Below are 97,157 nucleotides of genomic sequence, written 5' to 3'. Positions count from 1 at the left end.
ATTACGCCTTATGACACTCTGGACAAACGCCATAAATTTCTAAGCGATGACTATTGATAACGAAGCCTGTCGTTTTCGCAGCTTCCTCTTCCAGCTTTTCCAAGCCTCCATAAGGAAAATCAACAATCTTACCACATTTTTCGCAAATCACATGATAATGTTGACTTGTAACATAATCAAATCTACTTGAAGCGTCTCCATAAGTTAATTCCTTTACAAGTCCAACCTCTTTAAACACACGTAAGTTATTATAGACAGTTGCAACACTCATATTTGGAAACTTACCTTCTAATGCTTTATAAATATCATCCGCTGTTGGGTGCGTCATTGATTCCACAAGGTACTCTAAAATAGCATGACGCTGTGGAGTAATGCGTACACCCGTATTTTTCAGCATTTCTAGCGCTTCTTTTAATTCTTCTTTGACCACCGTCATGCACCCCGATTCTATACGGATTATTATTTTATAATTCTTATAAAGAGTGTACTCCTTTTCTTATAAATCGTCAATATTTCTACTATAAGTATGTAGTTTATTTTTATATTCAGGACTTGTTTTTATGTATCTTTCCCTTTTTTCTTCATATATTCCATAGAAAAAAGTGCGACATAATCGCACTTGGAATACTATCATCTGAGGAGGTATGCCCTACACTTCCACTTTATGTAAGGGAGTAAAATATGTATAGACACTTGCCTTGTTTCTGCATATTTTATCTCCAATGTAGATTTATTTTATATAAGAAAGAACATCCTCAATATGTCCTTTCACTTTCACTTTACGCCACTCTTTTACAAGTTCACCGTCTTTATTAATAAGGAATGTAGAACGCTCGATTCCCATATACTCTTTCCCAAAGTTCTTTTTTAACTTCCAAACATCGTATAACTCTGCTACTTTATGATCTTCATCTACTAAAAGTGTAAATGGCAATTCATGTTTCTCAATGAATTTCAAATGTCTATTCGCTGAATCAGGACTTACTCCAAGAATAACCGTATCCTTCTCTTGAAATACTCCATACGCATCACGAAAATCACATGCTTCAGTTGTACATCCTGGCGTCATATCTTTCGGATAAAAATAGAGAACTACATTTTTACCGCGGAAATCAGCTAGGCGAACTTCTTCTCCGTTACTTCCCTCTAATGTGAATTCTGGTGCCATTTCTCCTACTGTAATCATAGTTATCACTCCTACTCTTTTCCTTTACTATAACAAATGCTTCCTTATTTTTCATTGTCTATTACAGACCTCATCACAAAAGCAAAAGGGAGTGTATATCCAATTAGCGCTTCTGCGATTGCAATCCATCGCCCAATTCCAATCGGAGATATGTCACCATATCCAACAGACAATAAAGTAACTGCGCTAAAATATAAACAAACTTCGACGAGTTGAAAAGAATGAGCGTTCAAACTTTCTCCGTCCTCTTTCAAAACTGCGAAACCCATTTCCTCTAATACAACGTAACTTAATCCAAATGCGATTAGTACTGTTGTATAGATTAAAAATAATGTGGCCAAATTATAGAGCGAAAAAAAACGCGTTGAATCCGAATAGGAACTCCATAATAATTGGACACTTTTCAAAATAGCGATTGCTGCAATTAATAGAATAAATCCCCATAACATGTCCTCCACCTCATTTTATATGTATGAGGTGGAGAACTGATTTATCCCTTAGAAACGAACAAGCTTCTATAATTAATTACCCGCGCCACGATACCTTTTTACCCCTTGGTTCCAGAGGGTGATTGCAATCGTAAAACAGATAATACCAACCATTGGCGTCGCAAATGCATAACTATTCCATTCTGTTTTTCTTAAAAAGTATGCCGCTGGATATACTCCAACAAATGCAAACGGTAAAACAAACGTTAAAATGAAACGAATTACACGATTATAAATATTAACAGGATAGCGCCCGTAATTACCTATGTTATACATAAGAGGCATAATTGAACTTTTCGCATCCGACCAAAAACCAAGGCTCGCCAGCGTAACAAATATCCCTCCATATACAAGTGCTCCTCCTCCTACCATCAATATAAATAAGAAGAAATCATACCAGTAAAAAGATAATTGTAACTCCACAGCTGCATATCCCATTACAACAATCCCTGTAATAGCTCCAATTAAAGATTCAAGTTCCATTCTTTCTAATATAATTTGAAATAGGCTATGGATCGGTCGCGTTAATACACGATCCATCTCCCCTTTAATAATGTATCGATCATTAAAATCCCATATATTAAAGAAAGCTGAAAAGATGGCAAATGGCACTAAAAAGAAACCATAAATAAAGATTACCTCTTCTCGACTCCATCCCTTCAATGCTTGTGTATGCCCAAATACAACGAGAATAAATATTAAATTAACTGCTTGAAGCGATAAATCAGAAAGTAAACCAACGATAAAATCGCCTCGATACTCCAATTTCGTTTTTATATATTGACTTGCATATTGTAAAAATAAGTTTATATATATCATCTCATCATCCCCCTTGTACAATTAGACGTTTTCTCGCCGTTCTCCACATGAGTACAATTGGAATAATAAGTACAATCGCCCAAATCACTTGAAATACTAAAGCCTCATACAACTTACTCCCCTGTATACCTTCAGAAAAAATCATACTTGGAATATAACTAATAGCCTGAAATGGTAAAAACATCATTGCTTTTTGGGCCCATAACGGATAAAAACTAATTGGTAATAATAGACCTGAAAATAAATCAATAACAACGCGTTTTGCATACATAATCCCACTATTATTAAATAGGAAAAACGTAAGCATTCCCGTCATTAAATTAATTTGTGTATTAATAATAAAGCTAAATATTAAAGATAAGAAGAAATATAACCAAGTTTGAAAATTCGTTGTAATTTGCAACGAAAATAATAACGTAACGATAACCATGCCTGGAATGGAAAAGAAGGCAAAACGGAATATTCCCTCGCCAAGACCTTGCATAACTTTCATTCCCAAATAGTTATACGGACGAATTAATTCTACAGCCACACGTCCTTCTTGAATCTCCATCGCAATTTCCCTATCTATATTATTAAAATAGAAGGCACGTGCCATCCACGCGATTGCGATATACGTGGTCATTTGCGAAATAGATAAACTTTCAATATTCTCTTTTCCGCTATAAATTGCTTGCCATAAAAAATAGTAAGCACCGATATTAATCGTATAAATTAAAATCCCGCTATAGTAATTTGTACGATACGCAAGCATCATTAAAAAGCGAATTCGAATCATTTCAATATACTTACCCATGCGTAATACCTTCTTCATAAATGTTACGAATAATTTCCTCTGTAGACACTTCGTTAATTTTTAAATCTTTAATTTGAAATGCTTGTACTACTTTAGAAATAAGCATTGAAATAATAACTTCTTCATTCGGAATTTTTGCAACCCATGCATTTTCCTCTTTCGCTTTCGACCAAACAACATGATTATCTGGCATAACCATTGATAAAGCCTGATAGGAAACTGGTGCAACAAACTGAAAGTGAATTTCCTTCTCTGCTCCCCACTGCGTACGAAGATTACTTAAAGAACCGTCATACATAATATTCCCTTCATCCAGCATGATAACGCGCTCACATAAAGCTTCAATATCAGTAATATCGTGTGTTGTTAATAAAATTGTTGTTTTATAACGTTCATTCATTTCTTTTAAAAATTCACGTATTTTCAATTTCACAAGTACATCTAACCCAATTGTTGGCTCATCTAAAAATAATAACGGTGGATTATGAATTAAGGCTGCCGCTAATTCACAACGCATCCTTTGACCAAGAGATAATTTTCGAACTGGTTTATCTAATAAAGGCCCTATATCTAACGTTTCAATTACGTGCTCCATATGCTCCTTATACTGAGCGTCTGATACACCGTACACTTTCTTTAATAAACGAAACGATTCTTGTACTGCAATATCCCACCAAAGTTGCGAACGCTGTCCAAAAACAACACCAATTGTTCTTACAAATTCTTCTCTTTGTTTATGTGGGTTCATTCCATTTACTGTGATTTGCCCTGATGTCGGAGTTAAAATCCCCGTAAGCATTTTAATTGTTGTTGATTTACCAGCACCGTTCTCACCGATATAACCAACCATTTCACCTTGCTTTACAGTAAAAGATACATCATTTACTGCTGGTACTATTTTATAATTACGATTTAATAAATCGCGAAATGCACCCTTTAAGCCCGGACGACTTGAATAGGCTGTAAACTCTTTACGTAACCCTTGTACCTCAATTACCGATTTCATAATCGGACCCCCCTCCTAAATGTCACAACGAATAGTTTACCCAACTGCCTGCGCTATCACAAACAATACGTCTTTTCGAAAAACATGTTAGAATAATACATAGATTTTTGTAAGGAGATGAATTGTAGTGAAATTCACAAAGTCAGAAGCATTACATAAAGAAGCTTTAGAGCATATCGTTGGCGGTGTTAATAGTCCTTCTCGTTCTTTTAAAGCAGTTGGCGGCGGCGCTCCTGTTGCTATGGAACGTGGGAAAGGCGCTTATTTCTGGGATGTAGACGGAAATAAATATATCGATTATTTAGCAGCATACGGTCCTATTATTACTGGACATGCTCATCCGCATATAACAAAAGCAATTACAACAGCTGCTGAAAATGGGGTACTTTATGGAACACCAACAGCGCTAGAGGTAAAATTCGCAAAAATGTTAAAAGAAGCAATGCCTGCATTAGATAAAGTCCGTTTCGTAAACTCTGGTACAGAAGCAGTGATGACAACGATTCGTGTTGCTCGTGCTTATACAGGTCGCACAAAAATCATGAAATTCGCTGGTTGTTACCACGGTCATTCTGATTTAGTACTTGTGGCAGCTGGATCTGGTCCTTCTACTTTAGGAACTCCTGACTCAGCTGGCGTACCACAAAGTATTGCACAAGAAGTTATTACCGTTCCATTTAATAATGTAGAAACTTTAAAAGAGGCTTTAGATAAATGGGGTCATGAAGTAGCAGCTATCCTTGTAGAACCAATCGTTGGAAACTTCGGTATTGTAGAGCCTAAACCAGGATTCCTTGAAAAAGTGAATGAACTTGTTCACGAAGCTGGCGCACTAGTAATTTATGATGAAGTTATTACTGCTTTCCGCTTTATGTACGGTGGTGCTCAAGACTTACTTGGTGTGACACCTGACTTAACAGCGCTTGGTAAAGTTATTGGCGGCGGCTTACCAATCGGTGCTTACGGTGGTAAGAAAGAAATTATGGAACAAGTTGCTCCGCTTGGACCTGCATACCAAGCTGGTACAATGGCAGGAAACCCTGCTTCTATGGCATCAGGTATCGCTTGTCTAGAAGTGCTTCAACAAGAAGGGCTTTATGAGAAATTAGATGAACTTGGTGCAATGCTTGAAAAAGGAATTTTAGAACAAGCAGCGAAACATAATATCGACATTACATTAAACCGTCTAAAAGGGGCTTTAACTGTATACTTCACAACAAATACAATTGAAGATTACGATGCCGCACAAGATACAGACGGTGAAATGTTCGGTAAATTCTTCAAGCTTATGCTTCAAGAAGGAATTAACTTAGCACCTTCTAAATACGAGGCATGGTTCTTAACTACAGAACATACAAAAGAAGATATTGAATATACAATCGAAGCTGTCGACAGAGCATTTGCTGCCCTAGCAGACAATAAATAATCCCATCATTAAAAGGAAAAAAGAAAGCTCACCTTTCTTTTTTCCTTTTTTCTATTTCATAAATTCCGTATTAATAGTATAATTATTCATAATTATCTGTTTTATATTCTTTTACAGCATTACTATCTCTGTGTACAAGGTGATTCGCACCTTAAATAGTGAGATTATTCTAACTTTTACAAGAGGGGGGATTGACGGATGCTCAATAAAAAAAATACATGGACACCGTCTTTATTTCGAGATTATAGAAATGCAGAACATGATGCGTGTGGAATCGTTTCCGTTATGGAGAAACGAAAAATTGCTACAAAAGAAAACATTGATCTTTGCATACAATCACTCGTCAAAATGAATCATAGAGCTGGTTTCATTAATGGCGAGGGCGATGGCATCGGCATTCACATTGATGTACCAAAAACGCTTTGGAATGAAAAACTAAAAAGTAGCGGATATAATCCAACGATTGTGGATCATCCCCACTTTATCGTTGGACATTTTTTTCTAAATAAAAAAGAAGACATTACTGCCTTAAAAAATTATATTCGTACGCAATTAAACAACAAAAACTTTACTATCATTTTCGAAAATGATGATGTAACAAACTCAGATGCGCTCGGTCCACTTGGTAAACAAGAAGAACCTTTATTTTGGCAAGTTGCCCTTATCTCAGAAAACGAAATTACAAATATTGAGCAAACATTATTTTCTGTCACAATAAAAATAGAGGAAAACGAAGCAATTCATGTTGCTTCATTAAGTCGTGATCATGTTGTATATAAAGTTCTAGGTGCTGGTGATACGCTTGTTGCCTACTATAATGATTTACAACATCCGCTTATCGCTTCAACTATGACATTAGGACATAACCGCTACTCTACTAATACATTATCTAATTTTTTTCGTGTACAACCATTTAGCATTCTCGGACATAATGGTGAAATTAACACAATTGCGAAATTACGCGATCAAGCCGAAATGATTGATGTACCACTTACTGCAGGAGGCAGTGACTCTCAAGATTTAAACCGCACCTTAGAAACCCTACTTGTTCAATACAACTACAGCTTATTTGAAGCAATGGAAATTCTATTCCCACCAATTATTAATGAAATTAAACTTTATGAAACACCTTTACAAGATTTATATACGTATATACGTGAAGCATGGGGACATTTTGCCCAAGGACCAGCTGGCATCATTTCCCGTTTTAAAGATGAAGCTGTTTTCAGCGTTGATTCCCTTGGATTACGCCCAGTATGGAAAGTAGAGACAGAGAGCTCTTATATTTTCTCTTCTGAACCTGGAGTTGTATCACCAACTAAATATGTAGCAGAACCAAAACCACTCGCTCCTGGAGAAAAAGTCGGATTAAAATGGAATGAACAAGATGAACTTGTTCTTTATGAATATGACAAATATCAAATCCAAGTATATAACCGTTTTAAAAAGCGAATTGATACTACCAATTACCATTTAAATTTATCTATCCCTGAAACGAAAAAAATCCAAGGGCTATGTGATTCTGTTCAAGTTGAAACGAAACAATACGTCGCTTTCGGATGGGACCGAGAACATATTCAACTTCTTGAACAGATGGCAACAAAAGGCGTTGAGCCAATACGCTCACTTGGGCATGACTCACCACTTGCCGCACTTGATACTGATAGACGAAATATCGCTGACTTTATTAAAGAAAGTGTAGCTGTTGTTACAAACCCTGCAATTGACCGTGACCGTGAAATTGAACACTTCTCTACACGTACTGTACTTGGAGAGCGTCCAAGTTTATTAAGCGGCGCAAAACGGCCATTTGTAGTTGAAATGCTTTCACCAATTATTTTAGAAGGAAGCGTGGCACAACCTATTGCAGAGGAATTACACACAATTACGTACGAACAACTCATAGAGCTATTTAAAACTCATAACTCTATCGCCACAATCTCTGCTACATTCAGCTCGTCAGAAACTCTACAATGTGCATTAAGCCGCATTAGTTCTGAAGCGATAGCTGCTGTTAACAACGGTGCTTCCCTACTAGTATTAGATGACGCAAAAGCCCATCTAAATGAGCGATTGTGGATTGATCCACATTTAGTTACTGCTAAAGTACATCAAGCATTAAGTGAAAATAAATTACGCCGCAATTGTTCTCTCGTTATACGTTCTGGTGCCCTTCGCTCCTTACATGACATTGTCACGCTATATGGATTAGGAGCAGATGGTATTAATCCATATTTATTATTCGCGACTGTAAATGACGGAACAAAAACACCAATTACGAATCTGTATAATGCACTTAATAAAGGATTAGAAAAAGTCATTTCAACAATTGGAATTCATGAGTTACGTGGTTACGGACGTCTCTATTCATCTATTGGGTTACATGAAGAAATCGCAAATATATTACAGATTACAAATTTCTTCGGTTCAAATGATTTAGCTTTTTCACTTGAATCACTTGCTGAAGATGCAAAAATGCGAGCGGATGATTATAACAATCCTAAAATTAGAATGCGAAAATCATTTCATATATTCCCGCGAATTTGGAAAGCAATCGGCGATGTTGCAAAAGGAAATTCTTATGATGATTACCGTGACAAGTTAAGTGAACTAGAAGAGAATAATCCCATCGCAATCAGACACCTTGTTCAAACGAAACAAACAAAACATGTCGTTCCAACTGAAGAAGTATCTATCGGCATTAAAAACCATGATTTTCCATTCATTATTAGTTCTATGTCATTTGGTTCTCAAAACGAAATTGCCTTTCGCGCATATGCAGAAGCGGCCGATCAGCTAAATATGATTAGCTTGAACGGTGAAGGCGGCGAAATTAAAGATATGATTGGAAAATATCCACATACACGTGGACAACAAGTGGCATCTGGGCGATTTGGAGTAAATGCCGAACTACTAAACTCATCGAACTTAATTGAAATCAAAATCGGTCAAGGCGCAAAGCCTGGGGAAGGTGGGCATTTACCTGGTTCAAAAGTAACAGCCAAAATCGCTGAAGCACGTAATGCGACAATTGGCTCAGATTTAATTTCACCTTCTAATAACCATGATATTTATTCAATTGAAGATTTAGCTCAAATGATTACGGAAATTAAAACAGCTAATCAACTTGCCAAAGTAGCCGTGAAAGTCCCTGTCGTTCCTAATATCGGAACAATTGCTGTCGGTATCGCCAAAGCTGGTGCTGATTTTATTAACATTAGCGGATTCGATGGCGGAACAGGTGCTGCACGTATTCACGCCTTGCAACATGTAGGTCTTCCTGTAGAAATTGGTGTTAAAGCCGCTCACAACGCTTTATTAGAAGCGAGCATGAGACATAAAGTAGAGATTTGGGCAGATGGTGGTATTCGAAGTGTAAATGATGCCTTGAAAATCATGCTTCTCGGAGCAAACCGTATTGGATTTGGCACACTATCAATGATTGCAATCGGCTGCACTACTTGCCGTGGGTGTCATCTAGATACTTGCCATGTCGGAATTGCGACACAAATCGAGTCTGAAGCACAAGCAAAAGAACATGGGTTACGCCGCTTCGTCCCACGCGAATTAGAAAGCGCAGTTACTGGCCTGCTAAATTTATTCACCTCTTTCGGTATAGAACTAAAACAATTAACAGGACAGCTTGGGTATACAAATTTACAAGCAATTGTTGGGCGTTCTGATTTATTAGAGCAAGTTCGAGGCGAAAATTTATTAAACTTACGTAATTTATTACAAATAATAGAACATCCATCTGTTACAACAACAGATGGCGTACCAGAAAAACAATTTAAGACAGTTCATTCCGCTGACTCAAAAGAATTAGTAGGCGTTGGTGTAGAGCAACGCGTTATGGGTGGTCTAGAATCATGTTATCGCGTTCGCAGTAAACTATATGAAGCTACTCAACTTGAACCACTTACATTAAAGTATACGAATGGTTCTATTCCCGGAAATGGGTTAGGCGCTTACAATAGTGAAAATTTATTTATACACGTAAATGGCGGCGCACAAGATGGCATTGGTAAAACTTCCTTTGGTGGTGGGATTTATATAACGAAATCAAAAGGAAAAGACGGAGTATATTATAACGGTTCTGTCGGAAAAGGATTTGGATATGGTGCACAAAAAGGGGCACTATACGTGCAAGGGAACGCTGATGCTCGCGCTGGCATTCGCCTTTCTGGGGCAGACATGATAATTGGAGGTAGAATAACAAAACCACTCCGTGAAAAAGAGCAAGGAAATATAGGGGCATACTCCAATATTAAAGGTTTTGCTTTTGAATATATGACAAATGGGCGAGCGCTTGTTTTAGGTGACCCTGGTCCATGGATTTGTGCTGGCATGACTGGCGGTGTTGTTTATTTACGTCATGATTCAAACTTAGGCCTAACAGAACAGGCCTTAAAAAGAAGAATTGCAAAAGGGGCAAATGTTACATTACAATCAATTAGTAAAAATGGTTTGAAAGATGTAACTGAATTATTGCTAGACTATATTCGTGTACTAAACGAACATGAGCAATATGAGGAAGTTGCTTTATTAACAGCATTATTAGATGATATACAGAACCAGTTTTTTGAGATTATCCCGAAAAAAGAACAGGCAGACCCATCTATCTCAACAGAGTAAAATGAGTAATTTTCATTATTAAGAAAAAATTGACGAAGTACGCTTCTCATAGTAATCTATAGTAACAATTTGAGACCTGCTGAAATTCAGCAGGTTTTTTTACTAAAAACTGATGTTTAAAAGGAATTAGGAAAAATTATAAAGTGAAACTTTAATTAGCCTACACCAATCGAGCGTTTACCGGCATCTAGCTTCTAATTTTTGAGGCAGTAATCTTACTACTCACAATTAGCGGGATAAAATGAAAACTAATTTCTTTTAACGTCACTAAAATATCACTTGCTAACATATTGTAATGAATGTATAGTATCATGTTGTACATTCATTATGACAAGAGAAAGGATCTTATTAAGGGTATGAAACTTGGTGCTCGCATTTTAAAAACGGGTATTGCCATCACGTTAGCTTTATTTGCTTGTATTTTACTTCAATTACCGAGTCCGGTATTTGCGGGAATTTCAGCTATCTTTGCTGTTCAACCGTCTGTATACCGTTCTTATTTAACAGCACTTGAACAAATTCAAGCAAATGTAATTGGTGCGATATTTGCTATCGCATTTGCTACTGCTTTTGGACATAATCCTTTTATTATTGGATTAACATGTATATTAGTAATTGCTCTTACATTACAATTACGATTAGAAAACACAATATCAATTGCTTTAGTAACAGTTATCGCCATTATGGAGTATCAAGGCGAAGATTTCTTTAGTTTTGCCTTACTTCGATTTGCGACGATTATGATTGGTATTATTGCGGCTTCACTTGTAAATTTAGTATTTATGCCGCCAAAATATGAAACAAAACTTTATCATCGTATCGTTGATAATACAGAAGAAATTGTAAAATGGATTCGAATGAATAGCAGGCAGGCTTCTGATTTTACAACGCTAAAAACTGATATTGATCGTATGAAAGAAAAAATGATCAAACTAAATCATTACTATTTGCTGTATAAAGAAGAAAGAAGCTATACGAAAAAAGTAAAGTTCGCAAAAATTCGTAAGCTCGTTTTATTCAGACAAATGTTAGCGACAACAAGCCGTGCTTTAAGTACGTTAAAATCATTACACCGTACTGAAAATGAACTGCGCTATATGCCAGAAGAATTTCAGGAATCTATCCAAAACGAACTTGACTCATTAACGCATTATCATGAACAAGTTTTATTAAAATTTATTGGTAAAGCAAAAAAACAACAATCAGTTGAAATGCTTGATGAAGTTGAAACAGGTAAACAAGAATTAATTGATATCTTTATGGAATATCAAAATAAAGACGATGAAGAAGCATATAAAACATGGTTACATCTCTTCCCTCTTATTTCTTCCATCATTAACTATAGTGAAGAAGTAGAGCATTTAGATTTGCTTGTAGATAGCTTCTACACATATCATAAACCAGAAAAAGAACTCCAAATCGATGATAAAAAAGAAGACGAATAAAAAAACAGCTCCTTTTATGCTAAAGGAGCTGTTTCTGTTATATGTTGAAGTTGATATAAATTGTAATAAAATCCTCTTTTTCGCATTAACTCTTCATGAGAACCAGTCTCTTTAATCTCACCGTCTTCAATGTAAATAATCGTATCAACATGTGTAATCGTCGCTAATCGATGTGCAATTATAATCGTTGTCCGGTCAGCAGCTAACGTCTGAAGCGCCTCTTGAATATACCTTTCATTTTCTAAATCTAATGCTGAAGTTGCTTCATCTAATATAAGTACCGACGGATTCTTTAGAAACACTCGTGCAATTGCCACGCGTTGTCTTTGCCCGCCTGATAGCTTCACACCACGTTCTCCAACGACAGTATTATAACCATCTGGTAAGTCTATAATAAAATCATGAATTTGCGCAGCTTTGGCAGCTGCAATCACTTCTTTCTCTGTAGCTTTCGGATTTCCATATAAAATATTAGCTCCAATTGTATCGCTAAACAATAAATTATCCTGCAGTACAATTCCAATATGACTACGCAAATTTCTCATATTGTACTTTCTTACATCTATGCCATCTACATAAACCGCGCCTTCAGAAACATCATAGAAACGCGGGATCAAACTAGCAAGAGATGACTTTCCTCCCCCACTCGCTCCTACAAGCGCTACTTTCTCTCCAGGCTGCATAGTTAATGACAAGTTGTGTAATATCTCTTTTTCATCTGCATTATAACGAAAAGAAACATTTTCAAATACAATTTCTCCATTTAATTTTTTCGTTTGTACCGCATTTGGTACATTAACAATATCGTATTTTTCATCTAACAGTTCAAACACACGGTCCATCGATGCAAAAGATTGTGTTAATGTTGTAGATGAATTAACAAGGCGGCGAAGCGGACTATATAAACTATCCATATATCCAACAAAAGCTACCATCGTTCCTAGCGTTAACTGCCCTTGAATTACTTCATATGCTGCAAAACCAATCACAAGTAACGGACCTAAATCGGTTAACGTATTTACTGCCGAAAATGTTCTTGCCGTCCAACTTGTATGGGTTAATGCTTTCGTTAAAAATTCATTATTTCTTTTTTCAAACTGCTTCCCCTCATACTCTTCTAACGCAAAGCTACGTGTCACTTGCATTCCTTGAATACGTTCATGCAAATACCCTTGCATCGTCGCTAACGCTTGTGAACGCTCTTTCGTCAATTTCCGAAGACGTCCGAAAAAATATTTCACTGCAATTACATAAATAGGTAAAATCAATAACGCAACAAATGTTAATTTTATATTCATAGAAAACATAACAATGATAGCAATAGCAATTGTTGCAGTATCTAACCAGACGTTCATCAAACCAGTAATTACAAAATCCTTCGTTTGTTCTACATCATGGATGACACGCGAAATAATCTCCCCTGTTTTTGTATTGGAGTAATAACGTAAACTTAACTTTTGTAAGTGACCGAAAATATGCTTCCGCAAATCATACAGTATTGTATTTGCGATACGTTGGGCGAAATATTGACGATAATATTCAATCGGTGGTCTTAATACCGCAAAAATAAAAAAAGCAATTCCAATCGCTGTTATTAATTGAGATGTTTTATCTTGAAGTGAGCCCGCGCCTTGAATTACATCATCGATAATATACTTTAATAACCACGGCATAATAAGTGGGATACCGAACTTAACTAGTCCAATAATAATTGTAATAGCAATAAGCCATCGATATGGTTTAACAAATTGTAAATATCTTTTTATGCCTTGCACATAATCCCCCCTCTAATAGGACAAACCTGCCGGGAAGCCCCCTGCAGGTTTGTTTTAATTTCTGTACATTAAATATCGTTCATACCACATATCTACGAAGTCTGGTGCAAATGGACCTTTTCTTTGATGAATCCACTGTGTTAAATGTGCTACATTTCGTTTTAAAATTGTATCAATAACAGGTGGATACTGCATAATTTGACTATGTTTTTCATACTCATCTTCATCTAGAAGCGTATATGTCATATCTGGATATACTTTAATATCTAAATCATAATCAATATACTTTAATGCTTCAGGATCATACGCAAAAGGTGAGCTTAAATTACAATAATAATATACGCCATCTTCCCTAAGCATCCCAATCACATTAAACCAATAGTTGGCATGAAAATAACAAATTGCTGGTTCACGAGTAATCCATGTTCGGCCATCCGATTCTGTAACTACTGTACGATCATTCGCTCCGATTACAAGACTCTGTGTCCCTTTTAAAATTGTTGTTTCTTCCCACATTCTATGAATGGAGCCATTATGTTTATAACTATGTATTTGTACTTTTTCTCCTTCTTTGGGAAATCCCATATATGCTCCCTTCTTTCAACTGCAAATGCCCTTTGAACGGCATTCACTTTTTTTCTATTATAACTTTTTTGTCGAAATTTTAAAACTAAAGGGATAAGACTCTATTTTTCAAACTGAATATGCAGGAGGTTTATCGTTGAATACTATGCCCCAACTCTTCTTAAGAGATAGGGATTGTACTGCATTATTTATAAGCGAGGACATGTAATAGAAAAAGCCCTTCTCTATTTCCATACAAAGAAGGCCTTTTCACCTGAAGATAACAATATATCTTACCCTAAATTTGAAATCATTTTTTCAGTTGCAAAAGATTGAATTACACTATTCGTTTGTTCTTCAAATTTCTCATGTAACATCTTCAACGCTACTTCTGTTCTATATATTTCCTGACGGATAAAATGCAGTTCTTTTTTATCGCACGTATCTTTTTCATTCATTTCGATTTGTTGATACTTCTCTAGATGTGCTTGTAACTTTAACAACTCATCCATCGTTTCTAATTGCTCCCCTACCAACTTATCAAAATCGTTCATTACTTACCCCCTTTTGGACTTATTCATCAGTTATTATTCCTAATTACATAATTCTAATTGTTAACTTCCTTCTCCTTTGACTACATTTGTTGACTTATTAGAAGTTATGTCGTTCGCTTTCTTTTCATTACAACGATCCACGCAAAAAGAAAACACTTCTCCCGAATTAGAGAAGTGTTTTTCTTTCATTACTGATTTGAGCTAGAAGATTGTGATTGTTTTGCAGCTGACTTAGCATTTTGTTTTTTCACAGAATGCACGTCTGTTTCAGTTGCAAATTCTGTACCATAACTAGCGTTTGCACTTTGTGCACCAGAAGCTTGTGCTTTCTTTGCTTCTGATTGTGCGTTTGCTTGTTTTACAGCTTGTACATCTGTTTCAGTTGAAAACTCTGTACCATAACTAGCATTTGTACTTTGAATGCTAGCACCAGAAGTTGCTTTGTTATAACCTTGTTGTTTTTTACTCATCTTTCTCACCTCCACAATCAATAATGTAACCAATTCACTTAGAAGCTATCCGTAATTTTCTTTTTTAAAATTTCCGCATATAACTTTTGTTACTCATTCAAACTATAGAAAATGGAGGTGTAAATATGTATATAGGACGCGATATGACTGAACTAACGATGATTTCAAAAAATGAATGGAAAGAAGATGAATTAGCTTATTTTCATCACTCACTACAACAGGTTCTGCCTTATTTAAATGTAGAAGGGCAAAGTATTTACAAAGAAATTGTAGTAGAAATCGAATCAAGAGGCGGCTTACAAGAAGGTGAAGCTAGTTGGACTCATGGGACAAAAATTTCTTACGATTAAAAAAGTGTTCCCTAGATTGGGAACACTTTTTTATTTATTGCATTGTAATTTTCTCCACACAATTTTCATAAATAGTACGGTGTGATTTTGAGAAAGGTAATTGCTCAAATACCTCTTTTGATACAAATTTTAATGTATCTGTATCAACAATATTACCTGTTACTTTTCCGTAAAATACAAATATATCCCAAGTACGATGTGTAAACGTATGTTGTACATTCATTGCGTATTCATCAATAGAAACCTCGAGCTCAAATTTTTCTTTCATATAATCTATAAGCTGTTCCTTCTGATTTCGAATACTTTCTCCAAGTTCCACATTCGGAAACTCCCACATGTTAGCTAACAAACCTGTACTTGGACGTTTATTAATAACGTAACGACCGTCTTCAGTTTGAAGTACACCTGCAACAATAGGTACCATTTTAGGAGCTTTCGCTTTACTTTTTACTGGTAATTCTTTTTGAACACCTTCAGCATATCCTCTGCAATGTTCACGTACAGGACAAAGTAAGCATGCTGGATTTTTCGGAATACAAATTAGTGCACCTAATTCCATCAATCCCTGATTAAAATAAGATGGGTTTTCTACTGAAATAATTTCACGCACAATCTCTTCAAAAACTTTTCGAGTCTTTGGTTTTGCAATATCATCCCATACTGATAAAATACGAGATAATACACGCATAACATTTCCATCAACTGCCGGCTCTGGTATACCATATGCGATACTTAAAATAGCACCTTTTGTATATGGTCCCACTCCTTTTAACTTTTCAATTTTCTTTACATCACTTGGTACAACTCCGCCGTATACTTCTTTTACCTCTTTTACTGCCGCATGTAAATTACGTGCTCTAGAATAATATCCTAAACCTTCCCATGCTTTTAATACTTCTTCATCATCTGCATTCGCTAACGCTTCAAGTGTAGGAAACTTCCCCATAAAATTTGCGTAATATGGTTTTACAGCTTCTACTCTTGTTTGCTGTAACATAATTTCAGAAACCCAAACGCGGTATGGATCTTTATTCTTTCTCCATGGTAAGTCGCGCTGTTCTTCTTCAAACCAACCAATTAAATCATTTTGAAACTGCTCTATATTAAAATTGTTTAGTATTTCAAGTGTCAAACTTGATCCCCCTCATTTTTTTGCATATAAGTACTATTATAAAGATTTTAGGAAAAAATTTAAGTAAGATGATACAGGAAATAGAAGGCAAAGGACTTGAGGTATCGAATAAAAAGAGTTACATTAATAAAAAACGGAGGTGGATTTCTATGGACACAGCCACTCACCTTGTTATGGGTATCACTTTAGGTAGCTTAGCAACATTAGATCCAGCCATAGCACAAAGTGATATTGGCCCCCAAGCTGTTATGCTTGCTACAATTGCTGGTTCCAACATTCCTGACATTGACACAGTTTTAAAATTGCGTAATAACGCTAAATATATAAGAAATCATCGTGGGATTACTCATTCTATTCCTGCGGTAATTCTTTGGTCATTCCTTATAAGTGGCATCTCTTTCGCCTTCTTTTCAGACGCTCCATATCTTCATCTACTGCTTTGGTCATTTATTGCTGTCTTCCTTCACGTCTTTGTAGATATTTTCAATGCCTATGGTACACAAGCATTACGGCCTTTCACAAAAAAATGGGTCGCACTCGGCGTGATTAATACATTCGATACCGTAATTTTCTTTATCCATATACTTGCAATTGCTTGCATGCTCGTCGGTTCTCATAAGGGATATACAGCTTTAGCGGCATATATATTAATGATTGTTTACTATATCGGACGGATTATGATGCACAGAAATATAAGAAGCGTTGTACACAAACGTTTCAAAAATGTCGAAAAGATTATCATTTCTCCTTCTTACCGATTTTACCATTACCATTTAGCAATCGTTACGGCTGATTATTACTACGTTGCGAGATGGCACCGTGGTAACATCATGATATATGATAAGTTCGATCGGGTACCGTTCCCAGACAATAATATTATGCGAGCAGCTAAACAAGATGAAAACATCTCGGCCTTTCTATCTTTCTCTCCTGTATATCGCTGGGATATTTTTGATCATGACCATTATTATGAAGTACGATTCATTGATTTACGATATCGAAGTAAAGATTATTATCCATTTGTTGCAATCGTTCAGCTCGACCACAATTTAAATATTATTAGTTCCTATACAGGATGGATCTTTAGTGAAGAAAAGCTTCGAAAAAAACTGGAATTACTTCCACATTAAAAAAAGCGACTTAAGTCGCTTTTTTTAATGTTTCAAATGATCTTCTTGATTAATTAAATGACTATACTTCGGATTATTTGTACGCATTTCATGAAGGCGTACACCATGATTATTAATCCATGATCGTACCACTTGTTCTGTCATTTCATCGCCTTGATAACGACCTGATTTTGCATAAGTTGTTTGAAAATCTTCCCATAGTAACTCAACCCACGCACGAGCTTGTGCGTAAGAAAGCTTGTCATTCTTGTCTAATAATTCTTTCGTTAATGTTTCATAAATATCATTCATATTATAATCTCCTTTTACCTATTTATCCCTTCATTTCTAAAGGATAGTTTCTTCAATTTTGCACATTCTATAATTGATACTTCTTAAAGAGGTATCAACCGATAATGAGGAGGGCGTTCGTAATGGGTAAACAAGCCGAATTTTGGTCTGAGTCAAAAAACAACAGCAAAATCGACGGTCAACCGAAAGCGAAATCACGCTTCGCTTCGAAACGACCTAACGGCACAATTAACACGCACCCACAAGAACGTATGCGTGCTGCAAATCAGCAGGAAGAGTAATACAAATTAAATTAACTTCCTACACGAGGTGATAAAGATGAGCTACCGTGATCGCTTAGATAGTCGTTCTGAATTATTTAACCATACGTGGACTCGTCCAAAACATGCGAAAGCGCAAGTTAACGGACAGACGCAACAAACCCAGTCTCTCATTATATTGGCAAATGAATGTAAAAAACGCCAATTTTAGAATCTCCTATCTCCTTTAACGCCTACCAAAGATGAAAACCAGAGAGATATATGCTCTCTGGTTTTTATTTTTCTTGCAATAAGGAAATTGGTATGCCAATCTCTTCATTATCATTTTGCTTATATCCCCAAGCAAATACCCCATTGAAATACGTAATTTTAAATAATACACCAGGTTCTTCTACTAATTCATATGTTTCACCAATACGGAATTTGTTTATATCCGTCATATAAGCACGAGCCATTGCCATTTTTCTCATTAATACATCAAATTCATTGACAATCCCAAGCTGCTCAGCTTTTACTGCTTGCTCCTTCAAAGCGCCAATTTCTTCCCTTAGCTCATGCGGTGTCATTTCACTGTAGCGTTTTGGCATATTCATCTTATTCTCCTCATTCCTCTTCGCGTTTCATTTGCAAAAATATCTCGATTTCATCAATAGAGAATCCTTTTCGATATAACGCTTGTTTCATCTTGTTTTCAAATGTCCATCCATCATGCTTCTTATATTTCTCATAATATTTATTCCCATGATAGTGTAACGCTTCTTGTTGCTTTTCGTCATCTTTTTCTTCTTTCAATTCTTCCAAACAAATTTGAATTACTTCTCTAGAATATCCTTTTCGAACAAGCATCTCATCTAACTTTAGTTTCATTTGTAAAAAAGAATGTTTTTGATAAGATTTTTTCTTCTTCTCTATGAGAAACAAGGCATTCTCAATTTGCTTTTCCTTCGGATATTCTTGTAAACTATGTGTAATAATTAAATCCTGAACACCTTTATTTAATAACTCTCTTTTAATAACAGTTGGACCTTTTCGATTCACATTAGTTTGCGTTCGCGTATATAAAACAGCATACTCTTTATCATTAATATATCGGTCATGTAATAATTTCGAAACGACTTCAGAGATGATGGCCTGTCCCACTTCTTTTTTTCGTAAAAAATCTTCTATTTCTTGTTTTGTTCTCATTTGATAGGATAAATAGGAGATTGCTTGTAAATATGCTTTTTGCACTTCTTCATTGTACAAAATATTTCCTAACTCGATTTCATCAATTTCTAAGCCTTTTTGTAATCCATGTTTTATTAAGATTACTTGATCCACACTAAATCCGTACTCTTCGCCTTGACCTTTATCAATATAAATATTAAATCGTTCTTTCGATCGTTTTTGTACTTCTATTTTTGTAATGACAGCCATACTCTCACCTCTCTATTATTTTAACATAGTCGAGGAACATTTTTTCTTTTCAAGAATATATATAATGAGGAGGAAATACTTGTGAAAATCGCAATTTCTGGTGGTACAGGCTTTATCGGTAAATCCCTTTCTACTTTTTTTATTCAAAAAGGATATACTGTTTACATTCTCACACGAAAAAAAACTACTGAAACTTCCGATCCTAACCTTCAGTATGTTCAATGGACACCAGATTTACAAACCTTCCCCCTCTCTTCTATTGATGTAGTTATTAATCTAGCCGGAGAGTCTATTAATAGTAGATGGACAAAGCAACAAAAGAAAGCCATTTTAAACAGTAGAATTCAAACAACAAAAGGACTCATTAAACAATTGCAGGGACTCCATACAAAGCCACACACATTTATTAACGCAAGTGCTATTGGATACTATGGAACGTCTGAAATAGAGTCTTTTACAGAACAGCATGAGACTCCTGGAAATGACTTTTTAGCAAATACAGTATATTCATGGGAACAAGAAGCATCTAAAGCACGTTCTCTCGGAATACGAACAATCTACGCAAGATTTGGAGTTGTATTAGGTGCAAATGAAGGAGCTCTTCCAAAAATGCTACTTCCCTATCAATTCTATATCGGCGGCACCATTGGTTCTGGGAAGCAATGGTTATCATGGATTCATATAGACGATGTCGTTCGTATGATGGATTTCATTATACACAAAAAAGAAATTGATGGTCCTCTTAATATGACAGCACCAACACCTATAAGAATGAAGGAATTTGGAGAAACCATTGCAACTATAATGAAAAAGCCTCATTGGTTGCCTGTACCTTCTTTTATCATTCAAACTTTATTAGGTGAAATGAGCATACTTGTACTAGAAGGGCAACGTGTATTACCCATTAAAGCAATTGAACATGGATACCAATACACATTTCCAGAAATAGACCATGCATTACAAAATATACTTTCGCATACAATGTAGTACTTCTAAAACACAATTTTACATGGGCTCTTTCAAAACTTTCATTTTCTAGGATCCGAAGCATTACCATACAAATAACCTTTCAGTTACTTTCCCTTAACTTCCATTAGCATTATAAAGTAACAGAAATGAGGTACCTATGAAAATATTGCTCAAACAAGCCATTGTATACCCTATTACATCTCAAAAGTTTCAAGGAGATGTACTCGTTACAGGAGAGCGAATTACCGAGGTCAAACCTTTTATTCCACCTACTCAAGATATGACCGTTATAGATGCACGAGCACTCCATCTCTTACCTGGCTTTATTGATGTCCATACTCACCTTGGTCTCTATGATGAAGGTACTGGTTGGGCTGGAAATGATGCCAATGAAACATCTGAAGTTTCAACACCACATATTCGTTCTTTAGATGGAATCCATCCTTTCGATATTGCCTTTCAAGACGCTGTACAAAACGGAATTACAACCGTTCACGTTATGCCTGGCAGTCAAAATATTATCGGGGGTACTACTTGTGTAATAAAAACAGCTGGAACTTGTATTGATCATATGATTATTCAAGAACCTGCTGGTTTAAAGATTGCCTTTGGAGAAAATCCTAAAAAAGTCCATAGTAATGGAACAAAAGAATCCATTACACGTATGGGGATTATGGGGTTACTTCGGGAATCATTCTATGAAGCACAACACTACGGGCACGAAGCTGATTTTCGAATGCTTCCTATTTTAAAAGCACTACGTCGTGAAATACCCGTACGTATCCACGCTCACCGAGCAGATGATATTAGTTCTGCTCTACGCTTTGCAACAGAATTCAATCTCGATTTACGCATTGAACATTGCACAGAAGGACACTTTATTGTTGAAGAACTTTCAAAACACAATTTGAAGGTTTCAGTTGGTCCCACTCTGACACGCCGTTCTAAAATCGAACTAAAAAACAAAACATGGGATACTTACCATATATTATCAAAAAATGGTGTGGAAGTTTCTATCACAACAGATCATCCTTATACACCCATTCAATATTTAAATGTTTGCGCTGCTGTTGCAGTAAGAGAAGGGTTAGACGAGAAAACAGCACTAGAAGGAATCACCATATTCCCAGCACGAAATTTGCGTTTAGAGGATAGAATTGGAAGCATCGAGGTTGGAAAAGACGCCGATCTCGTGCTATGGACTCATCATCCTTTCCATTATTTAGCCAAGCCTGTACTAACTATGATTGATGGAAAAATAATTTACAAAAAAAATAAAAAAAACTAGTTTATTTTTTTGACTAGATAAAGTATTATACGATTATAAACTGAATGAAACCATAATCAATTTGTGTCGTGATTATCATTTTCAAATTGATGAATGGGGAAGGCAAATGGTGCGCCACCAGCGTTAGAAACTGGTTCTAGTGGGTTCGATTCCCACCCCGAAATTTTTTAAAGATTGATATAAAAATTTCGAGGGTGGGGTGTTTTTTCGTCATGCTACCCTCGTGTGAGGAGGAGTTAGTATGTTGAAAAAACGCGACTTACACGACAGCCACGTTCTATACGAGTTAATGGTGGATCCAGCTGTCTTCCCTTTTGTGCGTCAAAAGGCTTATTCTTATGAAGAATATTTATTCTTAACGAAACAAACGATTGAAGCTGAAGAGCGTGGTGAATTAATTTCACGCACAATTTTAGATGAATGGGGTAACCCTATCGGAACAATTACTTTATTTGATGTGCAAGAAAAAGCTGGATTTCTCGGGACATGGCTTGGCAAACCATATCATGGAAAAGGCTATAACAAATTGGCAAAAGATTCATTTTTTAGTGAACTTTTCTATGAATTAGATATTGAAACAATTTTCATGCGTATTCGTAAAATAAATATTCGTTCTATTAAAGCTGCAGAAAAACTGCAATATGTGAATCTAGCAAACGAAACAAGAAAAGCCGTATATGATGAAATTAACGCAAACGAAGAAGTGTATAACTTATATGAAATTCCAAAAGATCAATACACACTTGCTACAATGCGAGATACAACCTTCCAAGATGCTCATCAATTAAAAGAAGCGTAATCTAAATTTTCTGAAATGATAATCAATCGTTAACATTTTCCATATGCGTATATCCCCTCATGTCTTTGGAAACGATAAATAGTAACTTTAAGACACGAGGTGATTTGTAATGGATAAAAAGAAACGTGATAAAGCAAAAAACACATTATCTAGTACACAAGAAGTTCTCTATCAACGCGAATTTCAAAAAGCAGATCGTGCAGCAGGATATCGCTCGAAAAGCATTTAAAGTGAAAATGAATAATTAGAAGTTTCCCCCCTAATTATTCATTTTCATTACATAATTTTCTCGACTGATAGAAGTAAGCAAAAAAGCCCCTTATACATAAGGGACTTTTTTGCTGTGGACAACTTTATCCACAAAACTGATGAAATTGTTAGTGATTTTCAAAAACATTTAATATTTTTCTATATTAAAGCATATATCAGCTGTTTTAATTGTGGATATTTTTCTAAAAATTGTGGACAATGTGGATATAGTTGTTAATATTCCGACTTTACTGTTTAATGAAAGCGCAATCCTTTTGTGGATAACTCACTAAATTTTCTTTAAAAATAATAAAGAACCCTCTTTACATATACAAAGAGGGTTTCATATTAAGTAAAAGATTGTGCAAGAGCAGGTGATTTAATAGGTATATGACGCGGTTCTGCATGATTTTCCGCCAAAATTGCATCTACAATATGGCCAGCTGGCTCTGGAAGATAGATGCTTTTCATTGCTTCTTTCATTTGAAGAAGCTTCACATCATCTTGTAATAATGCCTCTGTTTTTGCAAAAACCTCACTATCATCGCGAATGACAACTGCTGCTCCCTTTCTTTCAAAGTACATCGCATTTTCATTTTCTTGTCCTGGAACAGGCTTATATAAAATGACAGGTACTTGCAACGCTGCTGCTTCACTTAATGTTATTCCGCCTGGCTTCGTAATCATACAAGAAGTAACACGGAATAATTCATCAATATTTTCAACATACCCAAACACTTTTAATGCATCGGAATTTTGCTTCTGTAAACTTAATAAATCCTGTTTTAAAGCTTCATTTTTCCCACAAACGACAACTACTTGTAAATTAGGCACTGACATAAATGATTGGCATAGTTCTTTTACATTTCCTAATACCCCATGAGCACCTGCTACAATTAGTAAAATCTTTTTATTCTTACATAACTGATATTTATTATATATGATTTCTGGATTTACCTTTAACTCAAAACTACTCCGAATTGGAATTCCTGTTTCAACAATTTGTTCCGCAGGTACACCGATATCAACCATCAATTCTTTCACATGATCCGTTGCAACAAAATAACGATCTACTTCTCGATGAATCCATATTTTGTGCACGCAAAAATCCGTTAATACGTTATAGACAGGAATTGAAATACCTGTTTGTTTCTTTAATTCTGGTACAGCGATAATTGGAAATGTATTAATTACAATATCTGGTTTCTCCACCTGTAAAAGTGTTTTCAAACGTTTCCTTCCAAAGTTCGCATACCAAGATGCTATTTTCTTATCATAAATTTTTTCTACCCCGTAATAAAACAAACGATATAATTCTTTTCCTATTGTATAACTTTTTAAATATAGATATTTTGTAATGTCAGTTATAAATGGATGTGATTCTCCAAACAAGTCGCATACAATAACATCTTCAATTCCTTTTTGGCGAAATGTTTGTTCTAATGTTTTTGCTACTTGCACATGACCATTACCGTAATGTGCAGTTAATATTAAAACCTTGGGGTTTTTTATCAAACAAATCCACTCCTAGCTTTTTGTTTCTCCATATTGCATATACGACAATAGGAAAAACATTTTCCTTAAAAATTACATAAACAGATTTTAATAATTCCCTTTCAGCTATGTACCTGTCGTGGATATGCAAAGCATATAAGATTGACCCCTTAATCCTATCTGTGCTCATATCTTTACATTATACTTTCCTATAAGAGCTTTCGCAATAACTTACAAATGTTCTCTATTCCATGATACTCACTCTTTTACTTCTTAATTCTTTTTACTATTTTGATTTCCCTTTACAATTATGTAAATTTCTCCATTTATTCCGTACAAAATTATGGATATTCTATTTTCAGTATACTCTTTTATCAATATATACTCTAGATTTTATTGTAAAGAAAGCAAAAAGCCTAATCCAATATTTGGATTAGACCGCTTGTAAAATATATTTAGCATGTTCTACATTTTTCTCAGTAGGTGGTTCTACATTTGCGAGTGGATACTTGTGTCCAAGCGCCTCCCATTTATATACACCAAGCTTATGATATGGTAACACTTCAACTTTTTGAACATTAGACAGACTTTGAATAAAGCTAGATAGTTTTTGTAGATCCTCTTCATTATCCGTAACACCAGGAACTAATACGTGTCGTACCCAAATCGGTTTATTCTTATCCGATAAATAACGAGCAAATTGTAAAATATGTTCATTTGGTTTCCCTGTTAATTTACGATGCTTTTTGGAATCGATATGTTTCAGATCCAATAAAACTAAATCTGTATAATCCATTAAAATATCTAGCTTATTTTGGAATTCTGGTTCCTCAGAATAACAACCACCAGAAGAGTCGATTGTTGTATGGATACCAGCCTCTTTACACCTTTTAAACAACTCAATTAAAAAGTCTAGCTGTAATAATGGCTCTCCACCGCTAACTGTTATACCGCCTCCGGAAGCTTCAATAAATGGAAGGTAACATGTCACATCCTGCATCACTTCTTCAACTGTTATTTCTTTACCTTTACCGATTTCCCACGTATCAGCATTATGACAATATTGACAACGTAATAAACACCCTTGTGTAAATATGACATAACGAATCCCTGGGCCATCAACAGTACCACAAGACTCTACAGAATGTATTCTTCCTTTTACCATGTTACTTCCTCCTTTATTGAAACAGCCTCCCTTCGCTATATATTAAGAGCGAAGGGACACTTTTTTCATTTACATGCTTTCATGCATTGTACGGTTAATTACATCAATTTGTTGTTCACGAGTTAATTTAATAAAGTTTACAGCGTAACCAGATACGCGAATTGTTAATTGTGGATATTTCTCAGGATGTTCCATTGCATCCATTAATGTTTCACGGTTAAATACGTTAATATTTAAGTGGTGGCCTTCTTTTACTGCATAGCCATCAAGCATTGATACTAAGTTACGTACTTGTACATCATCTTCTTTACCAAGTGCTTTCGGAATAATAGAGAATGTATTAGAAATACCATCTTGTGCATCTTCATATGGTAATTTAGCCACAGATAATAATGAAGCTAATGCACCTTTTGTATCACGTCCATGCATTGGGTTCGCACCTGGTGCAAATGGTTCTCCAGTACGGCGGCCATCTGGAGTATTACCAGTTTTCTTACCGTATACAACGTTAGATGTGATTGTTAAGATTGACATTGTATGAACAGAATTTCTGTATGTTTTATGTTTACGAAGTTTATTCATAAATGTTTTTACAAGATTTACAGCAATCTCATCTACACGATCATCATTGTTACCGTATTTAGGGAAATCTCCTTCAATCTCGAAGTCAACTGCAATACCATTTTCATCACGAATTGGTTTTACTTTTGCGTATTTAATTGCACTTAATGAATCTGCTACTACAGATAGACCAGCAATACCTGTTGCCATTGTACGAAGAACGTTTGTATCATGAAGTGCCATTTCAATACGTTCATAGCTATATTTATCATGCATGTAATGGATAACATTTAATGTGTTTAAATATAGACCCGCCAACCATTCCATTGTCATATCAAACTTATGCATAACTTCTTCATAATTTAATACTTCAGAAGTAATTGGTGCGTACTCAGGACCAACTTGTGCTTTAGATTTTTCATCTTTACCACCGTTAATCGCATATAATAATGCTTTCGCTAAGTTTGCACGAGCTCCGAAGAACTGCATTTGTTTACCGATTCTCATTGCAGATACGCAACATGCAATACCGTAATCATCGCCGTATTCAGGGCGCATAATGTCATCATTTTCATATTGAATTGCTGATGTTTTAATAGACATTTTCGCACAGTAGTTTTTAAAGTTCTCTGGTAATTGTTTAGACCAAAGAACAGTTAAGTTTGGTTCTGGAGCTGGTCCTAAATTATCTAATGTATGCAAGAAACGGAATGAGTTCTTTGTTACTAATGGACGACCATCTAATGCCATACCACCGATAGATTCAGTTACCCAAGTTGGGTCACCAGAGAATAATTCATTATAATCAGGTGTTCTTGCGAATTTCACAAGACGTAATTTCATAATGAAGTGATCTACAATTTCTTGTACTTCTTCTTCTGTTAAAGTACCATTTGCTAAATCTCTTTCAATGTAAATATCTAAGAATGTAGAAGTACGCCCAAGACTCATTGCAGCCCCGTTTTGCTCTTTAATCGCTGCAAGGTATGCGAAGTATAACCATTGGAATGCTTCTTGCGTGTTTGTTGCTGGCTTAGAAATATCGAAGCCATGAGAAGCGGCCATTTCTTTTAACTCTTGAAGTGCACGCATTTGCTCAGATAACTCTTCGCGTAAACGCATTGTATCTTCGCTCATTACACCGCCAGTTAAATTTAAATCAGCTTTTTTCGCTTCAATTAAATGATCAATACCATATAACGCTACTCGGCGATAGTCACCGATAATACGTCCACGTCCGTATGCATCTGGAAGACCCGTAATAACACCTGATTTACGTGCATTTCTCATTTCTGGTGTGTATGCATCAAATACACCTTGGTTATGAGTTTTTCTCCAATCTCTAAAAATACGACTAAGTTCTTTATCCATTTCGTATCCATAAGATTCACAAGCTTGTTCTGCCATACGAATACCACCATATGGTTGTAAAGAACGTTTAAATGGTTTATCAGTTTGGAAACCGACTACTTTTTCAATATCTTTATTTAAGTATCCAGGGGCATGTGATGTAATAGAAGAAACAATTTTTGTATCCATATCAAGAACGCCACCGTTTTCACGTTCTTTCGTTGTTAAATCCATTACTTGATCCCAAAGTTGTTTCGTTGCTTCAGTTGCTTCTGCTAAGAAAGATTCGTCTCCTTCGAAAACGTTTACATTATTTAAAATGAAATCGCGAACATCAATCTCTGCTTTCCATTTTTCACCTTTAAAGTTTTCCCATGCGTTTTTAACATTTTCTAATACTTGAGTCATCCTAATCTCCTCCATTTTTGATTAGTACAGGACTAAGATTTTTTATATAACAGCTTACACACTTAGAATACTACTTTTTTACGAAAGTGAACGAAATAGTTGTGACATGTTTGTGAAATATTGAGCAAACTACTATATATATAGTGTTAACTTCATTTAAAAGTCTTTAAAATTAACCCTTTCCTTAATTGTATTTTTTTGGTATCCTTATATACGAGTCCTATTTTGTAATATAAGAACAATACCCATTGTAGAGCTGTAATACTCTTATCTCCTAATCTGTTATAGTTTTTATAACAGAACAAAAAAGTGTACACATGTTGTACACTTTTTTTGTTACTTCTATAAAACATCTCTTTTTCTATTGCCATCATAGAATCCGCCACGATTGTCTGTTAATGAAATTATTTGCTCTAGCCCCTCTATATGATCACCTATAATTCGAAGTACAGCTGGAGGGTGACCTATTTTTGCGAAATGTTCACTGGGACGAATACGGTTCATCTTATCAACCTCAACACGATATACACATGCAATTTCAAATCCAGACAGAAGAGCCTTCACTTGTGCTACACAAGGTGACAATAAAGATTTATACCCAATTGCTTTCAAACACTTTTGGCTAAATGCATTAGGTACCGCAATAAGTGAGCCTACCCCTAAATCCTTTCTATCACAAGCTAAATTTAGTGCATACTTAAATGCAGTTACAAGATGAAGCGGTACTCTTAAATCTAAATAATGATTTAAATCATTTAATGCGACGTCCTTTCCATCTGCTATAGCTTTTGCAAAAGGATATAGCTCACTCGCTGGAATAATAAAATCGCCGTCTATAAATAACACAATTTCTCCTTTTGCAAAATACGTTCCAAGTGAGCGCCCCACATCATTTGCGAGTGCTTCTTTATATACAATTGTCGTTGCCCCTTTGTCTTTTGCAATTTTTTTCGTTTTATCTGACGAACCATTTACGACAACGATAATTTCGAAGGGTTCAATTTTGCGAAGCTCTTCTATAACGTTTCCGATTGTTTTCTCTTCATCTTGTACGGGAATAACAACAGATAGTTGCTTTCCTTTATACAAATTAGATGTGACGCCCCATCCTTGATAAAACTCTTCAAAACTTAAAGTATGATAGACACTATCCCTTTTCCTATTTCCATCATAATATCCTCCGCGCTCATCACTGCTTAATATCCGTGCCGCTACTGCTTCTATATGATCACCTATCATTCTTTTTTCAGATTGGGAAAGATTTGTTCCATATGCAGCATGTTGGAATGGACGAAATTTATTTGGCGTAATAACGTCAATGGCGCAATGACGACTAATTCTCCATTTACTTTGAAGTAGGCGTAAATGAGCCACAATAGGATTAACAAAACATTCATATCCGATGCTTTGAACGACTTCTTTCGTCAGCGCATGAGGTACATCTAATAAAGAATTAATTTTTAATTCTTCACGCTCTAACATTGCATTTAATATTTGGCGCCATACTGTAATAGAAGTAGGTTTTTGCCTTTTTAAAAATAATGCATCCAAATTATTTAAAACTACATCTGCCTGATCGTATAAAATCGGATTAAGGAATAATTTTAATTTTGAAGTTTGAATAGCAAAATCACCATCTATAAATAGTAATACATCACCTATCGCATGTTTTGCGCCGACTGCACGTCCAACATCGTTCCCTAGTAGCTCTGTATGTTTGATTACTTTACACCCTAAACGATCTGCAACATCTTCTGTTCCATCATTACAACCGTTTGCTACTACAATAATTTCTACTGGATTTAATGGTCTTACCGATTGAATAACGTCTGAAATCGTATCGACCTCATTACATGCAGGAATAATAACAGATAATGACTTAGCCATTGTTTTGTTCACGAAACCACTTAATTGTTTCCTTCAATCCGTTTTCCCACGTTACTTTCGCCTGAAATTGAACAAGCTTTTTTAATTTTGTTACATCTGGTCTTCTATTTGGAATTTCTTCAAAACCATGAGGATATACTTCTTCAAAAGGCACTTGTACAATCTTCGAAGAAGAATTCGTTAATTTTTTAATTACTTCTGCTACTTCTTTTATACTCTGTTCATTCTCAGAACCTATATTAATAATCTCACCATTTACCTTCTCATCCATTGCCCGAATTGTTGCTTCTACCGCATCACTCACATACGTAAAACAACGTGTCTGCTTTCCATCTCCATATACGAGAATGTCTTCTCCTTGCAAAGCCGCACTAATAAATCGCGGGATTACCCCTGCATACGGACCATCTTTCGCTCTTGGACCATAAATATTAAAATATCGAACAATCGTTACCGGTAAACCTTCTAATGCGTATCCTAAACATAATGTCTCTTCCAACGTTTTACAAACTGCATAACTCCAACGAATTTTAGAAGTTGCCCCGTATAATCGATCTCCCTCTTCAGAGAAAGGCGGCTTGGCCTTACCATATACTTCTGAAGTAGAAGCAAAAACTACTTTCTTCTTTCCTTTTAACGCTGCTTGTAAAATATTTCTCGTCCCATCAAAATTCGTTTCTATGAGCTCTATACTTTTTTCCATTGTTGTTTTCACACCTAAAATTGCTGCTAAATGAAACACGACATCATGCTGATCTACTAATTCATAAATAGAATTTTTATCTAAAACACTTATTGGAATAACACGGATTTTTTTCATTAACTCTTCATGGTACTTATTTTTACCTTTATAAAAGTTATCCACAACAGTGACCTCATAACCTCTTCTCATCAACTCTTCAGCTAAATGCGACCCGATAAATCCGGCCCCACCTGTAATTAAACATTTCTTACTCATTTACTCACCTTCTTTACAATCCCGCGTGTATCTATTACTCGGTCCATTCCTTTAAAAAGCTTCCAATCAATATTAGAATGATCCGTTAAAATTAAAATACAATCCGCTTTTTTAACTTTTTCTTTATCTAAAGAAACAGATTGATACACCTTATCTCCAATTTCCGCGAAAGAAATATAAGGATCATGATATTCTATCTCGTATCCTTGATTTCTTAATAATTGAATAATCGGTAACGCTGGTGATTCTCTCAAATCATTTACATCTTTTTTATACGCAATCCCTACAATTAACACCGTTGCAGGTGATTGCACCACACTTTTTACTTTCCGGACCATTTTCTCTGGCATTTCTTCATTAATTATATGTGCTGCCTCAATTAATTGACTAATTGCCCCATTCTTTTTTATTCTCCATTGAAAATATAAAGGGTCTACTGGAATACAGTGTCCCCCTATCCCTGGCCCTGGCCAATATGGAGTAAACCCAAATGGTTTTGTAGATGCCGCTTCAATGGCCTCATAAAAATCAATGCCTAAACTTTCACATAGTGTGTTTAGTTCATTTACTAAAGAAATGTTAACTAAGCGCTGAATATTTTCAAATAGCTTACACATCTCTGCTACTTTCGGAGAGCTAACAGGTACAACTTCGTCAAAAATGGTACTATATAAATCCTGTACCTTTTGTCTACACTTTTCTGTTTGTCCACTAATAACTTTTGGAATAGCTTGAACTGAATATTGACTATTTGCTGGATCAATTCTCTCAGGCGAATATCCGATATAGAAATCTTCCCCTACCTTGTTACTATTTTGAGAAATAATAGGTAGGATGACTTCTTCAAGTGTGCCTGGATATGTGGAGCTTTCAAAAATGAAGGTTTGTCCTTTTTGAAGGTTTTGTTGTATATAATGCGAAGCTGAAATGAGGGCACTTAAGTCTGGTTCTCTTTGTTCATTAATTGGAGTCGGGACAGTGACAATAACATAATCACTACTTTGAAAATCAGCAATGCCTTGATCCGGTGTGTTTACTGTTAATTTTTTTTTCGTCAATAAACTTTGTAACTCTTTAGAAGAAACATCTGGAATATAACTTTCTCCTTTTATAATTGAGTCTATTTTTCTAATATCTTTATCTAATCCAAGTACTGTATGCCCTCTTTCTGCAAAATGTACCGCTAAAGGAAGGCCAACATACCCTAACCCAATAATAGCTACTTTACTACTATTCATTTGTATTCTCTTCTTCCCTTCTCAATTGTTGAATGATATCTCTATCTCTATCTCCATCAGTAAAGCCACCACGTTCGTCCGTACGTTGTAATAAATACGTAACCGCCTCAAGTTGATCACCGAAAATACGATCAAACGCTGAAATACGCCCATTTACAAATTCGTGTTGCTCTGGACGTACTTGATTTGTTTTTATAACATCTACTAACTCTACTGTTGTAATAGAGAATCCTTCTAAAATAGCTTTCACTTGTGCTAATGGCGGAATGATAAGGGAGTTATATCCTATTTTCTCTATTACCTTCTTATGAATGGCATGTGGTACAGCAGTTAGTGAGTTATTCCATAAATCTGGTCTTTTCGCTACCAAATTCAAAAAGTATTTTCCCATACTAATTGGATCTGCTGGATGAAACATATCTAATAAGCATTGTAAATCATTTAACACCACGTCATTTCCATCTTCAACAGCATGTAAAAATGGAGTGAGTTTTTTTGCTGGAATAACAAAATCACCATCAACGAATAAACAAATATCTGCCGTAGCATGCATGGCCCCTATTGCTCGTGCTACATTATGTCCAAGCGCCTTCGTAAATTCAACTACAATAACATTCTCTAGCTTTGCCTGTTTAACAGTCTCAACATCTGCTCCATTCGCGACAACTATAATTTCATCTACACCTGCTTCTTTCACTTCTTGTATAACAGACCTTATAGTTATTTTTTCTTCTGATACCGGGATAATGGCACTATATTTCGCTTTTTTCTTTTGTAATAAAACTGGTTTATACTTTCCTACAAACGCTCTATCTCTATTGTCCTCTGAAAAACCACCGCGATTACCGTATGTTTCGATTACGTATTGTAAAGCACGCAAATGATCACCCATAATACGACTAGTCGCTTTCGGATAAGGCGAGCCAGGTGATGTGCCCGTATGGACAGGACGAACTTTATTTGTGTAAATGACATCAACTGAAGCCATATCAGAAATATCTACTCCTCTAGACATCGCCATCGCTTGAAATAATGCTGGATCTGCTAAATTCCACCACCCCAGTTTTTCAATCACTTTACGACTTATCGCATGTGGTATTGCAATTAAAGATCCTACAACAAACTCCTTCTTGTTCAAATAACGATTTAACATATATTTTCCAACCGTCGTATAATGCGGTCTCATCTTCAAATAAACGGACCATGTTAAATTATTTAAAACAATCTCATGTCCTTGCTGTATTCCTTTAATAAAATTGTATAATTCTTCACTTTTCATGACGATATCACCATCTAAAAATAAAACAATTTCACCTTTTGCTTCTCTAGCACCAATTGCCCGTCCCACATCATTACCAAGGGAATATCTATAATAAATTACACGGCAATTATGCTGTAGCGCTATTTCTTTCGTACCATCTGTCGATCCATTATCTACTATGATAATTTCATATGGTTCGAGCTTTCTTACTTCTACTAAAACTTTTGATAAAGTACTTGCTTCATTATGCACTGGAATAACAACTGACACTCTCATACTTGTATCACTCTTACCCTTCCAAGCGAACATAAGCAATAATAGGAATACGCACAACTACATCTTCTGGTGGTCCATAAGAAGGAGAAGTACGAACAATTACTGCCCCATCCGTCACAGATAAAAGAACGCCTGCAATGATTTCTACAGCTGTCACAACTTGCACTAGTTCCCCAACATGGTTACGTAATTCATCAGTAAATAACATATATAACGCTCCTTTCTTACGCTTCTTTAATTGATATAATACTTGTAAATGGTAATAAAACTTCTGTTCCTATTCCTTCTTGCAATGTTAAGAAGTCATCACCAACTGCTACAATAACGCCTGTTAACTGTCCCACTGTCACAGTAATTTCTACGTTTTTACCTAAATACTGCTCTGCAATTTCTTTAAAAGGTGATGTAGTACATTCTTTTAAAATTTTACAAATAATAGATTGAAATCTACTTGATTCAATAACTTCTTCAGTAGCTTGCTTAGAGTTTCTTTGGATAAATCTCGCGAAGTTTTGTGAAAATAAAAGTCTTTCCACAGCAGGTAATAACTTATTATCTAAAAAATATTCTAATTGCCTATTAAACACTCTCGATAATTTATGCCAATATTTTCTGAACAGACACATACACTTCTCCTCCTATTATTTTTAGATTATAAAATTTCACATCCATACATCTTAATGTATACAAAATAGATATTTTTGTGATAGGTAAGACATACATTTTCTAAAAGAAATATTTGGTTCAAGGCATAAAAAAAACTATCCAAAAGGATAGTTTCTTACACTTCAATATTCCGCAATATCGAATAAATATCGTTATTCACTTTACCAAATGATTTAATGTTATTTTGAATGTTAGATAATAAAACAACATATACACTACCATTTTTACTAAATCCGTTTAAGCAATTCCATCCTGGCATTACACCGTGATTCGAATAGCTTCCTGGGTCTACGTACCATCCAAACCCGTAATCCTTTTTTCCACCCGTAAACATTTGATCGTAACTCTCTTTTGAAATTAATTTACCAGAGAATAGTGCTTCGTTAAATAAATATAAATCATGCGCACTTGTGTATATATCACCACAACCATATAGTTGTGACATGCTCGGAATATTAGGTGTTGTCATATTATTATTTACTATTTTATAACCCGTTGATGGGAATCTTGTTTGTTCTAACGCTGTACCAAAACCAGAATGTTTCATACCAGCAATAGCAAAAATATGTTGTTTAATATATTCTTCGAGCGACTGTCCACTTACCTTCTCGGCAATGTATGCAAGTATAGAGTAGTTCGAATCAGAATACTTCCACTTCTCTCCTGGACCACCGATACGCTTTTGATTTCCTATCCGCTTTATCAGTTCTTCATGAGAAATATCTTCTTTTCCCTGCTCATATTCGGGAATCCCTGATGTATGTGTTAATAGATGTTTTAGCTGAATACTATTACCTTGAGGAAAATTTGGAATATACTTTGCAACAGTATCTTCTACTTGTAATTTATTTTGATCTTTCAACTGCATAATAGCAGTTGCTACAAACGCCTTTGAAATAGAACCAATATAAAAAGTCGTCTCTGAATTATTCGGTACTTTCTGTTCTTTATTTGCCATACCGTACCCTTTATTCAAAAGAACTTTTCCGTTCTTCACAATAACAGCTGTCCCGCTAAATCCTGCGTTTTGTAAATACTGGTCCAATTGAGCGTTTTCATTAATTTCTTGAGGTGGTCCCTCGGGAAGCTTCTCCACAGCTTGCGCTTGCTTCACTTGTTCTTCCTGCTCTTTTTGTTTTTGCTTCTGTACTTCTTGTTTCTTTTTTTCTTCTTTCTTTTTTAGCTCTTCTTGTTTCTTCATTTCTGCTGCCGCTTTTAAAGTTTCTTCTTTCTTATTATGCGCAACAATTTTTGTATACATGAAATATACAAGTGATAATAGTAAGACGAGAATGATTGTTCTTTTTATGTATACAATCGGCCGACGTACTTTCCCATTCGCATTATTTTTTTCCTGATCCATAATTGCTTTTTTCCCCTTACTCACCAATAATTTAATTCCTTTACTAAAGATTCGTTTTAGTAGATTATGGATAATCCACTCTATATCATCCCTACTTTATCACGCACTGCACATATTACCAACCTATATGTACAAAAAAGAAAAAGAAAATTTACAAAAGTAAGATTCCCGTTAAATTATTAACAAAAAAAAGAGGATATCCTCTAAAAAATTGATGTTATCAATCTTTTTGGACATCCTCTTATCTCATTATTTATACGTGTTTTTTCATATCATCGGCAACAGATTCAACATTTGTACCTACGATAACTTGGACACTTGTATTACTTAATTTCATAACACCTTTTGCACCAGCACGTTTTAATGCTGCTTCATTTACTTGACCAGCATCTTTTACTTGTAAGCGTAGACGTGTTGCACAGTTATCAATAACTGTTAAGTTTTCTTTTCCGCCTAAAGCTGCTACGTAAGTTTCACCAATTGAACCTGCAACTGGTGCCTCACCATCTTCAACTAACTCATCGTCATCTTCACGACCAGGAGTTTTTAAATCGAACTTCTTAATTAAGAAGTAGAATACTATGAAATAAATTGCTGCGTAAATTAAACCGATACCTGCTAGTAAGACTGGTTTTGTTGCAATACCGAAGTTTAAAGCGTAATCGATTGCACCGGCACTAAATGAGAAACCATCATGAATGCCAAGCGATGTTGTAATGAATAAAGAAAGACCTGTTAATACAGCATGAATACCATATAATACTGGTGATAAGAACATGAATGAGAATTCAATAGGCTCTGTAATACCAGTTAAGAATGAAGTTAATGCTAGACCAGCTAACATACCAGTAACTGCTTTACGCTTTTCTGGTTTAGCAGCTGCAATCATTGCGAAACATGCTGCTGGTAAACCGAACATCATAACTGGGAAGAAACCAGTCATAAACATACCTGCTGTTTTGTCACCTGCAAGGAAACGAGCAATATCACCATTAACAACATTACCTGCTGCATTTGTAAAGTCCCCAAATACAAACCAGAAGTATGTGTTCATTACGTGGTGTAAACCAATTGGGATTAATAAACGGTTTAATAAACCAAATAATCCTGAACCAATTGCACCTAAATTAACAATTCCATGAGCTAATGCATCAATACCATTTTGAATTGTTGGCCAAATTTGTGCAAATAGAATTCCTAATATCAGCATCACGACTGATGTAACAATTGGAACGAAACGTTTTCCAGCAAAGAAACCTAACCATTCTGGAAGTTTAATCTTATGGAATTTATTATAAAGAAGTCCTGCTATAACACCAACAATAATACCACCTAAGACTTTCATATCTACTTTAGTCGATAATTCAGCAGCCTTAGATACTTGTGTCATTGTATCCGCAAGCTTAGATGGATCTACATTTGCGCTATTACCTATTAAATCTTGGACTTTACTTAATTTACCTTGTAATTCAGCAGTTGAATACCCTTTGCTAAGTGCATCAATACTATTTTTCATAACAAGATAACCAATTGCACCTGCAAGACCTGCTGCACCACTACCATCCACTGAAAGACCGATTGCAATACCAATTGCAAAAATAAGTGCTAAGTTATCAAAAACTGCTGCGCCGGCCTGTGCCATAACAGGAATATCAAATACATCTGGTTGCCCTAAACGAAGCAATAATCCTGCTGCTGGTAGTACTGCGATCGGAAGCATTAAAGCTTTACCAATACGTTGTAAAAACTGCAACATTTTAATTCCCCCTAATCAAATTTATGAAATCGTTATCATTATAAGTACGCTTTAGAAAACGCTTTCTATTACATAACCATAATAACATATAGTTGTATAGATGTGTAGTTTTTATTTCTGAACTTTTTATGGATAAATCTCCTATTTCCAAACTGTTATATAAAAGGAAAATTCTCCTTTTTAAAATACAGAATACTCGAAACGAAAGACCTATTATAGCACATTGAACTTTCGTTTTATCATTCCACTTTTTCATGTTATTATTTATTTCCGAGCATATCGGGAAAAGTAAACTTAGTTAATTCAAAATAGGAGCGTTGGTACTATGCAGTGCATTGAAACAAACAACTTACAACAGTTGTTAGAACAAGTAAAACCATATACGAAAAAAGGAAAACTTGCTACTTATATCCCCGAACTAGGAAATGCAAATCCAGACGATTTAGGGATTGCCATTTTCCATAAAGAAACAGAATATATCCATGCAGGCAACTCACAAACACTATTTACTCTTCAAAGTATTTCCAAAGTAATTACACTTGCCCTTGCCCTTTTAGACCGTGGTGAAGAATATGTATTTTCTAAAGTTGGAATGGAACCAACGGGTGACCCATTTAATTCTATTATTAAGTTAGAAACGACAAGTCCATCCAAACCCCTTAATCCAATGATAAATGCAGGGGCCTTAGCTATTACAAGCATGCTAGCAGGAAAAGATAACGAGGAAAAAATGGAACGTATTCTTCATTTTGTACGTGAAATAACAGATAATCCTACTATTAATTATTCCTCTAAAGTTGCCGATTCAGAACTAGAGACAGCTTACCTAAACCGTTCACTTTGTTATTATATGAAACAAAACGGAATTATCGATTGTGATATTGAAGAACTTATGGATTTATATACTCGTCAATGCGCAGTTGAAGTAAACTGCATCGATTTAGCACGTATCGGCTTAATTTTTGCAATGGATGGATATGATCCATATAAGAAAAAACAAATTATCCCTAAGCATATTACAAAAATTTGCAAAACATTTATGGTCACATGTGGTATGTATAACGAATCTGGTGAATTTGCAATTCGTGTTGGTATTCCTGCAAAAAGTGGTGTAGCCGGTGGTATTTTTGGCTGCGTAAAAGGAGACATGGGAATCGGTATTTTCGGACCAGCTTTAGATGCAAACGGAAATAGTATTGCCGGTTTTAAAATTCTTGAACTTCTTTCTGCTCAAGAAGGTTGGAGCATTTTTTAATCGCGAGTTATCCTGCTATACTAGCAGGATTTTTTATTTCGCCAAAACCTCACTTTTGTCAGTTATCAATCCTCTTACAAAAACAGTGCTGAAAGTTTCTCTATATCATGCATATTTGTTCCCCCCTCCTGAATAATATAGTACAACCTAGCGCTATATGTGGAGGTGTGAAAGATGAAACTAATATTTCAAATGGGAAAACAACCTGTTCTTGAAAAAACAATCCTTCTTTTTATATTGAGTATTGTAGAAAGCTTGAAGTTAAAAGTTGTTTCACTCGACGAAGCTCACCGATACATATTCAATTTAGAAGTACTTGAATTATTAATGGATCGGAACATCGATGATCAAGTACTTGAACTTATTCATTTCGGGATGGGACTTGAAGACATTTATCATGTGCTTCCTGAAGAACTTGAGCATACGATTGAGGAATTAAAGTGGCTTTGCATTCAAGTATTAAGTGAGTACAGTATGCATGAAGAATCCGAACAATTAATTGAAGATATACGGTAAAAAAGCACCTATGTAGGTGCTTTTAATGTTTTTTTAAACTATTTTTATACGCCTCAATATTTACTGGTAGCTCTTCCTCTTCCAAAGTATGTTCATTTACATCTTTATGAATGAACGCACCTTTAGGTGGTTGATGATCATGCCCTTTTTTCTTATGATCAAATGCTTTCCCGCGTCCCATACAAATCCCCCTTTCTTAAAAGAAATCCGTATTAGTATGGAGAAAAGTACGTCGATATATGCAATCTCTTGCTGTATTTCCAAGGAAATACTCGAACCTTGTTTTCTACTCTCCTTACAACAACTGATCGATCCCAATAAGAATTAATAATAGTCCTGCGATAACTGTCGCCCATTTCCCTAAGTATTCTGCTAAAAATCGTTTTCCTACATACGCAAAACCACTAATACAAATAAAACTAAACACCCCAGAAATAGTCGCTGTAAGCCAAAGATTTAAATTTGTTACCCCTGCATCAAATCCACCTGCAATATTATTAATAGACAACGCAACTCCTAAAACAATTGCTTCTGAGAAACTAATTGTTTTAGAACCATCAAAATCTGCTTTTTCCGGATCACGTAAAATGCCCATAAGTACATTATCATCTTTAGAACCTGCAGTATTTTTTTGACCCAAGAAAGGCTGGCACAAAATAAACACACCGATTACCCCTAAAACGATTGCTCCAATCAGATTTGCTGTAAACTCTGAAATAAATAACGCAATCCAGTTTCCAAAAAATCCAGCTAGTAAAGTAAATAAAAATCCAAAGAATGCGATGATAAAATTGTTAAACCACGAAATACGAATTTTACGAATGCCATATGCAATTCCAACACCTGCATTATCTAAATTAGAAGCGATCCCGATTAAAAAAATTGAAAATAAGCCTACCGTACTCATAAATAGTCACCCCTTTTTCTCACTTTTCAATGCATATTATGAAAATGTTGAGCAACTGTGCCTGTCTGTTTCATATACTTGTAATAAATGCTCAATATTTTTTCAACACTAAAAAAGGAGTGCCTACACTATGGCTAATGAAAACCCGAATGATCGGCTTGGCAAATTAATAAAAAAACTTTTAAAAGAACGCGCCTTATCTATGCGCCAACTAGGAATACTTACAAATATTGATCCTGCAACAGTCTCAAGAATTATTAATGGTAAACAACCGCCAAAACAAAAACATCTACAAAAATTTGCAGAATGTCTTCAAGTTCCACCCCAATTGTTATTTGATGAAATGTACCCTGATTCTCCTCACATTAATAAAGAAAAAACAGATATGTACACATCTCTTGATACCATTCAGCAAACGCTGCAATCCTCTAACTTATTCGATTTCGATTACACTACAACTCGCGTAAAACAAGAACTCGAAAATTACGAACGCTATGCCCAGACAACAGAAGGCGAAAAACGTATTCATGACAGTTTCGCAAGCAAATTAGAGCAAATTGATAGTGCTGGTCCTTTTATTGAACAATTAACAGATATGTATCAACAATTTTGCAATGAAACCATTTCAAAAGAAGAACGTGCAGTTCTTGGAAGCGCATTACTGTATTTCATTTTATCGACAGATATTATTCCCGACTATCTCTTTCCAATTGGCTATTTAGATGATGCGATCGCCGTTGAATTAGCAAAAGAGAAATTACTTGAAATAAAACGAAAGACATAGCAAAATAAAGAACTATTTCAGTTGTTTATTTTCACCTCTGAAATAGTTCACTAAAAAATCGTACAAGTATACATACTCGTACGATTTTACTATACAAATCTATTTTTTCGTGTGGCACCATTCATATATAAATGCTGTTATTACTTTTGTAAATTCAATTAACTGTTCAATTTCAACTTTCTCATTTACAGAATGTGCTTCTTCTAATGTACCTGGTCCATATATAATCGCTGGAATATGAAACTCACTAAACCAACCGCCATCAGTTACCGTTGCAGACATATCTAAAATTGCATTTTTTGATAAAATAGACTCGTGTACTGAGCTAAGTTTTTTTACAGCTGCATGTTCCCTATCTACTTCTAATGAAGGGAAAATTTCACCACGATCTACAATCATTGATTCTCCGCCCCACTTAAATTGTGGCGGATTTTCACTTAACCATGGATCGGCAGCTGCTACCTTTCCAATATATTCTTCAATTTCTTTTATTATTTGTTCATGTGTTTCGTTCGGATAGAAGTGCACTGTTATCCATAACTGGCACTCATCCGCAATAAACGCCGCATGCCTTCCCCCCTCAATAACAGCTGGATTAATTGTTGTTGTTCCAGATGGATAGCCTTCATATGTTTTCATGACTGCCCAGTGACGCTCTAATTCTTGTAAGCTCTGCACAATTTTCATCATTTTTTCAATCGCACTCGCTCCAAATAAACGTCCTCCAGCATGGATCATTTGTCTGCGCGTTGCATCATGAAACGTTTGCGGACTTTTCACTGTAATCCATCCAGTAATGACACCACCTTGCCCTTGCATATGCAAATCACTCGTATCCACTACGACTGCAAAATCAGCATCGTAACCTCGCCTGCAGCATTGAAGTGTTCCTGCCTCTCCAACTTCTTCCCCTATTACTGATTGAAAGATTAAATCTCCAGGTAATTCAATACCAGCTTCTTGTAAAAGTTGAATGGCAAATAGCGCTCCAGCCAGCCCACCTTTCATATCTGCTGCGCCACGTCCAACTAACCAGCCATCTTTTATAAATGGATCAAATGGATCTGTTTCCCACGCCTCATCTGCTGACACTTCAGCTACATCCATATGCCCATTAATAATAAGACTTTTATATGAGTCACTTTTTATTCCTTTTTTTACCCCAACAACGTTCGGATCATTCGGATATACATCCCATTTATTAATACTAAAATTTCGTTTTCTTAAAAACTCTGCAACAAATTCTTGCGCTTCATTTGTATTTCTCGCTGGCGGTGCTGGTGTTTCAAAACGAATTAATGTTTTTGTAAGTTCTAACAATTCCTCTTTCCTTGAATCTATTTGTTTTAACAACTGCGAAATTTCTCGATTCATCGCTAATTCCCCTTTGCATACATAGTATGTTTCCAGCTTTATTTTCACAAAAAAAGAGACTGTTTACAATTTTACAGTCTCCTAATTGATCACTATTATAAACTCTCTACTTCCGTTGTATTTGTCTTTTCAATATGCTCTACATTACTTCCCTTATTTCTTGTAGCACGATAAAACAGTAAACAAACAATCATAAATGGAATACCACAATACAATGCCATTCTTTGTTCTGGAATAAAGGCCATGCCAACGATTACTGTTACATTTAATACTAACGCAAGCAGTGGTACGAATGGATACAGCGGTGTTTTAAATTTCAGGTCTTTCACATCCCCGCCCTGCTTTATGTATGACCTTCTAGCTAATAAGTTAGATAGAGCAATAGATGCCCAAACTAGTATCGCTCCAAATCCAGCGATAGAAAGCAGCCATAAATAAACTGTATCTTCCGCATAAATACCTGATAATAATGAGAGACAACCTACAATTGTGCTTACAATCAATGCATAAATAGGAACACCGTTTTTAGATAACTTACCAAAAATCGGACTAATCATTCCTTGATTAGACATAGACCATAGCATACGAGAAGTTGCATATAATCCTGAATTCGCAACGGATAGAACTGCTGTAATAATAACGAAATTTATAATATCGGCTGCATAAGGAATACCAATTTTATCAAATACAACTACAAATGGACTTTCTATTACTCCTGCTTGCTGCCAAGGGAATAGTCCAGCAAGAATAAAAATAGATAGTACAAAGAAAACAAGTATACGCCAAACTGTATTGTTAATTGCCTTCGGGATCGTTTTCTCTGGATTTTCACTCTCACCTGCTGCAATACCAACTAGTTCTGTTCCTTGGAAAGAAAAATTAACTGCAATCATCGTAATTAAAATGGCTGATAATCCATTCGGAAACAGTCCCCCGTAATCAGTAAAGCTAGAGAATATCGGTGCTGGTTCATTTCCTTTCATATCTAGAAAACCAAACATTGCCGCCCCGCCTAAAATAATAAATGCAATAATTGTAATTACTTTAATACTTGCAAACCAAAATTCCACTTCCGCAAAACTTCTTGAAGATAACGCATTAATAGCAAAGAGCAGTACCGCGAACACTACACACCAAATCCATGACGGTACATCAGGAAACCAACGTTTCATCAAAATACTAACTGCAATTAATTCAATACCTATCGTAGCAGACCAGTTTAACCATGACATCCATCCCACTACATAACCTGCTGCAGGGGAAATATGCTTTGTCGCATACGTTTGATAAGACCCTGCGTCAGGCATCGCAACAGCTAATTCTCCAAGACAGAGCATCGTTAAATACATTACAAATCCACCGACAAGATACGCTACAATTGCTCCTCCAGGTCCAGCCTCATGAATCGTATAACCTGACCCTAAAAAAAGTCCTGTACCAATAACTCCACCGAGTGCAATCATAAATATGTGCCTACTTTTCAATTCTCTTTTTAATCCTTGGTTTTGATCCATCATATAAATCCCCCCTTTTCACTTTGCCAACCCATTTAATGTAAGCGTTTTTAAAAGTATTCATTGTAAAAATAATGATTGAAAAGAGCAAAAATACACGTCACTTACATTAATCACTGCCTGTTACTAAAAGGTCATCCCTTACTGTTATTAATAATTTTTGATCAGCAATAGCTTGTCCTTCTACTACTTCTAATGATTCAATATAACCACTGATCCCTATCTTAATTTCTACTTTCTGTTTATCTATTGTTTCAATTAACGCTAATTTCTCCCACTCGTATACGTAAGAACTTTCCGTAACAAATAACTTCTCTACTTTTCCATAACAAGGACTATACACACCTTCTATAACTGTCTTCACTTTATAAATTCCTCCCTCTTATTAATTGACACCAAAACGTTGTATATCCTGTAAAAATTCATATTCTCCCCTCTAGAGATTTCGAATATTATTTATGCAAAATACGTACCAAGTCTCTAATTCATATATTAAATGAGAGTTTCATACAAAAAAATGTGCACAACCGCAAAATTTTTCGATCATTTAAAAAGTTTTAAACGAAAAATAGCAAAATTTTTTTGCGATTTTATAAGAATTTTAATAAAATTATAAAAAGTCAGTCTTCATAGGGTGAAATGAGGAGAAGATGTTACATGCATACAGAAGAAATTAATTTCAAACAACTTATTGAAATGAATATGCTATATGAAACTTTAATCAATGAACTCGATATCGGGATTCATATTATTAATGAGGAAAGTAAAACGATTGTCTATAACCGCAAAATGATGGAAATTGAATCAATGGAACGCTCAGATGTATTATATAAAAGTCCTTTAGAGGTATTTGCATTTGAAGAAAATAAAAATAGTACTCTTATAGAGGCATTAAAATTTGGAAAAACAAAGAAAAATATAAAACAAACGTATTTTAACAATAAAGGACAAGAAATTACAACGATTAACGATACTTTCCCTATAATAGAAAATGGAAAAATTAAAGGCGCTATTGAAATATCAAAAGAAATTAGTAACTTAAAACAAACGATAAAAATAAGTCCTTCTCGAAAACAAAGCACTAAATTTACCTTTGATCACATAATTGGTGATTCTGAAGCCATTCAATCAATCATTACAGAAGGAAAAAGAGTAATTCGTACATCTTCCTCCATACTTCTCGTAGGGGAAACAGGCACTGGTAAAGAACTATTTGCACAAAGCATCCATAATGAAAGTCAGCGTTCAACCAAACCCTTTATTTCACAAAACTGTGCCGCTATACCTGATACCTTAATGGAAAGCCTACTATTTGGCACAAATCGAGGTGCCTTTACAGGAGCAATAGATAAATCAGGCTTATTCGAAGAAGCGAACGGAGGAACTTTGTTATTAGATGAAATCAACTCATTAAGTCCAGCACTTCAAGCGAAGTTACTACGAGCTATACAAGAAAAAACAATACGAAGAATCGGAGGCACACACGAAAAAGAAATTGATGTTCGTATTATAGCAACTATCAATGAAGATCCTTTCGAAGCCATCGCACATAATCGATTAAGAGAAGACTTATATTACCGATTAAGCGTCGTTACTTTATGTCTTCCGCCTTTACGTGAAAGAAAAGAAGATATTCCAGATCTTGTTCAGCACTTTATTGAAAAATATAATACTCAATTTGGGCTCAATGTAACCGATGTAGATGTAAATGTAAGAGAATTTTTCTATGCATATGATTGGCCTGGAAACGTACGGGAGTTGGAACATATAATTGAAGGTTCCATGAACTTGATAGAAGATGAAACCATCATTACAGCGTTTCATATGCCTACTCGCTTTCGTGAACGAATAAAAACAGAATTCAATATGCAACATGCACTAACTAATCACAATACTCATGCACCTAAAACTTTAAAACACACAATAGAAAAAATGGAAAAGAACTACATTAATCAAATTCTTAAAGAGAATCATGGCAACATTTCACAAGCTGCAAAATTTTTAGGATTAAGTAGGCAAAACTTACAATATCGAATTAAAAAACTGCATTTACACATATGAAATAAACATGTCTCCAAGTGCAAAAATAACTTGGTAAAATATGTTATAATAAACATATAACATGCTAGAAAGGGGCTATATATATGAGTAATGATAAAAAATTAAAGTTATTACACTACTTATACCTTCTCCCTGCTGTTCTATGTATAATGTTATTCATTAATGGTGATATGAGTAGCTTTCCTTATGCAAAGCTATTAGGAACAATTAGTGGCTCCTTTGCAGCTATTATGCTTGCTGCTTTTTGGAATTTGAAGCTACGTATAAAAAACGAGAAATCTTCGTAATACTAAAAAAATCGAGCTACTTAGCCCGATTTTTTTATTTGCCATTAAAACTCAACATTCTCTAAATACAACCCACTTGCCTCAGCAAGACAATTAATTTGATTGCGCTGCTTTTCCTCTAAAATGTTTGGAATTGCTTCAGCGTCTAATTGTCCTAATCCAACTTCAATTAATGCCCCGACAATTTTTCTTACCATATTATGAAGGAAGCCGTTACCACTTACTCTAATTTGTACAAACCCTGCCTCTTCCATCACATCAAGTGTATATACTTCTCGAACCATAGATTTTTTCTTTGATTTCGCATTTGAAAAAGCAGTAAAGTCATGTGAACCAACTAAATGTTTCGCAGCTGCTTTCATGCTTTTCACATTTAATTTTTTATTCACATGCATGCTGTATTTACGCATAAATGGATTTGTATGCTCTTCATTCCAAATTTTATACAGATATGTTTTTGCTTTAGAATTGTAACGAGCATGGAAACGATCATGTACTTCTTCCACATTCGTAATGCTAATATCATTAGGTAAATATTGATTTAAATATTTTTTCACTTTATGTTCCACTAACTTCTCATCACTTTGAAAGTTAGCAACTTGATTCAAAGCATGTACACCAGCGTCTGTTCTACTACAACCAATAATTTCAATTTCTTTTCCGACCATTTCAGATATGACACTTTCGATTTTTCCTTGAATCGTATTATCGTTATTACCAAGACGTTGCCATCCTTTAAAACGTGCGCCGTCGTACTGAATCGTTAATTTATAATTATGCATCGTATTCTCCTTGTCTTATTGACCTAAAAATATAATCCCTCATACAGCTTTTCCATATGAGGGAACTATAACATATTGTTACTTCATTCTAAAAGGAATAAAGTAATCTATTTACTAATTACGATTCGTTCGAATCCAGGAATCTCCTAAGTATGTTCTAATTTTTAACCAACCAAATGATGTTGTAGATTCTTCAACCACAAATACCGTTTGTGGTGCAAAAGTGCCGATTGCTCTACCGAAAGGTTGATCAAATGCTGTAAACACATTTAGGACATGGTAATAAGACCCTTGTGGCGCAATCCATTTTTCTCCAACCTCAGCCTTAATTTTCTTCCAACCATTTTCTCCTTGTTGAAGTACTCTTACAGATTGGGCTGAGAATTTCACACCATGATGCATGTACTTAGGTTCATTGTATGCATAAAAATCACGATTAATATGTTCCACGTGTGGATAACGAACAATCCACTTTGGCCCTAAATACGTATTAATTAAAGACCAACCGTTTTCTTTTGTCTGCAAAATATTAACCGTTTGTGGAGCGAACCAAGCATCTGGATTTTTAGCTTCAGGGCTACTGTATGCTGCAAAATTCTGCTTCATTATTTGTGGCATTCCATTTACACTTGTCCACTTCTGCCCCAAATATGTATCAATCAAAATTTCACCTCTTAGTGTACCATCACGTGCAATAACAGTTTGAGGACTAAATACGTACTTCGCACTGTCCATATTAATCCAATCAAAAGCTTCAAAAGTTCGATTAATTTCTACTTTAGCGCCCTCTGGTGCGATAAATCCACCACTTATCTTCCACCATCCACTAGGATGTTGATTTGTAACATAAACCCTTTCTCCTGGCTGCAGTTCTTTTTTCACAGCCGAATTAAAACTACGACTTTCATATACTTTTAATGTTTTTGTTGTTTCATATGATTCCGCATGTGCAGAAGTTGCAAATAAAGAAACCATCCCCAAAACAAATAATGCCAACCATTTTTTCATAAATCTTCTCCCTTTTAGCTTATTTTCTATAGCAAATTTGCTATGTTACATCCATATTGTAATTTATTAATACAGAGTGGTCTATACAATCTGAACACTGTATATTTTTACAAATTTTTTTTGAGTGCAGCAAATAATTTCATATAATCCATACAGAAAGTATGGATATTGATTACGTAACGTGATTTAGCTACTAATATAACAAAAAATGTTGATGTAGTTAACCACATCAACATTTTTAATCCTTCTTATTTCAAATTTAATCTAACTACATTCTCAACATGCGCAGTATGCGGGAACATATCAACTGGTTGCACATACTCCACTTCATAGCTCTTCATTAATGCTTGTACATCACGTGCTAATGAAGAAGGATTACAAGACACATACACAACTTGTTTCGGCTTCACCTTTAAAATTGTTTCCAGTAATTTATCATCGCAACCTGTACGTGGTGGATCGACAACAATTACATCTGGACGCCATCCTTCTTTTACCCATTTCGGTAACCATTGTTCAGCTTTACCTGCTTCATATTTCGTATTTGTAAATCCGTGACGCTTTGCATTTTTTCTTGCATCTGCAATCGCTTCTGGAATTACATCCATACCACGTACTTCCGCTGCATCATTTGCAAGCCAAAGACCGATTGTACCAACGCCACAATACGCATCTACAATTTTCTCATCGCCTGTTAACGCAGCGGCTTTTTTTGCTTCATTATATAAAACAACGGTTTGCTCTGGATTCAACTGGAAGAACGCACGTGCTGATAATTCAAATGATAAATCACCAAGTGTTTCTTGAATTACTTCTTTTCCAGCTAATTTAAATGTTTTGTCGCCAAAAATAACAGATGTTTTACGCCAGTTTACATTTTGCATAATTGATTTAACCGCTGGCATCTGTTTTTGTACTTCTGCAATAAATTGTTCTTTATTTGGTAATTCTTCTTTTGTTGTAATAAGTGTAACTTGTACTTCACCTGTTTGAACTGCAGTACGTGTTACAATTGTGCGTACTAAACCTTTTTGTTTTTTCTCATTGTAAATAGAAACATTTAATTTTTCTAAAATACGTCTTACAACTTTTGTCGCTTCATTCGTTGCTTTATGTTGAATCATACAGTGAGCGATATCAATTAACTGATGTGAGTTTTGTTTATATAGCCCTGTAATAACCTTTTCGTCTTTACGCCCCACTTGTAATTGACTCTTATTACGATAATGCCATGGATTTTCCATGCCAAGCGTTGGACGAATTTTCTCTTCCATACTATTTTTCATGTACTTCTCAAATGCTTGTACAACGATATCACGCTTTTGATTCAATTGTTCTTTATAATCTAAATGTTGCAGCTGACAACCGCCACACTCCTCATATACTGGACACGGTGCTTTCACACGATGCGGTGAAGCTTTACGAACTTTTTTCACTTTCGCTTCAGCGAAGCCACGCTGAATTTTCGTTGTTTCTGCAACAACTTCTTCTCCTGGTAATGCCCCTGGAATGAAAACAACTTGTCTCTTAAAATAACCAACGCCTTCTCCGTTAATCCCAAGACGTTTAATTGTCACAGGAAACGTTTGACCAACTTCCAACTTACTCTCATGTTGCTTTTGTATCATTATTACACCTCTACTCTATACTTTTCCATAAATATAACGCTGCATAACTGCAGTATGGTTCACACTCTTGTTTCAATTTTTCTAAAAATGCATCATCAGGTTTATCATCTAATTGAAATATACCTTGCACTGCACGCTGAATCCCAATGTCCGCTTTCGGGAACATATTTTTCCGTCCAAGCCCAAACATTAAAAAGTTTTGCACTGTCCATGCACCAATTCCCCTAATTGGCAACAATTGTGCTGAAATGTCTTCTTCCGTCCCATTTTCTATACTCGCTAAATTTAATGTACCACTGACAATACTTCGACCTAATCCTACTATATATTCAGCCTTTCGCTGACTAAACTTCTGCTCTCTCAATTCTTCTATTGAAATATTTGCTACTATTTCCGGAGTGGGGAAAAAGAATACACCGTTCTTCTCTGTTCCATACCGTTTCACAAATTGTTCTGTTAACACAGTAGCAAATTTCAAATTTATTTGTTGGTGAATGATACAGCGAAGCAGACAAGCAAAATAATCAAATTCTAAAATAATTGGAGTATAAGCATATGTTTCAAATAGTGGACGTAATGATGTGTTTAAAAAATGATTTTGTATATCTTGAAACGGTTCATTCCAATGAAAAATGGCTCTCATTCGTTTCATGACTTTCTCTGGATCTCCTGTCTGACTAGAAATCCAAAACTGTGGATTTTGAACAGTACCAATCCCTTGTAAGCGAACAACAACCTGTTCCTCGTCGATACAAAGCGGGATATAAATAACTTTCTCATCTAATTGAATGACGTTAAGAGGATCAAAAGATAAACGTTTTAATACTTCTTCAAAATGATACGGATACTCTAACGTAACATGCTCGCTCCACATACGTTTCCCCATCCTTTTTACACATCATTATAGCATGAGAAAACCGTAAGCATACATGCTTACGGTTGATTGCCTTTTACTAAGTCATCTAGACTTTTAAAATGATACCCTTTCTCGCGCAAATCATCAATGATTTTTGCAAGTGCTTCTGCATTATCTTTTGATATTGCATGAAGTAATAAAATAGATCCTGGATGAATCATCGTCATAACATTATTATGCGCATATTGCCATCCTCTTTGCTGATCCACTTTCCAATCCAAAAATGCAAGTGACCAAAATACATTATAATAGCCCATTTCTTTCGTAAGAGCTAACGTTCTTTCACTAAATACACCGCGCGGAGGACGTACATATTTCACTTCTTTTTGCCCAGTTACTTTTTTAATTTCTTCCGTTACACTCGTTAATTCTTCACGAAGTTTCTCATCATTTACCGCTGTAAAATCAGGATGACTCCAAGAATGGTTTCCAATAATGTGTCCTTCATCCTTCATTCTTAACAATAAATCTTTTTGTGTTTTAATGTAATGCCCCGTTACAAAGAAAGTTGCTGGTACTTTTTTCTCTTTTAATACATCTAATATTTTCCCTGTGTATCCATTCTCGTATCCATTATCAAATGTTAAATAAATATCTTTTTTCTTCGTATCTCCTAAATAAAACCCGCCATTTTTTTGTAGTAAATCTGTATATAACTTTCCTGCATCTGGTACTGTTTCATTTTTAGGACGCGGGATTCCCCAGTTATGTGGAGTATTTGTATAAGCCAGTGCTGAAACTGGAACAAGTGCCATCATAATTGAAAAAATGAGACCGATATATAACCATTTATATTTCATAAATAGTCTCCTTTCCATATATAATCGTACTTGTAGTTTCTGTTGCAACGCATTCTTTCATGCTGAACATGTTTTTCTATATATACCAAAAAAATGCATCTCGAATCATTCGAGATGCATTTTTTATTTACTTAAATACTGGCTCTTTAAAGCTAGCTAATTTTTCAAGTGATGTTTTATCAACATCTGCATGTAAGCTATTACCATGAGAGTCCATCGTTACAACTGCTTTAAAACCGTCGATACGTAAATGCCACATTGCTTCTGGAATACCAAATTGTAAGAAATCAACATCTTTCACTTCTTTAATACATTCAGCATAATATTGCGCTGCACCACCGATTGCGTTTAAATATACACCGCCATGTTCTTCTAAAGCCGCTAATGTTTTCGCACCCATACCGCCTTTTCCAATGACAGCGCGAATACCGAATTTCTTCATAATATCGCCTTGGTACGGTTCTTCACGAATACTTGTCGTTGGACCTGCCGCTTTAATTTGCCAATTGTCATTGTCATCTTTCACAACAACTGGACCACAGTGGTAAATAATTTGTCCATTTAAATCTACTGGACAATCATTATCCATTAAATGCTTATGGATTGCGTCACGACCTGTATACATCATGCCATTAATTGTTACAACATCACCAACGCGAAGTTCACGAATTTGCTCTTCTGTAATTGGTGCTTCTAATACAATCTCACGTTGCTCTGTTTTTTCTTGTACTTCATGCTGAAGTGTATCTTCCCCTTCTTGATATAGCCAATCCATAATGTCTCCTGTTTCAGGATGGATTTTCACACCAAGGCGACGATATGCCCAGCAATTATACGCAACAGATACATAGAAACTAGCTGGCAAACGATTATAGACGCCAATTTTACAACCAAGTAAAGTTGTTTCTCCGCCAAATCCCATCGTACCAATGCCAAGCTTGTTCGCATTTTCTAATACGTACTCTTCAAGATGTTGTAACTCTGGTACTGGATTGACATCATCTAATGTACGGAATAATTGATTTTTTGCTAATTCATAACCTGATGTGCGGTCTCCCCCGATACCAACACCAATTACACCAGCGCTACATCCTTGCCCTTGTGCTTGATATACTGCATGAAGAAGGCATTTACGAATCCCTTCTAAATCACGGCCAGCTCGTCCAAGTCCTTCTAGTTCACACGGTAAGCTATATTGAATATTTTTATTCTCACAGCCACCACCTTTTAGGATTAAACGTGCATCAATATAATCTTTTTCCCATTGTTCAAACTTAATCACCGGTGTACCTGGTCCTAAATTATTTCCACTATTATCTCCAAAAAGAGAATCAACAGAATTGGGACGAAGTTTACCATCTTTTGTCGCCCGCTCAAGCGCATTATAGATAGCTTCCTTCAACTTTAATTGATTCACACCAACTGGTGTATAAATTTTAAACGTTGGCATCCCTGTATCTTGGCAAATCGGCGAGATGTTATCATCAGCCATTTTAATATTATTTGTAATTGTGCCAAGTGCCATCGCAGAACGAGTCCCTGCATTTTCTCGCTCTTTCGCTTGTTGAATCGCACGACGAACATCTTTCGGTAAGTTCGTTGACGTTTCAACAATTAGTTGATACATGCTTTCTTGAAGCTTTTCCATTGTTACTTCCCCCTCAATTGTGAACGCTACCAAAACGTTATGAGCTGAAAATTCAATTGTTATGCTCTTTAACTATTTATTTCACGCTATTAGAGCATAAATGAAATTTTTCACAACTTGATTATACCTCTTTTTCTATCGTCCTTCTATTACCCGAACAGAAAAAGGCTACCAAATTGGAATTGGTAGCCTTTTTAATATATTATTCGTCTTTTTTAAATTGCTCACATTTTAATTCTAATTCATCTAACATTGCAAGAAGACGATCTACATCTTCTAATTCTACTTCTTCGGGTTCAATTGTATCAATTACTTCAATGAACATATTTAAACGTTCTTTTAAATATACTAATTGTGTATCTTTATCTTGAATTGCTTTTCCCATGAAGGCACTCTCCTTTTAATTCGAGTTGCTTTTATTATACCGCAAAAACGATTGCTATGGGCATGAAATTTCATCAATTTTGTCACAGTCATCCACTATAATGTAAGCCCTCTCTCTTTTCATGCTAAAAAGTTTCACTTTATAAAAAGCACATATTCTTCTATTATAGAGAATGGACAAATTGTTATTTCAATAGTCAAAGGAGTATTTCATATGACGATATCACAAAAAATGAAGCCGATTACTCCTTCTTACGATCCATGGGAAGCGTATATGGACCTTGAAGAGTACGGCAAACTACTATTAACAAATGTTGAATTTACAACGACGACGTTATGCAATATGCGCTGTGAGCATTGCGCTGTTGGTTACACGTTACAGCCGAAAGACCCAAATCCGCTTCCGATGGATCTTTTATTAAAACGATTAGATGAGATTCCTCATTTACGTTCTTTAAGTATTACTGGCGGAGAACCTATGCTGTCAAAAAAATCCGTCGACAACTATGTAACACCACTCTTAAAATACGCCCATGAACGAGGCGTTCGCACTCAAATCAACTCTAACTTAACTATAGATTTAGCACGTTACGAACAAATTATTCCTTATTTAGACGTATTGCATATCTCTCATAACTGGGGAACAATCGATGACTTCGTTGAAGGCGGATTTGCAATGATGGAGCGTAAGCCTACTTACGAACAACGTGCAAAATTATTCGAAAGAATGATTACAAATAGTAAGGCTCTATCAGATGCAGGTGTACTTGTATCTGCCGAAACAATGTTAAACAAAAGAACTCTACCACATATTGAACATATTCACCGCCAAATCGTCGAAGAGATGGGCTGTAAACGTCATGAAGTTCATCCAATGTATCCAAGTGACTTCGCGAGTAATCTAGAGATTTTAACAAAAGCTGAAATTCGTGATGCGATTGAGCATTTACTAGAAATTCGCGATGAAAATGTATGGATGTTATTTGGAACTTTACCTTTCTATGCTTGTAGCGATGACGAGCGAGACATTGCCACATTTAAAAAGTTACAAGAGAGCAAAAATGTAACTGTTCGTAACGATCCAGATGGTCGTTCACGCTTAAATGTAAATATTTTTGATGGCAATATTATCGTTACTGATTTTGGTGATGTTCCACTTCTAGGAAACATACAAACAAACACATTACAAGAAGCGTATGAAAAATGGAGCGCTTCAAAAACAGCAAAATCATTAAGCTGTCACTGTCCTGCAGTAAAATGTCTTGGACCAAATGTTCTTGTAAAAAACAGCTACTATCCGACAGAAGATTTCTTATCAAAAACAGCAAACATTACATTATAAAAAAACGTCAGCTTATAAGCTGACGTTTTTTCATGTTATTGCGAGTGGGAAGAAGAAATGAATTTAAAATACAAATGATCATGAATTGGAATAGCAGCTCCAATTCCTTGAGAAGTAATATTTTTCACAACAAGTCTTTTTTGATTTCCCTTTAATACAAGATACACTTCTCCAAATGTTACTTTTCCTTTTTCATTTACTGCTGGTGTATAAGCGTATAAATATCCGAGTTGACTCGGACTAATATTATACACACGCTCATGTCCAGTACCATAACCAATGGTCGTTTTAAACGAAAGGGGGAATTGTACTTTTTCAAGTGCTTTGAGAAGCATCATTTTTTTCACATCTGCAGCATCTTTCATATCTGCTGTTAAATCGCCTTCAACCGTCTTTTGTGTTTCTTGCTTATAGCGAAGTGGATATAGGCGATCTCCTCCACGATTATCGTAAACATTGCGATTTACTTGTTTATATTCCCAATTAACCGATGTATCAATCGATTCATAATGTAAAGCCCATTGCCCTAAATAAATCTTTGCTCGGTACCCTACCGCAAGCGGCGCATTCGAAATTGTCGTTTCATTAAACATTCGAATTAAGTCCGGATTTTCAATTTTAATATTTGCTGTTTTTAATAATTCTTGAGCAAACTTACTCGGCTGTAAACGCGGTAAATCTTGCGCATCATTTGGAAATGTATTGTCTTTAGAAATATTTAAAACAGATGAAGGCATTTTTGTTCCTACTGTTGTCTTTGCAAAACTCATGTTAGGAAATAATAAAATAAACGAGACCATAGTTGAAAGACATATGCTGTATACTCGTTTCACCTGTCTGGCTCCTTCCTATGTAGGTATATATACTACTTCGTTTATTGTTTTCTCTGAGCGCAATTGTTATGCCTATTTTTCATAATAAATAAAAACCAATTCCCATAATGACATACGCCGCTAGTAAAGTGCCACCTTCAAACCAGTTTGTATCTCCATCATTTGAAATCGCAATCGTTAAGAAAACAGCTGTAATCATAGACACAAGTTCTGGTATGGTAAATACTAAAGGCATCCTTTGCGCGAAGAACATAGATAGCAATACTAATACAGGAGCAACAAACATGGCGATTTGTAATGTAGAGCCTATTGCAATTTCGACTGCAATATTTACTTTATTTTTATAAGCCATAATAATTGCAGACGCATGTTCCGCTGCATTCCCAACAATTGCAACGATAATAACCCCTATAAATAACTCTGACCAGCCAAATGACTTTGCAACAGTTTCAAAAGTATGTACGAGTGCCTCTGACACATAAGCTACTGCCAGTGTTGCTATCGCTAAAATAAGGAGCGCCTTCCCTTTTGACCACTCTGGCTCTTCTTCATGCGCTACTTCGTCACTTTTATGTTGATATACACCACGGTGCGTAACTAACTTAAATAGTAATGCAGCAAGGTACATGATAATCATAATAATAGAAACACCTATACTTAATTGATACGTCTTGCCAGCGTCCATCTTCATTGAAAAGATCTCTGGAATAACAAAGGCCACAACAACAGCAAATATTAATAAAGCTGAATTATGCCTTGCATCATATACATTAAAACTTTGTCTTTTGTATTTAAGACCTCCAACAAAGAAAGATAACCCTCCTACCAATAATAAATTTCCAAGTACAGAACCGGTTAAAGAAGCTAACACCACTTCAATTAACCCTGCTTGAAGTGCAAAAATTGAAATGATAAGTTCAACAGCATTACCGAAAGTAGCATTTAATAATCCGCCTATTCTAGGACCAGAAACAATTGCTAGACTCTCTGTTGCTCTCCCCATAAAACCAGCTAATGCGATAATCGTAATACAATACACAGCGAACATAATTGTTTCTGGCCAATGAAGTGTTTTTCCAAGTACAGATAGTGGTACACCTATAAGCGCTACTATAAGAAATATTTTATTAAACATGCTTTTCATCCTTCCATCGTATGTATTTCTCCTCAATATTATTATTATTCTTCTCCTAACTTGTCCGATTTCATCACAATTACGTTTAAAAAATCGGATTGAAGAAAACAGTATGAAAGATATTTAAATTATCTTGTTTAAACAGACAGAATTATAAATTGTGAAAAGGGGTTAAAATTATGCACTTAAAAGAAAAAATCGCAACTATTATTCAAGGTCAACGTACTGGTGTATTATCTACAGTACGAAATGAGAAACCGCATAGCGCCTTTATGATGTTTTTCCATGAAGATTTTGTACTATATGTTGCAACAGATCGACAATCAAAAAAGATAACAGATATTGAACAAAATCCTAATGTCCATGTACTACTCGGACGAGAAGGAAAAAAATTAGATGAAGATTATATTGAAGTTGAAGGGTTAGCTTCAATCGAGGAAGACTCAACATTAAAAAACAAGTTTTGGAATAATAGCTTAAAACGTTGGTTACTCGGTCCTGAAGACCCTAATTACGTATTGATCAAAATCAATCCCGACACAATTTATTACATTGATGGTGCGGGTACGACGGAGCCTGAGTTTTTACGACTATAAAATAAAACAAGCCCCCCCTTAGGTGGGCTTGTTTTGTCGAAAAGTTCTTTTAAAAAAAATAATAAAATAGGTGGAACTTTCCAAAGATTCTGTTATATAATAGCAGTAACTTAAATAAACTGTATTAAAACAGATTGAGAGGAGAAATAAAATTGATGAAGAGAGAAGAACGCAAAAATATGATTGAGTTTATTGAAAAGAAAAAAGGGATTGAGCGTGACGAATTATTGTTTATGACAGACGATGAAGTAGAACATATTTATAATGTAACGTACTTTTTATATGAGGAAATTGCAGAGTAGTATAATAATCCCCACCTTATTAAAAATATAAGGTGGGGATTATTTCGTTATTTAGCCCACTATTTACAGGCAGTAAAACTCCCACCTTAAAATTCAGGTGGAGCAAGAAGTTAAGTTGAAGTCGCGCTTTCTATAAAGCTCAATTGCTTCAACTTTATACATGAGAATCATTTTCATGTATAACACTGTAAGATTGGAGGAATTTTACTATGAGTTCGTGGCTCTTATTTGCACTATTATCAGCAATTGCTGCTGCCCTTGTATCTATTTTTGGAAAGTTTGGTTTAGACGGCATCGATGCAAACGTTGCAACAACAATTCGATCTATTATTATGGCATTATTTATGATAGGCGTTATTATCATACAAGGTAAATTTCAAAATATCGGCGACGTACTGCTAAATAAAAAAGCACTGCTATTTATCACATTAAGTGGGGTTGCAGGTGCTTCGTCATGGCTATTTTATTTTCTTGCCCTCAAAACAGGAAAGGTTTCACAAGTAGCTCCTGTCGATAAATTAAGCGTCGTATTTTCTATCATTCTCGCTATGATTATCCTCGGTGAAAAGTTAAACTTTATGACCGGTGTTGGTGTAGTCTTTATTACAGCTGGTGTATTATTTATTGCTTTCAGCTAAAAAACCGCTATTAGCGGTTTTTCTTTTTCTTTTTCTTTATGTACAACCATACAACACATGTAACAACTGCTGAAATTAATAAAATCCATATTCCATAATGATGTAAACTATACTCAACGAAGCGCCACTTCTCGCCTAACTTCCAGCCAAGCCCAATAAAAACACTTATCCAAATGAGCGCACCACCGTAAGCGTACAAACAAAAACGCCAAAGTGTCAAATTTGATACCCCAGCAAAATATGCCGTTAAATGACGTACTCCCGGTATAAAATAACCAATCATTAAAAGAAATGGCCCATATTTTTCAAATAAAATATGTGTTTTTTCAATGTGATGTTCTTTAATTCTAATTTTCGGCCCATATTTCTTTAAAACAGGGAGCCCAAGTTTTAAACCTAATATGTAGCTTAACGTGATCCCTAACATCGCACCAGCCATCCCACTTAAAAAAGCAGCAGTTCCTGACATAACTCCTTTTGAAACATTATAACCAACAAAGGTCAATAAAAACTCGTCTGGTATCGGTAATCCGACAATCCCACCAGCCAAAGCTATAACAATTCCAAAATAGCCATAATGCGCGATTAACTCGCCAATATGTTGTTCCATTCGGAAGACACATCCTATGCACGATCGTTATTCCACATTGTACCCTTTCTATCTTTAAGGCAAACATGGTATACATATTCACTATACATTGTTTTTATAATGAACTCTACTTCTATTCTTTCCTTTAACAGAGATAAAGTGAAACTTTAATCAGTGGGAGTTTTGTTCATCCTCTACTAATTATTAACCTATGCCAATCTTGCTTCTACAGACATCCCGACTCCCACATAACTTACTTACATTCAACAATTTTGAGATTAGATTCTTACTGCCCGCAAATAACCCGATAAAAAATAAAAATTCATATGCGTGTTTTTTTGTTACAATAAAGGAAAGTTACTTTTCGCAACGGTTTAACTCTCAAGAAAAATGATATATCTAGCAAAAACATAGTTTGGTCTATATAATGCAACTTCTACCTATTAAAAGAACATACACCCTTTTACATACGACATCATTTTTCTAAATTATACAGGGGGGAACGAACATGACCATTGAAAATCAATTTATTCAAAAAGTTTACTATAAAACATTTTTAACAGAAGAAACTTCTACTCCTGCATCCGAAGTACTCGGTGAAGCATATATAAATGAATCTAAAAATGAATTCTCCAACATTTCTAATATTCGATTTGCTCAAGGTGAATTTTATTATCAAAATAAAGATTTTGAAGCAGCTATATTTAAATGGGAAAAAGTAAATAATGCTCTTGCACTTTGGGCGACAAAAAATATTGCAGATGCTTATTTTGAACTAGGATTCTTACCAAAGGCAGAAGAAATTTATCAATCTATTCAAACGGAAGATACAACTCTTACGATGGAGGTTTCCTTACAACTTCTTTCTCTTTATATCGAACAAGATAGTTTAGGACTCGCTTTTAAGACGATTAGTGAAGCTGTTGCATTCCAACCGGATTATCCAAATATTACTGCAATTGCACGTTCTTTCTATGAAAAACAAGAAGATTGGAACAACGCTATCGAACTAGCTGTTCAAGAAGGTATTCGAACACAATCTTTACACTGGTTTGATACGTTAATAAATTACATAAACAAAGGATTTACAAAAAATATTAAGCCTGAATATTTCTATGAGTCTTTAAAAGCTCTATATGCTGTTGATCAAGCTCAATTTAAAGAACTTGTTATTGCTCTTTGGAATAGCTATCAACATGAATCCTTATACCTTCCTTGGATTCAAAGTATTAATCATTTATTCTTGCATATTGAAACAGACAATAATGACGATTGGAATGAAATTTCTACTCGCTATCAAGAAACATACTTTGCATTAATTACCGGAAATCATTTTATGCATGAATTAAACGGACTTGTACCAAATTTATTAACAAATTGGTTTAGTTTAACGAAAGCAAAAGATTCTCTAGTTGTCTCTGCAGCAGTGTTAGCATGGAATGAAGTCTCACCTACAACTTTAGAATCATTACTCGTAAAAAGTGCTGGATCCTTACTTTCTAATACATCAGCTGAAGCAGATGTAAATATGGAAACAGTTTCTCATTTATTCGAAACAATCGCTGTATGGGCTGAGAAAAATGATGTAGATTTAAGTCATCAATTTACGCTACTAGTCCATGAACTATGTGATTTAAATGTCACACCACTACTAATAGCTGGAACTAGTGACCATGATAAAACATCATTTGTTAATTCAATATTGGGAGAGAACATCTTAACTGAAACTTTAACAACTCCTATTCTATTTAAAGACGCTAGTCAAACTGAAATAACAGAATTTACCGAGTTAGATATACGAAATATCCCTAACCTTGATGAACTCCATCAAATAACGGCTACATCTGCTCAGTCAGAAATTGAGAAAAAATGTATAGAAATTAAGCTACCAAGTAGGTTTTTAAGAAAAAATAAGTTTACATTTCTTCTTACACCATCCATTCAAGAGCAATTGGATAAAAACAATGCATACTTTGAATACTTACAAGCAGCAGATAGTCTTGTTTACGTATTAAATTCTTCTTCACCATTGCATAGTAAAGAAATTGATACATTAATTTATTTACGTGAACAAGTACCAAACTTACAAATTCACTTCGTATTACACACAAATAATACGACTACTAATGAAAAACTAATTAGTAAACTTAAAGTACATTTTCCAGATGCACAATTCTTCCCATACTCTCCTTCGCAAGAGAGTAGCCAGCAACTTGGAGATGTAACAGAATCTATTCTCTCTACTCTTGCAAAACGCGATATAGAAAAAGAACGTATAGAAAAGCTAATATGGTTTACACAAAAGACAATTGCTTATCTCATAAATGAACGTGTGGAATTAGAAAATACATTAGTAAAATCCGTACGCTGGAATAAACACATCTCAGTGAAACTTACCGGATTTATTAATAACCTTACTGCTCTTGAAAAAGATAAAATTCGCTCTATTACCGAATCCTATCTTTTAACGAAAGAAGAAATTACACGAGATATACATTCTCAAATTCCTGAATTATTACAGAGTTGCTCTGATCTTGTTCAAGAAGATAGTGATTTCAAACTAGTTCATGAAGAATTAAATGCTGCAATGAATGAACGTGTTCAAAAGCATGTACAACAGGTACTTCTTCCTAAATTTACTGGGTCTATTCAAGAGTGGATTGAAACCGCACATAATGAATTTATTCAAGCTCAAGCTTATTTAGATGAAATGAGTGAAACGTTTAATAAATTATATAAAGAAGAACGTATGAAACTTCCTTGCGATTTCAAATTATTAGATGATTGGAATCGAGATGTTGCACGAATGACAAATCGAATTACAGTAACGAACATCAATATTTTATTACGCTTTACACCGACACAGTTTTTCTTAAAAAGTGCCGGAAAATTATTTGGTAATATGCAAAAAAACCAATCTATGCTCGCCAACAAATATAAACAATATATTGAAACAGAAGACTATACAGAAATTGCTCACACAATTTCCAAACAATTCTTCCTTCAATTTGAAGTATTTGAAGGTGCATTAGAACGTGATATCATGATGTTCTTCAAAGATCCACTTAATATATTGAAACAAAATGTAGATGCAGCTCAACTTGAGATACAGGAAGACGAGCAAACATTAGCGACGCTAAGAAGCAATCCAGAAACATATCATGATCCTTTGGCGTTATTTAAACTACAATTACTACAACATAAATTTGTTTTAAGTACTACAAAGAAACATGAAGATATCTTTGTATCAAACGAATCTCCTATTGTTTAACAAAAAAACCAAGCAAACTAAAATTTGCTTGGTTTTTTTTACTTTATTATTTTCATATGTTCAAACGGATAATAAATGCCTGCTAACTTTCCTAACACATCTTCTCTATCAATAAAACCTAAACCATTTCTACTATCTTTACTTATTAAGCGATTATCTCCCATAACAAAAATCTTATTTTCAGGAACTGTAATCGGTCCAAAGTCCTCTGTTAAATTCATAAGTTTTTTTTCTGCTTGTTTTTTATTACTATCCAAATACTCTTCATCTTTCACTTCAGAATTTACATATAATTGATCATTTCTCATCTCAATTATATCTCCAGGCAATCCAATCACTCTTTTGACATAAAAATTATCTGTTTTCACAACAATAATATCTTCTCTCCCATAGCTTTCAAATTGTTTTGCTAACTTATTAACAATCACCTTATCTCCATCTTGCAACGTTGGCCTCATAGATGCTCCTTTTACAGTCGTCGGAAAAAACACAAAAATTTTCGCCAAAAACACCAATAAACATGCAATTGCAATAGTTCCAAAGAATTCACGCCAACGTTTTTTCTTTTGCATCATTTCACCAACTCATCATCTTTTTACTTTTATTATAAATAATACGACCGATGATTTTCTACAAAATTCTGAATTATAAAATTAGAATATTGGGAATTTCAAAATAAAAATACTGATCAAATTAACAAGCAAAAAAGATACTCTCAAAATAGTCTATCCACTATTTTTGAGAGTATCTTTTTATAATCCCACATATATAATACACATTTGAGCAGCTACATATGTAAACCAAATCCAAAGTGGCTCATACTTCAATTTACGCCCTCCGATATCTGTCACGCCAATAATGAAATCAGAAATTACAAACAGTAAGCCACCAAACGCTGGTATCCACCATATCCCTGTATTTTCATAATATAAGGCGAATGCAAAGCAAGCCATTCCTCCAACCCACAATCCGTAAATTAGAGCTCCTATCGTAAACAACTTATCCTGTTTATCATTTCGGATAAAGAAGAACCATCCTACAATTAGAAAGAGCCCATATACGAGTAAGCCAATCCAAAAACCATTCCATGAAATTCCTGTTTGCAAAAATGCTTTTACATAAAAACAATGAGCAAGAGCGAAAGTAACCATCCCTCCAATTAATCGATGACCAATTGGAATCAGCCCAGCCATAAACAAATCTCCCACAGTCGATAAAGTCATACCAAGTGCAACCCACGTACTATACTCTACAGATGGATCTTGTAACCATATGCAAATTGCACTACCTGTTAAAGAAAAACTAAGAATAAGACGAATTGCTAAAGGTAACGGCATATTATCTTTCGTTCTTTTTGTCTGCCCCATTGCATAAATTGCACCAATAAAAAAAAGAAATATTTGCCCAATTAACACCACGTAAAGTAGATTCATAATATTTTCTCCTCAATAAATGCTTTTTGTATCTTTTTTCGTTACACTTAGTCTATTATCCTTTTTCTATAAAAAAAGAAGAACAGTACTGTTCTTCCATTGTAATCGCTTTTCTGCTCTCTATGCTACTTGTTTTTCTTGCTCCATTTTTTGCTTAGCTGGTGTCCTATTTACCACAATGATTCCCGCGGCTACACATGCTAAACCGAGTAGCACAAATGAATGAATTGCTTCACCTAAAATCATGCTCGATAATAACACACCAAATACGGGTATAAAGAACATATACATAGATACTTTTCCAACCTTGTTATACTTCATAATTGTATTCCAAATGTAAAAACCAGCTGCAGATAAGAAAGATAAATAAATTAGCATAAGTAGTGCATGTAGACTAAATGTAAATGGCATGACTCCAACTTGTAAAGCCCCTATACATAATAATCCTATAGAACCAAAAATCATTTGGTATGCTGTCATATAACCAATATCTAATGTTTTACTACCTTCTTTTGCTAATATGTTTCCATATGAATACAGCATTGCTGCACTAAGAAGTAATAAGCTTCCGATCCCAAAATGAAATGATAAGCTACCATCACTCGGCACATTTACTAAAATGACGCCACAAAAACCAATAGATACCCCAATTAATTTTCTCATATTGAGAGCATCATCTTTATATAAAAAATGGGCGAGTAAAATTTGAAAGAATGATGATGTTCCTGAAATGATAGCTCCTTCAATTCCTGAACTATAACTCATTCCAATGTAAAAACAGATATATTGAAGAAACGTTTGGAATAAACCAATTTGTATTAACTGTTTCCCTGTTCCTTTTTTGAAGCTCATATCTTTTCCTAACACTTTAAAGAATAATAAGAGCATGACTCCAGATAAAAAGAAACGATAACCGGCAAATAATATTTGCTCTCCAACTTCTTGTGGTTGAATTCCAAGTTCAACATAACTTAATTTAATAAAAGGAAATGCGCTTCCCCATAAAAAAGTTGCTACTATTGCAGCAATAAATACGCCAATCGGATGGGTAAAAATTTTCTCTGTCTTCACTTGTTGTCTTCCTTTCCGACCTTTTTATGAACAATATTCATATATACCAGAGGAGTTGCGAAAACACAAGTTTTCCGTTTATACTTGAAACAAAACCGTACCATCTCATGAAAACATATGATATACTATAGAATAATTACAACATAAGAACTATTAAAAACAGATTCAACAGAAATGCTGCTATCCATTATGGATGGCAGCTTTCGTCGTTTTATAGGGGTTTCGATTTTGATTATTTTTCTCAATAAGAATGCGGAAGGAGCGGGTAGTAATGAACTCAGAAGTAAAAACGTTACAGTCAAAAGAAACAATTTCCCATCCCTCTTTATGGGACACATTAAAAAAACATTATGAACTTGCATTTGCAGTAGCATCTGGTATTTTTATTTTAGTTGGCTGGTTATTCACAAAGAACGATGTAATGAATGTAGGTATTACTTGCTATATCCTTGCTTATATAGTTGGTGGATATGCAAAAGCGAAAGAAGGCATTGAAGATACGATTGAAGAAAAAGAGCTAAATGTTGAAATGCTAATGCTCTTTGCAGCTATTGGTGCTGCAATTATTGGCTACTGGGCAGAAGGGGCTATCTTAATCTTTATCTTCGCGCTCAGCGGTGCTATGGAATCTTATACATTAAGTAAGAGCCAAAAAGAAATTTCCGCTCTTCTTGACTTACAACCCGAAGAAGCATTACGCATTTCCAACGGAACTGAGGAACGTGTTCCTGTTGGAGAGTTACAAATTAACGACATTATTTTAATTAAACCAGGTGAACGTGTTCCTGCTGACGGTACGATTCATAACGGTGAAACAAATATCGATGAAGCAGCAATCACGGGAGAACCTATTCCAAATGAGAAAAGACATGGCGATGAAGTATTTGCAGGTACTGTAAATTTACGTGGTGCTATCGAAATTAAAATTACGAAGCCGAACGATCAAACATTATTCCAAAAGATTATCCGTCTCGTCCAAAGTGCACAAAGTGAAAAATCACCATCACAACTATTCATCGAAAAGTTTGAAGGAACATACGTAAAAGGTGTACTACTCGTTGTTGCGCTTATGATGTTCGTTCCTCATTTCTTACTTGACTGGAGCTGGAATGAAACGTTTTATCGCGCTATGATCTTACTTGTAGTCGCATCTCCTTGTGCACTCGTTGCTGCCATTACACCAGCAACGTTATCTGCAATTTCTAACGGAGCAAGAAATGGAATTCTCTTTAAAGGTGGCATACATTTAGAACGACTCGCTTCAGTAAGAGCAATCGCCTTTGATAAAACAGGTACATTAACGGAAGGTAAACCTACCGTAACAGATGTATATGTTCGAGAAAATATAACAGAAAAAGAAGTACTTTCTATTACAGCATCCATTGAAAGTCACTCTACACATCCTTTGGCTGAATCTATTGTTAAATATGCACAACATGCGTACGACATTACATTAAAAAAACCTGAAAAGGTTGAAGATGTAACTGGTTTTGGGCTAAAAGGAATATTCGAAAACAACGCTTATAAAATAGGTAAAGCTGATTTTATCGGTGAAGAAACAAAAACATTTCATAATGGTATTTCTGCCTCACTTGAAAAGGAAGGTAAAACTGTCGTTTATATTAGTGATGAGGGAGGCATTCTTGGACTTATCGCTTTAAAAGATACGCTTCGCCAAGAAACAATAGCTGCTATTCGTGAATTACAAAGCATTGGTGTCGAAGCAATTATGATTACTGGAGATAATGAAGAAACGGCAAAAGCAATTGCCTCTGAAAGTAATATAAAGGAATATTACGCATCATGTTTACCAGAAACAAAAGTTGAAACGATTAAAAAGTTAAAAGAAAAATACGGTACAGTAGCAATGGTCGGAGACGGTATAAATGATGCACCTGCACTAGCTACTGCTAGCATTGGTGTCGCAATGGGAGAAGGAACAGATGTAGCTTTAGAAACTGCGGATGTTGTACTGATGAAGAACGAACTATCTCGTCTTTCCCAAGCAATTCGTTTATCAAAACGAATGAACCGTATTGTGAAGCAAAACGTAATCTTTTCGCTAGCCGTTATTGCCATGCTAATTTGTTCAAACTTCTTGCAATTTTTAGCTCTTCCATTCGGTGTTATTGGCCATGAAGGAAGTACGATTCTTGTCATTTTGAATGGCTTACGATTATTAAAAGGCAACAAATAAAACGGGTCCCTCATAGAGGACCCGTTTTTTTTAATGATAGCTATTATGACCGTTCGCACTGCTACTCGTTTTATGCTTTGGATGCGAACTGCTCTTTTGTTTATTATTACTTTTATTGTTATGGTTCTTTTTATTATTACTCATGAAATATCCCCCCTGTTCCTTTTTATTATGGAACAAGAGCTCATTATTCATTACGGGAATTATTGTCACCGGTTCTATAATGGTGGAGTAAACCATTAATTTCACCGCCAAGTAAAATTACCCATCCAGTTAAGTAAAACCATAACATTAAAATAATGATACCACCGAGACCACCATATGTATTGGCGTAATTCGCAAACTTATCTACATAATAAGCAAATGAGTACGATACCACAATCCATCCTACAGTAGCAAATAACGCCCCTGAAATAACTTCTCTTCTTTTTAACTTTCGATCTGGGGCAAATGTATATAAGAAACTAAACAAAGCAAATAGCACGAAGAAACTCGCTACTAATCGTGTAATGCTCCACACGAAAGAAAAACTATCTGATAAACCGAGTGCTTTAAACACTGCTGCTCCAATAACTTGTCCGAATACCGGAACAATTAACGCAAAGACAATCATAAAAATAATGGCTAATGTAAACACAATTGATAACGCTCTTGTTGTAATAAAAGAACGTGTTTCCTTCACGTCATAAGCGCGGTTAAAAGCATTCATAACCGCATTAACACCATTTGAGGCAAACCATAACATGGATAATAAACCAAATGATAATAAACCACCATTTTGCTGGTTTACAACTTTATCTACATTTACCTCAATTAAGTTCATTGCATCATCTGGTACATAAACCTCTAATAAACTAAGCACATCCTCTGTTTGAATGGGAATAAATCCAAGAAGCGTAATTAAGAAAACGAGCCCAGGAAAAATTGCAAGCAAGAAGAAATAAGCGAGCTGTGCTGCCAAGCCCGCTACATCATCGCGCATCGTCCGGTCATATAAATCTTTACCAAACGAATAAGTACGATTTCTTCTCACCTTTTCTAAAATTTTTCTCATATATGTTTAAACGCTTTTCTTCTCTTCTTTATCTTGCTTTAACTCAATGTACGCTTCAGTTTTTTTTTCCACTGCATTTGAGTCTTTCATAAATAATTCACGCGCTTCTTTCATACCACCATCTTCAGCAACTACTGGCTCTTCTTCTGCTTTCAGCTCATCTACCTTTGGAGATACAGCTTGAATTTCAATCGTTTCTGGCTTTTCTTCTGGCTCAACTTTTTTCTTACTAAAAATTTCTTTCGTTTCTTTTAACGTCTCTACAACAGATGGCGTTAATTTTTTAATTTCTGCTACTTTCGCTTTTACCACATTGAAATCAGCAAGTTCGCGTCCTTTATCTGTAACAGTTTGCACTTTTTCTTTGATCTTTGCATTTTCACCAATTTCAATCATCTTTGTTTTTGCTTTTTCTGCTGTATTTTTTACTTTTTCACGGTTTTCTTTCTTTAACATGGATACAGCTACACCTGCCGCTACACCAATCGCAATGTTTCGAGCAATATTATTTTTCTTTGCCATATTCCTTCACCCTTTCATTTCTTATGTTAGAAAGTATTTCTTTCTAAGCTTCCTCATATTCCTTGTTCATTTCGAATGAAAGCTAATAGCTTTGCACACCCTTCTGTTACAAGGTCATATACTTCTTGGAAATTCCCTGTATAGTAAGGGTCAGGAACGTCTGTCCAGCCACCGTCTGGAACAAAGTCGGACAGCCTACCAATATAGCCTCCAGTTTTACCTAAACTTTTTAAATCTGCTATATTCTTGTTGTCCATGGCAATAATATAATCAAACTTTGTTAAGTCTTCTTTTTCTACTTGCCTTGCTTTAATTCCTTCAAAAGTGACTGCATTTTCTTTTAAAATTTTTTGTGTTCCTTTATGTGGCGGATGGCCAACATGCCAATCTCCAGTTCCTGCAGAATCAATGACAATTTTCTCTTCAAGTCCCTCTTTTACGACAAGATTTCGAAAAATCGCTTCTGCCATCGGAGAACGGCAAATGTTCCCAAGACAAACAAACAATACTTGAACCATACTTTTGTTTCTTCCCTTCTTGGTGCATTTCTTAATATATACTTATAGTATAAACAACCAATTATTAAATATAAAGGAAATCCCTACTAATTTAATGGGATTGAAAAGATTCATTAACGAAAATGATAAAAAATGTTAAGATAGCCTTATGTTATTTTAAAGGGGGACACTTCGGTGGATTTATCCGTAAAGTCAGAAGAAAACGTTGAATATATGGTCGAAGCTATTAAAGAAAAATTACGTATGGTTAATGCTGGAGCGATGAGAGCTGCTAGTTTTAACGAAGAAATGTACGAAGATTTACGTGACATTTATGATCATGTTATGAAACGTGAAACATTCAGCATTAGTGAAATGCAAGCTATTACAGAAGAATTAGGTACATTAATTAAAAAGTAAAAAAGCCTCTCTTATATGAGGCTCTTTTTTATTTCCAACAAATTCATGACAACTCATCTCTTTCCCTCAACCAACTGTAAAATATTGTACAATAGAAGTAGAACCTCATCTTAGATTTTTTCTCCATACATACTACTCACAAATAATAGCAACACTACCATTGCTAACTGTTTTTACTGGAGGTGCTTACTTATGAGCAATTGGTACAGTAAGACGAAAGATCAAACATTAATTGACCTAGAAACAAACGAACAACACGGTTTAACAGATGAAATTGTAAGTAAACGTTTAAAGCAATACGGTTCTAATGAATTAGCTACAAAACAAAAACGCACTTTATGGCAGCGTATTTTCGCCCAAATTAATGACGTCCTCGTATATGTCCTTATTATTGCTGCCCTTATTTCTGCCTTTGTAGGTGAATGGGCGGATGCCAGTATTATCGCGCTTGTTGTAGTTTTAAATGCTGTTATCGGTGTTGTCCAAGAATCTAAAGCAGAACAAGCTTTAGAGGCACTAAAAAAGATGGCAACACCTAAAGCTATCGTCAAGAGACATGGTGAACTAAAAGAAATTCCATCTGAACACGTCGTTCCAGGGGATATCGTTATGCTCGATGCCGGACGATATATCCCATGCGATTTACGCCTTATTGAAACCGCAAATTTAAAAGTTGAAGAATCTGCTCTAACTGGTGAATCTGTCCCTGTTGATAAAGAGGCAATCTACCACCCTTCCATGCAAAGTGATGAACAAGTACCACTCGGCGATCAAAAAAACATGGCCTTTATGTCTACTCTTGTAACATACGGAAGAGGCGTCGGTGTTGCTGTTGAAACTGGAATGAACTCACAAATTGGTAAGATTGCTACCCTTTTACATGAAGCAGACGATGATATGACACCACTTCAAAAAAGCTTAGCACAAGTCGGAAAATATTTAGGCTTTGTCGCTGTAGCTATTTGTATCATTATGTTCCTCATCGGTTTTTTACAAGGCCGGGATACGTTAGAAATGTTTATGACTGCTATTAGTTTAGCCGTTGCAGCTATTCCAGAAGGCTTGCCAGCTATCGTTTCCATCGTTCTTGCAATTGGTGTGCAACGTATGATTAAACAAAACGTTATCATTCGGAAACTACCAGCTGTTGAAGCCCTCGGTTCTGTCACAATTATTTGTTCAGATAAAACAGGTACGTTAACGCAAAATAAAATGACCGTTACTCACTTTTATAGTGATAACACATACGATCGCTTAGAAAGTTTAAATGTAAATAATAATGCGCAACGTCTATTGTTAGAAAATATGGTGCTATGTAATGATGCGTCTTATAATAACGAATCACAAACGGGAGACCCGACTGAAATTGCACTTCTCGTTGCTGGAACCACTTTTAACATGCAAAAAGATTATTTAGAAAAAATACATGAACGTGTTAACGAAGTACCTTTCGATTCAGATCGTAAAATGATGTCAACCGTACATACATACGATGGAAGCTACTATAGCATGACGAAAGGCGCTATTGATAAGCTCTTACCTCGATGTACCCATATTTTTAAAAACGGCAAAATCGAGATTTTAACTGATTCTGATAAAAATCAAATATTAGAAGCTGCCGGATCAATGTCTCAAGAAGCTTTAAGAGTACTTTCATTCGCATTTAAACAATACGATTCAAACGATGTGGATATAAATCATCTTGAAGAAAACCTTATCTTTATTGGTCTTGTCGGTATGATTGATCCACCACGAACTGAAGTGAAAGATTCAATTAAAGAATGTAAAAAAGCCGGTATTCGCACAGTTATGATTACTGGTGACCATAAAGATACCGCCTTTGCAATTGCCAAAGAACTTGGTATTGCTGAAGAAATATCTGAAATTATGATCGGAACTGAATTAGATAACATTTCAGATACAGAGCTAGCAAGCAAAATTAATCATTTAAATGTATTCGCCAGAGTCTCTCCAGAACATAAAGTAAAAATTGTAAAGGCATTGCGTGCAAAGGGAAATATTGTTTCTATGACTGGTGATGGTGTCAATGACGCTCCATCTTTAAAGCAAGCGGATGTTGGCGTAGCGATGGGCATTACAGGAACAGACGTTGCAAAAGGGGCAGCAGATGTCGTGTTAACAGATGATAATTTCTCATCTATTGTGAAGGCTGTTGAGGAAGGTAGAAATATTTATCGTAACATAAAAAAATCAATCCTCTTCCTACTCTCTTGTAACTTCGGAGAAATTATCGCTTTATTTTTAGCCATTTTACTTGGCTGGGCAACACCTCTACGACCTATTCACATTTTGTGGGTGAATTTAATTACAGATACACTTCCTGCATTATCACTTGGGGTTGATCCTGAAGATCCAGATGTGATGAAGGAAAAACCACGACATGCGAAAGAAAGTTTATTTAGTGGTAGCATTCCTTTTCTGATTTTCAATGGGGTTATCATTGGACTGTTAACGCTAATAGCTTTTATCGCCGGAGCAAAATTCTATACTGGAGATACAAATTTATTCCCTCTTTTCCCAGAACGAATTGATGACGATGCTCTATTACACGCTCAAACGATGGCATTTGTCGTTCTTAGTTTTTCTCAGCTCGTTCATTCATTTAACTTGCGTTCAAGAACGAAATCAATTTTTTCAATTGGGATCTTTACCAATAAATATTTAGTCTTCTCCCTTCTTATCGGTGTTCTTATGCAAGTTTGTATCATCTCCATCCCGCCCCTTGCAAATATATTCGGTGTACATGCATTAACGATGCGAGATTGGGGATTTGTTCTCTTATTAAGTATCATTCCACTTGTTGTGAATGAGATTATTAAATTAGTGAAGAGAAACTAAAAGGCAATGAGGACTCTTCCTCATTGCCTTTTCATTTACCCTTGTAATTCTTTTTTAATGTTTTCAGTTAATGTAGCCATACGTTTGCGGCTTTCTTCACGCTCACGTTTGTTTTGCTCTTCAATTTGTTGTGTTTCTTGCATACCTCTTGAAATAATGTTCCAAGTTTCCTCAAGCGTTTCCATCTTAATACTAGAAGAACCTGATAATCTTGCTACTTCTACACTTTGCGTTGCGATATTTTGTGCATTTTTCTTAAGTAATTCATTTGTACGGCGATCCAGTTCAGCCATAGAATCTGCAACAAGCTTTTGACGCTTCGCATTTACCGCTTGAATGATACCATTTTTAAAAATAGGAATCGTTGTAATAAATGCTGTATTAATTTTACCAATTAATTTATTATTACCACGTTGAATCATACGAATTTGTGGTGCTGTAAGTAACGCAACCATACGTGCTTTTTCTAAATCATCAATACGTTGCTCTAAAATTTCAACAGAGTTTTTAAGCGACTCTAATTCAATACCTGCTAATTGATCATTATTACGCACACGCTCTTCATACATCGGAACTAATTCTGTATTTAAACGCTCTAATAGCATTTCTCCTGCTACTACGTACTTCTCTAAGTCTAAATAATATTTTAAGTTTTGCTCATACAAGCCATCTAACGTACCAATTGATTTTTTCATCTCATCTTGGTACTTCGTAATTTCCACATATACTTTATCAATTTCACGGCCCATCGTTTGATACTTGCTAAAAATTTGTTCTATCATTTTATCCGCTTTTTTGAACATACGTGAGAAGAAACCACTTTTCTCTTCCGCAAAGTCTTTGCTATCAAATCTGTCCATAATTTTACCAAGCTGTTTTAATAATTCACCAGAATCTTCTATCTTTGATAATGACATTGTATGTAAAATTTGATCAGCAAAACGTGAAATTTCCATAGAAGGTTCTTTTCCAAGTTCAATTAATTCTAATTGATCTTTAATATCTACCGCATTATAAATACGTTGTACATCCGCATCTTTTCTAAGTTGTAAGCGAACATCTTGTGCTGTTTGCTCATTTAATTCTGTTTTCGGATCTAGTACGACTGGGTTATTCATATAGTATTCTCCCTTTCCTTATAAAAATGGACGAAATAGTCCTTTTATTGTTTGTGATAAATTTTTATAAGCTGATGAACCATGAAACTCAAGATCGAAATTAACCTCTTCAAGCCAATGGGAATCAAATGCCCCCGCTTCAATATACGGTTCAATATCGTTTCTTCCTGTTGGATTGAAATGGAATACATCTACTCCAATTTGATTTAAAAATAGTAATAAAACAGCATCAGAACGAGTTAACTCTCCACTCTTCTCATTATTAAATATAACAATTTTCGGTACATCTTGTGAATAATCAAATTTCTCAAGCTGTTCTAAAATATTCGGTGGTATTTGAGAAAGTTGCGCGAAAACATATAGCGCTACATCTTGTTTCGTCTCTTTCGCAATTGGTTTGCACATTTCACTTTCACACGTATGGATAATCGCTTCTGCAATCCCATGTTGTAAACCTTCCGGTAAACGCTTATGCGGCCACCAATGGCTATTCATAATTAGATCAGGATGTAATTTCCCCCCACGGTCTAATGCATCTCGGTAATGATATTGGAAATTTGCTTTTTGTTCTTTCGTAAACGGGAATGTATTAATTAATAAACTATTATCAAATGATGTAACAGCCTTTAATCGTTGAAAATACTCTTTATCATTCTTTGAAACACCTGATATTTTCGCAAATAAAGAAGGGATATAAATGTGTTTATTTTCAACAAAGAATGTCGGACGTACAAACGCCTTTTCTTTCGTAATTAAAAAGAGTTCATCATATGTTGTTTTTAGTGTACGAGCTACAGGCGTATAGGAACGGAATTGCCACGGCTTGTACAGCAGTGAATTATCGTGGTGAAGTACTTGCTCAATTTCTTTTGAAGCTTGATACGCTACTGTTGCCACACGCTCGCGGCGGCGATCTGGAAATGGTTCAAGAGAAATACGGCCTGGATGAGACACAATAAAGGTCCTTCCCTCTTCATCGACATTCTCAAATCCATCTTTTCCTTCTGGATGATAATAAAGCACATCACAACCGAGCATAATAAGAAAGTATAAGAAATATATACGGCTTTCCTGTGCATCACCATACCAAACGATACGCGGCATTTGTTTCTTATAGTTAATTGTAGAGAACCACTTCGCTACGTAATTTTCGCTTAGTTTAATTATGTCGATTAAGAAACGACGGAAGCCTTCTGTCTTTAACGACTGATTATGTTGTTTCTCATATAATTTCAATAGTGAAATAAACGTCGTATGTATGTAATGCTGTAAATCAGGATTGTCTACTTTCGGTAAAAGTTGTTTCCCAGATAAGTGTGCAACTAACCTATTTACTGTCAGACCATTTGGTGCTTCTTGATGTAATCCGAACACTTCTTGAATATGACGAAGCTTTTCCGAATCAATCACTTTGTTTAAATTTTGTTCGTGTAAAACTTCGATTCCTTTCGCTTCACTATAATCAAACAGTTCATTAAAATATTCATCTACATCATTAGGAACGCCAAGGATTCGACATGCTATATAACTAAATTTCATCTCATTCTCTGTCAGTTCATATTGTGGACGTTTTTCTAAAAGCGTTTCAAATTGCTTTAAATCTGATTCATCTTTTAATGCATATGGTTGAAGTGTAAAACGTGAAAACACAACAGTTCACCTCCAAAAACATTTACGTTTTTTCTAAGTCCTTCTTCTATTATAAACTATTTTTGGTTATAAAAAATGGGCGCTCACAAAACGAGCAAACCCATTTCAATTATTTATTGTCTTCTTTAGTAGCTGCAACTTCTTCTTTAGCTTGTCCAGAATTCTTCATGTAGTGAATTATAAATGTTGCTCCAAATGCTACAACTAAAATAATAAAGAATAGTGTATGACTAATCTCAATCTCGATTAAAGACAGTAACATTTTCGATGCAATAATTAAGATTAAAATGTATGCTGTCGTTTCAAGCTCTGGAATACGCTCTAACAATTTCAAGAATACACCGGCAATACCACGCATCATTAAAATACCTAGCATTCCGCCTAATAATAAAATCCAAACTTCATTAGATACACCAAATGCAGCAAGTACACTATCTACAGAGAATGCGATATCCATTAATTCGACCATTGCAACTGTTCCCCAGAAGACACCGAACATTCTGAAGAAAATACTGTTTTGGTTCATACCATGAGCTTCCTCTTCTTCACCTGCACCTTTACGCTTATCAATAAAGTATTTTACTGATAACCAAGCAAGGTAAAGTGCACCAAGAAGTTTTACCCACCATAATTTAATTAAGAACATTCCAATTCCAATTGCAATAAAGCGGAATATATAAGCTCCAATAAGTCCATAGAATAATGCTTTTTTACGTTTCTCTTCAGGAAGGTGTTTTACCATTACTGCTAACACAAGTGCGTTATCAGCAGATAACAACCCTTCAAGTACAACAAGTGTACCAATTAATCCCCAAGATACTGGATCTTGCAACACTTTAATCCACATGTCCAAGTCGAAAAACTGAGCATACGTATCAAGGATTCCTTGCAAAATACTCATCTTACCTTTATCCCCTATTCTTTGCTAGATTTATAGAAAGGTCAAAAAAAGGAAACGAATATCGTTTCCTTTCTATGCATCCAAGCCATACGCTCTTACAAGCGCACCTAAACCACCTTGGAATCCACTTCCTACTGCATTAAACTTCCACTGTCCATTATGACGGTATAATTCACAAAAGACAACTGCTGTTTCGATGGAGAAATCTTCCCCTAAATCAAAACGAAGAACTTCTTCATTCGTCTCTTCATTCGCTAAACGAACAAACGCATTTCCTACTTGTCCAAAGTTTTGACTACGGCCTTCCGCATCATAAATCGTAACTGTAATAGCAATTCTGTGCACATCTGCTGGAACTTTCTTCAAATCTACAACAAGTTGCTCATCGTCACCTTCACCTTCACCTGTACGGTTATCTCCTGTATGTAAAACAGATCCACAAGGAGACTGTAAATTATTATAGAAGATAAAATCAGTTTCCTTCGTACATTTTCCGTTTGCATCTAATAAAAAGGCAGATGCATCTAAATCGAAATCGGCTCCGCCGTCATAAGATTTAATATCCCATCCAAGACCAATTACTGCTTTTGTTAAACCAGGGCTTGTCTTACCTAAATCGATTTTCTGGCCTTTTTGTAATTGAATAACCATCTATATTCACCTCTATATTTTTATCTTTAAAAATATATCCATCAGTAAACATACATTTCACCGATGGATATACAAATCAAATCTATTACTCTACATCTAAACCAAAGTTATTACATAGAGACGCTAATCCACCTTGGAATCCACTTCCGATTGCATTGAATTTCCAGTCACCTGCATGACGATATAATTCACCTACTACTACGGCTGTTTCAATAGAGAAATCTTCTCCTAAATCGTAACGAATTAATTCTGCATTCTTTTCTTCGTCGAGAATACGTACGAAAGAATTAGAAACTTGTCCGAAGTTTTGGCTACGGCCTTCTCCATCATAAATTGTAATTGTGAAACAAATACGTTCGATGTGAGCAGGAACATTTTTCAAATCTACTTTAATCGCTTCGTCATCGCCTTCACCTTCACCAGTGCGGTTATCTCCTAAATGCTCTACAGCACCATTCGCACCTTTTGGATTATTATAGAAAACGAAATCTTCAGCTCCTGAAACTTTACCATTCGCACCTACTAAGAAAATACTAACATCTAAGTCGAAATCGTTTTGTCCGTCATAACGATTCGTGTCCCAACCAAGTCCTACAAGAACTTTCGAAAGACCTGGATTCGTTTTTGTTAAGTCTACCTTTTGTCCCTTTTTCAATGAAATTGATGCCATATACAATTCCTCCTCGGTTATTTTATTGATAACGTGATACAATCTCACTTAAGTTTTTATCTTGCGTGCCTTCTCCAACTGCTGAAAACTTCCATTCACTTCCGTGACGATACATTTCACCTGCAATTAGAGTCGTTTTGCCAGCATAATTATCCGATAAATTATAGCGTGCTAATTCTTCACCAGTTTGCGGGTTTTGAATACGAATATATGCATTACGAATCATCCCGAAATCTTGACGACGATTTACACAGTCATAAATATTTACAACGAATACTAAACGATTAATACGGCTCGGAACTTTATGTAATTCTACGAAAATTGTTTCGTCATCACCAGCGCCTTCACCTGTTAAATTATCTCCTGAATGAATAATACTACCACAAGTAGAAAGTTTATTTCCGAAGTAAACTAAATCATTTTTGTTTAAAAAACGATCTCCTTCTAACATAACAACAGATGCATCACAATCTACATTTGGTTTACTTCCAAATAATGAAGACAGAAATCCACCTGATTGCCCAATTGGATCCCAGCCTAAGCCAACCTGTAGTTTTGCTACTTTTGGTTGTCCTTTCGTTAAATCGATCTTTTGACCTTTTTCTAAAATAATAGGCATGAAGTTTCTCCCTTTCTACAAAGCATTTTCCAAATCGGAAAATATTGTATTCTTCTCTTATATTGTAGCATTATTTACCTAGCGATAAAAAGGATAAATTCTCAGTTATATGAAAACATTCATATAATTTACTTATGATGATGTAAGAAGTGGTAAATAGCACCAATCATTCCTGCACAATTACCGTTTTGTGCAAGTTCAATCTCACAATTATTATAAATCTCTTGATTTAAGTATTTACTGATTTCTTCTTTTACTTCTTTTAAAAACTCATTTCCTCTATCGGTAATTCCTCCACCAATAATAATCGTTTCTGGATTAAAAATATAAGCAAGATTACTAATTCCGATTGCCAAATGTTTAAAGAAGATCCCAACTGCTTGAGCAACTTCCCGATCTCCTTTATCATACAACTTGAAAATTCTTTTCCCATTCCACTCGCCTTTGCCTTTATATTTTCTTACAAGCCGAATTAATCCTGAAATCGAAGCAACCTCTTCAAACGTTTTTCCTTCTATTAGCATATTCCCCCATTCACCAGCACTAAATGAATGTCCTCGGTACAATTCTCCATCTATAAAAATTGCTCCCCCAACTCCTGTTCCAATGGTGAGCATAATAAAGTTCTTTTTCTCTCTTCCACTACCATTCCACTTTTCTCCAAACGCTGCACAATTCACATCATTGTCAATCGATACTGGAACTTTTAATATCTCTTGCAATCTATCAATAATAGGAATAGTACTATATCCCGGAATATGATCGGCACCTCCCATCACAATTCCTTTATTAATATCAACAATTCCCGCAGTGCTAATACCAATTCCTGCAATAGTATGTTCATTCATTATTTCTTTGGATACATATATAAGTTTTTGAATAATTTGTTCTCCGCCTAAATGAATTTCTGTTGCAACTGTTTTATGCTTTAATACTCTCCCTATTTCTGAAACAATACCATACTTAATTTGCGTACCGCCAATATCAAACGCTATATACACTTTCATCTACTGCCACTTCCTCTACCGTTATGAATGTAAATTCTCCACCTCTACTATTTGTAGAAAATCTACATTAACTCTTTTCTGCTTTGACAAATACACCACCTTTTTCTATATATAGTTTTTTTTGCATAAAACTCTTTTTCCTAAGAAATATTACAAAGGGATGTATTGATGGAATATTAATTTCTTAGGAGGAAAACCATGACGAAAATCTTCATTTTAGCATCAACACTCTCTTTATCTTTTTTTAGCGGTTTAAATATCGGTAATGCCGCAACTGAAAACTTCCAACCATTAACAAACGCTATTGTACAAAATAGCGATCATTTTGCAGAAGGAAACTCAAAGGATAATAATAAACCTCCAGGAAATAACGGTTCTCAGGACGATAGTGGCTCTGGTGGCAATGGTTCTGGTGGCAGCGGCTCTGGTGAAAACGGTTCCGGCGGTAACGGTTCTGATGGCAGTGGCTCTGGCGGCAACGGTTCCGGCGGTAACGGTTCTGGTGGCAGTGGCTCTGGCGGCAACGGTTCCGGCGGTAACGGTTCTGGTGGCAGCGGCTCTGGTGAAAACGGTTCTGGCGGTAACGGTTCTGATGGCAGTGGCTCTGGCGGCAACGGTTCCGGCGGTAACGGTTCTGATGGCAGTGGCTCTGGCGGCAACGGTTCCGGCGGTAACGGTTCTATCGGCAGTGGTTCTGGTGGCAGCGGTTCTGGTGGCAATGAATCTGGTGGTAACGGCTCTGGTAGCAACGGCTCTGGTGGCAGTGGCTCACACGGCGGTAATGGCTCTCAAGGTGGCAATCGTGTTAAAGGTGATAGCAGTTCTCAAGGTGGTAATGGCTCTCAAGGTGGCAATCGTGTTAAAGGCGATAGCAATTCTGAGGAGGGCAACGGTTCTCAAGGGGATAATGTAAAAGATAATACAAAAAAACAAGGTGATAAATTACCTAATACTGCAACGCATTACCCTATATCTATTTTAATGTGTCTTTCAACATTCCTAATTGGTATGTTACTGTTTATTCGTCGTAAAAACGTAAAATAAGAGCAGCATCCTTCCATCAAAAGAATACATGAAATACAGTATAAAACTAAAAAGGACTTTGGATTATATTTTATTATGCAGCCCAAAGTCCTTTTTATCACCTATCAGAAAAAGTATTAATACGCTTTTCCCCAATACACCATTTGTTTAGCTTCTTTGCCACAACAAATGCATTCTTCAGCTAAATGCTCTTGCTCAAAAGGCATACAACGTGAAGATACTCCAACTTCTTCTTTTAGTTTTTCTTCACAAGCTAATTCCCCGCACCACATTGCCTTAATAAAGCCTTGCTTTTCGTCAGCTATTTTTTTCATCTCTTCGAAATTTGTCGCAACATACGTATTCTCATCGCGAAATGCTTTTGCTTTATTAAATAAAGCAATATGAATTTCTTCAAGTAATGCTGGAATACGTTCTTCTAATTGATCCATTGGTACAAACTCTTTTTCCTTCGTATCTCTTCTTACAAGTACAACTTGATTCTTTTCAATATCTTTAGGGCCAACTTCTAATCGAATTGGAATCCCCTTCATTTCATACTCATTAAATTTCCATCCTGGTGTTTTATTACTAGCATCTATTTTTACTCGTGCAACTTTTTGAATATGCGCTTGTAACTCTGTTGCTTTTGCTAAAACTCCTTCTTTATGCTGAGCAATCGGTACAATAACAACTTGCACTGGAGCGACTTTTGGTGGCATTACAAGTCCATTATTATCACTATGAACCATTATTAGCCCGCCTATCATTCTTGTTGATACACCCCAAGATGTTTGGTGCACATATTGCCACTTACCGTTACGATCTAAAAACTTAATATCAAATGCTTCTGAGAAATTCGTCCCAAAGTTATGAGAGGTTCCTGTTTGAAGTGCTTTTCCATCATGCATTAAACTTTCAATTGTATAAGTTGCCTTTGCTCCAGCAAACTTCTCTTTTTCTGTTTTTTGTCCTTTAATAACTGGTATTGCTAAATAATCCTCACAAAAAGAAACATATAAGTTTAAAATATTTAATGTTTCAGCCTGCGATTCTTCTGCCGTTTCATGGATTGTATGACCCTCTTGCCATAAAAATTCAGTCGTACGAAGGAACGGCCTAGTTGTCTTCTCCCAACGAACTACTGAACACCACTGATTATATAACTTTGGCAAATCATTATAGGATTGCACAATTTTTGAAAAATGCTCACAGAATAAAGTTTCAGATGTAGGACGTACACAAAGTCTTTCCGCTAACTTTTCATCTCCACCATGCGTAACCCATGCTACTTCAGGAGCAAATCCTTCAACATGATCCTTCTCTTTTTGCAATAAACTCTCTGGGATAAACATTGGCATATATACATTTTCATGGCCAGTTTCTTTTAACTTCTCATCCATCACCTTCTGCATATTCTCCCATAAGGCATAACCATACGGACGTAAAATCATGCACCCTTTTATACTTGAATAATCAACAAGTTCGGCTTTTTTTACAATATCGGTATACCACTGCGCAAAGTCCTCTTCCATCTTCGTAATGGCTTGCACTTGTTCTTTTGCCATAGTCAGTCTTCCTCCTTCTAGAAAATACAAAAAAGCCCGCGTCCCTAAATAGGGACCGAGCTTTGCCGGCGTTACCACCCTGATTCATGCACAAAAATTGCGCATGCTCTCTTTTGATAACGGGAAATTCCCGCTGCATATGCAGAACTCAAAGGCAGGTTCCATATTGCCTTTTTAAGAATCTTTCAGCCTGGCGGATTCTCTCTCTGCTAAAAAGGTTGAACATGTACTAGTCCTTTTTCATCGTTATAACGAAATAAATTTGTTGATTATCATAATACAAATTCTTTTTTAAAACAATAGCTAATTTTCTTATTATTATATATTCTTTTCGTTTTTTACAGTTTTATACGTAGCTTTTCCGCGTAATTTTCACAAGTTGATGTGCAATCATACCGATAAGTGTACCAAGTAGGACAAAGAAACCAATAAATCCATATCCCATTCCTTCCCACCCACCAATAACCATCATTGTAACGGGAAAGGACGCTAAGCAAAGAAGTATTAAACTAAGTGCAAATATAATATCGAACTGTTTGTCTGGAAACTGTTTCTTTAGTAAATATGAAATAGCAAATACAAGGATAATCGTAATTCCACCAATGATGTAAAAGATACCAAATCCATCTAACCAATCCATAGTGTTTCCTCCTTCCATAGATTCCCTTATACTTAATTATATGTTTAATTTTTCTGAAAATAAATAATAAATTTTCACCTAAAAATACATTTTTATTACTAGGTATTAATAGTAATATATAAGAATAGGTTTTATATAATCAGGAGGGAACTTTATGGATAAAGCATTAACAAACCATGTCATTATTTTATCATTCGACTGTTTATCAGCTTTAGATTTTCCTATACTACAAAAACTACCTCATTTCCAATCTCTAATAAAAAAAGGCACGGTTGTCGAAAAAGTAGAACCAATTTATCCTTCTGTAACATATCCAAGCCACTCAACAATCGTAACCGGTAATTACCCTAACAAGCACGGTGTTGTTAGCAATACGTTACTTCAACCAGGGCGTGAATCACCTGATTGGCATTGGTACCGAAAATCAATAAAAGGAACAACATTGTATGATGAAGCGCGCAAAGCAAATTTAACGACAGCCGCCCTTCTATGGCCTGTTACTGGAAGAGCGAACATCAATTACAATTTACCAGAAATTTTCCCCAATAGACCTTGGCAAAATCTAGTGTTAGTTTCCTTATTTAGCGGTAGCCCACTATACCAATTAGATTTAAATCGTCGTTTCGGCCATATAAGAAATGGTTTATCACAACCAGAGCTGGATGATTTCGTCCTCGCCTCTGCTGTGCATACAATCCAGACGAAAAAGCCTAATGTCATGTTTGTACATTTCACCGATCTAGACACCCAAAGACACTATCACGGCTTTGAATCTAACGAAACAATAGCTGCTATCCAGAGACATGACGAACGTCTAGGAAAAATTATTCAAGCACTAAAAGAAAGTGACCTATACGAAGAAAGTACAATTATTGCCCTTGGTGATCATAGCGCTTTAAGTGAAAACAAATCCATCCAATTAAATGTGCTATTCCATCAAAGAGGACTTATATCTCTTAATAAAAAAGGAAAATTAGTAGACTGGAAAGCCTATTGCCAAAGTTGCGACGGCTCTGCCTATGTATATGTAAAGGACAAAAATGATACGGATACAATTCGCGAGGTACAACTACTCCTTGAAGACCTACTTCAAAATAAACAAAACGGAATTGAATTTATACTTCATGATGAAGCTGCGAAAGACTGCGGTGCAGACGGTAATTGTTTATTCATGTTAGAAGCACGAGAAGGGTATTATTTCACTGAAAACTATACAGGAGATTTTATAAAAGAAATTACCGAAAAAGATGTTACGTCTAGTAAAAAATATACATTTGGTACGCATGGATACTCTCCAACAAAACCTAACTATGAAACAATTTTTATCGCTGCCGGAAAAGGTATAAAAAGTGGTGTGACAATCCCATATATGAGACTTATTGATGAAGGTCCAACTATCGCTAGACTACTAGGTTTACACTTAGGTGAAACAGACGGAGCAACTGTAGAGGATTTACTCCAATTGTAAAGAACTGTGTATATATGTAAAAGTTATGTAAAATTCATCACTGTTTCTCTTTTTATAATTTTTATTTTTGTACACTGTTAGTAAAACAAATTTAAGGGGGAACATTATATGAAAAAAATGTCCAGACAAGAAAAAAGCTGGATATTATACGATTGGGCGAACTCTGTATACTCGCTCGTCATTACAACTGCATTATTTCCAATTTACTTTAAAGCAGCTGCAAAAGAAGCTGGACTATCTGGGGCAACTTCAACAGCATATTGGGGATATGCAAACTCATTCGCAACACTTTTAATTTCTATACTTGCTCCTATTCTTGGCACAGTTGCTGATTATAAAGGATTTAAAAAACGTTTTTTCACATTCTTCTTTGGACTCGGTATCGTATTTACAAGTATGTTAGCAGTCGTTCCAACCTCTCAGTGGTACTTATTGCTAGGGTGCTATATGCTCGCCTTAATCGGCTTTGCTGGAGCAAACATTTTCTATGATGCATTTTTAGTAGACGTCACTTCTGAAGATAGAATGGACCGAATTTCTACAAGAGGATTTGCATTAGGTTATATCGGGAGTACAATTCCTTTTATCGGTTGTATCGCTCTTATTATTCTTTCTCAAAAAGGAACTATTCCCTTATCGGTCGGCATTGCTAGTCAAATTTCCTTTGCAATAACAGCTCTTTGGTGGGGGTTATTTACAATTCCAATGCTAAAAAACGTAGAGCAAACACACTATATTGAGCGTCATCCAAGACCTATTAAAATGAGCTTCAAACGTCTTGCTAATACTTTTAAAAATATTAAAGAATATAAAACTGTATTTATGTTTCTAATCGCTTATTTTTTCTATATTGACGGAGTCGATACAATTATTACTATGTCTACCGCTTACGGAACCGATCTCGGTATTAGTGCAACGAATCTATTAATCATATTATTTGTAACACAAATTGTCGCTTGTCCATTTGCTTTACTATACGGAAAATTATCTGAAACATTTACTGGCAAAAAAATGCTATATGTCGGTATCATTATTTATATCATTATTTGCACATATGCTTATTTCTTAAAAACGACACTTGATTTTTGGATTTTAGCAATGTTAGTTGCTACATCTCAAGGTGGTATTCAAGCACTAAGTCGTTCATACTTTGCAAAACTAGTACCAAAAGAATCTGCTAATGAATTCTTCGGATTTTATAATATATTTGGAAAGTTTGCCGCAATTATGGGTCCGGTATTAGTCGGTGTTACAACGCAATTAACAGGAAAAACAAACGCTGGTGTTCTTAGTATTATTGTTCTATTTATTATCGGAGGATTCTTACTAACTAGAGTTCCAGAAAATAATACATCCGTTACACCACCTAGTCCAAAGACTAAAACGCTATAAGAAAAGATCCTCTTCTCATAAGAAGAGGATCTTTTTTATTTTTAAAGGTGCGCCTTATAATGAACGACTCTACTGCTTGTACAAAAATAATTTATCAACAGTTGTTCCTAATACTTCAGCTAAACGGAACGCTAACGCTAGGCTTGGATCATATTTATTATTCTCAATTGCATTTATCGTTTGTCTAGAAACCTTACATTTATCAGCTAATGCGCCTTGTGAAATATTATTTTCAGTGCGTAATTCATAGATTTGATTTTTCACACCATTGCTCCTAACCTGTAAAATTATTTTTACAACATCAGTATATAATTGGCTCATATAGTTGTCAAAAGTTCCTCAAAGAAAAAGAGAGCAATTTTGCTCCCTTACAATAGTTATTTCGAAACTAACGAATTTGTTAGTGCCTCTTTATTAGCAACATCGTCTTTTTTTATTTGCATGCGTAGAACTGGCCCTATCGCTAATAAAATAAGTGCCATTGCTATACAAAACACAGTAACTAGTGAAGTTAGTTCCTTTAATCCTCCAGCTAATGAAGTTCCAATTAGCATTGCCCCCATAAACAGTGGTAAAATCGTTCCATTTACTCTTCCAACCATATTTTCTGGTACAAGTTGAATCATAAGCGTACCGACAACAATATTAACACAAGCTAAACAAATACCTGTTCCAAATCTCATGAAACTAGTAATCCAAAATGATGTAGATAGCCCTTCTACTAAAAATGAAATCGCTAATATACCCATACCGAATACAAACATCTTTTTCGGATTCACTTTTGAAGCGAAAACTGCAGCAACAATACCACCGAGTAACATACCTATTCCGTCAGCTGCCGCTAAATATTGAACAGCTTCTTTTTCCATACCTAAACGTTCAATTACAAGGAATACTTCTAATGGATTCGTTAATCCAACAGCCAAACCCATAATTGTAAAAGTGATCGTAATCAAACGTAAATTTTTCGTATGAAGAACATACTTCCAACCTTCTTTTATATCATTTTTTAATGAGTCTCTCGCCACCTGCTCTTTTTCAACCCATTTTGGTAAGAATGAAAGGGCGATAGCAGATAACAAAAATAAAATGATTAAGCTATATAGTGATGTAAATAAACCAAGTTGTGTATACACAAGCGATCCTACCACTGGTCCAAAAATCAGAAATAATGACTGTAATGTTTGGTTAAATGCAATCGCATTTGCTACCTCTCCTTCTTTTACATAGCGCTTAAATATACGCGAAGATGAGGGCTGAGAAAACTGACCTACAATCGCGGAAATGAGTGTTGCAAAAAATATAGCCTGCCAATAATCCAGCTTTAACAACAAGACAATTCCTATAATAGACAGTACACTTAATACATCTCCAGCGACCATTGTTCTTTTCGGATTCCAGCGATCAGCTAGCGCACCACCGATAAACGAGAAAATAAAAATAGGTGCATATTCCATAACTGATAACAACGAAACAGAAACTGGATCATTATTCGTTCGCTCCATTATAAAATACAAAAGAGCCATATTTCTGATCCAAATTGCAAATTGTTGTAAAATATCAGACGCCATAACGAGCATAAATGCTCGGTTTTTAAATAAAGCGTTCATTTTCATTCCCCTTTCATAAACCGACCGTTCGGTCTAATTTATTTTGTAAGAAAAGCAACTGACCTATTATTCAGCTGCCATTCCTTTTAACAATACATCTATTGCCTTTTTATAAATACGTTTCAGCTCTTTATAATCTAATTCGTAGTAAAGCACTCCAAGTCCTGATAATAATCCGTTTACAATATACATAAGATCACGAGTATTATCTTCACGGAACTCTCCAGACTGTATACCTACTTCAATTAATTTCTCAAACATAACATATGATTCTCTAGTTAAAGCTAACAGTTCATCCAGAATCTCTTTACTTACAACTTGGCTCATAGAGAATTCCTCTATTGCATTTGAAATTGGTTGCTGTATGTCCTCTACATGATATTCCGCGAGACCATATAGTTTTTCAGTACTAGTGCTATACAACTTCTCTTTTTCATTCCATTTTTCAATCCAATCATACGTATGCTGTTTTACTACAAATAAAAATAATTCTTCTTTACTTTTAAAGTGATAATAAATACTTCCTTTACTTCGCTCTGTAATTTCACAAATCTCTTCCATAGATGTAGCTGCGTAGCCCTTCTGTGAAAATAGACTTTCTGCTTTATATGCAATTTCTTTCTTTATCTCTTCTGCGCTTCTTCTCATATTCACACCTCTTTAAACCGACCGTTCAGTCTAATAATAACAAATCAAAAACCTCTATCGCAAGAGGCTATATTCCTTATTTAAGAAAACGTACTTTCAAACCAAGTTCGAATCATATGTATGGTTCCAAATTTAAATGCTAATTTAACAAGAAATACGCCTCCCGCAGCTAATAAAAATAACACTACTTTCCCCTTATTTTTCACTTTCGGTTCCCTTTTCATTTCCATTCCCCTTAGTATGTTAAAATATTAAACAAATGTTTGTTTAACTGTGTTTATGCATATGTAAGCCGACTAATCAAACGTTTGTTTAAAAAGAAATACGCCTATATAAGGCGCATTTTTATCAATCACCACCGCCACCACAGCTTCCTCCGCTATCTCCCCCAAAAGATCCTCCACAATCATGTGAGCCGCCATCATGCGAGCTATCATTATCAGATCCAGCAAAGAAAAATAATGGTGATGAGCTGTTAGATGAATTATGAATGTTATTTTGTTTTGTAAGATTTACCTTCTTTTTGTTCGATCGAACTGCTGTTACGATTGTTCCAACTACAACAAATAATAGTATGACAATAATAAATTCCATTTAAAAGCCTCCCTTATTCCTCGAATAATTGAATGGTTCTCTCTAGATTTTCAAGTGAAATGAAGCGTGATTCACGAAGAATTTCTTTTCCATTATGAAATAATAAAATTGTTGGCCCTGTAAATACTCCATATCGCCCCGCAATCTCCTGCATGTCTTGTAGTAATATCTCTATTTTCTCTACGTAATCATAATTCTCTAATACGCAATTTACTTTTCTTAGCATAACATCACAAACACCACAATTTTCCGTTTTAATAAACAGAAGTACCAATTGTTGTTCTTCGATATAGGTCGCTAATTCTTCTATCGTTTTAAATGTAGTCATCTTATCCCTCTTAGCGTAATTTACGAAATACTTTGTCTTGATACATACGAAAAGCTGAACTATCTTTAACCTTTCTCTTTTCCATTACCTGCTGAAAACGAAGCGTTTTTGCTGTTAACTCTTCTCGTAATCTCTTTCTCTCTTCTTCATCATAACAGCAAGCAATTAGATCCTCTATTTTTAATATATCTTTTTGTAGTTCCATTTCTGGTGGAATCATTCCCGCATTTTTTAAAATTTTATAACTCATTCTAAGTTCTGGAGGTACCATTGAAAGATCTTCTAATTGTAGTGGTTTTCCTTTTCCCGGAAGATAATCAAGATCACCATTCCTTATTGCTTGTCGAATTTTTTCTTCAGCAATGTTCAAAAACACATCCACACTATTCCCTCCTTTACATATTTTTACTATTATTTTACATGATATTTCCTTATCTTTCTATGCCTTTAATAATTGGCTCCATACAATTTTTTCTCAAATTTATTTATAATGAGCTTTTTCCTCCCATACCGATCTTTCGTTTTCATATACAGTTTGTATTCAAGCCTTTTTGTATTGAGAAAGTCTTTTTCAATTTAATAAAGCGTTTACACTAAATCTTACATTTGTTACGATTTAATCACCCCCAGCTCCCTTGTATAGACTTCGTGATGTCTGATCATTTTATCTAGACGTTTTATACGTCTAGATTCATTTTGATTTATTGGCGTATGCCTTTAAATATATCTTTTATTTTGAAAGGAGAAATGGCTATGAGGTCTCAAAAATTCACACTGCTATTACTATCCCTACTACTTTTCTTACCTCTTTTTCTCACAAATTTTATTACTCCAAATCTCGCATTAGCAGATTCACCAAAGCAAAGTCAAAAAATTGTTGGGTACTTTCCTTCGTGGGGCGTTTACGGACGTAATTATCAAGTTGCTGACATTGATGCATCAAAACTTACTCACCTTAACTATGCTTTCGCGGATATTTGTTGGAATGGAAAACATGGAAACCCTTCTACTCATCCTGATAATCCAAATAAACAAACGTGGAACTGTAAAGAATCTGGTGTACCATTGCAAAATAAAGAGGTTCCTAATGGTACTCTCGTACTCGGGGAACCATGGGCTGATGTTACCAAATCGTATCCTGGCTCAGGGACAACTTGGGAAGATTGCGATAAATATGCCCGTTGCGGAAATTTCGGGGAACTAAAACGATTAAAAGCTAAATATCCTCACTTAAAAACAATTATTTCCGTTGGTGGCTGGACTTGGTCTAACCGCTTTTCTGATATGGCCGCTGATGAAAAAACAAGAAAAGTATTTGCTGAATCTACAGTAGCTTTTCTTCGCGCATATGGGTTTGATGGCGTAGATTTAGACTGGGAATATCCGGGCGTTGAAACGATTCCTGGTGGTAGTTATCATCCTGAAGATAAACAAAATTTCACTCTCCTTCTTCAAGACGTCCGAAATGCTTTGAATAAAGCAGGTGCTGAAGATGGCAAACAATATTTACTAACAATCGCTTCAGGTGCAAGTCAACGCTACGCTGATCATACAGAACTAAAGAAAATTTCTCAAATACTCGATTGGATTAATATTATGACATATGATTTCCACGGCGGATGGGAAGCTACTTCTAATCATAATGCAGCTCTATATAAGGATCCAAATGACCCAGCAGCAAATACGAATTTTTACGTAGATGGTGCTATAAATGTTTATACAAATGAAGGTGTTCCAGTCGATAAACTAGTATTAGGCGTACCCTTTTACGGACGTGGCTGGAAAAGTTGTGGCAAAGAAAATAACGGACAATATCAACCTTGCAAACCAGGTAGTGATGGGAAACTTGCTTCTAAAGGTACTTGGGATGATTACTCTACCGGTGACACAGGTGTGTATGATTACGGTGATTTAGCAGCCAATTACGTTAATAAAAATGGTTTTGTACGCTACTGGAATGACACAGCTAAAGTACCTTACTTATATAATGCAACTACAGGCACATTTATTAGCTACGATGACAATGAATCTATGAAATACAAAACAGACTATATAAAGACGAAAGGTTTAAGTGGAGCAATGTTTTGGGAACTAAGCGGAGATTGCCGTACAAGTCCAAAATATAGTTGCAGTGGTCCAAAATTACTTGATACGCTAGTAAAAGAATTACTTGGTGGACCTATTAATCAAAAAGATACTGAGCCACCAACGAATGTTAAAAACATTGTAGTTACGAATAAAAATTCAAACTCAGTTCAATTAAACTGGACTGCATCTACTGATAACGTAGGAGTTACGGAATATGAAATTACTGCTGGAGAAGAGAAATGGAGTACAACAACAAATAGCATTACAATTAAAAACTTAAAACCTAATACGGAATACACATTTTCGGTAATTGCCAAAGATGCTGCTGGAAATAAATCACAACCTACCGCTCTTACTGTCAAAACGGATGAAGCTAATACGACACCTCCTGATGGAAATGGTACTGCTACATTTTCAGTCACTTCGAATTGGGGCAGCGGTTATAACTTCTCGATTATAATCAAAAATAATGGAACGAACCCTATTAAAAATTGGAAATTAGAATTTGATTATAGCGGCAATTTAACACAAGTTTGGGATTCTAAAATTAGTAGTAAAACAAATAATCATTATGTAATTACGAACGCAGGATGGAATGGTGAAATTCCTCCTGGTGGATCTATTACAATTGGCGGTGCAGGAACAGGTAATCCTGCCGAACTTTTAAATGCCGTCATTAGCGAAAACTAGACGTAATATCCATTAATTACTTCAATAAAGTTTGAATTTAGGTTTGAGCAATACCTCCTAAATTCAAACTTTTAATTTTATGAAAAATCAAAAATATCACAATAACCTATTATAATTATATTTAATTTCTAATATGAAGTTTGTATGGAGTTCATTTGAATTTTACATGAATTTCCTTTAATTTCTATTGTCTTCCTATAATATCCATATTATCCTTTACATAAAGGAATTATTTTTATTCCATTTTGAACTATCTATATATATAAAGAAAGATAGTCACCTGTTAGGGAAAGGCTTTCGTATTATTATAAATATAACAAAAGAAAAAGCACGCTTATAAGCGCACCATAAGAGTGCTTCTTCATACAATTCTCATGTAAGAGTTCTCGAAAATCATGTTAATCACAAAGAAAAGGCATTAGCTCATAAAAGCTAATGCCTTTTCTTTATTCATATTGTTCAGCATTCCAATCTTCTATATTCCATACTTTTGTTATCCACGATTCATAGAAAGAAGGTTCATGTGAGACAATTAAAACCGTTCCTTTGTATTGTTGTAATGTTTCCTATAAAGCCATCTTAGTTTCTACATCCAAATGATTAGTCGGTTCGTCTAAAATTAAAACATCAGCTTTTTCTATTTTTTCATATAAGGAGCTAACACACTTAAAATCTCTTCTTTATCCTTTTTTAATTCGAGTGATGTTAACATATCCATCGTTCTCGGCCTAGGTAATTTCACTTGTACCTCGCCAACTATTGACGCTGGTCTTTGAGATAAAATAAATACGCGATCTGAAAGCAAGATTGCCTCATCTAGGTCATGTGTAACCATAACGATTGTTTGCTTCTCTTGATGCCAAGAGTTTAAAAGCCAGCTATGTACTTCCATTTTTGTAAATGCATCTAATTTACCAAAAGGCTCATCAAGCAGCATAATTGGCTTTTCACATAAATATGTGCGCAGAAAACTAATTCTTTGACGCATACCACCAGACAATTCATCTGGATAATGGTCTGCATATTCATCTAGTTCGAACTGCTTTAATGCTTCCATTCCCTCTGTTAGCCTTTGTTTTTTCGGTTTCCCTTCGATTTCCAATGGAAGAACGATATTTTGCAAAGCTGATCGCCACGGTAGCAATAAATCTTGTTGTGGCATATAACTAACAACATCTTGTTCTTGTACTTGCTTATCGTTATACGTTACGTTCCCGTTTGTTGGTCTTTCAACATTTGCAATCATGTTTAATAATGTGCTTTTCCCGCAACCACTCGGTCCTACAAAGGAAACAAACTCTCCCTCTTGTATAGAGGCACTAATATTCTCTAATACATTCTTTCCGTCGAAAGATTTCACTATATTTTTTATTTGTAATCCGCTCATTTTTCACTTGGAAGGAATTCATTTGTAAAAGCATCTTTTACATCGATTTTCTTTTTAATAACTTTGTTGTCATATAAGAAATTCATGTAATTCGTCCAAATTTCTTCCTTCTGTACTCCCCATGCTTTAGCATCATCTTGATACTTCGTACTTAACCATTTTTGGCTTTCTTGAACTAAATCTTTATTCACATCTGGAACAGCTTTAATTAAAATATCAGCAGCCTCTTTCGGTTCCTTAATTGCAAAATTATAACCTTCTGTCGTTGCACTCATAAACTTTTTCACAAAGTCTTTATCTTGCTTCGTATGTTTTTCACTCGTAATAATAACAGGACTATAGAAATCAAGCGCTGGATCTAAGTCCTTCACCATAATCGTATTTAACTCTTTTCCTTGACGCTTCGCTTCAATACCATCCCAACCGTAATAAATCCATTCGAAATCTGCATCACGGCCAATTGATTTAAAGAAATCTGTTTGTCCTAAGATGATTTTTTCAACTTTATTAAAATCAGCTTGATGTTTATCCATAATCGTCTTTAATGTCGCTTCTTCTGCTGGTCCTCCCCAGCCGCCGTAACGTTTGCCTTCAAAATCTTTCGGGGACGTCATATTATCTTTCTTCAGCGATGCAAACGCTGAAGTGTTATGCTGAATAATCGCTCCTACAGATACAACAGGAATTCCTTCTACACGAGCTAACGTTACATTTTCTTGTGCGCTTATTGCGAAGTCTGCTTTTCCTGATGCTATCATTTGCTCTGCTGTTACATTGTCACCTGGTTGAATAATTTCTACATCTAATCCTTGCTTTTTGTAATAATCTTTCGTTTGCGCTACATACAAGCCAGTATGATTCGTATTTGGAAACCAATCTAATACTACTTTTACTTTTTGATCTTTACTTGCACTTTCTTCTTTCTTCGCCGGATTACATCCAGCCACACCTACCGCTACTAAGGCAGCTAACATAACTTTCAAACCTTTTTTCATTTTCTGCCGTCCTTTCTATATATCCATGGTGCTGTTATTCTTGCCATAAACTCTACGATAAAATACAGGCATAATGTCACTATAACGATGATTGCTGCAACACCAAATACTCGGGCAGTCAAAAAGGATTTTGTAGCCCTCGTAAGCATAACGCCTAATCCTTCACTTGCACCGAGCCATTCTCCGATAATTGCCCCCATTACGCTATATGTAACTGCAATTTTTAAACCTGAGAAAAAGTATGGAAGCACTGCTGGAAATTTTACTTTCTGGTAAACTTGCCATTTCGTCGCCTTCATTGTTTGTAACAGTTTCAGCATGTTTTTATCTACTGTTTGAAAACCTTCTAAAATACTAAGCGCAATTGGGAAGAAACAAACAAGTATTACGACCATTACTTTCGGCAACATCCCATATCCAAACCAAATAATAAATAGCGGTGCAAGTACAACAATTGGAATTGTTTGCGAAATAACGAGCAATGGATTTATTAAAATACGAAATAACGGTATAACGTCCATAATAATTGCGATGCTCGTCCCCAATAAAATTGCAAAGAATAGTCCAATTATAACTTCCTGCAGTGTTTGCATCGTATTTGGTAATAGTAAATCTTTCATCCCAATTAATTCTTGAACAATGGCAGAAGGCTTTGGTAAAATCCACGGTTCGATTTTAAATAATGAAACAGATCCTTCCCATATCGCAATGAGAAGGATAAGCCAAATAGTTGTAATAAGTTTAGATTGCTTCTGGTTTTGCATATTCATCACGGTACTTCCAAACCTTTTCATCTATTGTTACACCAGTGCTTGGACGATAATGGATTTTAATAGAAGTAATCACTTCTTCTGCTCCAGCTTCGACGCAAGCTTGTTGTGCACGTTTAACGACATCAAGAAGTACATCTAATTCTCCTTCCAAAGTTGTTTCCATTGCCCCCACTTCATAACGAACTCCCGATTGTTGCACAACTTCAATTGCTTTATCGACAACAGAATATACATCTTTCGTTTTCGCTTGTGGTACTACTGAAAATGACATTGTAACTTGTTGTGACATAATAAAATCCCCCTTATAAAATTAAATTTCAAAAATAAGAAAAGGCTTTCCTACTGCGTAGGAAAGCCTTGTATGCAAGTTATTACAGAATAACATATGCTACATCACTTTAAGTAACTCCCTACGCTGGCATTATCCAGATCAGGTTGAGGGTCGATGTTTACTTACATCCTCTCAGCCAATTGGCTCCCCGGTCCTTAATTCGTTTTCATTGTAGCATGATTTATTTTATTGAACAAACAAAAGCATGCATAATCATTTCATTATTTTTGGAAAATAATCAACTTTTTCACCATGAGCTAATAACTGCTGTATAAATTCTTTATTAATTGCTGGTACTATCAATTCTTTTTTCTTAATCCATTCATTCGTTCTACGCGTACCCATTACAATTTCAGATTGCTGTGCTCCATCTCCTGCAACTTGAGAAGCAATTAACTCTGCTATTACTTCATTTCCCTTCGCTAATGCAAGTCCGGTATTTACATATTCTGAAAGTGGAACCATTTCAAGATTGTATCCACACTCTCCAATTAGCTGTATAAATTGTTCAAACTCAATTTGATGTGGATGACAAATATGTAACGTCTCTCCTACAATTTGCGCATCTTGTAAATACGATACAATTGATTTACTAGCAAAATCAATTGGTGTGAAATCAACTTTCCACTTCACATTTGGTGCTTTCCCAATTAATAGCATTGTTTTAATAAGACGATAAAATGCGTTTCCATCAATATTTTGTTGGAACGAACCTGTTTCTGAATGACATGCTAAATTACCTGCACGATAAATATTTCCGCGCAAACCATTTTTCATTGCTTCACGAACAATGTTTTCCGCTTGTAGTTTACTATTTGAATATACATTCTCTAAGTCTACACTGTAATTAAAATCACCAGTTTTCATGTATGTATCCCATTGATCTACCGCTAATTCTAACGGGATACCAATTGTAGAAATAAAATGGAATGTAGCACCTTTCTCAGCTAATGCTAGCATACGGCTAGTTCCTTGGACATTTATATTTTCAAATTGTTTTACATCTCCAAAATGTCTTACATCTGCACCGCAATGAATTATCGTATCCATCTTAGAACTGATGAACATAAATTCTTCTTCGCTCATCCCAAGATACTCTTCTCCCAGATCACCAGCTACGGCCTGTATACGCTGTAACCATTCTTCACATATATCATTAAAGTAGCCTGTTAATGTATCTATAATTCTTTGCTGCACATCTTTCGTTGGTCTTACTAAACAATAAATAGTAGCAGATGTATCTCTCAACAATTCATATAATATGTGTGATCCTAAATAACCAGTAGCTCCTGTTAAAAAGACATTTGAAATCTGGGTTTCTTCCAAAACGTTTGCATACGTGATAGTATCTGGTTCGTGAATCACTTTATATTCACGAAATACTTCTTCTTTCTCTACTTTTACTTCTCGCTCAATTCGAGCTAATCCATATATCGTTCTTTCTTTAAAGAAATCTTGAATTGTTAAATGTGAGAAATCTTCTTTTAACAATGTTAAGACTCGTAATACTTTTAATGAATGTCCACCAATTGTAAAGAAATCATCATGTACTCCAACTTTTGAAATTCCTAATACTTCTGCCCAAGCGTTCGCTATTTGTTTTTCTGCTTTATTAGAAGGTGCAACATATTCTTGTAGACGAACCGGTTCATACTTTTCTTCTAACTGAGCTAACTTCTTAACATCAATCTTTTTATTAGGTGTAAGTGGTAATTCATTAATATAAATTAGTTTAGATGGCACCATATAATCTGGTAATTGCTCTTGTAACTGATAAACTAATTCTGGTATTTCTTTTTTATTTAAAGTTGTATAGAACGCGATTAAATATTGGCTACCTTCCTTACTCTTCTTAGCAAAAACAGCATTTTCTTTTATATTATGATTATGAGAAATTTTACTTTGGATTTCTCCTAGTTCAATACGATGTCCTCTAATTTTTACTTGATCATCTTTCCGATGTAAAAACTCTATATTTCCATCCTCTAGCAACTTAACGATATCACCTGTTTTATATATATTAACTATAGGATTAAAAGGGTTCGGAATAAAAGCTTCAATTGTTTTATTAGGCTTATTAAAATACCCTTTTGCTAATCCCACTGAATCTATATATAATTCACCAGGTACACCAATTGGACAAAGATTCATATTCTCATCCAAAATCATAACTTGATAATTAGCACATGGTTTACCAATGGGAATACTCGCAACATCCTCATTTAACTGACTAGGTATTTTATAGGTTGTCGTCACTACAGTACATTCTGTCGGTCCGTATACATTATAAATTTCAACATTTGTACCTATTCTTTCTCTCCACAATTTAATAACCTCTACAGGCAACATTTCACCACCAATCGCAATTCTTTTTAGGGAAGCTAGCTTATATATATCTTCTTCTGCTAAATAAGTTGCTACTTGTCGAACAAAAATTGTTGCTAATGCCAAGATTGAAGTTGCTTTCACTTTATAGATTGCATTTGCAAATGCCTCTACAGACAATCGCTCTTCCTCTAATAGTACATACAAGTTTCCTCCGCAGAATAAAGAAGCAAATGACTCCCATACAGAAGCATCGAAACTAAAGGAAGGAAATTGAGCAAATACATCCTCTTCTGTCAATTCATATTGCTTTTTCATCCAAGTGTACAGATTAACAACGCCTCTATGTGCTAACATCGTTCCCTTTGGATTCCCTGTTGAACCCGATGTATAAATCATATAAGCTACATCATCACAATGAATAGACAACTTTACATCTATATCTTCATAAGTTTCACTATCATACAATGAAACTGTTTGAACCCCATCACATGTTATAGGCGTTTCTTTCATCAATATAACTTTCGCTTGGCTATCTTGAATAATGTACTGTATTCTACTTTCCGGATAATCTGGATCAATCGGAACATACGCTGCACCAGCTTTTAATATAGCTACCATACTTAC

General features: G+C 35.3%; 96 protein-coding genes, 2 pseudogenes, 1 riboswitch and 1 other annotated feature (1 of these 100 only partly in view). Of the genes and pseudogenes, 28 read left to right on the top strand and 70 right to left on the bottom strand.

Annotated features, from left to right (window positions below; translation table 11 throughout):
* Position 1: 1 nt before the first annotated feature.
* The 6 genes from perR to NST27_RS02600 form a co-directional block, all read right to left on the bottom strand.
* Positions 2-430 carry a peroxide-responsive transcriptional repressor PerR gene (perR, locus tag NST27_RS02625; RefSeq protein WP_000237829.1) on the bottom strand — a complete coding sequence of 143 codons (429 nt, stop codon included), beginning with the start codon at positions 428-430 and terminating at the stop codon, positions 2-4.
* 300 nt (positions 431-730) lie between these two features.
* Positions 731-1,186: a thioredoxin-dependent thiol peroxidase gene (gene bcp, locus NST27_RS02620; protein WP_000633710.1), complete on the bottom strand. Its 456-nt coding sequence runs from the start codon at positions 1,184-1,186 to the stop codon at positions 731-733.
* Positions 1,187-1,230: 44 nt separating this feature from the next.
* On the bottom strand, positions 1,231-1,635 hold the full coding sequence (locus tag NST27_RS02615; protein ID WP_000964343.1) for a potassium channel family protein: 405 nt from the start codon (positions 1,633-1,635) through the stop codon (positions 1,231-1,233).
* Positions 1,636-1,707: 72 nt separating this feature from the next.
* The gene (locus NST27_RS02610; protein WP_047385571.1) at positions 1,708-2,493 is read right to left on the bottom strand and encodes an ABC transporter permease; all 786 of its coding nucleotides are present in this window, start codon (positions 2,491-2,493) and stop codon (positions 1,708-1,710) included.
* Positions 2,494-2,497: 4 nt separating this feature from the next.
* On the bottom strand, positions 2,498-3,289 hold the full coding sequence (locus tag NST27_RS02605; RefSeq protein WP_000521519.1) for an ABC transporter permease: 792 nt from the start codon (positions 3,287-3,289) through the stop codon (positions 2,498-2,500).
* A complete protein-coding gene (locus tag NST27_RS02600; protein ID WP_000843658.1) occupies positions 3,282-4,295 on the bottom strand; it encodes an ABC transporter ATP-binding protein in 1,014 nt (337 codons plus the stop codon). Before NST27_RS02600 ends, NST27_RS02605 begins: the two co-directional genes overlap by 8 nt.
* Positions 4,296-4,422: 127 nt before the next feature.
* Here NST27_RS02600 and hemL point away from each other — a divergent pair, with 127 nt between their 5' ends.
* The 3 genes from hemL (at position 4,423) to NST27_RS02585 (ending at position 11,801) form a co-directional block, all read left to right on the top strand.
* Positions 4,423-5,721 (top strand): glutamate-1-semialdehyde-2,1-aminomutase, encoded by a 1,299-nt coding sequence (gene hemL, locus NST27_RS02595; RefSeq protein WP_047385569.1) that lies wholly within the window; start codon positions 4,423-4,425, stop codon positions 5,719-5,721.
* Positions 5,722-5,919: 198 nt separating this feature from the next.
* Positions 5,920-10,356: a glutamate synthase-related protein gene (locus NST27_RS02590; RefSeq protein ID WP_061661716.1), complete on the top strand. Its 4,437-nt coding sequence runs from the start codon at positions 5,920-5,922 to the stop codon at positions 10,354-10,356.
* Between the two features lie 356 nt (positions 10,357-10,712).
* Positions 10,713-11,801, top strand: coding sequence for an aromatic acid exporter family protein (locus tag NST27_RS02585; protein ID WP_000765787.1), 1,089 nt, complete (start codon positions 10,713-10,715; stop codon positions 11,799-11,801).
* 14 nt (positions 11,802-11,815) lie between these two features.
* Here NST27_RS02585 and NST27_RS02580 read toward each other — a convergent pair whose 3' ends face one another.
* The 4 genes from NST27_RS02580 to NST27_RS02565 form a co-directional block, all read right to left on the bottom strand.
* The gene (locus NST27_RS02580) at positions 11,816-13,576 is read right to left on the bottom strand and encodes an ABC transporter ATP-binding protein (RefSeq protein WP_001161601.1); all 1,761 of its coding nucleotides are present in this window, start codon (positions 13,574-13,576) and stop codon (positions 11,816-11,818) included.
* Positions 13,577-13,630: 54 nt separating this feature from the next.
* Positions 13,631-14,161 (bottom strand): nucleoside tri-diphosphate phosphatase, encoded by a 531-nt coding sequence (ntdP, locus tag NST27_RS02575; RefSeq protein ID WP_000506624.1) that lies wholly within the window; start codon positions 14,159-14,161, stop codon positions 13,631-13,633.
* A gap of 272 nt (positions 14,162-14,433) precedes the next feature.
* Complete coding sequence (locus NST27_RS02570; protein ID WP_000997575.1) at positions 14,434-14,694, bottom strand: YgaB family protein; 261 nt, start codon at positions 14,692-14,694, stop codon at positions 14,434-14,436.
* Positions 14,695-14,882: 188 nt separating this feature from the next.
* Positions 14,883-15,164 (bottom strand): gamma-type small acid-soluble spore protein, encoded by a 282-nt coding sequence (locus tag NST27_RS02565; RefSeq protein ID WP_000039046.1) that lies wholly within the window; start codon positions 15,162-15,164, stop codon positions 14,883-14,885.
* Positions 15,165-15,289: 125 nt separating this feature from the next.
* Between NST27_RS02565 and NST27_RS02560 the strand changes: the two genes are divergently transcribed.
* Positions 15,290-15,514 carry a hypothetical protein gene (locus NST27_RS02560; protein ID WP_000275436.1) on the top strand — a complete coding sequence of 75 codons (225 nt, stop codon included), beginning with the start codon at positions 15,290-15,292 and terminating at the stop codon, positions 15,512-15,514.
* A gap of 34 nt (positions 15,515-15,548) precedes the next feature.
* Here NST27_RS02560 and mutY read toward each other — a convergent pair whose 3' ends face one another.
* Positions 15,549-16,646, bottom strand: coding sequence for an A/G-specific adenine glycosylase (mutY, locus tag NST27_RS02555; RefSeq protein WP_000171395.1), 1,098 nt, complete (start codon positions 16,644-16,646; stop codon positions 15,549-15,551).
* 149 nt (positions 16,647-16,795) lie between these two features.
* Between mutY and NST27_RS02550 the strand changes: the two genes are divergently transcribed.
* Positions 16,796-17,776, top strand: a complete 981-nt coding sequence (locus tag NST27_RS02550) for a metal-dependent hydrolase (protein WP_000379106.1) — start codon at positions 16,796-16,798, stop codon at positions 17,774-17,776.
* 24 nt (positions 17,777-17,800) lie between these two features.
* Here the strand turns inward: NST27_RS02550 and NST27_RS02545 are convergent, their stop codons facing one another.
* On the bottom strand, positions 17,801-18,067 hold the full coding sequence (locus NST27_RS02545) for a YfhJ family protein (protein WP_000998166.1): 267 nt from the start codon (positions 18,065-18,067) through the stop codon (positions 17,801-17,803).
* A gap of 122 nt (positions 18,068-18,189) precedes the next feature.
* On the opposite strand from NST27_RS02545, the gene NST27_RS02540 reads away from it, so the two are divergent.
* On the top strand, positions 18,190-18,348 hold the full coding sequence (locus NST27_RS02540) for a small, acid-soluble spore protein K (RefSeq protein ID WP_000517891.1): 159 nt from the start codon (positions 18,190-18,192) through the stop codon (positions 18,346-18,348).
* Positions 18,349-18,385: 37 nt separating this feature from the next.
* Positions 18,386-18,538, top strand: coding sequence for a YpzG family protein (locus NST27_RS02535; protein WP_000122093.1), 153 nt, complete (start codon positions 18,386-18,388; stop codon positions 18,536-18,538).
* Positions 18,539-18,602: 64 nt separating this feature from the next.
* Here NST27_RS02535 and NST27_RS02530 read toward each other — a convergent pair whose 3' ends face one another.
* A complete protein-coding gene (locus NST27_RS02530; RefSeq protein ID WP_001057024.1) occupies positions 18,603-18,920 on the bottom strand; it encodes a YfhH family protein in 318 nt (105 codons plus the stop codon).
* Between the two features lie 10 nt (positions 18,921-18,930).
* Positions 18,931-19,743: a recombination regulator RecX gene (gene recX, locus NST27_RS02525; RefSeq protein WP_047385564.1), complete on the bottom strand. Its 813-nt coding sequence runs from the start codon at positions 19,741-19,743 to the stop codon at positions 18,931-18,933.
* Positions 19,744-19,824: 81 nt separating this feature from the next.
* Between recX and NST27_RS02520 the strand changes: the two genes are divergently transcribed.
* The 4 genes from NST27_RS02520 (at position 19,825) to NST27_RS02505 (ending at position 23,028) form a co-directional block, all read left to right on the top strand.
* Positions 19,825-20,730, top strand: coding sequence for a TIGR01777 family oxidoreductase (locus tag NST27_RS02520; RefSeq protein WP_000684380.1), 906 nt, complete (start codon positions 19,825-19,827; stop codon positions 20,728-20,730).
* A gap of 139 nt (positions 20,731-20,869) precedes the next feature.
* On the top strand, positions 20,870-22,000 hold the full coding sequence (locus NST27_RS02515) for an amidohydrolase (protein WP_000698314.1): 1,131 nt from the start codon (positions 20,870-20,872) through the stop codon (positions 21,998-22,000).
* A gap of 241 nt (positions 22,001-22,241) precedes the next feature.
* The gene (locus tag NST27_RS02510; RefSeq protein WP_000914737.1) at positions 22,242-22,799 is read left to right on the top strand and encodes a GNAT family N-acetyltransferase; all 558 of its coding nucleotides are present in this window, start codon (positions 22,242-22,244) and stop codon (positions 22,797-22,799) included.
* 109 nt (positions 22,800-22,908) lie between these two features.
* Positions 22,909-23,028, top strand: coding sequence for a YfhE family protein (locus NST27_RS02505; protein ID WP_000358482.1), 120 nt, complete (start codon positions 22,909-22,911; stop codon positions 23,026-23,028).
* 368 nt (positions 23,029-23,396) lie between these two features.
* Here NST27_RS02505 and NST27_RS02500 read toward each other — a convergent pair whose 3' ends face one another.
* From NST27_RS02500 to NST27_RS02440, 13 genes and pseudogenes are all read right to left on the bottom strand, one after another.
* A complete protein-coding gene (locus tag NST27_RS02500; protein ID WP_000594688.1) occupies positions 23,397-24,563 on the bottom strand; it encodes a diglucosyl diacylglycerol synthase in 1,167 nt (388 codons plus the stop codon).
* Positions 24,564-24,975: 412 nt separating this feature from the next.
* A complete protein-coding gene (gene pflA, locus NST27_RS02495) occupies positions 24,976-25,707 on the bottom strand; it encodes a pyruvate formate-lyase-activating protein (protein ID WP_047385563.1) in 732 nt (243 codons plus the stop codon).
* Positions 25,708-25,776: 69 nt separating this feature from the next.
* On the bottom strand, positions 25,777-28,026 hold the full coding sequence (gene pflB, locus NST27_RS02490; protein ID WP_000195464.1) for a formate C-acetyltransferase: 2,250 nt from the start codon (positions 28,024-28,026) through the stop codon (positions 25,777-25,779).
* A gap of 152 nt (positions 28,027-28,178) precedes the next feature.
* Positions 28,179-28,400, bottom strand: a complete 222-nt coding sequence (locus NST27_RS02485; RefSeq protein WP_002094217.1) for a hypothetical protein — start codon at positions 28,398-28,400, stop codon at positions 28,179-28,181.
* Positions 28,369-29,913 (bottom strand): glycosyltransferase family 2 protein, encoded by a 1,545-nt coding sequence (locus NST27_RS02480; RefSeq protein WP_047385572.1) that lies wholly within the window; start codon positions 29,911-29,913, stop codon positions 28,369-28,371. Before NST27_RS02480 ends, NST27_RS02485 begins: the two co-directional genes overlap by 32 nt.
* Positions 29,906-30,871: an NAD-dependent epimerase/dehydratase family protein gene (locus NST27_RS02475; protein WP_000037016.1), complete on the bottom strand. Its 966-nt coding sequence runs from the start codon at positions 30,869-30,871 to the stop codon at positions 29,906-29,908. The genes NST27_RS02480 and NST27_RS02475 overlap by 8 nt, the downstream gene beginning before the upstream one ends.
* Positions 30,868-32,109 carry a nucleotide sugar dehydrogenase gene (locus tag NST27_RS02470; protein ID WP_047385561.1) on the bottom strand — a complete coding sequence of 414 codons (1,242 nt, stop codon included), beginning with the start codon at positions 32,107-32,109 and terminating at the stop codon, positions 30,868-30,870. The genes NST27_RS02475 and NST27_RS02470 overlap by 4 nt, the downstream gene beginning before the upstream one ends.
* Positions 32,102-33,646, bottom strand: a complete 1,545-nt coding sequence (locus tag NST27_RS02465) for a glycosyltransferase family 2 protein (protein ID WP_047385559.1) — start codon at positions 33,644-33,646, stop codon at positions 32,102-32,104. Before NST27_RS02465 ends, NST27_RS02470 begins: the two co-directional genes overlap by 8 nt.
* Before the next feature lie 13 nt (positions 33,647-33,659).
* Positions 33,660-33,854: a hypothetical protein gene (locus tag NST27_RS02460; RefSeq protein ID WP_000899469.1), complete on the bottom strand. Its 195-nt coding sequence runs from the start codon at positions 33,852-33,854 to the stop codon at positions 33,660-33,662.
* Positions 33,855-33,870: 16 nt separating this feature from the next.
* Positions 33,871-34,272 (bottom strand): hypothetical protein, encoded by a 402-nt coding sequence (locus NST27_RS02455; RefSeq protein ID WP_000335544.1) that lies wholly within the window; start codon positions 34,270-34,272, stop codon positions 33,871-33,873.
* A 155-nt stretch (positions 34,273-34,427) separates the two neighbouring features.
* Positions 34,428-35,675: a serine hydrolase domain-containing protein gene (locus NST27_RS02450; protein WP_000371841.1), complete on the bottom strand. Its 1,248-nt coding sequence runs from the start codon at positions 35,673-35,675 to the stop codon at positions 34,428-34,430.
* Between the two features lie 253 nt (positions 35,676-35,928).
* Positions 35,929-37,431, bottom strand: coding sequence for an N-acetylglucosamine-specific PTS transporter subunit IIBC (gene nagE, locus NST27_RS02445; RefSeq protein WP_000938903.1), 1,503 nt, complete (start codon positions 37,429-37,431; stop codon positions 35,929-35,931).
* A 141-nt stretch (positions 37,432-37,572) separates the two neighbouring features.
* A pseudogene (locus NST27_RS02440) lies at positions 37,573-37,687 on the bottom strand (transcriptional regulator).
* Positions 37,688-37,756: 69 nt separating this feature from the next.
* Here NST27_RS02440 and glsA point away from each other — a divergent pair.
* Together glsA and NST27_RS02430 are read left to right on the top strand one after the other, a co-directional pair.
* Positions 37,757-38,686 carry a glutaminase A gene (gene glsA / locus NST27_RS02435; protein WP_001149850.1) on the top strand — a complete coding sequence of 310 codons (930 nt, stop codon included), beginning with the start codon at positions 37,757-37,759 and terminating at the stop codon, positions 38,684-38,686.
* Between the two features lie 174 nt (positions 38,687-38,860).
* A complete protein-coding gene (locus NST27_RS02430; protein ID WP_000766604.1) occupies positions 38,861-39,202 on the top strand; it encodes a DUF3969 family protein in 342 nt (113 codons plus the stop codon).
* 22 nt (positions 39,203-39,224) lie between these two features.
* Here the strand turns inward: NST27_RS02430 and NST27_RS02425 are convergent, their stop codons facing one another.
* Together NST27_RS02425 and ytaF are read right to left on the bottom strand one after the other, a co-directional pair.
* Positions 39,225-39,383, bottom strand: coding sequence for a hypothetical protein (locus NST27_RS02425; protein WP_000532409.1), 159 nt, complete (start codon positions 39,381-39,383; stop codon positions 39,225-39,227).
* A 114-nt stretch (positions 39,384-39,497) separates the two neighbouring features.
* Positions 39,498-40,109: a sporulation membrane protein YtaF gene (gene ytaF, locus NST27_RS02420; RefSeq protein ID WP_044584104.1), complete on the bottom strand. Its 612-nt coding sequence runs from the start codon at positions 40,107-40,109 to the stop codon at positions 39,498-39,500.
* Positions 40,110-40,239: 130 nt separating this feature from the next.
* Here ytaF and NST27_RS02415 point away from each other — a divergent pair, with 130 nt between their 5' ends.
* Complete coding sequence (locus NST27_RS02415) at positions 40,240-40,893, top strand: DUF1232 domain-containing protein (protein WP_001262772.1); 654 nt, start codon at positions 40,240-40,242, stop codon at positions 40,891-40,893.
* Positions 40,894-40,992: 99 nt separating this feature from the next.
* On the opposite strand, the gene NST27_RS02410 is transcribed toward NST27_RS02415, so the two are convergent.
* The 3 genes from NST27_RS02410 to NST27_RS02400 all read right to left on the bottom strand — a co-directional run bounded on the left by NST27_RS02410 (position 40,993) and on the right by NST27_RS02400 (position 44,145).
* Positions 40,993-42,267: an acetylornithine deacetylase gene (locus NST27_RS02410; RefSeq protein WP_001078357.1), complete on the bottom strand. Its 1,275-nt coding sequence runs from the start codon at positions 42,265-42,267 to the stop codon at positions 40,993-40,995.
* 95 nt (positions 42,268-42,362) lie between these two features.
* Positions 42,363-43,784 carry an amino acid permease gene (locus NST27_RS02405; RefSeq protein WP_000969243.1) on the bottom strand — a complete coding sequence of 474 codons (1,422 nt, stop codon included), beginning with the start codon at positions 43,782-43,784 and terminating at the stop codon, positions 42,363-42,365.
* A 106-nt stretch (positions 43,785-43,890) separates the two neighbouring features.
* On the bottom strand, positions 43,891-44,145 hold the full coding sequence (locus tag NST27_RS02400) for a biotin/lipoyl-containing protein (protein WP_000859489.1): 255 nt from the start codon (positions 44,143-44,145) through the stop codon (positions 43,891-43,893).
* A 293-nt stretch (positions 44,146-44,438) separates the two neighbouring features.
* Between NST27_RS02400 and NST27_RS02395 the strand changes: the two genes are divergently transcribed.
* Both NST27_RS02395 and NST27_RS02390 read left to right on the top strand, forming a co-directional pair.
* A complete protein-coding gene (locus tag NST27_RS02395; protein ID WP_000556698.1) occupies positions 44,439-45,842 on the top strand; it encodes a sigma-54 interaction domain-containing protein in 1,404 nt (467 codons plus the stop codon).
* Between the two features lie 83 nt (positions 45,843-45,925).
* The gene (locus tag NST27_RS02390) at positions 45,926-46,129 is read left to right on the top strand and encodes a hypothetical protein (protein WP_000063854.1); all 204 of its coding nucleotides are present in this window, start codon (positions 45,926-45,928) and stop codon (positions 46,127-46,129) included.
* A 44-nt stretch (positions 46,130-46,173) separates the two neighbouring features.
* On the opposite strand, the gene truA is transcribed toward NST27_RS02390, so the two are convergent.
* The 7 genes from truA to NST27_RS02355 form a co-directional block, all read right to left on the bottom strand.
* Positions 46,174-46,911: a tRNA pseudouridine(38-40) synthase TruA gene (truA, locus tag NST27_RS02385; RefSeq protein ID WP_000553118.1), complete on the bottom strand. Its 738-nt coding sequence runs from the start codon at positions 46,909-46,911 to the stop codon at positions 46,174-46,176.
* A gap of 114 nt (positions 46,912-47,025) precedes the next feature.
* A complete protein-coding gene (locus NST27_RS02380; protein ID WP_047385557.1) occupies positions 47,026-47,919 on the bottom strand; it encodes a hypothetical protein in 894 nt (297 codons plus the stop codon).
* Positions 47,920-48,167: 248 nt separating this feature from the next.
* Positions 48,168-49,547: a 23S rRNA (uracil(1939)-C(5))-methyltransferase RlmD gene (rlmD, locus tag NST27_RS02375; protein WP_000615201.1), complete on the bottom strand. Its 1,380-nt coding sequence runs from the start codon at positions 49,545-49,547 to the stop codon at positions 48,168-48,170.
* A 10-nt stretch (positions 49,548-49,557) separates the two neighbouring features.
* Positions 49,558-50,421: a DNA-3-methyladenine glycosylase family protein gene (locus NST27_RS02370; RefSeq protein WP_000269421.1), complete on the bottom strand. Its 864-nt coding sequence runs from the start codon at positions 50,419-50,421 to the stop codon at positions 49,558-49,560.
* 59 nt (positions 50,422-50,480) lie between these two features.
* A complete protein-coding gene (gene pdaA, locus NST27_RS02365) occupies positions 50,481-51,263 on the bottom strand; it encodes a delta-lactam-biosynthetic de-N-acetylase (protein WP_000875956.1) in 783 nt (260 codons plus the stop codon).
* A gap of 127 nt (positions 51,264-51,390) precedes the next feature.
* Positions 51,391-52,911 carry a class I fumarate hydratase gene (gene fumA, locus NST27_RS02360; RefSeq protein ID WP_000413520.1) on the bottom strand — a complete coding sequence of 507 codons (1,521 nt, stop codon included), beginning with the start codon at positions 52,909-52,911 and terminating at the stop codon, positions 51,391-51,393.
* Positions 52,912-53,113: 202 nt separating this feature from the next.
* Positions 53,114-53,296, bottom strand: a complete 183-nt coding sequence (locus NST27_RS02355) for an SE1561 family protein (RefSeq protein WP_000513558.1) — start codon at positions 53,294-53,296, stop codon at positions 53,114-53,116.
* Between the two features lie 213 nt (positions 53,297-53,509).
* Between NST27_RS02355 and yfkAB the strand changes: the two genes are divergently transcribed.
* Entirely contained in the window at positions 53,510-54,637 is a 1,128-nt protein-coding gene (gene yfkAB / locus NST27_RS02350; protein ID WP_000156023.1) for a radical SAM/CxCxxxxC motif protein YfkAB, read from the top strand.
* Positions 54,638-54,672: 35 nt separating this feature from the next.
* Here yfkAB and NST27_RS02345 read toward each other — a convergent pair whose 3' ends face one another.
* Together NST27_RS02345 and cax are read right to left on the bottom strand one after the other, a co-directional pair.
* The gene (locus NST27_RS02345; RefSeq protein ID WP_001986305.1) at positions 54,673-55,470 is read right to left on the bottom strand and encodes a YfkD famly protein; all 798 of its coding nucleotides are present in this window, start codon (positions 55,468-55,470) and stop codon (positions 54,673-54,675) included.
* A gap of 79 nt (positions 55,471-55,549) precedes the next feature.
* A complete protein-coding gene (gene cax, locus NST27_RS02340) occupies positions 55,550-56,605 on the bottom strand; it encodes a calcium/proton exchanger (protein ID WP_000482133.1) in 1,056 nt (351 codons plus the stop codon).
* Between the two features lie 179 nt (positions 56,606-56,784).
* Here cax and NST27_RS02335 point away from each other — a divergent pair, with 179 nt between their 5' ends.
* The 3 genes from NST27_RS02335 (at position 56,785) to NST27_RS02325 (ending at position 58,141) form a co-directional block, all read left to right on the top strand.
* Positions 56,785-57,201, top strand: a complete 417-nt coding sequence (locus tag NST27_RS02335) for a pyridoxamine 5'-phosphate oxidase family protein (RefSeq protein WP_000550220.1) — start codon at positions 56,785-56,787, stop codon at positions 57,199-57,201.
* A 155-nt stretch (positions 57,202-57,356) separates the two neighbouring features.
* Positions 57,357-57,503: a BH0509 family protein gene (locus NST27_RS02330; protein ID WP_000817786.1), complete on the top strand. Its 147-nt coding sequence runs from the start codon at positions 57,357-57,359 to the stop codon at positions 57,501-57,503.
* Between the two features lie 209 nt (positions 57,504-57,712).
* Entirely contained in the window at positions 57,713-58,141 is a 429-nt protein-coding gene (locus tag NST27_RS02325) for an EamA family transporter (protein ID WP_000100296.1), read from the top strand.
* Between the two features lie 10 nt (positions 58,142-58,151).
* Here the strand turns inward: NST27_RS02325 and NST27_RS02320 are convergent, their stop codons facing one another.
* The gene (locus tag NST27_RS02320; RefSeq protein WP_000434877.1) at positions 58,152-58,751 is read right to left on the bottom strand and encodes a DedA family protein; all 600 of its coding nucleotides are present in this window, start codon (positions 58,749-58,751) and stop codon (positions 58,152-58,154) included.
* Positions 58,752-59,238: 487 nt separating this feature from the next.
* On the opposite strand from NST27_RS02320, the gene NST27_RS02315 reads away from it, so the two are divergent.
* A complete protein-coding gene (locus tag NST27_RS02315; protein ID WP_061662054.1) occupies positions 59,239-62,001 on the top strand; it encodes a tetratricopeptide repeat protein in 2,763 nt (920 codons plus the stop codon).
* A 38-nt stretch (positions 62,002-62,039) separates the two neighbouring features.
* Here NST27_RS02315 and lepB read toward each other — a convergent pair whose 3' ends face one another.
* The 3 genes from lepB to NST27_RS02300 form a co-directional block, all read right to left on the bottom strand.
* Positions 62,040-62,576 (bottom strand): signal peptidase I, encoded by a 537-nt coding sequence (gene lepB / locus NST27_RS02310; protein WP_000983307.1) that lies wholly within the window; start codon positions 62,574-62,576, stop codon positions 62,040-62,042.
* Between the two features lie 177 nt (positions 62,577-62,753).
* Positions 62,754-63,434, bottom strand: coding sequence for a lysoplasmalogenase (locus NST27_RS02305; protein WP_001051070.1), 681 nt, complete (start codon positions 63,432-63,434; stop codon positions 62,754-62,756).
* 120 nt (positions 63,435-63,554) lie between these two features.
* Entirely contained in the window at positions 63,555-64,505 is a 951-nt protein-coding gene (locus tag NST27_RS02300) for a DMT family transporter (protein WP_000845728.1), read from the bottom strand.
* Positions 64,506-64,776: 271 nt separating this feature from the next.
* Here NST27_RS02300 and NST27_RS02295 point away from each other — a divergent pair, with 271 nt between their 5' ends.
* Complete coding sequence (locus tag NST27_RS02295; RefSeq protein ID WP_001083771.1) at positions 64,777-66,702, top strand: heavy metal translocating P-type ATPase; 1,926 nt, start codon at positions 64,777-64,779, stop codon at positions 66,700-66,702.
* Between the two features lie 187 nt (positions 66,703-66,889).
* On the opposite strand, the gene NST27_RS02290 is transcribed toward NST27_RS02295, so the two are convergent.
* From NST27_RS02290 to NST27_RS02280, 3 genes are read right to left on the bottom strand one after another with little or no spacing between them, the layout of a single operon-like run.
* On the bottom strand, positions 66,890-67,756 hold the full coding sequence (locus tag NST27_RS02290) for a YihY/virulence factor BrkB family protein (protein ID WP_001226536.1): 867 nt from the start codon (positions 67,754-67,756) through the stop codon (positions 66,890-66,892).
* A 6-nt stretch (positions 67,757-67,762) separates the two neighbouring features.
* Entirely contained in the window at positions 67,763-68,278 is a 516-nt protein-coding gene (locus NST27_RS02285) for a DUF4075 domain-containing protein (protein WP_001085388.1), read from the bottom strand.
* A 53-nt stretch (positions 68,279-68,331) separates the two neighbouring features.
* Positions 68,332-68,796, bottom strand: coding sequence for a low molecular weight protein-tyrosine-phosphatase (locus NST27_RS02280; RefSeq protein WP_000250916.1), 465 nt, complete (start codon positions 68,794-68,796; stop codon positions 68,332-68,334).
* 174 nt (positions 68,797-68,970) lie between these two features.
* Between NST27_RS02280 and NST27_RS02275 the strand changes: the two genes are divergently transcribed.
* Entirely contained in the window at positions 68,971-69,195 is a 225-nt protein-coding gene (locus NST27_RS02275) for a DUF1128 domain-containing protein (protein ID WP_000366196.1), read from the top strand.
* A gap of 192 nt (positions 69,196-69,387) precedes the next feature.
* Positions 69,388-72,054: a cation-translocating P-type ATPase gene (locus NST27_RS02270; RefSeq protein ID WP_047385555.1), complete on the top strand. Its 2,667-nt coding sequence runs from the start codon at positions 69,388-69,390 to the stop codon at positions 72,052-72,054.
* Positions 72,055-72,089: 35 nt separating this feature from the next.
* Here NST27_RS02270 and NST27_RS02265 read toward each other — a convergent pair whose 3' ends face one another.
* From NST27_RS02265 to NST27_RS02235, 7 genes are all read right to left on the bottom strand, one after another.
* Positions 72,090-73,172 (bottom strand): toxic anion resistance protein, encoded by a 1,083-nt coding sequence (locus NST27_RS02265; RefSeq protein ID WP_001064405.1) that lies wholly within the window; start codon positions 73,170-73,172, stop codon positions 72,090-72,092.
* 18 nt (positions 73,173-73,190) lie between these two features.
* Complete coding sequence (locus tag NST27_RS02260; RefSeq protein ID WP_000492867.1) at positions 73,191-74,822, bottom strand: YceG family protein; 1,632 nt, start codon at positions 74,820-74,822, stop codon at positions 73,191-73,193.
* 109 nt (positions 74,823-74,931) lie between these two features.
* The gene (locus NST27_RS02255; protein ID WP_000025688.1) at positions 74,932-75,723 is read right to left on the bottom strand and encodes a TerC family protein; all 792 of its coding nucleotides are present in this window, start codon (positions 75,721-75,723) and stop codon (positions 74,932-74,934) included.
* 72 nt (positions 75,724-75,795) lie between these two features.
* Positions 75,796-76,374, bottom strand: coding sequence for a TerD family protein (locus tag NST27_RS02250; RefSeq protein WP_000236642.1), 579 nt, complete (start codon positions 76,372-76,374; stop codon positions 75,796-75,798).
* A gap of 85 nt (positions 76,375-76,459) precedes the next feature.
* Positions 76,460-77,044, bottom strand: coding sequence for a TerD family protein (locus tag NST27_RS02245; protein ID WP_000146726.1), 585 nt, complete (start codon positions 77,042-77,044; stop codon positions 76,460-76,462).
* 22 nt (positions 77,045-77,066) lie between these two features.
* The gene (locus NST27_RS02240; protein ID WP_001121586.1) at positions 77,067-77,663 is read right to left on the bottom strand and encodes a TerD family protein; all 597 of its coding nucleotides are present in this window, start codon (positions 77,661-77,663) and stop codon (positions 77,067-77,069) included.
* Between the two features lie 128 nt (positions 77,664-77,791).
* Positions 77,792-78,670: an ROK family protein gene (locus NST27_RS02235; RefSeq protein WP_000870142.1), complete on the bottom strand. Its 879-nt coding sequence runs from the start codon at positions 78,668-78,670 to the stop codon at positions 77,792-77,794.
* A 198-nt stretch (positions 78,671-78,868) separates the two neighbouring features.
* Between NST27_RS02235 and NST27_RS02230 the strand changes: the two genes are divergently transcribed.
* A complete protein-coding gene (locus NST27_RS02230) occupies positions 78,869-79,714 on the top strand; it encodes a hypothetical protein (protein ID WP_047385551.1) in 846 nt (281 codons plus the stop codon).
* Positions 79,715-79,830: 116 nt separating this feature from the next.
* Here the strand turns inward: NST27_RS02230 and proS are convergent, their stop codons facing one another.
* Positions 79,831-81,261: a proline--tRNA ligase gene (proS, locus tag NST27_RS02225; RefSeq protein WP_001040942.1), complete on the bottom strand. Its 1,431-nt coding sequence runs from the start codon at positions 81,259-81,261 to the stop codon at positions 79,831-79,833.
* A 47-nt stretch (positions 81,262-81,308) separates the two neighbouring features.
* Positions 81,309-81,514: a binding site (T-box leader), on the bottom strand.
* Between the two features lie 93 nt (positions 81,515-81,607).
* Positions 81,608-81,901: a YesK-like family protein gene (locus NST27_RS02220; protein WP_000383847.1), complete on the bottom strand. Its 294-nt coding sequence runs from the start codon at positions 81,899-81,901 to the stop codon at positions 81,608-81,610.
* Positions 81,902-82,055: 154 nt separating this feature from the next.
* Between NST27_RS02220 and NST27_RS02215 the strand changes: the two genes are divergently transcribed.
* Both NST27_RS02215 and NST27_RS02210 read left to right on the top strand, forming a co-directional pair.
* The gene (locus NST27_RS02215) at positions 82,056-83,369 is read left to right on the top strand and encodes an alkaline phosphatase family protein (RefSeq protein WP_061662056.1); all 1,314 of its coding nucleotides are present in this window, start codon (positions 82,056-82,058) and stop codon (positions 83,367-83,369) included.
* A 108-nt stretch (positions 83,370-83,477) separates the two neighbouring features.
* Positions 83,478-84,761: an MFS transporter gene (locus tag NST27_RS02210; RefSeq protein WP_000738811.1), complete on the top strand. Its 1,284-nt coding sequence runs from the start codon at positions 83,478-83,480 to the stop codon at positions 84,759-84,761.
* Positions 84,762-84,830: 69 nt separating this feature from the next.
* Here the strand turns inward: NST27_RS02210 and NST27_RS02205 are convergent, their stop codons facing one another.
* The 7 genes from NST27_RS02205 to NST27_RS02175 all read right to left on the bottom strand — a co-directional run bounded on the left by NST27_RS02205 (position 84,831) and on the right by NST27_RS02175 (position 88,323).
* Positions 84,831-85,082: a helix-turn-helix transcriptional regulator gene (locus tag NST27_RS02205; protein WP_065845593.1), complete on the bottom strand. Its 252-nt coding sequence runs from the start codon at positions 85,080-85,082 to the stop codon at positions 84,831-84,833.
* A gap of 56 nt (positions 85,083-85,138) precedes the next feature.
* Positions 85,139-86,371 (bottom strand): MFS transporter, encoded by a 1,233-nt coding sequence (locus tag NST27_RS02200; RefSeq protein WP_047385550.1) that lies wholly within the window; start codon positions 86,369-86,371, stop codon positions 85,139-85,141.
* A 66-nt stretch (positions 86,372-86,437) separates the two neighbouring features.
* Positions 86,438-87,019 carry a TetR/AcrR family transcriptional regulator gene (locus NST27_RS02195; RefSeq protein ID WP_001254434.1) on the bottom strand — a complete coding sequence of 194 codons (582 nt, stop codon included), beginning with the start codon at positions 87,017-87,019 and terminating at the stop codon, positions 86,438-86,440.
* A gap of 80 nt (positions 87,020-87,099) precedes the next feature.
* Positions 87,100-87,243, bottom strand: coding sequence for a hypothetical protein (locus NST27_RS02190; RefSeq protein ID WP_000817981.1), 144 nt, complete (start codon positions 87,241-87,243; stop codon positions 87,100-87,102).
* A gap of 124 nt (positions 87,244-87,367) precedes the next feature.
* A complete protein-coding gene (locus tag NST27_RS02185) occupies positions 87,368-87,613 on the bottom strand; it encodes a hypothetical protein (protein WP_000394369.1) in 246 nt (81 codons plus the stop codon).
* A 13-nt stretch (positions 87,614-87,626) separates the two neighbouring features.
* Positions 87,627-87,941: a thioredoxin family protein gene (locus NST27_RS02180; protein ID WP_000206517.1), complete on the bottom strand. Its 315-nt coding sequence runs from the start codon at positions 87,939-87,941 to the stop codon at positions 87,627-87,629.
* A gap of 10 nt (positions 87,942-87,951) precedes the next feature.
* Positions 87,952-88,323, bottom strand: coding sequence for a DnaJ family domain-containing protein (locus NST27_RS02175; RefSeq protein WP_000382381.1), 372 nt, complete (start codon positions 88,321-88,323; stop codon positions 87,952-87,954).
* Positions 88,324-88,694: 371 nt separating this feature from the next.
* Here NST27_RS02175 and NST27_RS02170 point away from each other — a divergent pair, with 371 nt between their 5' ends.
* Positions 88,695-90,719 (top strand): glycosyl hydrolase family 18 protein, encoded by a 2,025-nt coding sequence (locus NST27_RS02170; protein ID WP_001257480.1) that lies wholly within the window; start codon positions 88,695-88,697, stop codon positions 90,717-90,719.
* Positions 90,720-91,165: 446 nt separating this feature from the next.
* On the opposite strand, the pseudogene NST27_RS02165 reads toward NST27_RS02170, so the two are convergent.
* The 6 genes and pseudogenes from NST27_RS02165 to NST27_RS02140 form a co-directional block, all read right to left on the bottom strand.
* Positions 91,166-91,360 (bottom strand): annotated as a pseudogene (locus NST27_RS02165) (ABC transporter ATP-binding protein); the annotation flags it as partial.
* A complete protein-coding gene (locus tag NST27_RS02160) occupies positions 91,357-92,106 on the bottom strand; it encodes an ABC transporter ATP-binding protein (RefSeq protein ID WP_047385548.1) in 750 nt (249 codons plus the stop codon). The gene NST27_RS02160 and the pseudogene NST27_RS02165, both read right to left, overlap by 4 nt.
* Entirely contained in the window at positions 92,103-93,101 is a 999-nt protein-coding gene (locus tag NST27_RS02155) for an ABC transporter substrate-binding protein (protein WP_000715573.1), read from the bottom strand. Before NST27_RS02155 ends, NST27_RS02160 begins: the two co-directional genes overlap by 4 nt.
* The gene (locus NST27_RS02150) at positions 93,098-93,871 is read right to left on the bottom strand and encodes an ABC transporter permease (protein ID WP_001057164.1); all 774 of its coding nucleotides are present in this window, start codon (positions 93,869-93,871) and stop codon (positions 93,098-93,100) included. Before NST27_RS02150 ends, NST27_RS02155 begins: the two co-directional genes overlap by 4 nt.
* Complete coding sequence (locus NST27_RS02145; RefSeq protein WP_000082907.1) at positions 93,843-94,163, bottom strand: MTH1187 family thiamine-binding protein; 321 nt, start codon at positions 94,161-94,163, stop codon at positions 93,843-93,845. The genes NST27_RS02150 and NST27_RS02145 overlap by 29 nt, the downstream gene beginning before the upstream one ends.
* A 101-nt stretch (positions 94,164-94,264) precedes the next feature.
* Positions 94,265-94,366: riboswitch (TPP riboswitch) on the bottom strand.
* A gap of 52 nt (positions 94,367-94,418) precedes the next feature.
* Positions 94,419-97,157: the 3' portion of a non-ribosomal peptide synthetase family protein gene (locus NST27_RS02140; protein ID WP_000761488.1), read on the bottom strand. Its footprint extends 843 nt past the window's final position; 2,739 of the gene's 3,582 nt are visible here — the last part of the coding sequence; the start codon falls outside the window, past its right edge; its stop codon occupies positions 94,419-94,421.

Source organism: Bacillus sp. FSL W8-0770, assembly GCF_038008705.1.
GTDB lineage: Bacteria > Bacillota > Bacilli > Bacillales > Bacillaceae_G > Bacillus_A > Bacillus_A cereus.
Note: the sequence above shows the minus strand (reverse complement) of the source record. Positions and strands in the feature narration are given on the sequence as shown.

Coding starts and splice junctions, on each gene's coding strand:
- NST27_RS02530 (WP_001057024.1), bottom strand. CDS start 18,920: ATGAATATGCCAAAACGCTACAGTGAAATGACACCGCATGAGCTAAGG.
- NST27_RS02240 (WP_001121586.1), bottom strand. CDS start 77,663: ATGCCTATTATTTTAGAAAAAGGTCAAAAGATCGATTTAACGAAAGGA.
- NST27_RS02570 (WP_000997575.1), bottom strand. CDS start 14,694: ATGAACGATTTTGATAAGTTGGTAGGGGAGCAATTAGAAACGATGGAT.
- nagE (WP_000938903.1), bottom strand. CDS start 37,431: ATGTTGCAGTTTTTACAACGTATTGGTAAAGCTTTAATGCTTCCGATC.
- NST27_RS02245 (WP_000146726.1), bottom strand. CDS start 77,044: ATGGCATCAATTTCATTGAAAAAGGGACAAAAGGTAGACTTAACAAAA.
- NST27_RS02615 (WP_000964343.1), bottom strand. CDS start 1,635: ATGTTATGGGGATTTATTCTATTAATTGCAGCAATCGCTATTTTGAAA.
- NST27_RS02235 (WP_000870142.1), bottom strand. CDS start 78,670: ATGAAAGTGTATATAGCGTTTGATATTGGCGGTACGCAAATTAAGTAT.
- NST27_RS02355 (WP_000513558.1), bottom strand. CDS start 53,296: ATGGGAAAAGCAATTCAAGATAAAGATACACAATTAGTATATTTAAAA.
- NST27_RS02325 (WP_000100296.1), top strand. CDS start 57,713: ATGAGTTCGTGGCTCTTATTTGCACTATTATCAGCAATTGCTGCTGCC.
- ntdP (WP_000506624.1), bottom strand. CDS start 14,161: ATGGGATTTCCCAAAGAAGGAGAAAAAGTACAAATACATAGTTATAAA.
- NST27_RS02600 (WP_000843658.1), bottom strand. CDS start 4,295: ATGAAATCGGTAATTGAGGTACAAGGGTTACGTAAAGAGTTTACAGCC.
- NST27_RS02305 (WP_001051070.1), bottom strand. CDS start 63,434: ATGAATCTACTTTACGTGGTGTTAATTGGGCAAATATTTCTTTTTTTT.
- pdaA (WP_000875956.1), bottom strand. CDS start 51,263: ATGAAATATAAATGGTTATATATCGGTCTCATTTTTTCAATTATGATG.
- NST27_RS02405 (WP_000969243.1), bottom strand. CDS start 43,784: ATGATGGATCAAAACCAAGGATTAAAAAGAGAATTGAAAAGTAGGCAC.
- NST27_RS02470 (WP_047385561.1), bottom strand. CDS start 32,109: ATGAATAGTAGTAAAGTAGCTATTATTGGGTTAGGGTATGTTGGCCTT.
- NST27_RS02510 (WP_000914737.1), top strand. CDS start 22,242: ATGTTGAAAAAACGCGACTTACACGACAGCCACGTTCTATACGAGTTA.
- rlmD (WP_000615201.1), bottom strand. CDS start 49,547: ATGATACAAAAGCAACATGAGAGTAAGTTGGAAGTTGGTCAAACGTTT.
- ytaF (WP_044584104.1), bottom strand. CDS start 40,109: ATGAGTACGGTAGGCTTATTTTCAATTTTTTTAATCGGGATCGCTTCT.
- proS (WP_001040942.1), bottom strand. CDS start 81,261: ATGGCAAAAGAACAAGTGCAAGCCATTACGAAGATGGAAGAGGACTTT.
- NST27_RS02455 (WP_000335544.1), bottom strand. CDS start 34,272: ATGTGTCTGTTCAGAAAATATTGGCATAAATTATCGAGAGTGTTTAAT.
- NST27_RS02460 (WP_000899469.1), bottom strand. CDS start 33,854: ATGTTATTTACTGATGAATTACGTAACCATGTTGGGGAACTAGTGCAA.
- NST27_RS02485 (WP_002094217.1), bottom strand. CDS start 28,400: ATGATGGCAATAGAAAAAGAGATGTTTTATAGAAGTAACAAAAAAAGT.
- NST27_RS02415 (WP_001262772.1), top strand. CDS start 40,240: ATGGCTAATGAAAACCCGAATGATCGGCTTGGCAAATTAATAAAAAAA.
- NST27_RS02505 (WP_000358482.1), top strand. CDS start 22,909: ATGGATAAAAAGAAACGTGATAAAGCAAAAAACACATTATCTAGTACA.
- NST27_RS02250 (WP_000236642.1), bottom strand. CDS start 76,374: ATGGTTATTCAATTACAAAAAGGCCAGAAAATCGATTTAGGTAAGACA.
- NST27_RS02550 (WP_000379106.1), top strand. CDS start 16,796: ATGGACACAGCCACTCACCTTGTTATGGGTATCACTTTAGGTAGCTTA.
- bcp (WP_000633710.1), bottom strand. CDS start 1,186: ATGATTACAGTAGGAGAAATGGCACCAGAATTCACATTAGAGGGAAGT.
- NST27_RS02590 (WP_061661716.1), top strand. CDS start 5,920: ATGCTCAATAAAAAAAATACATGGACACCGTCTTTATTTCGAGATTAT.
- NST27_RS02200 (WP_047385550.1), bottom strand. CDS start 86,371: ATGAACGCTTTATTTAAAAACCGAGCATTTATGCTCGTTATGGCGTCT.
- NST27_RS02515 (WP_000698314.1), top strand. CDS start 20,870: ATGAAAATATTGCTCAAACAAGCCATTGTATACCCTATTACATCTCAA.
- NST27_RS02320 (WP_000434877.1), bottom strand. CDS start 58,751: ATGGAACAACATATTGGCGAGTTAATCGCGCATTATGGCTATTTTGGA.
- NST27_RS02535 (WP_000122093.1), top strand. CDS start 18,386: ATGAGCTACCGTGATCGCTTAGATAGTCGTTCTGAATTATTTAACCAT.
- NST27_RS02170 (WP_001257480.1), top strand. CDS start 88,695: ATGAGGTCTCAAAAATTCACACTGCTATTACTATCCCTACTACTTTTC.
- NST27_RS02330 (WP_000817786.1), top strand. CDS start 57,357: ATGAAGAGAGAAGAACGCAAAAATATGATTGAGTTTATTGAAAAGAAA.
- NST27_RS02370 (WP_000269421.1), bottom strand. CDS start 50,421: ATGTGGAGCGAGCATGTTACGTTAGAGTATCCGTATCATTTTGAAGAA.
- NST27_RS02410 (WP_001078357.1), bottom strand. CDS start 42,267: ATGAATCGAGAAATTTCGCAGTTGTTAAAACAAATAGATTCAAGGAAA.
- pflB (WP_000195464.1), bottom strand. CDS start 28,026: ATGACTCAAGTATTAGAAAATGTTAAAAACGCATGGGAAAACTTTAAA.
- NST27_RS02610 (WP_047385571.1), bottom strand. CDS start 2,493: ATGATATATATAAACTTATTTTTACAATATGCAAGTCAATATATAAAA.
- NST27_RS02480 (WP_047385572.1), bottom strand. CDS start 29,913: ATGGCTAAGTCATTATCTGTTATTATTCCTGCATGTAATGAGGTCGAT.
- NST27_RS02145 (WP_000082907.1), bottom strand. CDS start 94,163: ATGTCACAACAAGTTACAATGTCATTTTCAGTAGTACCACAAGCGAAA.
- NST27_RS02205 (WP_065845593.1), bottom strand. CDS start 85,082: ATGAGCCAATTATATACTGATGTTGTAAAAATAATTTTACAGGTTAGG.
- NST27_RS02380 (WP_047385557.1), bottom strand. CDS start 47,919: ATGAAAAAATGGTTGGCATTATTTGTTTTGGGGATGGTTTCTTTATTT.
- pflA (WP_047385563.1), bottom strand. CDS start 25,707: ATGGTAAAAGGAAGAATACATTCTGTAGAGTCTTGTGGTACTGTTGAT.
- NST27_RS02565 (WP_000039046.1), bottom strand. CDS start 15,164: ATGAGTAAAAAACAACAAGGTTATAACAAAGCAACTTCTGGTGCTAGC.
- NST27_RS02255 (WP_000025688.1), bottom strand. CDS start 75,723: ATGAGTATTTTGCAAGGAATCCTTGATACGTATGCTCAGTTTTTCGAC.
- NST27_RS02155 (WP_000715573.1), bottom strand. CDS start 93,101: ATGAAAAAAGGTTTGAAAGTTATGTTAGCTGCCTTAGTAGCGGTAGGT.
- NST27_RS02605 (WP_000521519.1), bottom strand. CDS start 3,289: ATGGGTAAGTATATTGAAATGATTCGAATTCGCTTTTTAATGATGCTT.
- NST27_RS02265 (WP_001064405.1), bottom strand. CDS start 73,172: ATGAATAACCCAGTCGTACTAGATCCGAAAACAGAATTAAATGAGCAA.
- NST27_RS02425 (WP_000532409.1), bottom strand. CDS start 39,383: ATGGGACGCGGGAAAGCATTTGATCATAAGAAAAAAGGGCATGATCAT.
- NST27_RS02585 (WP_000765787.1), top strand. CDS start 10,713: ATGAAACTTGGTGCTCGCATTTTAAAAACGGGTATTGCCATCACGTTA.
- recX (WP_047385564.1), bottom strand. CDS start 19,743: ATGGCTGTCATTACAAAAATAGAAGTACAAAAACGATCGAAAGAACGA.
- NST27_RS02160 (WP_047385548.1), bottom strand. CDS start 92,106: ATGAGCGGATTACAAATAAAAAATATAGTGAAATCTTTCGACGGAAAG.
- NST27_RS02185 (WP_000394369.1), bottom strand. CDS start 87,613: ATGGAATTTATTATTGTCATACTATTATTTGTTGTAGTTGGAACAATC.
- fumA (WP_000413520.1), bottom strand. CDS start 52,911: ATGGAAAAGCTTCAAGAAAGCATGTATCAACTAATTGTTGAAACGTCA.
- NST27_RS02290 (WP_001226536.1), bottom strand. CDS start 67,756: ATGAGAAAAATTTTAGAAAAGGTGAGAAGAAATCGTACTTATTCGTTT.
- NST27_RS02560 (WP_000275436.1), top strand. CDS start 15,290: ATGTATATAGGACGCGATATGACTGAACTAACGATGATTTCAAAAAAT.
- lepB (WP_000983307.1), bottom strand. CDS start 62,576: ATGATGCAAAAGAAAAAACGTTGGCGTGAATTCTTTGGAACTATTGCA.
- NST27_RS02270 (WP_047385555.1), top strand. CDS start 69,388: ATGAGCAATTGGTACAGTAAGACGAAAGATCAAACATTAATTGACCTA.
- NST27_RS02285 (WP_001085388.1), bottom strand. CDS start 68,278: ATGGCAAAGAAAAATAATATTGCTCGAAACATTGCGATTGGTGTAGCG.
- yfkAB (WP_000156023.1), top strand. CDS start 53,510: ATGACGATATCACAAAAAATGAAGCCGATTACTCCTTCTTACGATCCA.
- NST27_RS02540 (WP_000517891.1), top strand. CDS start 18,190: ATGGGTAAACAAGCCGAATTTTGGTCTGAGTCAAAAAACAACAGCAAA.
- NST27_RS02195 (WP_001254434.1), bottom strand. CDS start 87,019: ATGAGAAGAAGCGCAGAAGAGATAAAGAAAGAAATTGCATATAAAGCA.
- NST27_RS02475 (WP_000037016.1), bottom strand. CDS start 30,871: ATGAGTAAGAAATGTTTAATTACAGGTGGGGCCGGATTTATCGGGTCG.
- NST27_RS02430 (WP_000766604.1), top strand. CDS start 38,861: ATGAAACTAATATTTCAAATGGGAAAACAACCTGTTCTTGAAAAAACA.
- NST27_RS02395 (WP_000556698.1), top strand. CDS start 44,439: ATGCATACAGAAGAAATTAATTTCAAACAACTTATTGAAATGAATATG.
- NST27_RS02280 (WP_000250916.1), bottom strand. CDS start 68,796: ATGGTTCAAGTATTGTTTGTTTGTCTTGGGAACATTTGCCGTTCTCCG.
- truA (WP_000553118.1), bottom strand. CDS start 46,911: ATGCATAATTATAAATTAACGATTCAGTACGACGGCGCACGTTTTAAA.
- NST27_RS02315 (WP_061662054.1), top strand. CDS start 59,239: ATGACCATTGAAAATCAATTTATTCAAAAAGTTTACTATAAAACATTT.
- NST27_RS02545 (WP_000998166.1), bottom strand. CDS start 18,067: ATGAATGATATTTATGAAACATTAACGAAAGAATTATTAGACAAGAAT.
- NST27_RS02230 (WP_047385551.1), top strand. CDS start 78,869: ATGACGAAAATCTTCATTTTAGCATCAACACTCTCTTTATCTTTTTTT.
- NST27_RS02210 (WP_000738811.1), top strand. CDS start 83,478: ATGAAAAAAATGTCCAGACAAGAAAAAAGCTGGATATTATACGATTGG.
- NST27_RS02215 (WP_061662056.1), top strand. CDS start 82,056: ATGGATAAAGCATTAACAAACCATGTCATTATTTTATCATTCGACTGT.
- NST27_RS02450 (WP_000371841.1), bottom strand. CDS start 35,675: ATGGATCAGGAAAAAAATAATGCGAATGGGAAAGTACGTCGGCCGATT.
- NST27_RS02150 (WP_001057164.1), bottom strand. CDS start 93,871: ATGAATATGCAAAACCAGAAGCAATCTAAACTTATTACAACTATTTGG.
- NST27_RS02335 (WP_000550220.1), top strand. CDS start 56,785: ATGCACTTAAAAGAAAAAATCGCAACTATTATTCAAGGTCAACGTACT.
- glsA (WP_001149850.1), top strand. CDS start 37,757: ATGCAGTGCATTGAAACAAACAACTTACAACAGTTGTTAGAACAAGTA.
- NST27_RS02180 (WP_000206517.1), bottom strand. CDS start 87,941: ATGACTACATTTAAAACGATAGAAGAATTAGCGACCTATATCGAAGAA.
- NST27_RS02465 (WP_047385559.1), bottom strand. CDS start 33,646: ATGAGAGTGTCAGTTGTTATTCCAGTGCATAATGAAGCAAGTACTTTA.
- NST27_RS02295 (WP_001083771.1), top strand. CDS start 64,777: ATGAACTCAGAAGTAAAAACGTTACAGTCAAAAGAAACAATTTCCCAT.
- cax (WP_000482133.1), bottom strand. CDS start 56,605: ATGTTTAATAAAATATTTCTTATAGTAGCGCTTATAGGTGTACCACTA.
- NST27_RS02190 (WP_000817981.1), bottom strand. CDS start 87,243: ATGAAAAGGGAACCGAAAGTGAAAAATAAGGGGAAAGTAGTGTTATTT.
- NST27_RS02220 (WP_000383847.1), bottom strand. CDS start 81,901: ATGGATTGGTTAGATGGATTTGGTATCTTTTACATCATTGGTGGAATT.
- NST27_RS02390 (WP_000063854.1), top strand. CDS start 45,926: ATGAGTAATGATAAAAAATTAAAGTTATTACACTACTTATACCTTCTC.